Annotated in this window: 99 protein-coding genes, 4 tRNA genes and 9 pseudogenes (1 of these 112 running past the window's edge); 35 read left to right on the top strand and 77 right to left on the bottom strand. The window is 66.8% G+C overall.

Features of this window, described 5'->3' with window-relative positions:
* The 5 genes from GTV32_RS01675 to GTV32_RS01655 all read left to right on the top strand — a co-directional run.
* Positions 1-912 carry the 3' portion of a helix-turn-helix domain-containing protein gene (locus GTV32_RS01675; protein WP_161058679.1) on the top strand. Its footprint begins 360 nt before the window's first position, so 912 of the gene's 1,272 nt are visible here — the last part of the coding sequence; the start codon falls outside the window, past its left edge; its stop codon occupies positions 910-912.
* A 195-nt stretch (positions 913-1,107) separates the two neighbouring features.
* Positions 1,108-2,016 carry an ACP S-malonyltransferase gene (locus GTV32_RS01670; protein ID WP_161058678.1) on the top strand — a complete coding sequence of 303 codons (909 nt, stop codon included), beginning with the start codon at positions 1,108-1,110 and terminating at the stop codon, positions 2,014-2,016.
* A 124-nt stretch (positions 2,017-2,140) separates the two neighbouring features.
* Positions 2,141-2,446 carry a meromycolate extension acyl carrier protein AcpM gene (gene acpM / locus GTV32_RS01665; RefSeq protein WP_161058677.1) on the top strand — a complete coding sequence of 102 codons (306 nt, stop codon included), beginning with the start codon at positions 2,141-2,143 and terminating at the stop codon, positions 2,444-2,446.
* A complete protein-coding gene (locus tag GTV32_RS01660; RefSeq protein WP_161058676.1) occupies positions 2,443-3,714 on the top strand; it encodes a KasA/KasB family beta-ketoacyl-ACP synthase in 1,272 nt (423 codons plus the stop codon). Before acpM ends, GTV32_RS01660 begins: the two co-directional genes overlap by 4 nt.
* Before the next feature lie 30 nt (positions 3,715-3,744).
* Positions 3,745-5,196: a carboxyl transferase domain-containing protein gene (locus GTV32_RS01655; protein WP_161058675.1), complete on the top strand. Its 1,452-nt coding sequence runs from the start codon at positions 3,745-3,747 to the stop codon at positions 5,194-5,196.
* 111 nt (positions 5,197-5,307) lie between these two features.
* On the opposite strand, the gene GTV32_RS01650 is transcribed toward GTV32_RS01655, so the two are convergent.
* The 5 genes and pseudogenes from GTV32_RS01650 to GTV32_RS01630 all read right to left on the bottom strand — a co-directional run bounded on the left by GTV32_RS01650 (position 5,308) and on the right by GTV32_RS01630 (position 10,592).
* The gene (locus tag GTV32_RS01650; protein ID WP_161058674.1) at positions 5,308-5,826 is read right to left on the bottom strand and encodes a DUF3145 domain-containing protein; all 519 of its coding nucleotides are present in this window, start codon (positions 5,824-5,826) and stop codon (positions 5,308-5,310) included.
* Between the two features lie 137 nt (positions 5,827-5,963).
* Positions 5,964-6,776 carry a serine hydrolase domain-containing protein gene (locus GTV32_RS01645; RefSeq protein ID WP_161058673.1) on the bottom strand — a complete coding sequence of 271 codons (813 nt, stop codon included), beginning with the start codon at positions 6,774-6,776 and terminating at the stop codon, positions 5,964-5,966.
* Positions 6,777-6,804: 28 nt separating this feature from the next.
* Entirely contained in the window at positions 6,805-7,935 is a 1,131-nt protein-coding gene (locus GTV32_RS01640) for an NDMA-dependent alcohol dehydrogenase (protein ID WP_161058672.1), read from the bottom strand.
* Between the two features lie 158 nt (positions 7,936-8,093).
* Positions 8,094-9,698 (bottom strand): fatty-acid--CoA ligase FadD5, encoded by a 1,605-nt coding sequence (gene fadD5 / locus GTV32_RS01635; protein ID WP_161058671.1) that lies wholly within the window; start codon positions 9,696-9,698, stop codon positions 8,094-8,096.
* A 100-nt stretch (positions 9,699-9,798) separates the two neighbouring features.
* A pseudogene (locus GTV32_RS01630) lies at positions 9,799-10,592 on the bottom strand (enoyl-CoA hydratase-related protein).
* A gap of 206 nt (positions 10,593-10,798) precedes the next feature.
* Between GTV32_RS01630 and GTV32_RS01625 the strand changes: the two are divergent.
* Positions 10,799-12,034 (top strand): TetR/AcrR family transcriptional regulator, encoded by a 1,236-nt coding sequence (locus tag GTV32_RS01625; protein WP_161058670.1) that lies wholly within the window; start codon positions 10,799-10,801, stop codon positions 12,032-12,034.
* Here the strand turns inward: GTV32_RS01625 and GTV32_RS01620 are convergent.
* Positions 12,008-12,766 carry a hypothetical protein gene (locus GTV32_RS01620; protein WP_161058669.1) on the bottom strand — a complete coding sequence of 253 codons (759 nt, stop codon included), beginning with the start codon at positions 12,764-12,766 and terminating at the stop codon, positions 12,008-12,010. The two genes, GTV32_RS01625 and GTV32_RS01620, sit on opposite strands and share 27 nt — an antisense overlap.
* A gap of 224 nt (positions 12,767-12,990) precedes the next feature.
* On the opposite strand from GTV32_RS01620, the gene GTV32_RS01615 reads away from it, so the two are divergent.
* A complete protein-coding gene (locus GTV32_RS01615) occupies positions 12,991-13,707 on the top strand; it encodes a GntR family transcriptional regulator (protein WP_161058668.1) in 717 nt (238 codons plus the stop codon).
* Positions 13,708-13,886: 179 nt separating this feature from the next.
* Here the strand turns inward: GTV32_RS01615 and GTV32_RS01610 are convergent, their stop codons facing one another.
* Together GTV32_RS01610 and GTV32_RS01605 are read right to left on the bottom strand one after the other, a co-directional pair.
* Positions 13,887-14,312: a pyridoxamine 5'-phosphate oxidase family protein gene (locus tag GTV32_RS01610; RefSeq protein WP_161058667.1), complete on the bottom strand. Its 426-nt coding sequence runs from the start codon at positions 14,310-14,312 to the stop codon at positions 13,887-13,889.
* A 70-nt stretch (positions 14,313-14,382) separates the two neighbouring features.
* A tRNA-Asn gene (locus GTV32_RS01605) sits at positions 14,383-14,458 on the bottom strand.
* Positions 14,459-14,653: 195 nt separating this feature from the next.
* On the opposite strand from GTV32_RS01605, the gene GTV32_RS01600 reads away from it, so the two are divergent.
* Both GTV32_RS01600 and GTV32_RS01595 read left to right on the top strand, forming a co-directional pair.
* Positions 14,654-14,727, top strand: a tRNA-Ile gene (locus tag GTV32_RS01600).
* Positions 14,728-15,363: 636 nt separating this feature from the next.
* The gene (locus tag GTV32_RS01595) at positions 15,364-16,770 is read left to right on the top strand and encodes a cutinase family protein (protein ID WP_343287177.1); all 1,407 of its coding nucleotides are present in this window, start codon (positions 15,364-15,366) and stop codon (positions 16,768-16,770) included.
* A gap of 43 nt (positions 16,771-16,813) precedes the next feature.
* Here the strand turns inward: GTV32_RS01595 and dnaG are convergent, their stop codons facing one another.
* From dnaG to GTV32_RS01575, 4 genes are all read right to left on the bottom strand, one after another.
* Positions 16,814-18,727 carry a DNA primase gene (gene dnaG / locus GTV32_RS01590; RefSeq protein ID WP_161058666.1) on the bottom strand — a complete coding sequence of 638 codons (1,914 nt, stop codon included), beginning with the start codon at positions 18,725-18,727 and terminating at the stop codon, positions 16,814-16,816.
* Positions 18,728-18,779: 52 nt separating this feature from the next.
* Positions 18,780-20,090 carry a deoxyguanosinetriphosphate triphosphohydrolase gene (locus GTV32_RS01585; RefSeq protein WP_161058665.1) on the bottom strand — a complete coding sequence of 437 codons (1,311 nt, stop codon included), beginning with the start codon at positions 20,088-20,090 and terminating at the stop codon, positions 18,780-18,782.
* Positions 20,083-20,547 carry a cold shock domain-containing protein gene (locus tag GTV32_RS01580; protein ID WP_161062275.1) on the bottom strand — a complete coding sequence of 155 codons (465 nt, stop codon included), beginning with the start codon at positions 20,545-20,547 and terminating at the stop codon, positions 20,083-20,085. The genes GTV32_RS01585 and GTV32_RS01580 overlap by 8 nt, the downstream gene beginning before the upstream one ends.
* Before the next feature lie 146 nt (positions 20,548-20,693).
* Positions 20,694-22,082, bottom strand: coding sequence for a glycine--tRNA ligase (locus GTV32_RS01575; protein ID WP_161058664.1), 1,389 nt, complete (start codon positions 22,080-22,082; stop codon positions 20,694-20,696).
* Positions 22,083-22,313: 231 nt separating this feature from the next.
* Between GTV32_RS01575 and GTV32_RS01570 the strand changes: the two genes are divergently transcribed.
* Positions 22,314-22,679: a metalloregulator ArsR/SmtB family transcription factor gene (locus tag GTV32_RS01570; protein WP_343287425.1), complete on the top strand. Its 366-nt coding sequence runs from the start codon at positions 22,314-22,316 to the stop codon at positions 22,677-22,679.
* A complete protein-coding gene (locus tag GTV32_RS01565) occupies positions 22,676-23,092 on the top strand; it encodes a Fur family transcriptional regulator (RefSeq protein ID WP_161058662.1) in 417 nt (138 codons plus the stop codon). The genes GTV32_RS01570 and GTV32_RS01565 overlap by 4 nt, the downstream gene beginning before the upstream one ends.
* Before the next feature lie 15 nt (positions 23,093-23,107).
* On the opposite strand, the gene GTV32_RS01560 is transcribed toward GTV32_RS01565, so the two are convergent.
* The 13 genes and pseudogenes from GTV32_RS01560 to hrcA all read right to left on the bottom strand — a co-directional run bounded on the left by GTV32_RS01560 (position 23,108) and on the right by hrcA (position 36,205).
* Complete coding sequence (locus GTV32_RS01560) at positions 23,108-23,521, bottom strand: hypothetical protein (RefSeq protein ID WP_161058661.1); 414 nt, start codon at positions 23,519-23,521, stop codon at positions 23,108-23,110.
* Positions 23,518-24,351: an isoprenyl transferase gene (locus tag GTV32_RS01555; protein ID WP_161058660.1), complete on the bottom strand. Its 834-nt coding sequence runs from the start codon at positions 24,349-24,351 to the stop codon at positions 23,518-23,520. Before GTV32_RS01555 ends, GTV32_RS01560 begins: the two co-directional genes overlap by 4 nt.
* A gap of 13 nt (positions 24,352-24,364) precedes the next feature.
* A complete protein-coding gene (gene recO / locus GTV32_RS01550; RefSeq protein ID WP_161058659.1) occupies positions 24,365-25,123 on the bottom strand; it encodes a DNA repair protein RecO in 759 nt (252 codons plus the stop codon).
* Positions 25,124-25,159: 36 nt separating this feature from the next.
* Positions 25,160-26,725, bottom strand: coding sequence for a DUF3533 domain-containing protein (locus GTV32_RS01545; RefSeq protein ID WP_161058658.1), 1,566 nt, complete (start codon positions 26,723-26,725; stop codon positions 25,160-25,162).
* Positions 26,726-26,770: 45 nt separating this feature from the next.
* Entirely contained in the window at positions 26,771-27,700 is a 930-nt protein-coding gene (gene era / locus GTV32_RS01540; RefSeq protein WP_161058657.1) for a GTPase Era, read from the bottom strand.
* Positions 27,697-28,056: a cytidine deaminase gene (locus GTV32_RS01535; RefSeq protein ID WP_343287176.1), complete on the bottom strand. Its 360-nt coding sequence runs from the start codon at positions 28,054-28,056 to the stop codon at positions 27,697-27,699. The genes era and GTV32_RS01535 overlap by 4 nt, the downstream gene beginning before the upstream one ends.
* The gene (locus GTV32_RS01530) at positions 28,053-29,492 is read right to left on the bottom strand and encodes a hemolysin family protein (RefSeq protein ID WP_161058656.1); all 1,440 of its coding nucleotides are present in this window, start codon (positions 29,490-29,492) and stop codon (positions 28,053-28,055) included. Before GTV32_RS01530 ends, GTV32_RS01535 begins: the two co-directional genes overlap by 4 nt.
* A gap of 2 nt (positions 29,493-29,494) precedes the next feature.
* Positions 29,495-30,061, bottom strand: coding sequence for an rRNA maturation RNase YbeY (gene ybeY, locus GTV32_RS01525; protein ID WP_161058655.1), 567 nt, complete (start codon positions 30,059-30,061; stop codon positions 29,495-29,497).
* Positions 30,058-32,220, bottom strand: a complete 2,163-nt coding sequence (locus GTV32_RS01520) for a PhoH family protein (protein ID WP_161058654.1) — start codon at positions 32,218-32,220, stop codon at positions 30,058-30,060. The genes ybeY and GTV32_RS01520 overlap by 4 nt, the downstream gene beginning before the upstream one ends.
* Before the next feature lie 114 nt (positions 32,221-32,334).
* Positions 32,335-33,113 (bottom strand): annotated as a pseudogene (locus tag GTV32_RS01515) (prolyl oligopeptidase family serine peptidase).
* A 13-nt stretch (positions 33,114-33,126) separates the two neighbouring features.
* Positions 33,127-33,879 carry a 16S rRNA (uracil(1498)-N(3))-methyltransferase gene (locus GTV32_RS01510; RefSeq protein ID WP_161058653.1) on the bottom strand — a complete coding sequence of 251 codons (753 nt, stop codon included), beginning with the start codon at positions 33,877-33,879 and terminating at the stop codon, positions 33,127-33,129.
* A gap of 16 nt (positions 33,880-33,895) precedes the next feature.
* Positions 33,896-35,059, bottom strand: coding sequence for a molecular chaperone DnaJ (gene dnaJ, locus GTV32_RS01505; RefSeq protein WP_161058652.1), 1,164 nt, complete (start codon positions 35,057-35,059; stop codon positions 33,896-33,898).
* Between the two features lie 111 nt (positions 35,060-35,170).
* The gene (gene hrcA, locus GTV32_RS01500) at positions 35,171-36,205 is read right to left on the bottom strand and encodes a heat-inducible transcriptional repressor HrcA (protein ID WP_161058651.1); all 1,035 of its coding nucleotides are present in this window, start codon (positions 36,203-36,205) and stop codon (positions 35,171-35,173) included.
* A gap of 149 nt (positions 36,206-36,354) precedes the next feature.
* Between hrcA and GTV32_RS01495 the strand changes: the two genes are divergently transcribed.
* Entirely contained in the window at positions 36,355-36,813 is a 459-nt protein-coding gene (locus GTV32_RS01495; RefSeq protein WP_161058650.1) for a type II toxin-antitoxin system VapB family antitoxin, read from the top strand.
* A 33-nt stretch (positions 36,814-36,846) separates the two neighbouring features.
* On the opposite strand, the gene hemW is transcribed toward GTV32_RS01495, so the two are convergent.
* Positions 36,847-38,046, bottom strand: a complete 1,200-nt coding sequence (gene hemW / locus GTV32_RS01490; RefSeq protein WP_161062273.1) for a radical SAM family heme chaperone HemW — start codon at positions 38,044-38,046, stop codon at positions 36,847-36,849.
* A 419-nt stretch (positions 38,047-38,465) separates the two neighbouring features.
* Between hemW and GTV32_RS01485 the strand changes: the two genes are divergently transcribed.
* The 5 genes and pseudogenes from GTV32_RS01485 (at position 38,466) to GTV32_RS01465 (ending at position 44,087) form a co-directional block, all read left to right on the top strand.
* A complete protein-coding gene (locus GTV32_RS01485; RefSeq protein WP_161058649.1) occupies positions 38,466-40,262 on the top strand; it encodes a nitrite/sulfite reductase in 1,797 nt (598 codons plus the stop codon).
* The gene (locus GTV32_RS01480) at positions 40,259-41,005 is read left to right on the top strand and encodes a phosphoadenylyl-sulfate reductase (protein WP_161058648.1); all 747 of its coding nucleotides are present in this window, start codon (positions 40,259-40,261) and stop codon (positions 41,003-41,005) included. Before GTV32_RS01485 ends, GTV32_RS01480 begins: the two co-directional genes overlap by 4 nt.
* Positions 41,002-41,951, top strand: a pseudogene (cysD, locus tag GTV32_RS01475) (sulfate adenylyltransferase subunit CysD). The gene GTV32_RS01480 and the pseudogene cysD overlap by 4 nt, the downstream one beginning before the upstream one ends.
* Entirely contained in the window at positions 41,951-43,255 is a 1,305-nt protein-coding gene (locus GTV32_RS01470) for a GTP-binding protein (RefSeq protein WP_161058647.1), read from the top strand. The pseudogene cysD and the gene GTV32_RS01470 overlap by 1 nt, the downstream one beginning before the upstream one ends.
* A gap of 22 nt (positions 43,256-43,277) precedes the next feature.
* On the top strand, positions 43,278-44,087 hold the full coding sequence (locus GTV32_RS01465; protein WP_161058646.1) for a sirohydrochlorin chelatase: 810 nt from the start codon (positions 43,278-43,280) through the stop codon (positions 44,085-44,087).
* On the opposite strand, the gene GTV32_RS01460 is transcribed toward GTV32_RS01465, so the two are convergent.
* From GTV32_RS01460 to lepA, 9 genes are all read right to left on the bottom strand, one after another.
* Entirely contained in the window at positions 44,025-45,020 is a 996-nt protein-coding gene (locus GTV32_RS01460; protein ID WP_161058645.1) for a TOBE-like domain-containing protein, read from the bottom strand. The two genes, GTV32_RS01465 and GTV32_RS01460, sit on opposite strands and share 63 nt — an antisense overlap.
* A gap of 1 nt (position 45,021) precedes the next feature.
* Positions 45,022-45,951 carry a sulfate ABC transporter permease subunit CysW gene (cysW, locus tag GTV32_RS01455; protein WP_161058644.1) on the bottom strand — a complete coding sequence of 310 codons (930 nt, stop codon included), beginning with the start codon at positions 45,949-45,951 and terminating at the stop codon, positions 45,022-45,024.
* On the bottom strand, positions 45,948-46,799 hold the full coding sequence (cysT, locus tag GTV32_RS01450) for a sulfate ABC transporter permease subunit CysT (protein ID WP_161058643.1): 852 nt from the start codon (positions 46,797-46,799) through the stop codon (positions 45,948-45,950). Before cysT ends, cysW begins: the two co-directional genes overlap by 4 nt.
* Complete coding sequence (locus tag GTV32_RS01445; protein WP_161062272.1) at positions 46,796-47,854, bottom strand: sulfate ABC transporter substrate-binding protein; 1,059 nt, start codon at positions 47,852-47,854, stop codon at positions 46,796-46,798. Before GTV32_RS01445 ends, cysT begins: the two co-directional genes overlap by 4 nt.
* Before the next feature lie 291 nt (positions 47,855-48,145).
* Positions 48,146-48,346, bottom strand: a complete 201-nt coding sequence (locus tag GTV32_RS01440) for a hypothetical protein (RefSeq protein WP_161058642.1) — start codon at positions 48,344-48,346, stop codon at positions 48,146-48,148.
* 180 nt (positions 48,347-48,526) lie between these two features.
* A complete protein-coding gene (locus GTV32_RS01435) occupies positions 48,527-49,816 on the bottom strand; it encodes an amidohydrolase (protein ID WP_161058641.1) in 1,290 nt (429 codons plus the stop codon).
* Between the two features lie 43 nt (positions 49,817-49,859).
* Complete coding sequence (locus GTV32_RS01430) at positions 49,860-50,759, bottom strand: cation diffusion facilitator family transporter (protein ID WP_161058640.1); 900 nt, start codon at positions 50,757-50,759, stop codon at positions 49,860-49,862.
* Complete coding sequence (locus GTV32_RS01425; protein ID WP_161058639.1) at positions 50,756-52,795, bottom strand: M3 family metallopeptidase; 2,040 nt, start codon at positions 52,793-52,795, stop codon at positions 50,756-50,758. The genes GTV32_RS01430 and GTV32_RS01425 overlap by 4 nt, the downstream gene beginning before the upstream one ends.
* Before the next feature lie 4 nt (positions 52,796-52,799).
* Positions 52,800-54,731, bottom strand: a complete 1,932-nt coding sequence (lepA, locus tag GTV32_RS01420; protein ID WP_161058638.1) for a translation elongation factor 4 — start codon at positions 54,729-54,731, stop codon at positions 52,800-52,802.
* A gap of 46 nt (positions 54,732-54,777) precedes the next feature.
* Between lepA and GTV32_RS01415 the strand changes: the two genes are divergently transcribed.
* Together GTV32_RS01415 and GTV32_RS01410 are read left to right on the top strand one after the other, a co-directional pair.
* Positions 54,778-55,443 (top strand): alpha/beta fold hydrolase, encoded by a 666-nt coding sequence (locus GTV32_RS01415; protein ID WP_161062271.1) that lies wholly within the window; start codon positions 54,778-54,780, stop codon positions 55,441-55,443.
* 50 nt (positions 55,444-55,493) lie between these two features.
* Positions 55,494-55,888, top strand: a pseudogene (locus GTV32_RS01410) (type II toxin-antitoxin system PemK/MazF family toxin); the annotation flags it as partial.
* A gap of 96 nt (positions 55,889-55,984) precedes the next feature.
* Here the strand turns inward: GTV32_RS01410 and GTV32_RS01405 are convergent.
* The 4 genes and pseudogenes from GTV32_RS01405 to GTV32_RS01390 form a co-directional block, all read right to left on the bottom strand.
* Entirely contained in the window at positions 55,985-56,827 is an 843-nt protein-coding gene (locus GTV32_RS01405) for a transglutaminase family protein (RefSeq protein ID WP_161058637.1), read from the bottom strand.
* Positions 56,824-57,807 carry an alpha-E domain-containing protein gene (locus GTV32_RS01400; RefSeq protein ID WP_161058636.1) on the bottom strand — a complete coding sequence of 328 codons (984 nt, stop codon included), beginning with the start codon at positions 57,805-57,807 and terminating at the stop codon, positions 56,824-56,826. Before GTV32_RS01400 ends, GTV32_RS01405 begins: the two co-directional genes overlap by 4 nt.
* Positions 57,804-59,638, bottom strand: a pseudogene (locus tag GTV32_RS01395) (circularly permuted type 2 ATP-grasp protein). Before GTV32_RS01395 ends, GTV32_RS01400 begins: the two are co-directional and overlap by 4 nt.
* 57 nt (positions 59,639-59,695) lie before the next feature.
* Entirely contained in the window at positions 59,696-60,835 is a 1,140-nt protein-coding gene (locus GTV32_RS01390) for a sulfotransferase family protein (RefSeq protein ID WP_161058635.1), read from the bottom strand.
* Between the two features lie 232 nt (positions 60,836-61,067).
* Between GTV32_RS01390 and rpsT the strand changes: the two genes are divergently transcribed.
* Entirely contained in the window at positions 61,068-61,328 is a 261-nt protein-coding gene (gene rpsT / locus GTV32_RS01385; protein WP_161058634.1) for a 30S ribosomal protein S20, read from the top strand.
* An 85-nt stretch (positions 61,329-61,413) separates the two neighbouring features.
* Here the strand turns inward: rpsT and holA are convergent, their stop codons facing one another.
* The 14 genes and pseudogenes from holA to GTV32_RS01315 form a co-directional block, all read right to left on the bottom strand.
* The gene (gene holA, locus GTV32_RS01380) at positions 61,414-62,394 is read right to left on the bottom strand and encodes a DNA polymerase III subunit delta (RefSeq protein WP_161058633.1); all 981 of its coding nucleotides are present in this window, start codon (positions 62,392-62,394) and stop codon (positions 61,414-61,416) included.
* A complete protein-coding gene (locus tag GTV32_RS01375; protein ID WP_343287175.1) occupies positions 62,378-63,961 on the bottom strand; it encodes a ComEC/Rec2 family competence protein in 1,584 nt (527 codons plus the stop codon). Before GTV32_RS01375 ends, holA begins: the two co-directional genes overlap by 17 nt.
* On the bottom strand, positions 63,958-65,037 hold the full coding sequence (locus GTV32_RS01370; RefSeq protein ID WP_161058631.1) for a ComEA family DNA-binding protein: 1,080 nt from the start codon (positions 65,035-65,037) through the stop codon (positions 63,958-63,960). The genes GTV32_RS01375 and GTV32_RS01370 overlap by 4 nt, the downstream gene beginning before the upstream one ends.
* A gap of 109 nt (positions 65,038-65,146) precedes the next feature.
* Positions 65,147-65,995 carry a DegV family protein gene (locus GTV32_RS01365; RefSeq protein ID WP_161058630.1) on the bottom strand — a complete coding sequence of 283 codons (849 nt, stop codon included), beginning with the start codon at positions 65,993-65,995 and terminating at the stop codon, positions 65,147-65,149.
* A 9-nt stretch (positions 65,996-66,004) separates the two neighbouring features.
* Complete coding sequence (gene octT, locus GTV32_RS01360) at positions 66,005-66,754, bottom strand: diglucosylglycerate octanoyltransferase (RefSeq protein ID WP_161058629.1); 750 nt, start codon at positions 66,752-66,754, stop codon at positions 66,005-66,007.
* Positions 66,751-67,464 (bottom strand): histidine phosphatase family protein, encoded by a 714-nt coding sequence (locus GTV32_RS01355; protein ID WP_161058628.1) that lies wholly within the window; start codon positions 67,462-67,464, stop codon positions 66,751-66,753. The genes octT and GTV32_RS01355 overlap by 4 nt, the downstream gene beginning before the upstream one ends.
* Complete coding sequence (rsfS, locus tag GTV32_RS01350) at positions 67,461-67,823, bottom strand: ribosome silencing factor (protein ID WP_161058627.1); 363 nt, start codon at positions 67,821-67,823, stop codon at positions 67,461-67,463. The genes GTV32_RS01355 and rsfS overlap by 4 nt, the downstream gene beginning before the upstream one ends.
* 60 nt (positions 67,824-67,883) lie before the next feature.
* Entirely contained in the window at positions 67,884-68,588 is a 705-nt protein-coding gene (nadD, locus tag GTV32_RS01345) for a nicotinate-nucleotide adenylyltransferase (RefSeq protein ID WP_161058626.1), read from the bottom strand.
* 52 nt (positions 68,589-68,640) lie between these two features.
* Positions 68,641-70,085, bottom strand: a pseudogene (locus GTV32_RS01340) (VWA domain-containing protein).
* Positions 70,085-71,011 (bottom strand): MoxR family ATPase, encoded by a 927-nt coding sequence (locus GTV32_RS01335; RefSeq protein ID WP_161058625.1) that lies wholly within the window; start codon positions 71,009-71,011, stop codon positions 70,085-70,087. The pseudogene GTV32_RS01340 and the gene GTV32_RS01335 overlap by 1 nt, the downstream one beginning before the upstream one ends.
* On the bottom strand, positions 71,011-72,288 hold the full coding sequence (locus GTV32_RS01330; RefSeq protein ID WP_161058624.1) for a glutamate-5-semialdehyde dehydrogenase: 1,278 nt from the start codon (positions 72,286-72,288) through the stop codon (positions 71,011-71,013). Before GTV32_RS01330 ends, GTV32_RS01335 begins: the two co-directional genes overlap by 1 nt.
* An 80-nt stretch (positions 72,289-72,368) precedes the next feature.
* On the bottom strand, positions 72,369-73,076 hold the full coding sequence (locus tag GTV32_RS01325; protein ID WP_161058623.1) for an HNH endonuclease family protein: 708 nt from the start codon (positions 73,074-73,076) through the stop codon (positions 72,369-72,371).
* A 53-nt stretch (positions 73,077-73,129) separates the two neighbouring features.
* Positions 73,130-75,373, bottom strand: a complete 2,244-nt coding sequence (gene recG / locus GTV32_RS01320; RefSeq protein ID WP_161058622.1) for an ATP-dependent DNA helicase RecG — start codon at positions 75,371-75,373, stop codon at positions 73,130-73,132.
* Between the two features lie 8 nt (positions 75,374-75,381).
* On the bottom strand, positions 75,382-77,052 hold the full coding sequence (locus tag GTV32_RS01315) for a DAK2 domain-containing protein (protein ID WP_237421466.1): 1,671 nt from the start codon (positions 77,050-77,052) through the stop codon (positions 75,382-75,384).
* Positions 77,053-77,310: 258 nt separating this feature from the next.
* Here GTV32_RS01315 and rpmB point away from each other — a divergent pair, with 258 nt between their 5' ends.
* Together rpmB and GTV32_RS01305 are read left to right on the top strand one after the other, a co-directional pair.
* Positions 77,311-77,502, top strand: a complete 192-nt coding sequence (rpmB, locus tag GTV32_RS01310) for a 50S ribosomal protein L28 (RefSeq protein WP_124706538.1) — start codon at positions 77,311-77,313, stop codon at positions 77,500-77,502.
* A gap of 119 nt (positions 77,503-77,621) precedes the next feature.
* Positions 77,622-78,437, top strand: coding sequence for an enoyl-CoA hydratase-related protein (locus GTV32_RS01305; RefSeq protein WP_161058621.1), 816 nt, complete (start codon positions 77,622-77,624; stop codon positions 78,435-78,437).
* 40 nt (positions 78,438-78,477) lie between these two features.
* Here the strand turns inward: GTV32_RS01305 and GTV32_RS01300 are convergent, their stop codons facing one another.
* Genes GTV32_RS01300 through thiL form a run of 3 tightly spaced genes read right to left on the bottom strand, consistent with a single transcriptional unit; the run spans position 78,478 to position 80,781 of the window.
* Positions 78,478-79,182 carry a uracil-DNA glycosylase gene (locus tag GTV32_RS01300; protein WP_161058620.1) on the bottom strand — a complete coding sequence of 235 codons (705 nt, stop codon included), beginning with the start codon at positions 79,180-79,182 and terminating at the stop codon, positions 78,478-78,480.
* A complete protein-coding gene (locus GTV32_RS01295; RefSeq protein ID WP_161058619.1) occupies positions 79,179-79,700 on the bottom strand; it encodes a gamma carbonic anhydrase family protein in 522 nt (173 codons plus the stop codon). Before GTV32_RS01295 ends, GTV32_RS01300 begins: the two co-directional genes overlap by 4 nt.
* Before the next feature lie 46 nt (positions 79,701-79,746).
* Positions 79,747-80,781, bottom strand: coding sequence for a thiamine-phosphate kinase (gene thiL / locus GTV32_RS01290; RefSeq protein WP_161058618.1), 1,035 nt, complete (start codon positions 80,779-80,781; stop codon positions 79,747-79,749).
* A gap of 183 nt (positions 80,782-80,964) precedes the next feature.
* Here thiL and GTV32_RS01285 point away from each other — a divergent pair, with 183 nt between their 5' ends.
* Positions 80,965-81,210, top strand: a complete 246-nt coding sequence (locus GTV32_RS01285; RefSeq protein ID WP_161058617.1) for an Lrp/AsnC ligand binding domain-containing protein — start codon at positions 80,965-80,967, stop codon at positions 81,208-81,210.
* A gap of 100 nt (positions 81,211-81,310) precedes the next feature.
* Positions 81,311-81,853, top strand: coding sequence for a DUF3515 domain-containing protein (locus tag GTV32_RS01280; protein WP_343287424.1), 543 nt, complete (start codon positions 81,311-81,313; stop codon positions 81,851-81,853).
* A gap of 9 nt (positions 81,854-81,862) precedes the next feature.
* Here the strand turns inward: GTV32_RS01280 and GTV32_RS01275 are convergent, their stop codons facing one another.
* On the bottom strand, positions 81,863-82,867 hold the full coding sequence (locus GTV32_RS01275; RefSeq protein ID WP_161062269.1) for an NAD(P)H-dependent glycerol-3-phosphate dehydrogenase: 1,005 nt from the start codon (positions 82,865-82,867) through the stop codon (positions 81,863-81,865).
* A 123-nt stretch (positions 82,868-82,990) separates the two neighbouring features.
* Between GTV32_RS01275 and cofC the strand changes: the two genes are divergently transcribed.
* The 3 genes from cofC (at position 82,991) to GTV32_RS01260 (ending at position 86,946) form a co-directional block, all read left to right on the top strand.
* On the top strand, positions 82,991-83,731 hold the full coding sequence (gene cofC / locus GTV32_RS01270; RefSeq protein WP_237421464.1) for a 2-phospho-L-lactate guanylyltransferase: 741 nt from the start codon (positions 82,991-82,993) through the stop codon (positions 83,729-83,731).
* Positions 83,732-83,799: 68 nt separating this feature from the next.
* On the top strand, positions 83,800-85,986 hold the full coding sequence (locus GTV32_RS01265; RefSeq protein WP_161058614.1) for an RNA degradosome polyphosphate kinase: 2,187 nt from the start codon (positions 83,800-83,802) through the stop codon (positions 85,984-85,986).
* 36 nt (positions 85,987-86,022) lie between these two features.
* Entirely contained in the window at positions 86,023-86,946 is a 924-nt protein-coding gene (locus tag GTV32_RS01260; RefSeq protein WP_161058613.1) for an NUDIX hydrolase, read from the top strand.
* A 68-nt stretch (positions 86,947-87,014) separates the two neighbouring features.
* Here the strand turns inward: GTV32_RS01260 and GTV32_RS01255 are convergent, their stop codons facing one another.
* The 3 genes and pseudogenes from GTV32_RS01255 to leuC form a co-directional block, all read right to left on the bottom strand.
* Positions 87,015-87,602, bottom strand: a complete 588-nt coding sequence (locus GTV32_RS01255) for an HU family DNA-binding protein (protein WP_161058612.1) — start codon at positions 87,600-87,602, stop codon at positions 87,015-87,017.
* Positions 87,603-87,766: 164 nt separating this feature from the next.
* The gene (gene leuD, locus GTV32_RS01250) at positions 87,767-88,360 is read right to left on the bottom strand and encodes a 3-isopropylmalate dehydratase small subunit (protein ID WP_161058611.1); all 594 of its coding nucleotides are present in this window, start codon (positions 88,358-88,360) and stop codon (positions 87,767-87,769) included.
* 34 nt (positions 88,361-88,394) lie between these two features.
* Positions 88,395-89,830, bottom strand: a pseudogene (gene leuC, locus GTV32_RS01245) (3-isopropylmalate dehydratase large subunit).
* 93 nt (positions 89,831-89,923) lie between these two features.
* Here leuC and GTV32_RS01240 point away from each other — a divergent pair.
* Complete coding sequence (locus tag GTV32_RS01240) at positions 89,924-90,658, top strand: IclR family transcriptional regulator (protein ID WP_161058610.1); 735 nt, start codon at positions 89,924-89,926, stop codon at positions 90,656-90,658.
* Positions 90,659-90,730: 72 nt separating this feature from the next.
* Complete coding sequence (locus GTV32_RS01235) at positions 90,731-91,228, top strand: PPOX class F420-dependent oxidoreductase (RefSeq protein WP_161058609.1); 498 nt, start codon at positions 90,731-90,733, stop codon at positions 91,226-91,228.
* A gap of 66 nt (positions 91,229-91,294) precedes the next feature.
* On the opposite strand, the gene GTV32_RS01230 is transcribed toward GTV32_RS01235, so the two are convergent.
* The 5 genes and pseudogenes from GTV32_RS01230 to GTV32_RS01210 form a co-directional block, all read right to left on the bottom strand.
* Positions 91,295-91,367, bottom strand: a tRNA-Glu gene (locus tag GTV32_RS01230).
* Positions 91,368-91,448: 81 nt separating this feature from the next.
* Positions 91,449-91,520 (bottom strand) — tRNA-Gln (locus GTV32_RS01225).
* Positions 91,521-91,629: 109 nt separating this feature from the next.
* Positions 91,630-93,104 (bottom strand): annotated as a pseudogene (gene gltX / locus GTV32_RS01220) (glutamate--tRNA ligase).
* Between the two features lie 60 nt (positions 93,105-93,164).
* On the bottom strand, positions 93,165-93,986 hold the full coding sequence (locus GTV32_RS01215; protein WP_161058608.1) for an alpha/beta hydrolase: 822 nt from the start codon (positions 93,984-93,986) through the stop codon (positions 93,165-93,167).
* A complete protein-coding gene (locus GTV32_RS01210) occupies positions 93,983-94,756 on the bottom strand; it encodes a fumarylacetoacetate hydrolase family protein (RefSeq protein ID WP_161058607.1) in 774 nt (257 codons plus the stop codon). Before GTV32_RS01210 ends, GTV32_RS01215 begins: the two co-directional genes overlap by 4 nt.
* A gap of 167 nt (positions 94,757-94,923) precedes the next feature.
* On the opposite strand from GTV32_RS01210, the gene GTV32_RS01205 reads away from it, so the two are divergent.
* Entirely contained in the window at positions 94,924-96,108 is a 1,185-nt protein-coding gene (locus tag GTV32_RS01205; RefSeq protein WP_161058606.1) for an MFS transporter, read from the top strand.
* Here the strand turns inward: GTV32_RS01205 and GTV32_RS01200 are convergent.
* From GTV32_RS01200 to serA, 4 genes are all read right to left on the bottom strand, one after another.
* Positions 96,047-97,090 (bottom strand): hypothetical protein, encoded by a 1,044-nt coding sequence (locus GTV32_RS01200; protein WP_161058605.1) that lies wholly within the window; start codon positions 97,088-97,090, stop codon positions 96,047-96,049. The two genes, GTV32_RS01205 and GTV32_RS01200, sit on opposite strands and share 62 nt — an antisense overlap.
* On the bottom strand, positions 97,087-97,440 hold the full coding sequence (locus tag GTV32_RS01195) for a GntR family transcriptional regulator (RefSeq protein WP_161058604.1): 354 nt from the start codon (positions 97,438-97,440) through the stop codon (positions 97,087-97,089). Before GTV32_RS01195 ends, GTV32_RS01200 begins: the two co-directional genes overlap by 4 nt.
* 107 nt (positions 97,441-97,547) lie before the next feature.
* Positions 97,548-98,558 (bottom strand): 3-isopropylmalate dehydrogenase, encoded by a 1,011-nt coding sequence (locus GTV32_RS01190; RefSeq protein WP_161058603.1) that lies wholly within the window; start codon positions 98,556-98,558, stop codon positions 97,548-97,550.
* Positions 98,555-100,150, bottom strand: a complete 1,596-nt coding sequence (gene serA / locus GTV32_RS01185) for a phosphoglycerate dehydrogenase (RefSeq protein ID WP_161058602.1) — start codon at positions 100,148-100,150, stop codon at positions 98,555-98,557. Before serA ends, GTV32_RS01190 begins: the two co-directional genes overlap by 4 nt.
* A gap of 311 nt (positions 100,151-100,461) precedes the next feature.
* On the opposite strand from serA, the pseudogene GTV32_RS01180 reads away from it, so the two are divergent.
* Positions 100,462-101,126, top strand: a pseudogene (locus GTV32_RS01180) (serine protease).
* A gap of 233 nt (positions 101,127-101,359) precedes the next feature.
* Here GTV32_RS01180 and ilvC read toward each other — a convergent pair.
* From ilvC to GTV32_RS01165, 3 genes are all read right to left on the bottom strand, one after another.
* Positions 101,360-102,373 (bottom strand): ketol-acid reductoisomerase, encoded by a 1,014-nt coding sequence (ilvC, locus tag GTV32_RS01175; RefSeq protein ID WP_161058601.1) that lies wholly within the window; start codon positions 102,371-102,373, stop codon positions 101,360-101,362.
* 90 nt (positions 102,374-102,463) lie between these two features.
* Positions 102,464-102,967, bottom strand: a complete 504-nt coding sequence (gene ilvN, locus GTV32_RS01170; protein ID WP_161058600.1) for an acetolactate synthase small subunit — start codon at positions 102,965-102,967, stop codon at positions 102,464-102,466.
* Positions 102,964-104,922, bottom strand: a complete 1,959-nt coding sequence (locus GTV32_RS01165) for an acetolactate synthase large subunit (protein ID WP_161058599.1) — start codon at positions 104,920-104,922, stop codon at positions 102,964-102,966. The genes ilvN and GTV32_RS01165 overlap by 4 nt, the downstream gene beginning before the upstream one ends.
* Positions 104,923-105,195: 273 nt before the next feature.
* Here GTV32_RS01165 and GTV32_RS01160 point away from each other — a divergent pair, with 273 nt between their 5' ends.
* Positions 105,196-105,645: a PH domain-containing protein gene (locus GTV32_RS01160; protein WP_343287174.1), complete on the top strand. Its 450-nt coding sequence runs from the start codon at positions 105,196-105,198 to the stop codon at positions 105,643-105,645.
* Between the two features lie 182 nt (positions 105,646-105,827).
* The gene (gene ilvD, locus GTV32_RS01155) at positions 105,828-107,672 is read left to right on the top strand and encodes a dihydroxy-acid dehydratase (protein ID WP_161058598.1); all 1,845 of its coding nucleotides are present in this window, start codon (positions 105,828-105,830) and stop codon (positions 107,670-107,672) included.
* Here ilvD and GTV32_RS01150 read toward each other — a convergent pair.
* A complete protein-coding gene (locus GTV32_RS01150) occupies positions 107,599-108,849 on the bottom strand; it encodes a DoxX family protein (RefSeq protein ID WP_343287173.1) in 1,251 nt (416 codons plus the stop codon). The genes ilvD and GTV32_RS01150 overlap by 74 nt on opposite strands.
* A gap of 193 nt (positions 108,850-109,042) precedes the next feature.
* Between GTV32_RS01150 and GTV32_RS01145 the strand changes: the two genes are divergently transcribed.
* Entirely contained in the window at positions 109,043-110,110 is a 1,068-nt protein-coding gene (locus tag GTV32_RS01145; RefSeq protein WP_237421636.1) for a PQQ-dependent sugar dehydrogenase, read from the top strand.
* A 75-nt stretch (positions 110,111-110,185) separates the two neighbouring features.
* On the opposite strand, the gene gatB is transcribed toward GTV32_RS01145, so the two are convergent.
* Positions 110,186-111,688 carry an Asp-tRNA(Asn)/Glu-tRNA(Gln) amidotransferase subunit GatB gene (gene gatB / locus GTV32_RS01140; RefSeq protein ID WP_161058597.1) on the bottom strand — a complete coding sequence of 501 codons (1,503 nt, stop codon included), beginning with the start codon at positions 111,686-111,688 and terminating at the stop codon, positions 110,186-110,188.
* Positions 111,689-111,832: 144 nt separating this feature from the next.
* Between gatB and GTV32_RS01135 the strand changes: the two genes are divergently transcribed.
* Complete coding sequence (locus tag GTV32_RS01135) at positions 111,833-112,090, top strand: PspC domain-containing protein (protein ID WP_161058596.1); 258 nt, start codon at positions 111,833-111,835, stop codon at positions 112,088-112,090.
* Positions 112,091-112,093: 3 nt separating this feature from the next.
* Here the strand turns inward: GTV32_RS01135 and GTV32_RS01130 are convergent, their stop codons facing one another.
* The 3 genes from GTV32_RS01130 to GTV32_RS01120 all read right to left on the bottom strand — a co-directional run bounded on the left by GTV32_RS01130 (position 112,094) and on the right by GTV32_RS01120 (position 115,184).
* Complete coding sequence (locus tag GTV32_RS01130; RefSeq protein ID WP_161058595.1) at positions 112,094-113,128, bottom strand: 6-phosphofructokinase; 1,035 nt, start codon at positions 113,126-113,128, stop codon at positions 112,094-112,096.
* A gap of 118 nt (positions 113,129-113,246) precedes the next feature.
* Positions 113,247-113,909 (bottom strand): response regulator transcription factor, encoded by a 663-nt coding sequence (locus tag GTV32_RS01125; protein WP_161058594.1) that lies wholly within the window; start codon positions 113,907-113,909, stop codon positions 113,247-113,249.
* Positions 113,910-113,918: 9 nt separating this feature from the next.
* A complete protein-coding gene (locus GTV32_RS01120; RefSeq protein WP_161058593.1) occupies positions 113,919-115,184 on the bottom strand; it encodes a histidine kinase in 1,266 nt (421 codons plus the stop codon).
* Between the last annotated feature and the right edge of the window lie 159 nt (positions 115,185-115,343).

The following is a 115,343-nucleotide window of genomic DNA, read 5'->3' as shown; positions in this document are numbered from 1 at the left end:
GAGATGGTGCGCGTGGCGATGGAGTTCTTCGAGAAATGGCTCCCACTTCTCGCCCGAAACGACGCTCAGCTACGGGCGCTCACCGAATCGGTGCTGCGGTACGGCCGCGAGATCGGGTTCGCCGCCGCATCCATCTATGCGTCGGCCGCGGAGTCGCGCGGCGCGTGGGACTCCCGCCTGGAGGCGCTCGTCGTCGACGCGGTTGTCCGCGGCGACACCGGTCCGCAGCTCTTGTCGCGCGCGGCGGCGCTGAACTGGGACTCCGATGCACCAGCGACGATCATCGTGGGAACTCCGCCGCCCGAGCAGAATGTCTCGGTACCGCTGGCCATCCACAACACGGCGAAGCAGTTCGACCGATCAGCACTCTCCGTGGTGCAAGGCACCTTTCTGGTCGCGATCGTCAGTGGGCCGGTGCGCCCCGGCGAACGCTTTGTCACGGAGTTGCTCACTCATTTCGCCGAAGGACCCGTCGTGATCGGACCGACGATGCCCAATCTGGGCAGTGCACACGCGAGCGCCGGCGAGGCGATGTCCGGTATCGCGGCCGTTGTCGGCTGGCCGAATGCCCCGCGACCGGTGCACAGCCTCGAGCTGCTCCCGGAACGCGCGCTCAACGGCGACGCGGCCGCGATGGCTGCGCTGAACGAGACGTTGGTCCGACCACTGGCGAAAGGCGGCAGCACCCTCAACGCGACACTCGAGGCATATCTCGACTCCGGTGGCTCTGTCGAGAGTTGCGCCCGTGTTCTGTATATCCATCCAAATACGGTTCGTTACCGACTGAAGAAAATTGCAGAAATTACAGGACGTGACCCAACTAACCCTCGCGATGGCTATGTCCTGAGGATCGCGGCGACTGTTGGTCGTTTGACACACTTCCAAAACGAAACGCACTCACAGGCCACATGAACCACACCAGCCACAGACCGGATTTCGTGTTTTCGCTGATCAACCTCCCTAGGACACGTTTGCATAACGGATCTCAAAGTGGTGTCGAACCAGGTATGGGTTAGATCAAGTTTGTGGGAACCCCACAAAAGGTCGCGACAAGGTTCATGGGGCTCAACACCCACAAACACCCCTTGGACGGTGTTCTCTGGTCACGTGCTTTCGATGCTTGCGCCCGGCCAGGGCTCTCAGACACCCGGGATGCTCTCGTCGTGGTTGGAACTGCCCGGTGCCCGCGACCAACTCTCGACGTGGTCCAAGCTGATCGGCCTGGATCTCGAGCGTCTCGGAACCACCGCCACCGCCGACGAGATCACCGACACCGCGGTGACCCAACCGCTCGTGGTCGCCGCCGCACTGCTCGCCTATGACGAACTCGCGAGGCGGTCGGAACTACCCGCCGATGCCATCGTCGCGGGTCATTCCGTCGGCGAGCTCGCCGCCGCCGCCATCACCGGCGTCATCAGCAGCGACGAGGCGGTGTCCCTGGCCGCCATCCGCGGCGCCGAGATGGCCAAGGCCTGCGCGCTCGAGCCGACCACGATGGCCGCAGTTCTCGGCGGTGACGAAGCAGCCGTGCTGGCCCGCCTCGACGAGCTCGACCTGATCCCTGCCAATCGCAACGCCGCCGGCCAGATCGTCGCGGCCGGCACGGTCGCCGCGATCGACGAGCTCATCGCCAACCCGCCGGAAAAGGCACGCACGCGTAAGCTCGCAGTGGCGGGTGCGTTCCACACGCGATTCATGGCCCCAGCGCAGGAGGCCGTCGCCGCGGCCGCGGCGAAGATCACGCCCGCAGATCCCAATCGGACGCTGTTGTCCAATTTTGACGGCCAACCTGTAACGAACGGCGCTGATGCGCTGACAAGACTAGTGGGACAGGTGACCAAACCTGTCCGCTGGGACCTGTGCTCGGCGTACATGCGCGAGCAGGGCACCACTGCCGTCGTCGAGCTCCCGCCCGCGGGCACGCTCGTCGGCATCGCCAAGCGAGAGTTGAAGGGCACGCCGACGCTGGCGTTGAAGTCGCCCGACAACCTCGACAACATCACCGAACTTGGATAGCGGTCACGGCGAGAGGCCGTGACCCCCGGAAGACCGGATCACCGGTTGTCCAATCACTCATGGGCGGGACGCCCGTGAGTGCTCCGGAGAACATCGAAGAGCAAAAGAAGAAGGGAACCACACCGTGGCTGCCACCCAGGAAGAACTCATCGCCGGCATCGCCGAGATCATCGAGGAAGTCACCGGCATCGAGCCGTCCGAGGTGACGATGGAGAAGTCGTTCGTCGACGACCTCGACATCGACTCGCTGTCGATGGTGGAGATCGCCGTGCAGACCGAGGACAAGTACGGCGTGAAGATCCCGGACGAGGATCTCGCCGGCCTCCGCACCGTGGGCGACGCTGTCGCCTACATCCAGAAGCTCGAGACGGAGAACCCCGAGGCTGCCGCTGCCATCCAGGCCAAGGTCGAGGCAGACAAGAACTCGTGAGCTCCCCATCCCTCCGCGAATACTCAACGCTGGGCGGGAACTTCCCGAGCGTGGTGGTCACCTCCATGGTGGCCACCACCTCGCTGGGCGAAGATCTCGACACCACGTGGAAGAAGCTGGTGGCGGGTGAGTCGGGCATCCGTGAACTGACCGATGACTTCGTCACCAAGTACGGCGACCTCCCGTGCCGTATCGGTGGCCGTCTGGTCAAGGATCCGGCCGAGGAAGTGACGCGCGTCGAAGCACGTCGGATGGCCTACGTCGAGCGCATCGCACATGTGATGAGCAAGCGCCTGTGGGCCCAGGCCGGCGAGCCGGAGGTCGATCCGGACCGTCTGGCCGTCGTGCTCGGCACCGGTCAGGGCGGCGGCGACGCCATGGTCGACGCCGTCAAGGCGATCGAGCAGTCGGGCAACTACCGCAAGGTCTCGCCGCTCGCCGTGTCGATGGCGATGCCGAACGGTCCGGCTGCGGTCACCGGTCTCAACATCGGTGCACGCGCCGGGGTCATCACCCCGGTCTCGGCGTGCTCGTCGGGTGCTGAGGCGATCGCACATGCCTGGCGCCACATCGTCATGGGTGACGCCGACATGGTGGTCACCGGCGGCGTGGAGGGTCACATCGACGCGATTCCGATCGCGGCATTCTCGATGATGCGTGCGATGAGCACGCGCAACGAGGATCCTGCGGGTGCCTCACGTCCGTTCGACAAAGATCGCGACGGCTTCGTGTTCGGCGAGGGCGCGGCGATGATGATCCTCGAGCGTGAAGAGCATGCCAGGGCACGTGGTGCACACATCCACGCCCGCCTGCTCGGCGCCGGTATCACTTCGGATGGATTCCATCTGGTGGCACCGGATCCCAGTGGTCAGGGGAACGCCCGCGCGATGACCCGCGCGATCCAGACGGCCGGCCTCACCAAGGCCGACATCAGTCACATCAACGCGCACGCGACGTCGACTCCCATCGGCGACACGGCCGAGGCGGCGGGCATCAACGCGGCAGTCGGTCAGCATGCCGCGGTCTATGCGCCCAAGTCGGCGCTCGGTCACTCCATCGGCGCAGTCGGGGCGCTGGAGTCCGTGCTCACCATCAAGAGCGTCGAGGAAGGGGTCATCCCTCCCACGCTCAACCTGCAGAACCAGGATCCTGAGTGCGACGTCGACGTCGTCCACGGTGAAGCCCGTTACGGGCAGATCGATTACGCGTTGAACAACTCGTTCGGATTCGGTGGGCACAACGTCGCGCTCGCCTTCGGTCGCTACTGAAACACCACCCCGACACCACAGGAGACAGCGATGACCACATTGGCTCCCATCACCGGCCATGAGGAAGCTGCGGACCCCCGGGATCCGCTGCTGCGGTTGACCAACTTCTTCGACGAAGGCACGATGTCGCTCCTGCACGCCCGCGACAAGTCGGGTGTGCAGGCCGCCATCGGCTTGGTCAACGGCGTTCGTACTGTCTCTTATTGCACCGATGGCACCGTGATGGGCGGTGCCATGGGTGTGGTGGGTTGCGCTCACATCGTGAACGCGATCGACACCGCCATCACGGAACAGACGCCGGTCATCGGCATCTGGCACTCCGGTGGCGCCCGGCTTGCCGAGGGTGTCGAAGCTCTCCACGCGGTCGGTCAGGTCTTCGAGGCGATGGTCCGCGCCTCCGGCTACGTGCCGCAGATCTCGGTGGTCGTCGGCTTCGCCGCCGGCGGCGCCGCGTACGGACCGGCCCTCACCGACGTCGTGATCATGGCCCCCGCCGGACGGGTGTTCGTGACCGGTCCCGACGTGGTGAAGAGCGTCACCGGGGAGTCCGTCGACATGGAATCGCTCGGTGGTCCGCTCACCCACGGCAAGAAGTCTGGCGTCTGCCACATCGTCGCCGACTCCGAACCGGACGCCTACTGGCGGGCTCGCCGCCTGGTCTCCACATTCAGCCGGCAGGGTCACTTCGATCGGGAGCAGGCCGAGGCCGGTGACGTGGATCTCAAGGCGCTGCTGCCGGAGTCGAATCGTCGCGCCTACGACGTGCATCCGATCGTCGAGCAGATGCTCGACACCCAGATGGCCGCCGACGGCGAAACCGAGATCTCGACTTTCGAAGAGCTGCAGGCGAAGTGGGCTCCGAACATCGTGGTGGGATTCGGTCGCCTCGCCGGCCGCAGCGTCGGCATGATCGCCAACAATCCGCTGCGGATGGGCGGTTGCCTCAACTCGGAGAGCGCCGAGAAGGCCGCACGTTTCGTGCGGCTATGTGACGCCTTCGGCATCCCGCTCATCGTCGTCACCGACGTGCCCGGCTATCTACCCGGCGTCGGCCAGGAATGGAACGGCGTGGTGCGACGTGGAGCAAAGCTTCTGCACGCGTTCGCCGAATGCACCGTTCCCCGCGTCACGCTCGTGACACGCAAGATCTACGGCGGCGCCTACATCGCGATGAACGCCCGTGCGCTCGGTGCCACCGCGGTCTTCGCATGGCCGGGTTCGGAGGTGGCCGTGATGGGCGCCAAGGCAGCCGTCGGCATCCTCCACAAGAAGGCGCTCGCCGCCGCGCCGGAAGACGAGCGGGAAGCCCTGCACGAGCGCCTGACCGTCGAGCACGAGGCCATTGCCGGCGGTCTCGGGCGCGCCCAGTCGATCGGCGTGGTCGACGACGTGATCGATCCCGCGACCACGCGTAGCCGGATTGCCGAGGCCCTGGCCGCCGCTCCCGCACGGCGTGGCCGCCACAAGAACATCCCGTTGTGATCAACTGCGCCCGCACTCAGCTGCGGGCGCCACGAACATGATTCGGCCCCGGTAGTTCGCTACCGGGGCCGAATCTCGTATCGACGGTGATCTGGTCCCGCCGAATGGTCTCTACCCGACGCGTTGCTGCAGCCAGGTCACCTCTGCCCCGGCACCACCCATGCGGTACGACTCGAGAGCGTCGTCCCATGCCGTGCCGAGGGCCGCCTCCAGCTCACCGGCCAGTCCGGCGCTGTCGGGCTGCGATTCGATCAGGGCGCGCAACTGCATCTCGCCGATCATGACGTCACCGTTGGCACTCGTGGACCCACGCCACAGTCCGAGGCCGGGCACATAGCTGAACCGCTCACCGTCGACGCCGTCGCTGGCGTTCTCGGTCACCTCGAAGCGCAGCGCCGACCACTCACGCAACGCCGTGACCAGGCGCGCGGCAGTGCCGACCGGGCCGGCCCAGTCAACGGTGGCACGTTGCATACCGGGGTCGGCCTCTTGCGCGGACCACTTCAAATTGGCCCGCGCATTCAGGGTCGACGACAGAGCCCACTCGACATGTGGGCACAGCGCCACCGGCGCCGAGTGGATGTACACCACTCCTGTCGTCCTGTCCGCAAACTGATTCAGATTGCGCACCTTGTTCACCTCCGGTTTCGACGAGGAACGTCTTCCCCAACACACCTCGGAAACCGAATATCACACTTGTGTGGTTAATTGTGCCTCAAGTTGCCCGTGTTGCGCCAGTTTCTGGAGTGCTTTCTCAGGATTCGCGTTCACCGCGATATCTCTGCGACCACGGCGTCGTTGAAGTCACTCCACAGCGGCTTGGCCCAGGCTCCGAACGAGCGGTCGGTGAGAACGACACATGCGCTGCTCAGGGCGGGATCCACCCACAGAAATGTGCCGCTCTGTCCGAAGTGGCCGAAGGTCCGGGGCGAGTTCCGGGCGCCGGTCCAGTGGGGGTGTTTGTCGGATCTGATCTCGAACCCCAGCCCCCAGTCGTTCGGGCGGTGCTTCCCGTACCCCGGGACGAAGCCGTCGAGTCCGGGGAACTGCACCGTCGTCGCTCGTTCGGCCAGGTCGGTGGACAGCAGACTCGGCGAGAGGAGTTCGGTGGCGAAGCGGCCGAGATCCGTCGCCGTCGACCGGGCACCGTGGCCCGCCGGTCCGGCCAATTCCGTCGAGGTGAGGCCGAGCGGTTCGCACACCGCTTCGCGCAGATAATCGGCGAAGGCGATCCCGGTGGCGTTCTCGATCGTCTCGGCGAGAACCTCGAAACCCGCACTCGAGTAGATGCGACGGCTGGCGACCGGCGCCTCTGCCTCCCGACTGTCGAACGCGAGGCCCGACGCGTGGGCGAGCAGATGGGCCACAGTGGATCCGGGTGGACCGGACGCCTCGTCGAGTTCGACGGCACCTTCCTCCACCGCGATGAGGACCGCCTCGGCCACAAGCAGTTTGGTGACCGAGGCGAGCTCGAAGACGCGATCGGGGTCGCCGAACTGCTCGACGACCCCGTTCGCGGTGACGACGGCGGCCGACGCATGGTCGACCGGCCAGTCCGCTAATGCATCAAGTGGCGACACACCGCACGACATTACCGTCCCGTGGTGCTCAGTGATCCTCGTCGGTGTACCGGATCACGCCGCGGATGTTCCGGCCCTCGAGCATGTCCTGGTAACCCTCGTTGATCTGGTCGAGACGGTATTGACGAGTGATCATGTCCTCGATGTTGAGCTTGCCCATACGGTACATCGAGAGCAGCTGAGGAATGTCGAGCTTCGGGTTGGCACCGCCGAAGATGGAGCCCTGCAGGTTCTTCTGCAGCAGCGTCAGCATCGCCAGGTTGAGCGTCACCTCGGACTCCATCATGTTGCCCATACCGGTGAGCACGCATGTCCCGGCCTTGGCGGTGATGCCCATCCAGGTGTCCACGTCTTTGCCGTGCACCTCGCCGACGGTGACGATCACCTTGTGGCACATGTGTCCCTGGGTCAGCTCCGCGATGCTCATCGCGGCCTCCTCGACCGATGCGAACGTGTGCGTGGCGCCGAACTTCATCGCCTGCTCACGCTTCCACTCCACCGGATCGATCGCGATGACGTTGCGTGCGCCGGAGATGACGGCCCCCTGCAGCGCCGCCGTGCCGACACCACCGACGCCGACGATCGCCACGTCCTCGCCGGGACGTACGTCGCCGCTGCGCGTGGACGAACCGTAGCCGGTCGGGATTCCGCAACCACAGAGCGCGGCCACCTCGAACGGGATGTCCTTGTCGATCTTCACCGCTGACGCCTCATGGACCACCATGTAGGGCGCGAAGGTGCCGAGCAACGTCATCGGATAGACGTCCTCGCCCTTCGCGGTGTGGATACGGAAGGTGTTGTCCGAGACGGCTTCACCTTGCAGCAACATGGCGCCGAAGTCGCACAGGTTGGCCAGACCGGCCTTGCACGACGGGCACTTGCCACACGACGGGATGAACGAGAGCACCACGTGATCGCCGACCTCGAAGTCGGTGACGCCCTCCCCTACTTCCGCGACGACCCCGGCACCTTCGTGTCCACCGAGGATCGGGAAACCCGCCATCGGGATGCCACCGGTCATCAGGTGATGGTCGGAATGGCACATTCCGGCCGCTTCCATCCTGATCTTGATCTCACTGCGCTGCGGATCGCCGATCTCGATCTCTTCGATCTCCCACGGCTTGTTCAGTTCGCGCAGCAGCGCACCCTTGGTCTTCACTTCACTTCCTCCACTTGTAGACACGCGCCACCCGACGGATCGACCCCCGACAGACGCAAGACAACCTAGGAGAGACCCTAGTCACTCACAGCCAAAAATGAAACGTGTTCTAGTTGCGATTTCTGCGTCGTCCCGACCCGACGGTGTGGCCGCGCCGATCAGTTGGCCAGGCCGGCGTCCTTGCTCCCGTACGACGCGCGCAGAGCCGGCTTGACCACCTTGCCGCCCGCGTTGCGCGGCAAGACGTCGACGATGACGATCTCCTTCGGATGCTTGAAGCGCGCCAGGTTCTCGTTCAGGTACGGCTCGAGTTCGGTGAGCGTGAGGTCGTCGATGCCCTCGGCCAAGACCACCACGGCGACCGGCACCTCGCCCCACTTCTGGTCCGCGCGACCGATGACTGCGGCCTCGGCGATCTTCGGGTGACCGAAGAGGGCGTTCTCCACCTCGGCGCAGTAGATGTTCTCGCCGCCGGAGATGATCATGTCCTTCGCGCGGTCGACGACGTAGAGGAAACCCTCCTCGTCCTCACGCACGAGGTCACCGGAGTGGAACCATCCACCGTGGAATGCGTCGGCGGTCCCCTGCGGGTTCTGCCAGTAGCCCTTCATCATGTTCGGACCGCGATAGACGATCTCGCCGACCTCGCCCCGAGGGACGTCGTTCATCTCCGGATCGACGACCCGGGCGGTGACCGCAGGTACGACCTTTCCGATCGAACCGATTTTGCGCAGTGCGTCCCGGCCCTCGAGGACGCAGGTGATCGGAGACATCTCGGTCTGACCGAAGACCGCGACGTTGACGGCGTCCGGGAACGTCTCGTTCATCGCGTTCAGGACGGTGTCCGACGCCGGCGCCGCACCCCAGCTGATCACCCGCAGCTTCAGGTCGCGCGGCTTGGCCTGCTGCGCCGCGCACACCGCCTGCCACTGGGCGGGCACCAGGAAGATCGACGTGGTGCCTTCCCGCTCCAGCGTGTCGAGCATCTCGTTCGGGTCGAAGGCACCGAGCGGGTGGATCACCGACAACGCCCCCATGTAGATCAGCGGCGTCATCGCGCCGAGACCCGCGATGTGGAACATCGGCGCCACACAGGCACCGATGTCGTCGGGCGAGGTCTGCAGCGCCTGCAGGCAGGTGACCGCCTGCGCCTGCAGGTTGGTGTGGGTCAGCATGGCGCCCTTGGGCTTTCCGGTGGTACCGGAGGTGTACATGATGAGCGAGACGGTCTCTTCCGGAACGTCGATCTCCGGCAGATCGGATGAATCCTCGGTCGCCATCGCCTCGAAGTCCAGGTGAGCGTCGTTCTCGGTTTCACCGACGACGATGATCGAGTCGATCGCACCGGTCGCAGCACTCACCGCGTCTGCCAACGGAACCAGCATCGACTCGGTCACGATCAGCTTCGCACCACTGTCGTTCACCAGGAACGAGATCTCCGTCGGACTCATCCGGATGTTGACGGGCACCGGGATCGCGCCGATCAGGTTGGCCCCGAGTACCGCCTCGACGTACTCGGTGCGATTCAACATGACGATCAGGATGCGGTCACCGAACTGGACCCCCCGCCGACTGAGCGCAGCGGCGAATCCGCGCGCCCGCTCGTCGAGTTCGGCCCAGGTGGTGACCTTGCCCTGGAATTTGAGGGCAGGCCGATCGGGCGTCATGAACGCATGACGGCGCACCTGGTTGTTCCAGTGATTGCGGCGCGACCGCAATGGTTCGGTGGTCAGGTCGCTGGCGGGATCGATCGCGGCGGTCATGGGTGTCTCCTGTCCTGTGACGCGGTGACGGTCACGGTTGGTTTCGGGTCGGGATGTGGTCGGTCGAGAGTGGGGCGCCGAGTGCGGCGAGAGTCATCGATCAGGGCTTGGAACCCGCGAATGCCGCCATCGCCGCCTGGAACTCCGCGGACTGCAGCAGCGCCGTCTGCCCCTCGAGCTCGCGGTCGAGTGCGTTGTCGAAGTCGGCCATGGAGTGAGCGTCGAGCGCCGCCTTGGTCAGGCGCAGCGCGCTCGCCGACGCGCCGGCCAGCTTCGCGACGGTCTTGCCGACCGTTGCATCGAGTGCCTCCCGGTCGGCGACCACCTTGGTGATCAGTCCGGCATCGAATGCCTCACCAGCGGGGAGCTTCTCACCGAGCAGAGCCATCGCGTTGGCGCGTGCGCGTCCGACCGCCGCGGTGACCAGCATGGAGGCTCCGCCGTCGGGCATCAGCCCGATGTTGATGAAGGCCAGCAAGAAGTACGACCGTTCGGTCGCGTAGATCAGGTCGGCGGCCAATGCCAACGATGCGCCGATGCCGACGGCGGGACCGTCCACGACCGCGACGACCGGAGCACCCACCCCGCGCACCGCGCGGGCGAGGTCCGACCCCGATGAGATGACCCCGCGCGCCTGGGTCGCATCGAGACCACCACCCGGTCCCCGGCGGCCTCGGCGATGTCGATGACGTCGGCGCCGGTACTGAAGCTCCCACCGACACCCTCGATCACCACGACTCGGATGTCGTCACGCGACGACCACTCCTCGAAGGCGCCGATGATCGCGTTGCTCGCCGCTCCGTTCAGCGCGTTCATACGATGCGGCCGGTCGATCTCGATCCGGGCCACCCCTCGGTCATCAACACTGACCCGGACCTCGTCCACACCTGCCACGTTGTCGCTCACGCTCGCTGCCCCTCACTCTTTCCAGATCCCGGCCCGCCTCAGGTCGGCGTCGACCACACTACTACCACGATGCGATACAGATCACGAGAATACTCATTAACTTTTTGCAGCGATAGATGCTCTCTTACAGGTATTTCCCACCACTACAGGCGAATCGCAGTGGTGAACACCCACTCCGATTAAGCTCGCACGACATGACCGCCCAGCCGCCGCTCCCCGCGTCGCCGCCCACCAGCCGTGAGCCCCGTCGTCGGCCCGCCGACCGACGCGACGTGATCCTCCGGTCGGCGGCCAGGGCGTTCAGCGCCGACGGATACCACGCGGTCCGTCTCGACGACATCGCCGACGCCGCAGGGATCTCCGCACCCGCGCTGTATCGCCATTTCCCGAACAAGTACGCGCTGTTCGCGGAGACCGCCCGCAATCTGGCCGATGCACTCGCCGATGCCACCGGAAAGGTTCCGCACGACACAGACCGACCCGAGGTCGAATTGCACGGACTCTTGGCAGCCCTCACGGGCGCCTCGATCGAGAACCGGCGTACCGGCGGCCTCTATCACTGGGAAGCCGATTACCTCCAGCCGGCGGACGCCCGATATGTGCGTGACATCGTGGTCTCCCAGCACCGGCGGATCCGCACGGCGCTCCGTCGCGCGCGGCCCGGCCTCGATGCCGATTCGGCCGACCTGATCACTGCCGCGATGACCAGCGTGGTCGCGAGCCCGGCGACGCACCGGGCCGCGTTGCCCGCACGTCAGATCGGCGAACTGATCACCGATGCGGCCATGACGCTGAGCGACGTCGACCTGCCGTCGCCGCCGGGCGTCGACGTCGGGGCCCAACCACCTGGGCTGTCACCGACATCCAAGCGCGAGAAGCTCCTGGCCGAAGCGATCAAGCTCTTCGCAGCGCAGAGTTTTCGGGAGGTGACGATCGACGACATCGCACGGGCGGCCGACCTCCCCGCCTCCGGCGTGTACCGGCATTTCGACAGCAAGGCGGCCATCCTTCAGGCCGCTTTCTGGCGGGCCTCCGATCGTGTCACCGCTCTGATCGCCGACGCGCTGTCCTCGTCGACCACGCCTCGCGAGGCGATCACGGCCCTGGTGACCCGCTACGTCGACCTGTCCTGCACGAACACCGCGATGCTGGCGGTCTATGTGTCCGAGATCGGTAGCGTGACCCCCGGCCAGCGGACCGAATTGCGCAATCAGCAACGGCTCAATGTCGAGGAGTGGGCAGCGTGGCTCACCCGCGAACGGCCCGAACTGACCGCGGTACAGGCCAGATTTCTCGTGCAGGCCGTACTCAACGTCACCATCGATCTCACCCGCCTGAACCCGAGCCCGCCACCCGGGCGGATCACCGCCCTGGGGCTCCGGTTGCTACTCGGTGGCGCCGGATCAGATGGTGTCGAGATCGGCGAGTAGCCACCGGCCGTCCCGGCGTTCCAGCGTCACCTTGACTCTGGATTGGTACGGAATGCCCTCGGGGACTTCCGCACTCACCTCCGGCGACGTGACCGTCTGATCCAAGGTCACCAACACCACCGCCTCGCGGTCCGAGATGGACTGCAGTCCTGCTTCCTTGGAGGTCGCGCGCGAGGTTCCCCGTGCTGCCGCGTTTCCGCGGCGGGCATCGTTCGACGAGGTGATGTAGGACTTGGCGAACTCCGGCGTGGCCATATCACGGATTCGCCGGTCGAGATCTCCGTAATCGGTGGGGTTGTAGGAGGCCACGGCGGCCGCGTAGCGCTTCGCCGAGTCCATGGCGTCCTGGCGGGCCGCATCTGACGACTGGCTCGCATCCGCGCGCTGGTCGGCCTGATGCGCCGCATACGCGAAATAGGCGGTGGTGGCCGCGAGCACGACCACCATCACGGACAATGCGATGACCACCAGGCGTGGACGTCGGCCCCGTGCGGTACGTCGAGTTCCGTCCACGACCCGGCCGGGCGTCCGGTCGTCGGTTACCTGCCGGGGGCCGGCGTCCGCGCCCTCGGACAGGGCCGCGCCGGAACCATCGGGGACCCGCCGGCCTCGCCGTCGCGCTTCGCGCTCCGCCTTCTGCTCGGCCTCCTCACGGTGCCGTTCCCGGTTGGTGCGGTTGACGGCCAGAAAGTCGTCACCGTCGAGAGGGGTGATCTCGCTGGGATCGCGCATGTCCCGAGTGGTGGGTCGACCACCGCGTCGGTGTCTCTCTCGTCGGCCGAGGTCGGCCGCTGGGACTTGGGCATGCGACCAATGTAGCGACTCGACTCAGCACTCCCGGCACGCCTATCAGATATATGTGCGCTACCTTGAGACAGCAGAAGAATTGAGAATCCGGGTTCGGCTCCGAGGTTCGTTACTCGGCGCGGTCCCATCGACCGGCTACGGTGGCACGAATGAGACCCAGCGCGACATCCTCGCAGAGGCCTGCCGGCGCGTCGGCGCCACGCCTGCGACGTCGACCGCAGCTGTCCGAACAGGTGGCGATGCACCTTCGGGGACAGATCATGACGGCCGCTCTGCGTCCGGGTGACTATGTCCGGATGGACGAGACGGCAGAACGGCTCGGCGTGAGTGTCACCCCGGTCCGCGAGGCCTTGCTGACGTTGCGCGGCGAAGGCATGGTGAACCTTGCACCGCACCGCGGCTACATCGTCGCCGAACTCAGCCGGACCGACGTGGACGACCTCTTCTGGCTGCAGGGCGAGATCGCCGTCAAACTCGCACTTCGCACCGCCGACGCGATCACAGCCGATCAGATCGCCGCCCTCGAGCGCCACAATCAACAACTCAGCGATGCATTGGAACTCGGCGACAGCGAACAGGTCGCGATCGCCGAGTTCGAGTTCCACCGCGCACACAATCTGGTGGCCGCCAGCGGAAAACTCGCCTGGTTCCTGCTGAGCGCGACTCGCTATACGCCGTCGCAGCTCTACGCCACCGATCCCGAATGGGGCAAGGTGGCCCTCGATTCACATGCGAAGCTCATCGAGGCCTACCGAGTCGGTGATCGCGACCAGATCGTCGAGGAGACGCGCCGTCAATTCACCGACGGCGCAACCAGGCTCACCCGCCACCTGGAGACCACCGGGATCTGGGACGACCAACCGTAGACCCGCCGGTCGCACCGCCCTCGGCGGAACGCCGCCACGCGTCGGGTAGGGTGGTTTTCATGGCGCCGCCCAGGGCGGGGCTGGTCACCCCCGACGACCAGCCCCGCCCTGGGCGGCGCTGATTCGTGTGCTCACTCGACGACTTCGCAGCCACTTGCGTGCGGCTGCCGAGGGTCGGGTCAGATGCTTCCGAGGTCCGACGCCACCCACTGGCCGGGCCGCAGCACCACCTTGGTCTGGGCCCCGTGGTTCTCCCACGCGAAGTCGACGTAATCGGCGACTTTCTCGGCCGGCAGATAGCGGGCGGCCATCTCCGTCAGTTCCTCCCGTGTGCCGTCTGTGTAGCTCTCGATGTCCCCGGAGACGGAGACGTAGCGAATCGTCGGGTCCAGGGTTTCGACCATGAGGCTGCAGCGGCCCGCCTCTCGGATGAGCGCCAGCTTGCGCGACGACGTCCCGGTGAGCAGCCACACGGAACCGCCGGGCACGTATTGGTACCAGATCGGGACCACGAGGGGCGCACGGTCGGCGCCGGCCTCGACGGAGAGCGCCGCCACGTGGGGTTCGGCGAGGAACAATTCTCGGTCTGCTCTGCTCAATGCCATGCGGCCACGGTAGACCGCCACCACGACAAGAACGCCCGCCACCGCATTTCTGCAGGTGACGGGCGTCTCGTGGCTCCCCCAACTGGACTCGAACCAGTAACCGTTCGATTAACAGTCGAATGCTCTGCCAATTGAGCTATGGGGGATTGCTCTCGAACCGAGTGCTGACTTTAGCGCATGGACACTCCTGAGAACAAAACGCCTGCACGGTCTCGGCCACCGGACGCACTCGTCGATCATCCCCGTTACCGGGCCGCCGTGAGCGACAGCGTTGTCGACCGGCGACACGAGTGCCGACCGCGCGTGCGGTAATGTGCACCGGCGGGTACGCCGTTGCCCACGGGGCGGTAGCTCAGTCGGTCAGAGCCGCGGACTCATAATCCGCTGGTCGTGGGTTCGAGCCCCACCCGCCCCACTCAGATCCCGATCACCGGACGGATCTCCGCCGGGCCAGATGCACGTCAACACCGATCCCATCCCAGCAGGCCGCGGCAACCTTCTCCACGTGACACTGTCACGACGCAAACCCACTGCAGGAGAAGATAGTTCGCCGTACTAAAGGTCCCGGTCGGTCCAATTTCCGCCGCGCACACGTCGCCCGACCCAGCCGAACATCGAATGACATTGCGAGAAAACATGATTCGCCACCAACCGGACCGTACCGGATTGCCGGCGATCGCTCGGTCGCCCCACGCCCGCCCTTCCCACCAGACACAGCAGCCACACCCGTCGCGGACAGGCAGAGCGAATACAGCTGCAGGACAGCGGGTTACAACGACAGTTGTGGCAGACGAGAGGTCTTCCAACTCACCCGATGCGATGAATTCTCACGTCTCTCCGGATACGTTGCGGTATCGTTTCGACATCATCTCGACGTGATTGCGACACCGCGCCCGTTTTTTGAATCCTCACCGAGCATCCGTTCCCCCACACCCCGGCGGAGCCCCCGATGTCATGCATCCCCTCCTCGATCCGAAACCGGTTGGCATCCCCGCTGTCCGACCGTCGCGGCGCGTCTGGACCTCGTCGCCCGTCCGCCGCACACCGACTGGTGCGAGAACATCCCGCCCGTGTCGCGCTGGGCGCGTTCGCGATGACCCTGGCTCTCGCGCCGACGCCGGGCGCGGCTGTCGCGGACCCCGTCGACCCGATACCAGCAAAGACCTTCAACCTGTTCATCCCGGGCACCTGGGAGACGAGTGAGTCGGCGGATCCGTCGAGGCCCGTCGGGGCTCTGCGGCCCATCGCTGATCGCCTGCGCCGCGACCACGGCGAGTCGGCGGTCATCTATTTTCTGCCGTACGTCGCGCGGGCCTTCGACAACGGCGAGAGCTACGGCATGAGCAAGGCGACGGCACTCGAGAACGCAGGCACGGTGCTACGGGACTATGCCGCGCAGCATCCCGACGCCAAGTTCACGATCACCGGTTACAGCCAGGGGGCCGACGCCGCAGGCGATCTCGCATCGGCCATCGGGAACGAGCTCGGTCCGATCATCGCCGACTCCGTGGTCGCCGTCGCCTTGTTGGCGGACCCTCGTGCAGGCACCACCGGTGAGACCGTCGTCGGTCCGCGGCAGGACGGTATCGGTATCGCCGATCCACGTCCCGCCGGCATGGGGAGTCTGATGGGACGGGTCTCGGCCATCTGCGCGCCCGACGACCTCTACTGTTCCATCGACAAATCGCAGAACCCGCTCCTCGGCCAGCTCGGCACCGTCCTGGGCAAAACGCCGGCCGACGCCGCGGACGCGGTGAAGAAGGCGGCCACCGCGACGACAGTCCTCGCATCGGTCGACATCCCGGGCATCCTCGACGATTTGACCCTGCTCCCGCAGACGGTGGCAAACGGCGACCTGGGATCGGCCCACACCATTGCCGGGACGCTCAACAACCGACTCCGGCCTCTGGTGACGCTCGCCTCTATGATCGATTTCACCGAGGTCTCCACCACGTTGGCGTTGATCCCGGACGAGACCGGACTCACCAAAGCGGCGTCGGTGCTCGCCGCCGCGCTCGCACACGTCGATTTCGAGCGGACCGCCGACCTGGTCGGCAAGATCCAGGAGCTCACCTGGACGGGCGCGGTCGCGGTCGCCTCCCACACCGGCGCGCGAACCCTGCCGACCACGACCACCGCACCATCCGACGTTCGGCGGGTCGCCCGCGAACTCGCGGTTCTGTCCCGCAGCATCGTCACGGTGCGCCCTCGAACCGGAACGGAGGTGGAGGCAGTCGCTCCCGATCTACGGAGTATGGCCACCGCGGTCACCGGCATCGTGGCGAAACGCGCGGTCACCGATCCGGCCACTGTGGTCCTGGACGCGGTCGGTGCGGGCAGGTTCTACGCGTCCAACAGCCACGTCCATTACGGATCCCTCGTCGTCGACAACGAAGGCCGCGACGCTATCGACTGGTTCGGCGAGTGGCTGTCGACCAGCATCTCCCGGGCCTCGTGAACCGCCGTCGACCGGCAGGCTCGCGTGGGCGCCGATGCCGCCGTCAGCCCACGTCGACGCTGGGGTCGACGGCCTGCTCCAGCAGGCTGCGCCGGTAGGCCTCCAACGCCACCAGATCACCGAACACGGCGTTGTACCCGTCGGGGTCCTCCCCCGGCGCCATCCGCCGCAGCTTGGACTTGATGTCGGCGATCTGGGCTCCGACCCAGACCTCCTGCAGCCGCGCCATGACGCTGGATATGTAGCGCGGGATGTTGTTCTCGCTCACCGGCATCGATTCGACAGCGAGTTCGGTGACCAGCGGACCGACCAGGAGGTCGTCGATCGAGTTGTGCACCGCGTCGACCCATTCGGCTCCCCCCATGCCGGAGGCGGCACCGCCGAGTGAGGTCATCGCGGTCCGGATCATGGCGTAGGCCGGTTCGGTGAAGCACTGCACCGGCAGGGAGTCGAAGACGGTGCCGGCGATCGCCGGGTACTGCAACGCTGCCTTGAGCGCCTCGCGCTGCGGCCACAGTCGCGGATCGGTGGGCAGCGGACGAGGCGTCAGGGGCGCCGACGCCGCCTCCGGACGCTGACGACGCATCGAGGTCACGCGCTCACCGCCGCGACCGGCTGTGCGGGAATGGCGCGCGCCGTCCTCGCGAACCCGCGACAACACCTGGCCGACGTCTTCCCACCCGACCCACCCGGCCAGCTGCCTGGCGTACTCGTCACGCAGCGCGATGTCCTTGATGCGCGCCACCACCGGCACGGTGTCCCGCAACGCGTGGACCCGCCCCTCCGCGGTGTCGAGATCATGCTCGGACAGCAAGGCCTTGATAGCGAACTCGAACATCGGTACCCGGCGGGCGATCAGATCCCGGACCGCGCCGTCACCGCTGCGCTGGCGCAGTTCACACGGATCCATGCCATCGGGCGCGACGGCCACAAACGTCTGGCCCGCGATGCTCTGCTCCCCCTCGAATGCTTTGAGCGCGGCCGCCTTTCCCGCCTCGTCGCCGTCGAAGGTGTAGATGACCTCGCCGCGGAAGTACGAGTCGTCCATCATGAGGCGGCGCAACAGCGCGAGGTGGTCCTCGCCGAACGCCGTTCCGCATGACGCGACCGCCGTGGTCACCCCGGACTGGTGCATCGCCATCACGTCCGTGTAGCCCTCGACGATGACCACCTGATGCCCCTTGGCGATGTTCTTCTTCGCGTGGTCGAGCCCGAACAGCACCTGAGACTTCTTGTACAGCATGGTTTCCGGCGTGTTCATGTACTTGCCGAGGTTGTCGTCGTCGAACAGCTTGCGAGCACCGAAGCCGATGATGTCGCCGCCGAGGTTGCGGATCGGCCACAGCAGGCGCCGATGGAACCGATCGATCGGCCCTTTGCGTCCCTGCTTCGCCAAGCCGGCGGCTTCGAGCTCGCTGAACTCGAACCCTTGGGACAGAAGGGTTTTGGTCATCGTGTCCCAACCGGCCGGTGCGTAGCCACAGCCGAAGGCGGCCGCCGTCGCAGCGTCGAAATCCCGCTCGGTCAGGTAGTCGCGGGCCTTCTGCGCCTCGGGCGACTGCAATTGTTCCGCGTAGTAGCGCTGGGCGGCCGCGTTGGCCGCGACGAGCCGGGCGCGGGTACCACGATCCCGGACCACCGTGGTGCCGCCGCCCTCGTAGTGGATCTGATAGCCGATCCGGTCGGCCAGCTGCTGCACCGCTTCGACGAAGCTGACGTGTTCCTGCTTCTGCAGGAAGCTGTAGACATCGCCGCCCTCACCGCAGCCGAAGCAGTGGAAGTGCCCGTGGTTGGGGCGCACGTGGAACGACGGCGTCTTCTCGTCGTGGAATGGGCACAGACCCTTGAGGCTGTCGGCGCCGGCTCGACGCAGCGCGACGTAGTCGCCGACGATCTCCTCGATGTTCGTCTGCTCACGGATCGCCGTGATGTCACGATCGGGAATTCGGCCTGGCACGCCGCCCAGTGTAGTGACTGCACGCGGCGAACCGGCAGCCACACGGGCGGCCTCAGCCCAGATGCGCCTGTGCTCCCGAGTTCTGCCGGTCGGTGCGTTCCAGGCGGCCTTCTGTCATGGAGGCGATCTGATCGACGATGACGCGCAGGCGGGCGGCATCATCGGCCGCCTCGTGCCAGGAGGGCACGAAGATCGGGTCCAGCCCACCGGGGGCAGCCGCGGTCAGCCAACCGGCCACGCGATGGATGCGCTCGCGCTGACGCTGCTGGTGCGACTTGTGGCGGCTGTCGGAGAAGATGAACCGCAACGCCAAGGTCTTGAGGATCGCCACCTCCGCGGCCACCAGCGGCGACACCGTGAGCTCGGCGTCGTAGCGCGCCACCGATCGACCTCCCACCGCTGCGCGGGTCCCCGTGATGGCCGCGGACGCGAATCGGCCGATGAGCTCACTCGTCAGCCGTTTGAGTGCGACGGCGCTGTCGAGGCTGCCGTCGTAGACGCCGGCCTGACCGACGATCTCCATCCGCGACAGGCGTTGGGCGGCGTCGATCAGTGCGTCTGCCTCGAGGCCTCCGAACTCCTTCACGCCGATGTCGGCGAGCGCCCGCTGATCGGACGAGTCGCCGAGCGTGCGCAGATCGATCCGGTTCGCGATGACGCCGTCCTCCAGATCGTGCACGGAGTAGGCGACGTCGTCGGACCAGTCCATCACCTGCGCCTCGACACATTGACGACCCGAGGGTGCGTCGAGCCGAATCCAGTCCAGGGCATCCGCGTCGTCGTCGTAGGCGCCGAACTTGGTCCCCGGTGCGCCACGGGTCCAGGGATACTTCAGTGTCGCGTCCAGCGATGCCCTGGTCAGGTTCAGCCCGGCGCTGCGGCCGGTCTCGTCGAGGAGCTTCGGTTCCAGGCGCGTGAGGATACGAAGATTCTGGGCGTTGCCCTCGAAACCACCGATCGTCGCGGCGACCTCGTCGAGTGCCCGTTCCCCGTTGTGTCCGTAGGGCGGATGACCGATGTCGTGTGCGAGGCCCGCCAGTTCGACGAGATCGGGTTCGCAGCCGAGGCCGATGGCGATCCCCCGACCGATCTGGCCCACCTCGAGCGAATGTGTCAGACGGGTCCGCGGGGTGTCGCCCTCACGCGGCCCGACAACCTGCGTCTTGTCCGCCAGCCGACGCAACGCGGCCGAGTGGAGTACTCGTGCCCGGTCCCGCGCGAAGTCGCTGCGATGATCCGTCCGGGTTCCCGGCAGGCTCGCGACCTTCGGCGCCTCCGGCACGATCCGTTCGACGGCCTCGTCACCGTAGTCCGCCGTGGACGGTATCGCGGCCGATCGGCCGGTGGGCGGTGCGCTAGTCAAGCACCCATCCCCGGGCGACCGCGAAGTCGGTGATGCGCTGCCGGATCGCCACGATCTGGGCCGCGGTCAGGTCGTCGGACGAATCGAGCAGCAGTTCGGTGACTTCTTCGGTGAACGATGCCGCATCAAGCGAACCGCCGCGTGGCTTGCGAGGGCGGTCACGGTCGCGGTCACCGCCGCCGTGGGGGCGACCGTGGTCGTGACCGTCGCGACGGTGCGGTCGCCCGGCGGGTGCGTCGTCGACCGGTGCCGACTCGGTCACCGCGACGTTGACGGCCTTGGTGCCGCGATCGGTCTCCTCGATGTCGAACTCGACCTTTGCGCCCGGCTTCAGCGCGCTCTCGTCGATGTCGATGTCGTTGATGTGCAGGAAGACGTCCGCACCGCCCGCATCCGGTGCGAGGAATCCGAAGCCCCGATTCGCGTCGTAATGAACGACTTTGCCGTTGACGGTCACTGCTGCACTCACTCTCCTCGCCGCACGCGACTCCGGACCCCATGCCCGGGCGTGCGACAACTCCACACTCAACTATGACAGAAATACGCAGGTCGCACGTTACGACGACGACCTCTCACGACGGTCGGGCACACCGCGCGGAACGCTCACGCCCCGAGGAGTTTGCCGCCCAGGAACTCCACGACCTTGTCGAGCGCCACCCGCTCCTGGCTCATGGTGTCCCGTTCACGCACAGTGACCGCCTGGTCGTCGAGGGTGTCGAAATCGACCGTCACGCAGAACGGGGTGCCGATCTCGTCCTGGCGGCGGTAGCGTTTGCCGATGCCCTGCGCGTCGTCGAACTCGACGTTCCAGTGCTTGCGCAACTCGGCGGCGAGATCCTTGGCCTTCGGCGACAGCTTCTCGTTGCGGGAGAGCGGCAGGACCGCGACCTTGACCGGTGCCAGCCGGCGATCGAGACGCAGCACCGTGCGGGTATCGGTGCCGCCCTTGGCGTTCGGCACCTCCTCCTCGGTGTACGCGTCGCACAGGAATGCCATCAGCGAGCGGGTGAGGCCCGCCGCGGGCTCGATGACATAGGGCGTGTAGCGCTCACCGGAGGCCTGGTCGAAGAACGAGAGATCCTCGCCCGAGTGCTTGCTGTGGGTCGACAGATCGAAATCCGTCCGGTTGGCGACGCCCTCGAGCTCGCCCCACGGGTTCCCGGAGAAGCCGAACTTGTACTCGACATCGACGGTGCGCTTGGAGTAGTGCGAGAGCTTGTCCTTCGGATGTTCGAAGAGGCGCAGGTTCTCCGGATCGATGCCCAGATCGACGTACCAGTCGAACCGCTGGTCGATCCAGTACTGGTGCCACTCTTCGTCCTCGCCTGGCTTGACGAAGTACTCCATCTCCATCTGTTCGAACTCGCGCGTGCGGAAGATGAAGTTGCCGGGGGTGATCTCGTTGCGGAAGCTCTTGCCGATCTGGGCGATACCGAACGGCGGCTTCTTGCGTGCGGTGGTCATCACGTTCTTGAAGTTCACGAAGATGCCCTGCGCGGTCTCGGGTCGCAGATAATGCAGGCCCTCCTCATCGTCGACCGGTCCGAGGTAGGTCTTCATCAGGCCGCTGAACGCCTTCGGCTCGGTCCACTTGCCGGGCTGACCGGTGTCCGGGTCGTTGATGTCGGCGAGACCGTTGGCCGGCGGATGGCCGTGCTTGATCTCGTACGCCTCCAGGAGGTGGTCGGCACGATAGCGCTTGTGGGTGTGGAGCGACTCCACCAGCGGATCGGTGAACACCTCGACGTGGCCGGAGGCCTCCCAGACCCGACGCGGCAGGATGACCGACGAGTCGAGCCCGACGATGTCGTCGCGACCGGTGACCATGCCACGCCACCACTGGCGCTTGATGTTCTCCTTGACCTCGACGCCGAGCGGGCCGTAGTCCCACGCGGAGCGGGTTCCGCCGTAGATCTCGCCGCTCGGGAACACCAGGCCACGACGTTTGGCGAGGTTGACGACGGCTTCGACGCGGTTGGACTGGGCGGCCACGGTTAACTGATCTCCAACGACTAGGGGTTCGATTCGGTGACGCGGCCATTCCGTCGAAAAGCAGAACGGCAGCCCTTACAGGGTAGCCACAGAGGGGCCGCTCGTCGGAATCGTCACCCTTCCCCGGTCCTCGAGCACGGCGCTGACAACCAAATGAAAACGACTTCCTTTAGTATGGAAGCGATGGATGCCCAGGATGGAGACTGCTCGGCGACCACCGCCGATCACCATGTGATCGGCCCGGTGGAGTGCGCGGCTGCCAGCGACCTCCTGCGGGCGCTGGCCTCGCCGACCCGCATCGCCATCGTGCTGCTCCTGCGCGAACGTCCGCAGTGCGTCCACGAGATCGTCGGCGCGCTGGAGGTGAGTCAACCGCTGGTGAGTCAGCACCTTCGGGTCCTCAAGGATGCCGGCGTGGTGCGCGGCCACCGGACCGGCCGCGAGATCGTCTACGAACTCGTCGACCACCACCTCGCCCACATCGTCACCGATGCGCTCGCGCATGCCATGGAGTCCGGAGACGGCCAGCTGCCGGAGTCCGTTGCCGACACCACCACCGCCACCACCCCCGCCGACACCGGCATGGTGACCGAATGACGACGGGTCCGGGCCGCCCGGTGACCGGAGTCCGCTCGACCAGACAGCGCGCCGCGATCGCCGACGCACTGGCCGCCGGTGACGACTTCATCTCCGCGCAGGAACTGCACGACCAGCTCAAGGCCCGGGGAGAATCGATCGGCCTCACCACCGTGTACCGAAATCTGCAGGCGTTGAGCCAATCCGGGCAGATCGACGTGCTGTGGGACGGCTCGGGTGAGACTCGCTATCGCCACTGCTCGTCCGGACATCATCACCACCTCGTGTGCCGTAGCTGCGGCACGACGGTCGAGGTACAGGCGGAACCCGTCGAGAAGTGGGCGGCCGGCGTGGCCGCGCGGCACGGGTTCACCGACATCAACCACACCGTCGAGGTCTTCGGCTATTGCGCAGACTGTCGGGCGGGGACCTGACCCCCTGACGGACGCTCAGGCGCCGGAGAGGCGGCGAGCGATGTCGGCACCGGCCGACAGCACGATGTGCAACACGGTCAGCAGCGGGACCTCGTCGAGGGTGCCGGCCGGAAACGTGTAGTACTGCAGGACGTCGGTCGTCACGCCTTCGGGATCGGATCTGCGCAATGCGCCGAAACTCAGGTGCGCGTCGGCCGCTTCCACGTCGTCGCGCAAGGCGGGCGTGTTCGGCAGGTTGACCGCGACCAGCTGGGTCACGGTGAGCACATCGAGTCCGTCCGCGAGGGTCAGCACTCGCAATGACGCGCGAGTCGGACCCACCTGCACGATCACCGAATCCGCATCCGCATCGCCGACGTCACCGATCTCTCCGACGAGGCGGGCCACCCGGGTCAAAAGTTCCTCGGACCCGGATGACGCATCGGTCATGTCGGCATCACTCCGCCGAATCTCCGGTCCCGCGAGGCATATTCGACGCATGCGGCCCACAGGTCACGCCGGTCGAAATCGGGAAAGAGCTTCTCCTGGTACACCATCTCGGCGTAGGCGGACTGCCAGAGCAAGAAGTTCGAGATCCGCTGTTCCCCGGAGGGCCGCAGGAAGAGGTCCACATCGGGCATGTCCGGCTCGTCGAGATACCGGGCGAACGAGGCTTCGGTGATCCGGTCCGGATCGATCTCCCCGGCCGCGGCACGACGGGCGATTTCTTTTGCCGCGTCGGCGATCTCGGCACGGCCGCCGTAGTTGACACACATCGTGAGGGTCATCACGGTGTTGTCCTTCGTCATCTCCTCGGCGACCTCGAGTTCGCGGATCACGCTGCGCCACAGGCGTGGTCGACGGCCGGCCCATCGCACCCGGACGCCCATCTCGTGCATCTCGTCACGTCTGCGGCGTATCACGTCCCGGTTGAAGCCCATCAGGAAGCGGACCTCCTCGGGGCTGCGCGACCAGTTCTCGGTCGAGAATGCGTAGGCGGAGAGCCAGGTGACACCGAGTTCGATGCATCCGCAGACGGTGTCCATCAGAACTGCCTCGCCCTGCTTGTGTCCTTCGGTGCGCGGCAGGCCGCGGTCCTGCGCCCAGCGGCCGTTGCCGTCCATCACGAGTGCCACGTGGCGGGGTATCAGTTCGGGCTGGATCCGGGGCGGCCGCGCACCGCTCGGGTGCGGGTCTGGCGGGCGTACTGCGCTGCGCTCTGCTCGTGGTTCCGGTGCGGCCTGTCGCTTCCCGGATCGTGAACCGGGTCGTAACGCCATCAACCGTCTCCTCTCACGCGGTGTCCACCAGCCTATGAGGTGCTTCGCGTTCGATGAGCGGCAGGGTTCGCAACTGACGTTCGAGATGCCATTGGAGATGGGCTGCGGTCAGTCCGCTTGCCTGGCGCTGCATCGACGAACTGGCCTCGGCGGTGTGTTCCCACTGACCGCGGAACAAGGCATCCATCAGATCGAGAACCCCTGGTGACGGAGTGGCCGATCCGGGTGGACGGCAGTGGATACACACCGCACCACCGGCCGCCACGTGGAACGCCCGATGCGGCCCCGGCTGCGCACATCGCGCGCACACGTCCAACGTCGGCATCCATCCCGCGCAGTGCATCGCTCGCAGCAGGTAGGCGTCGAGGATGAGTTGGTTGGCACGGCGGTGCCCGGCCAGCGCCTCGAGCGCACCGACCGTGAGTCGGTGCAATTGCGCTGCCGGTGCGCGTTCCTCACCGGCCAGCCGCTCCGCGGTCTCGAGCACCGCGCACGCAGTGGTGTACCGGCCGTAGTCGGCCACGATGGCGTCGGCGAAGGCGTGGAGGGTGTGCACCTGGGTGACCACGTCGAGGTTGCGACCGGGGTAGAGATGCACGTCGACATGGGCGAAGGGTTCGAGCCGAGCGCCGAATTTCGATCGGGTCCGGCGGACTCCCTTGGCCACGGCACGTACCAGGCCGTGGTCCTGTGTGAGCAGCGTGATGATGCGATCGGCCTCGCCCAGCTTGTGCTGGCGAAGCACCACGGCCTCATCCCGATAGAACCTCACCGGGTCATTGTTCCACCGGGTACCGACAGCGCTGCACTACGACATGCGTCCGGGGTCCTCGGGAGCGTCCACGGCCCCGGGTCTCTCCGACGCGGCGGCCTCCCCGGAGGTCTCGGGAGCCCGTGATCCGCTCACCGCGGCGACGTGAGCCGGCGACGGAGTGGTGATGGAGGCGGGACCATCACCGTCGGCCAACCTGCGCAGACGCGGCGGCAGGACCATGCCTCCGGGGAACCTGTGCCAACCCTTGCGGTCGTAGAGCTTGGTGCCGCCCAGACCGAGCAGCACTCCCACCAGCAGCCCGATCGCGCACTGGATGATCGACCGTCCCAGCCCGGCGTCGAGATCCGCGTCGAAATAGAGGATGGCGCGACTGCCGAGGTACACCAGGTGCATGGGCTCCACCGCGGCGATCCAGGCGAACAGTCGCGGACTCGCCTCCAAGGGCACGGTGCCACCCGACGACGGGAGACCGAGGATCACGAAGAACACCAGGTTCAGGATGAGGCCAGGATTGCCGAACACCGCCATCATCGAACTCGCCGACACCCCGACTGCGGTGATCACCAGAACCGAGAACATCCACAGCGCGAACGCATTGGGCAACGACGTGCCGACAGCTGTGCACACCGCGATGTACAACGCCGACTGGATCACCGCGACCAGCAGCATGATTGTCCACTTGGTCGCGAGCGTCCCCCACCGCGAGATCGCGAGGCGTTGCCGGAGCTGATAGAACGGCCCGTACTCGATCGGGGTCTGGCCGAGGATGCCGTCCACCACGACGCTCACCATCATCGCGCCGGTGAAGCCGGCCAGGATGAGCAACAACGTGAAGTAGAACGCGGACAACCCGTTTCCGGATCCGTCGGGCAACGGCGTCGGCTCGACGATCCGCACGTTCACCGGATTGGACAGGGCCAGCTGAGCGGCACCCGAGAACGGCACGTCGGCCTTCACCAGGCTCTGCCGGACGGTGTCCACCAGTCGTTCGCCGACCTGCGCGTTGACCTGCTCGGACATCTCGTCGGCGAAGGTGGTGGTGACCGCCGAGGCGAAGGTCCCGGAACCACGGTTGATGAACACGTCGATCGCCATCGGATCGGGTTTGGCCTCGAGCACCGCCGCACGTCCGAGACTCACCGCGCGTTTGGTGAAGTTGGGGCCGATCACCACCACCCCGTAGGTCTTACCGGTGTTCAGCCGGTTGAGTGCGGTCGTCCGATCGACCTTCTCCACCGCGATCCCGCTCTTCGCCGCCGTCGAGACCACCCCCTCGGCAACCTGATCGCCGAAGTTCTGCTTCGTGGTACCGCCGTCCGGGTTGTCGACGTCGCCGCCGCGATCCTCGTTGACCAGCGCGATCGGGAAGTCGTGGAGGTTGCGCTGCGGGTCGGCGACCGCACCCATGTAGAGGGCCGCCATGAACGACATGATGACGACGACGAGCAGCAACGGCGCGAGCCAGAAACGTGGCGACCGCAGGACGCCGGCGATGGTGGTACCGGCCTCGGCGTCACGTTCAGGCGCTTCGTGACCGGGCTCATCGCGGCGGCCGCTCCCGCTCCGCTCCGCCTCGTCGCCTGTTTCGTGCCGCCCCATCCGTACTCCTTCTCGACTCATTCGCACCGACGGCGGGCTGGAGCATCAGAAGCCCATGCGTCCCAGCTGTTTCGGGTCCCGCTGCCAGTCCTTGGCCACCTTCACGTGCAGGTCCAGATAGACCCGGGTGCCGAGCAACTTCTCGATCTGCTGCCGCGCGACGGTGCCGACCTCCTTGAGCCGCGCACCCCGATGGCCGATGATGATGCCCTTCTGACTGTCGCGCTCCACATAGAGGATGGCGTGGACGTCGACCATCGACGGTCCGTCCGCCTCCTCGCCGTTCTCCTGAGTGCCGTCTTCGCGCGGGATGATCTCCTCGATCACCACCGCGAGCGAGTGCGGAAGCTCGTCGCGGACACCCTCGAGGGCCGCTTCGCGGATGAACTCCGCCATCAGCACCTCTTCGGGTTCGTCGGTCAGCTCTCCGTCGGGGTAGAAGGCCGGGCCGGGTTCCATCTGGCTCACCAGGACGTCGGTCAGGATGTCGAGTTGAGCACCGGACCTCGCCGACACCGGGACCACCTCGGAGGTGGGGCCGAGAAGTTCGGACAGTGCGACGAGCTGGGCCGCGACCCGATCCCGGGTGACGCGGTCGATCTTGGTGACCACTCCCAGCACCGTGGTGCGGGGCGCCATCTGACGGACCTGCGACACGATCCACCGGTCGCCCGGACCGATGGCCTCGTCCGCGGGTACACACACACCGATCACGTCGACCTCGGAGTATGTGTCGCGAACGAGGTCGTTGAGACGCTGGCCGAGCAGCGTCCGAGGACGGTGCAGGCCAGGGGTGTCGACCAGGATCAACTGGGCGTCGTCGCGGTTGACGATTCCCCGGATGGTGTGTCGCGTGGTCTGTGGTCTATTCGATGTGATGGCGATCTTCTCACCGACGAGCGCGTTGGTGAGGGTGGATTTACCGGTGTTCGGCCGGCCGACGAAACACACGAACCCCGACCGGAACTCGGTCATCGACCGACTTCCTGCCGAGCGGTCGGCGTTCCCGCCAGGTCGGTGTGGACCGCGTACGCCTGTGAACCGAACTCCGCGAGGGTGGCCAGCCCCGGATCGTCGGGCCCGCCGTTCACCAGGACGGCCGCCTCGAAGGCCTGGGCACCACTGGAGAGCGCACTGGCCACGGCGACCTGTAGGCCGGACAGCGTCAGGGTGTCGGCGGCCACGGGCGCACCGGCGTAGGTGCGGCCGTCGGCGTCGCGGACGGCCGCGGCCGACGAACTCTCCGCGCGGGCCAGTGCCCCCCGCGCGAGGACGACCAGCTTCTGGTCCTCGTCGGACAACTCGGGCAGTTCGTTCGACGGTGCGGTCACGTTCGGTCCTCGCTCCTGGTGGTGTCACCCGTTGGGTCGTCGTCGCGTCGTCGGACCTGCGAACGCCCTCGACTGGACATCGAGTATTCCGCACCGCGTCCGTCTTCGGCCGGATCGGACGCGGGCATGTCGGTGTCGCCGCCATCACGTTGCGCCGGCGACGCGTCGGGGTCGTGAGGATCGTCAAGCCGGCTGACCAGCAGCGTGGTGATGCGCTGGCGACCCCGTCGGTTCGGCCCGCCTTCGGCGACGAGCAGCAGGCCGTTCGACTCGACCCGGGCACCCGGGAGCGGCACGCGGCCGAGTTCGAGGCCGAGCAGACCGCCGACCGTCTCGATCTCGTCGTCGTCGATGTCGATGCCGAAGAGTTCACCGAGATCGGCAACCGGCAGACGCGCCGACACCCGGTAGTTCCCGTCGTCGAGTTCCTCGATCGGTGCCACCTCGTCGGTGTCGTATTCGTCGGTGATCTCACCGACGATCTCCTCGAGAACGTCCTCGATGGTCACCAAACCGGCGATCCCGCCGTACTCGTCGACCAACAGGGCCATGTGGTTGCGCGTCCGCTGCATGTCCGCCAACACCTTGTCGAGCGGTTTGGAGTCGGGGATGAACTCGGCGGCGCGCATGAAGTCGTGGACGTGCGCCGACGCCGATCGTCCACCCTCGGCGACGAGATCCTTGAGATAGACCACACCGACGATGTCGTCGGGGTTCTCCCCGATCACCGGTATGCGTGAATGCCCGGACCGCACTGCGAGATTCATCGCCTGGGCGGCGGTCTTGTCCTGCTCGATCCAGATCATCTCCGGCCTCGGCACCATGATCTCGCGGGCGTTGGTGTCGCCGAGGTCGAAGACCGACTGGATCATCCGGCGCTCGTCTGCGGCCACCACACCGCTGGCCTCGGCGAGGTCCACGACCTCCCGGAGTTCCACCTCGGTGGCGAAGGGGCCGTTGCGAAATCCCTTGCCGGGCGTCACGGCGTTGCCGACCATGATGAGCAGTCGGGTCAGCGGCCTGAGCAGTAATCCGATGCCCTGCAACACGATCGCCGACGACAGCGCGATCGTGTAGGCGTGCTGGCGGCCGAGGGTGCGCGGCCCGACGCCGACGGCGACGAACGACACCACCGTCATCCCGACGATCGCGGCGAACAGGCCCCAACCCACCCCGAGCCAATCGGTCAGCACCAACGCCATCAGGGCAACCGCCGCGGTCTCCGACGCCACCCGCATCAGGACGGCGAGGCCGACATAGGTGGCGCGGCCGTGCAACACCGCGATCAGACGGACCGCGCCGGCGCGCTGCTCCTTGACCATGTCCTCCACGCGGGCCATGGACACCGTGGTGATGGCCGCATCGACGGCGGCGAACAGTCCACCGACCGGGATCAGCGCGAGCGCCGCCACGACGAGCCAGACGTCGTCGGGCACCGTCACTCGTCCTCGGCCGGAGCGTTCTCGGTACGGGCGGTCTCCGCGAAGCCGATGTTGGTCAGCAACTGCGTGTCGCGATCGGACTGCCGCTGTTGTTGTGCCCGGTGATGCCGGGCCGCGTAGAACTCCTCGAGGATTCGGTTCTGCAGACCGAACATCTCTTTTTCCTCGTCTGGCTCGGCGTGGTCGTAGCCCAGCAGATGGAGCACACCGTGGATCGTGAGCATCGAGAGCTCGTGCTCGAACGATCGCCGGGCCGATTTCGCCTGCTGGGCCGCGAACGCCGGACACAACACGATGTCCCCGAGGATCGCAGGCCCCGGCTCGGCCGCGTCCGGCCGGCCACCGGGGACGAGCTCGTCCATCGGAAAGCTCATCACGTCCGTCGGGCCGGGCAGGTCCATCCACTGCATGTGCATGTCGGCCATCGTGTCCTCGTCGACACAGACCACCGACAGTTCCGCTGCGGGATGCACGTCCATCGCGGTGATGGCGAAGCGTGCCGACTCGATGATCAGATCTCCCGGGACCTCGACACCGGATTCGTTGGCCAGCTCGATGCTCATGAGCGACGCCCGTGTGCGGCCGCGCGGCGCGCGGCCCGATTGCCCGGCAGGTTGTCGGCGTCCCGCAGTCGCCCGCCGACGCGGGAGTTCTCCTCGGCCCGACCGTACGCGTCCACGATGTCCGCGACCAAACGGTGCCGGACCACGTCAGCGCTGGTGAGACGCGAGAAATGGATGTCGTCGATACCGTCGAGGATCTGCGTCGCAGCGGTCAGTCCGCTCTGTGCGCCGCCCGGGAGGTCCACCTGGGTGGTGTCACCGGTGACGACGACCTTGGACCCGAAACCGAGACGGGTGAGGAACATCTTCATCTGTTCGCCCGTGGTGTTCTGGGCCTCGTCGAGGATGATGAAGGCGTCGTTGAGCGTGTTGTGGGTCAACAGGAAATCCTCGGTCACATACAGCGAATCCGCGGCGGCCACCCGGATGCACACGGCCTCCTCTGTACCGGCTTCGTCGATGCTCTCGATGTATCGCTTGGGTTCCTTGCACTCACCGGCGGCGTATTTCGCCGTCTTACGCGCGAGCCGGAACGGTGTGAGTCCCTCGGGGAGCCGGATGTCGAGGACGTGCGCGTCGTGACGGATGTCTCTGCCGTTCGCACCTGCGGGCGTGCGAACGACCGCAGCGCGGGTGCTCGTGTACACCACCCCGCCGAGTGACCGGACCAGGAAGATCACGTCGTCGCGTAGTCGATCGGAGGTCGTCGTGTACTGGAGACGACATGTCCGTCCCGCCTGGACGACCGGTCCGCCGTCGGTGTCGAGGAGGCCCTGGAGAACCGACAGCCGGACAGCGGCAGAGTTCTGCAGGTACTGCGGCGGCACGAATTTCGTGGCGGACTCGCTACCCCACAGACCTAGGACACGCATCGCGCGAGTGACCGGATTCTCGATGGTGATGACCTCACCTGGACTCGTGATCCGGTCCAGTACGTAGTCCATGTCCGACTTCCGTCGAGCCGTGATGCCCGGGACCGCCTCGACCAGCGCCTCGACGAGTTCAGGGTCGGCCGTGGTGAACGACGGCGTGGTCATGCCCGCCATGCAGCCGTCGCCCAGCATCAGGCCGAGCGCGTACGGATCGAACGGCACCGGCCGGGCGTCGAACGACACCGGCGCGGCGAGTACCGGAACCTCGTAGCGGTGGCGGTGCGCCGCACGCAGGTTCCCGATCATCTCCTTCGCGGCAAGCACGCGCGGGCCCTTGCCCTGTCGCCGGTCGTCGCGGGTGTAGACCGACCAGAGGTGATCGGTCGAGCACAGTGTTGTCGCGCCGTCCTGTGTGGTGACACGCACGATGTCCTTGAATCCCTGCGGATAGACGCCGCGCACCTCGGTGGGAGCCCCGTTCGAGCCGATCACCTCGTCGCCCACCGCGAGGTCACCGATCGGGCGGAAGCCCTCCGGGGTGAGAACGCGCGTCGACAACGGCTGCGCGCGGCCACGCATGTATGCCAGCGGCGCGACCTCGATGACCCCGGCCGCCATCAGCTTGGGGATCGACTCGGGGTCCATCATGTCGTGCAGCGCGTCGTAGAGCGGGCGCAGGTACGGGTCGATCTTTTCGCTGAGGGTGCCGGGCAGGAAGCCGAGACGTTCCCCGGCCTCGACCGCGGGCCGGGTGAGAATGATCCGGTTGACCGACTTCGATTGCAACGCCTGCACGGCCTTGGCCATCGCCAGGTAGGTCTTGCCGGTACCGGCCGGGCCCAGACCGAACACGACGGTGTTGTTGTCGATCGCGTCGACATACTTCTTCTGGTTCAGGGTCTTCGGCCGGATGGTCTTGCCGCGTCGGGACAAGATGTCGAGCGACAGCACGTCGGCAGGGGACTCACTCGCACCCTCGGACAGCATCGAGACGCTGTGACGGACGAGATCGGGAGTGAGTGGGGTGCCGCGGCCCACGAGGTCGACCAATTCGGCGATGACCCGCTCGGATGCCGCGACGTCGGCGGGGACACCGGTCAGGGTGACCTGGTTGCCACGCACATGGATATCCGCCGGGAGCAGCTGTTCGAGGGTGCGCAGATTGACGTCACTGGTCCCGAGCAGCCCGAACACCACCTCGGGAGAGATTTCCACATTGGAGGTGACAGATCGGCCCGCAGGAGTTCGGCTCGTCGGCGTGCTCACGTCGGGGTTGTCGTCACTCACGTATGAAATCACTCCTCATGGGTTGCCGCGGCGGCTCCGGATGCGCCGGGGTGGTGTCAGTCTAACGCGATTGAACCGCGTATCAGCAGGCAATATTCCGGCATGGGTCGACCGTCAGATGCCCAGCACCCGCACGGTCTGCCGCGTGGACGCGCTTCGCGGATCGACGAACGCGTCGTGCCCCTCCCCGGGACCACGACGAGTTCGGCCGACTGCCCGCGCTGGGTCACCGTGTCGACATAGCGCCGGCTCGACTCGACGGGTATCGCGGTGTCGTCCTCCGCGTGGATCGCGACGACATGCGCCGGAAACGGTTCCTGCGCGATCGGCGATGCCTCGCGATATCGATGCGGGATCTCGGCATACGGTCGCCCCATCAGGCCCCGGATCGACGGTCGCTCGGCGCCGGACTCCAGGTCGAGAGCTGCCGACTGGGCGATCACCGTGCTGATGTGACACGAGTCGGTCCGTGCGCGCAACTGCGCGACCGACCACACCGCCAACTGCCCACCCGCGGAATGCCCCACCACTGCGACCGACCCCCAGTCGACCTGAGCCGACAACGCGGCCGGCAGGGCCTCACGAACGGGACCGTCCAGTGCTCGCAGAGCTGCGAGGACGTCGCGACCGCTGTTCGGCCAGCCGCCGCCGTCCTCTCCGACACGCCGGTATTCGACATTCCACACCACCGCACCGCGTTCGGTGAACTGCCGTGCGATGGCGGTCTCGATCGTCAACCCGAACTCGGTGGTCCAGTATCCACCGTGGACAAGCACCACCGCGCGCACGGAATCGGCCGGCCCGACTCCGGTCACCGGATGGTAGACATGACCGAATTGCGATGGCGCACTTCCGTACTCGACCTTGACGCGATGCGCCCTACACTTCTTCACCGGTCCGCTCGTCTCACCCTGCCGACCATCGGTCGGTCAGCACACCCACCGCACCGAGCGCCACCGCGGCCGCGGTCGAGGTCCTCAACACTTCTGGTCCGAGGATCACCGAGGACGCGCCGAGTGCCACGAGGTCGGCGATCTCGGTGTCGTCGAGGCCTCCCTCCGGCCCGATAACCAGGACGAGCTCGGTCGCGTCGACCAGCGGAAGATCACGGACCGGCGTCGTACCGTGCTCGTGCAACACCGCGACCACACCGCCGGCGGCCATGACGTCGGCACATCGCGCCCGGACATCGGTGGTGGTGGCCAACGGCGGGATCTGGGGAATCCACGCCCGCCGGCTCTGCTTGGCGGCCGCAGATGCCGCCGCGAGCCATTTGGCGTGGCCCTTCTCCGGTTTGCCGGTCCAGCGTGCCACGCACCGGGCTGCCTGCCATGGCACGATCCGATCGGCCCCCGCTTCGGTGGCCAGATCGACGGCGAGTTCGGAACGCTCCGACTTCGGCAGCGCCTGCACCACCGTGACGTAGGGGCGCGGTGGCTCGGCATAGGCGTACGTGTGGGCGCGCGCCACCAGGGTGTCCTTGGCGGTGATCGCGCCGACCTCGCACGATGCCGTGGATCCGCGTCCGTCGCCGACAGTGATCTCCTCGCCGACGGCCAGGCGCGCCACGGTCACCGCGTGTCGGCCCTCCGGGCCGGAAAGGGTCACGTCGGAGCCGACGCGCGGCACCTCGTCGACCCAGAACAGCGGCGGACTCACGCACGCGCTCCGGACGTCAACGTCCGGCGAAGGCGTTGCGCAGGCGGGAGAACAGTCCGCCCGCTGCCGCACCGGTCGCCGTCGTGACGACCTCGACCCGATCGTCGGATGCCTCGCGGAATCTGTTCAGGGCGTCGGTCTGGGCGGCGTCGAGTTTGGTCGGCACCACCACGTCGAGGTGGGCGTGGAGAGTCCCGCGCACACCCGTGTTGAGGTGCGGCATGCCCTGGCCCTTCACCTTCACGACCTGCCCGGGCTGGGTTCCGGGGGCGATGGTGATCCGTGCGCTGCCGTCGAGGATCGTGTCGATCTCGATCTCGCCGCCGAGTGCTGCGTCGACGATCGGGACCCGGATGGTGCAGTGCAGGTCATCCTTGTCGCGGATGAACACGTCACTCGGACGCTCGCTGACCTCCACATACAGGTCACCGGCGGGACCACCGCCGGGACCGATCTCACCCTGGCCGGAGAGTCGCACGCGCATCCCGGTCTCGATTCCCGCCGGGATCTTGACCGTCATCGTCCGGCGGGAGCGGACACGTCCGTCGCCGCCGCACTTGCGGCACGGATCCGGGATGACCTCGCCGACTCCGTGGCAGGTGGGGCATTCCCGAACGGTCATGACCTGACCGAGGAACGACCGCTGGACCGCCTGGATCTCGCCGGCACCGTTGCAGGTGTCACAGCTGATCGGCTTCGAATCGCCGTGCGTTCCGGAACCCTTGCACAGGTCGCAGAGGATCGCGGTGTCGACGGTGATCTCTTTGTTGACCCCCGCGGCACATTCTTCGAGGTCGAGTTCGACCGCCACCAGCGCCGGCTCACCCGGCTGCACGCGGCTGCGAGGGCCTCGGCCCGAGCCGAACCCGCCACCGCCGAAACCGCCGCTCGACCCGAAGAACGCCTCGAACACGTCACCGAGGCCGCCGCTGCCACCGAATCCCCCGCCGAAACCGCCCGCACCCGGACCGGCCAGCGGGTCACCGCCGGCGTCGACGATCCGACGCTTCTCGGGATCGGTCAGTACCTCGTAGGCGGTACTGACCTCCTTGAAACGTTCTTCCTCGCCCGGATTCACATCGGGATGCAGTTCTCGCGCTTTCTTGCGGTATGCGCGCTTGATCTCCTGGTCGGTGGCGCCTTTGGCGACACCCAGGATTCCGTAGTAGTCACGTGCCACGGTCGTCTCGGTCCTCTATCTCACACTTGGTCTGTTGGTTGCGGCGTCTGCGGTCGTGGCCGGCCGGCGGCATCTCTGTCGGACCGGGGCCGCACGTGGCAGCCACACAGGTCAGCGATCGGACAAGACCTCGCCTACGTACTTGGCAACGGCCGCGACCGACGCGATTGTTCCCGGATAGTCCATGCGTGTGGGACCGACCACTCCGACGCCGCCGAACACCGTGCCCGATGCACCGTACCCTGTCGACACGACCGACGTTCCACGCAGGTTCTCGGTCTGGGTCTCCTCGCCGATCTGGACGGTGACGCCTCCCATCCGCTGTGTGTTCGCGAGCAACTTCAGCACCACGACCTGCTCTTCGAGGGCGTCGAGCACCGAATCCATGCCTCCGACCACCGGGGTGAAGTCGGCCGCCGCCCTGGCCAGGTTGGACGTTCCCCCCAGGACCAGGCGGTCGTCGCCGCGTTCCACCAAGGTCTCCACCAGCACTGTCGCCACGTTGATGACCGCATCGCGGATGTCATCGGGGGCGTCGTTGGCCACCTCGGCGACAGCGGCGGAGGCCGCCTCGAGCCGCTTGCCGTAGAGCGCTGCGGAGAACATGTCGCGCAGCCGTACGAAGTCGTCCTCGGCGAGGTCACCACTGAGCGCAACCATGCGCTGTTCGACGCGGCCGGTGTCGGTGATCACCACCAGCAACAACCGCGACGGCGACAGCGAGACCACCTCGAGGTGTCGCACGGTGGCCGTCGACAACACCGGGTACTGGATGACCGCGACCTGACGTGTCAGCTGCGCGAGGAGTTTGACCGACCGCCTCAGCACGTCGTCGAGATCCACGCCGGAGTCGAGGACCGACAGGATGGCACGCCGCTCGGCCGCCGACAGCGGCTTGACCTCGCTGATCCGGTCCACGAACATCCGGTAGCCCTTGTCGGTCGGCACGCGGCCCGAACTCGTGTGCGGCTGGGCGATGTAACCCTCGGCCTCGAGGACTGCCATGTCGTTGCGCACCGTCGCGCTCGACACCCCGAGCTGGTGGCGATCGACGATCGCCTTGGAACCGATGGGCTCCTGCGATTCGACGAAATCCGTCACGATCGCGCGCAGGATCTCGAATCGACGATCATCGGTACTCGACACGCGACACTCCTCCCGGCACTGAACTCTCCCATACAGTAGGTGACGTCCATCTTACGAACAGTGGCGCGAAACCCGTCGGAACCGGTTTTTCGCGCCGGGCCGCGCCGGATGCTCGCCATCGCGCCGGCCGAAGCTCAGGAAGTGTCGGGATGATCTTCAAGGGGGTGCGGGAGGGTAAGCCCTATCCCGACCACGGGTTGTCGGGGCGCGGATGGGCGAAGATCCCGCCGCGCCAGTTCCGTCTGAACGAGCTGACCACTGTGACGACGGTGCTGGCGCTCGATCGGCTCCTCAGCGAGGACTCCACCTTCTACGGCGACCTGTTCTCCCACGTCGTGCGATGGCACGGAGAGCTGTATCTCGAAGACGGGTTGCACCGCGCGGTGCGGTCGGCGCTGCGGAACCGACACGTCATCCATGCCCGGATGCTCGATCTGGACGCACTCGACCTCGACCTGGATTCGGGTGCCGCACCGGTCGAGGACCAGGTCGACACCGCCGAACTGCCGTCGCCGGGACGCGAGTCGGCCGGCGGGCTCCATCGCCGCGGTGCACGCAGTACCGGCTGGACGGTCCCGGTGGCGGGTCGGCAACCACCCGAATGGTGAGGACACCGCACGGCGCCCGGACCGCAGGTGACCTCAGCCCGCGACCAAGATCTCCCGGACCACCCGGTCGGCGAGCAACCGACCCGCATCGGTCAGCACGAGCCTCGCGCCGACGCTGCCCACGTGTTCGAGCAGGCCGTCGTCGATGAACTCCGACGCCCGCTGATATTCACCCGCGGTGAGTTCGTCGACGCCGAGCCCGTCGCGGCACCGAGCTCTGAGCATCACCGCTTCGAGATGCCGGTCCTCCGGCGTCAAGATCTCGTGGCCGCCGATCGGGAGTTGCTCGGCGGCAAGCGAATCCGCGTAGCGCGCCGGATGTTTCAGGTTCCACCACCGCACGCCGTTCACGTGCGAGTGGGCCCCCGGACCGATCCCCCACCAGTCGTGGCTGTACCAGTACGCGAGGTTGTGCCGGCACTGCGCGGCACGCGATCTGGACCAGTTCGACACCTCGTACCAGTCGAACCCCTCGGTCGACAGCCGATCGTCGAGGATGCGGTAGCGATCGGCCAGCACGTCGTCGTCGGGAGCCGGCAAGTCGCCGCGCCGGATTCGTCGGGCCAATGCCGTGCCGTCCTCGACGATGAGCGCATAGGCGGAGACATGATCCACCGCGGTGGAGAGGACGGCATCGAGACTGGCATGCAGGTCGTCGTCGGTCTCGCCCGGCGTGCCGTAGATGAGGTCGAGGTTGATGTGGTCGAACCCTGCGGCGGTCGCCTCGCGTGCCGCGGCGACCGCCCGGCCCGGCGTATGGGTGCGGTCCAGAGTGGCCAGAACATGCGGCGCCGCCGACTGCATGCCGAGTGAGATGCGGTTGAAACCGCCGGCCCGCAGGCCGTCGAAGAACTCCGGCGACGTCGACTCCGGATTGGACTCGGTGGTCACCTCGGCATCGTCGGCGAGGTCGAAAAACTCGGTGACCGAACTCAACAGTCTCGAGAGGCCCGCCGCGCCCAACAGTGAGGGTGTACCGCCGCCGACGAAGACCGTGGAGACCGGCCGGCTCGGGTTCAGCAGGCGCGCAGCACTTCTCAGCTCCCTGTCGACGGCCTCCTGCCAGGACTCCGGCGACGACGAACTGCCCAACTCACCCGCGGTGTAGGTGTTGAAGTCGCAGTATCCGCACCGTGTCGCACAGAACGGCACGTGGAGATAGAGACCCAGCGGCGTCTCGCCATCGACCGCGCCGCACGCGGCGCCGACCGCATCGGCGGTGCCGGGTTCCATCTCGATCTTCACCCCTCCATCATGCGCGCCTGACGCGCCGGGACGACGACCGCACCGGCTGCGCGACGTCGGCCAGGCACCGGGAATACCTCCCACCTGGCGTGCCTTGAGTTCTATGAACGCACCTCGCGGCAGGGCTTTGCCTCACCGTGAGGGAAAATAACCCCAAGTAGACGAGGCGAGGGGGATCGTGGCACTATGAACGGCGTGACTTCCCCAGGGGTGTGGCTCGCAGCCCGACGCCACATCGATCTCAAGCGCGTCTGCAGCGCATTCTGTCGTCTGTAGACGACGTGCTCACTGTCGCCTGACGACAGATCGGCCTCGAGGAGTCCCCGCTCAGCCGCGGGTATGCCAGCACGTTTCCAGCCCACTTCCATGTGAACGCTGACGCATGCTGCGTCGGCTCAGGAGACTTCATGACGTCCACCACCGACGATCTTTCCGTGACCACCTCGGACGCGCCAGAGGCGGCAGCGCCGGTAGCGAAGGATCGGACCGCCGGGTCGAAGGCGGCCGGCGACCGTCCGGCCGCAGCAGAGCGGCCTGCCCGCAAGGCCCGGCCGACCAAGCGGCGCGCCGAGGGCCAGTGGAAGCTCGGCTACCGCGAACCGCTCAATCCCAACGAGCAGGTCAAGAAGGACGACAATCCGCTCAACGTGCGGGCCCGGATCGAGAACATCTACGCCAAGCAGGGCTTCGACTCGATCGACAAACAGGATCTGCGTGGTCGTATGCGCTGGTGGGGTCTCTACACCCAACGCGCCGAGGGCTACGACGGGACATGGACCGGCGACGAGAACATCGACCTTCTCGAGGACAGTCACTTCATGATGCGCGTGCGTTGCGACGCCGGTGCCCTGAATGTGGCCCAGCTGCGCACGATCGGCGGCATCTCGACGGAGTTCGGCCGGGACACCGCCGATCTGTCTGATCGCGAGAACGTCCAGTACCACTGGATCCGCATCGAGGACGTCCCCACCATCTGGGAACGACTCGAGGCCGTCGGACTCAAGACGACCGAGGCCTGCGGCGACTGCCCGCGTGTGGTGCTCGGGTCACCGCTGGCCGGTGACGCCGTGGACGAGGTCCTCGACCCGACCTCCGCGATCGACGAGATCGTCCGCCGCTACATCGGTGACCCGCAGTACTCCAATCTCCCGCGCAAGTTCAAGACGGCGATCTCAGGCCTGCAGGACGTCTCGCACGAAACCAACGACGTCGCATTCATCGGGGTGAACCACCCCGAGCACGGTCCAGGGCTCGACCTCTGGGTCGGCGGCGGGCTCTCCACCAACCCCATGCTCGCCCAGCGGGTCGGTGCCTGGATTCCGCTCGACGAGGTGCCCGACGTCTGGGAGGGCGTGGTCGCCATCTTCCGTGACTACGGCTACCGCCGGCTGCGCGCCAAGGCCCGCCTGAAGTTCCTCATCAAGGACTGGGGCATCGAGAAGTTCCGCCAGGTGCTCGAGGACGAGTACCTGGGCCGCAAGCTCATCGACGGCCCGGCACCGGAACCACTCACCTCCACGCGGGATCACGTGGGCGTCCAGAAGCTGAAGAACGGTTTGAACGCAGTCGGTTTCGCCGCGATCGCAGGCCGTGTCTCCGGCACCATCCTGACCGCCGTCGCCGATGCCGCGGAGCGGGTCGGGTCGGACCGCATCCGGTTCACGCCCTACCAGAAGCTCGTGGTCCTCGACGTCCCCGACGACAAGGTCGAGCAACTGATCGGAGAGGTGTCCGAGCTCGGCTTGTCCGCGCGGACCTCGAACTGGCGCCGGAATCTGATGGCCTGCAGCGGTATCGAGTTCTGCAAGCTGTCTTTCACCGAAACCCGCAAGCGATCCCAGCGACTCGTCCCCGAGTTGGAGGAACGGCTCGCCGACATCAACTCCCAACTCGACGTCCCGATCACCGTGAACATCAACGGATGCCCCAACTCGTGCGCGCGCTCTCAGATCGCCGACATCGGGTTCAAGGGCCAACTCGTCGACGACGACAACGGCGGCCAGACCGAGGGTTTCCAGGTCCACCTCGGCGGCAGCATCGGCCAGGATGCCGGATTCGGCCGCAAGCTGCGGCAGCACAAGGTCTTCTCCACCGATCTCGGCGACTACATCGATCGGGTCGTCCGGAACTTCGTGGAGCAGCGTGAAGATGGAGAACGGTTCGCCCAGTGGGCCGTTCGCGCCGATGAGGAGGCACTGCGATGAGCACGGTCACCACCACAACAGGGCGCCGTCACACCGAGGAGGAGTTACGGGCGATCGCCGAGGCGGGCGCCCGCGACCTCGGCGCGGACGCGTCCCCGGAGGATCTGCTGCGCTGGACCGCGCAGACCTTCGGCGACAACTTCGTCGTCGCCTCCAACATGCAGGACGCGGCACTCGTCGATCTCGCCAGCAAGCACGCCGACAGCGACCGCCTGCACGGCGAGAAGCTCAAAGTGCTCTTCCTCGACACCGGTTACCACTTCGCCGAGACCCTTGGCACCCGGGACGCCGTCGAGCAGGTCTACGGCGTGGAGATGGTCAACCTCACGCCTGAGCACACCGTCGCCGAACAGGACGAACTGTTGGGCCGCAACCTGTTCGCCAGCAATCCCGGCGAATGCTGCCGGTTGCGCAAGGTGGTTCCGCTGAAGTCCGGCCTGTCACACTACGACGCCTGGGTGACCGGCATCCGCCGCGTCGAGGCCCCTACCCGGGCGAACGCGCCGCTCATCTCCTTCGACGAGGGCTTCGGGCTCGTGAAGATCAACCCGATCGCCGCGTGGTCGGACGAGACCATGCAGGACTACATCGACTCCAACGGGGTGCTGGTCAATCCATTGGTCGACGAGGGCTACCCGTCGATCGGTTGCGCCCCGTGCACCGCCAAACCCGAACCCGGATCCGATCCGCGCAGCGGCCGTTGGGCCGGTCGCGCCAAGACAGAATGTGGGCTCCACGCATGACCATCGCCGACGCAACCGTCACCAGCAGCGCCTCCGCGGTCGAGGCCGACGCCGACGATTTCTCCACGCTCGACGCTCTCGAGTCCGAGGCCATCCACATCTTCCGTGAGGTGGCCGGCGAGTTCGAGCGTCCGGTGATCCTCTTCTCGGGCGGCAAGGACTCCACGGTGCTGTTGCACCTGGCGCTCAAGGCCTTCTGGCCCGCTCCCCTGCCGTTCTCGCTGCTGCACGTGGACACCGGCCACAACCTCACCGAGGTGCTGGAGTTCCGCGACCAGGTGGTCGAGCGGCACGGGTTGCGCCTGCACGTGGCGAAGGTGGAGGACTATCTCGCCGACGGACGACTCACGGAGCGTCCCGATGGTGTCCGCAATCCGTTGCAGACCATCCCGCTGCTCGACGCGATCACCGAGAACCGCTTCGACGCCGTCTTCGGCGGCGGCCGTCGCGACGAAGAGCGCTCGCGCGCCAAGGAGCGAATCTTTTCCTTGCGCAACGCCTTCGGTCAATGGGATCCGAAACGCCAGCGACCTGAGCTGTGGAACCTCTACAACGGCCGCCACGCGCCGGGTGAGCACGTCCGCGTGTTCCCGCTCTCGAACTGGACCGAACTCGACATCTGGCGCTACATCGCCCGCGAACAGGTGTTGCTGCCGCAGATCTACTACGCCCACGAGCGCGACGTGTTCCTGCGCGACGGCATGTGGATGACCCCGGGTCGTGGGGTGGTCCGCGCGACGGCGAGACCCTGGAACGCCGCTGGGTGCGCTACCGGACCGTCGGCGACGGATCGTCGACCGGCGCCGTGCTCTCCGACGCCACCGACAACGATGCGGTGCTGGCCGAGGTGGCCGCCTCGCGACTCACCGAGCGCGGCGCGACCCGCGGCGACGACCGGGTCTCCGAGGCCGCGATGGAAGACCGCAAACGCGAAGGATACTTCTGATGTCACACGCTCCCGACCTTCTCCGTATCGCGACCGCCGGCAGTGTCGACGACGGCAAGTCGACCCTCGTCGGCCGGCTGCTCTACGACACCAAATCGGTTCTCGCCGACCAGATCGACGCCGTCACCAAGGCGTCGGTCGACCGCGGCCTCGAGGGGCCCGACCTGTCGCTGCTGGTGGACGGACTGCGCGCCGAGCGCGAGCAGGGCATCACCATCGACGTCGCGTACCGCTACTTCGCCACGCCTGCAAGGTCATTCGTCCTCGCCGACACCCCCGGGCACGTGCAATACACGCGCAACACCGTATCCGGTGCGTCGACCGCCCAGCTGGTGATCTTGCTGGTCGACGCACGCAACGGAGTGGTCGCGCAGACGCGTCGCCACACCGCGGTGATGGCACTCCTCGGGGTGCCGCAGCTCGTGTTGGCCGTCAACAAGATCGACCTGGTCGACGACCAGGAGGCAGCCTTCGCACAGATCTCCGCCGAGTTCACCGAGCTCACGCGGTCGTTGGGATGGTCACCGGAGCAGGTGACCGCCATCCCGGTGTCTGCCCTGCACGGCGACAACGTCGCCACCCGTTCCGAGAACACCCCGTATTACCACGGTCCGGCGCTGATCGAACACCTCGAGACGGTCCCGAACGTTCCCGATCCGCGGCCTGTCGGGCTGCGTTTCCCGGTTCAGTACGTGATCCGACCGCGCACCCCCGAGTACCCCGACTACCGCGGATATGCGGGGCAGATCGCGGCCGGTCGTGTCTCGGTGGGTGACGAGGTGGTGATCCTGCCTTCCGGCGTCCGGAGCACCGTCCGTCAGATCGACACCGCCGACGGCGAACTCACCACCGCTCACACCGGTCGCAGCGTCACGCTGCTCCTCGACGATGACGTGGACGTCTCGCGCGGCGACCTCATCGCCGCAGTCGCAGACGCACCGGAACCGGCCCAGCAGTTCACCGCGACCGTCTGCTGGCTGGCCGAGAAGCCATTGCGTCCGGGCGCCCGGTTGCTGCTCAAGCACGGCACCAGGACCACGCAGGCAATCGTCGGCGGGCTCGAGGTGTTGTTCGACGAGCAGACGCTGACACAGATCGACGGCCCGGACACGGTGGAGCTGAACCAGATCGGTCGTATCGCGATCCAGACCGCAGAACCGATCGCCCCGGACGACTACCAGGTCAACCGCGAGTCCGGCAGCTTCCTGCTGATCGATCCGCAAGGCGGCAACACCCTGGGCGCCGGCCTCGTCGGCGACGCCCTGGCGAATCTGCATCTCTCGGACACGCCCGAACTCGTCTGAGCTCGTCGAGGATTCGGTTTCGGTGACTCCCACCCTGCTGCTGGTCGCACACGGTAGTCGTGACGCGCGCTTCCCGGCTACCGCCGGCCGCGTCCGCGACGCCGTGTCCTGCGCGCTGCCGGGTGTCGACGTACGGTTGGCGTATCTCGATCTCAACGCACCGCTGGTCGGCGATGCACTCGGGGAGATCGCCGGCGACTGTGTGGCGGTGCCCCTGCTCTTCGCCGCCGGGTATCACCAGAAGATCGATCTCCCCGCGATCATCGCCGAACACGACCGGCCCGGTCGCGTGGTGATCCGATCCGAGGTCATCGGAACCTTCCCGCTGGCGAATGCACTGGCCGATCGGCTGTCCGAGGCCGGGGTGGGCGCGTCGGCAGAAGAGCGTGTCGGCATCATCCTGAGTGCCGTCGGTTCATCGGATCCCGGCGCCGATCGCCACGTCCGGCGCAGGGCCATCGAGCTGTCCACTCTGCTGAACCGACCGGTGGAGGTGGTGTTCGCCACCAAGCTCGGACCACGAGAGCAGCACCTGCGCAACGCTGTTCGACGGCTCCGCACCGCGGGCGCGGACCGCATCGCGGTGAGCCCATACTTCCTGTCCGCGGGACTGCTCACCGAACGGGTCGAGGCCGCGCTCGACACCCATGCGCCAGGCGCCCTGGTCGCCGGACCGCTGGGCGCCCACCGCGACATCGTCGACGCGGTGTGCCACCACTATTGGTCTGCGGCATCCGAACTCACCACCCCGCACCCGGGACTCGCACACTCAGGAGTCGCTGAGTGCGGCCACCTTCGTTGCACGGGCGTAGATCGCCTCTCCCGCTTGTAGATTGAGTGCGTTGGCGTCGCCTCGCGTGATCTGGGCCTGGAACTCGTCACCGGTGGTGGCCGCGATCAGTTCCACCCGGGTCTCGAATCCGAGGTGGACCACGCGCGCCACCGTCGCCTTGATCACACCGGTGTCGAGCGACGCATCCGCCGCCGGCAACGCCATCTCCGGGTTCCGTCCGATCCGGATGTCGTGCGGGCGCACCAGTTCTCCGTTGAGTCGCACGGTCGAGCCGAGGAACGATGCCACGAATTCGTTGGCCGGACGGTCATAGAGGTCATCCGGTGCACCGACCTGCTCGATCCGCCCCTTGTTGAGCACGGCGATCCGGTCACTCACGTCGAGGGCCTCCTGCTGGTCGTGCGTCACCAGGACGGTCGTCACGTTGACATCCTCGTGTAGTCGGCGCAACCACTTTCGCAGATCCTCACGTACCTTCGCGTCCAGGGCGCCGAAAGGCTCGTCGAGGAGCAGCACCTGCGGATCGACCGCCAGGGCGCGGGCCAGTGCCATGCGTTGACGTTGACCGCCCGACAACTGCGACGGATACCGCCGCTGGAACACCGTGAGTCCCACGATGTCGAGCAACTCATCGACCTTGGCGTCTATCTGGGCCTTGGGCCGCTTGCGGATCTTGAGTCCGAAGGCGATGTTGTCGCGCACGGTCAGATGCTTGAACGCCGCGTAATGCTGGAAGACGAAACCGATGTCGCGCTTCTGTGGCGACGCACCCGACACGTCGTTCCCGCTGATGATGACGGTGCCCGAGTCGAGACTGTCCAGACCCGCGATCGCCCGGAGCAGAGTGGATTTCCCGGAGCCCGACGGCCCGAGCAACGACGTCAACGACCCTTCCGGGATGTCGATCGACACGTCGTCGAGCGCCGCGAAATCGCCATAGCGTTTGTTCGCCCCGATAACCGAGATGGACATGTCACACGCCTTCCTTGTGCTGCACGACTTGCCGGGCATCGACGGATGTGGGCCCGTGGGGGACGGTCAGATCGACCTCTGGCCCGGACTTGCTGCCTGCGGCGTAGGTCTCACTCGCATCCGCGTACCGCCCCTTCGCCCGCCGTTCGACGAGCGTCATCGCCACCAGGACGAGAATGGCCACCAGCATCAGCAGCGTCGCCGCGGCGTAGGCGCCGAACTCGTTGTAGTCATCGGTGTAGCGCGAGTTCACCAAGAGCGTCAACGTCTGCGAGATGCCCGGAAAGTTTGACGACACCATCGTCACCGCCCCGTATTCGCCGAGGGCACGCGCGATCGTGAGGACGATGCCGTAGGTGAGGCCCCATCGGATCGCGGGCAACGTGATGCGACTGAAGGTCTGCCATCCGTTGGCGCCCAGCGTCGCCGCCGCCTGTTCCTGCTCGGTGCCGATCTCGCGCAACACCGGTTCCACCTCGCGCACCACAAAGGGCAAGGTGACGAACAAGGTCGCGAGGACGAGGCCCGGGAACCCGAAGATGATGCGGAATCCCGTGCTCTCGATGCCGCCGAACCATCCCCCGTATCCCCACAGCAGGATGAGCGCGACACCTGCCACGACCGGTGAGACCGCGAACGGCAGGTCCACCACGCCCTGCAGGAATCCCTTGCCCGGGAACCGGCCCCGAACGAGGGCGAGCGCGGTCACGATGCCGAAGATCACGTTGAGTGGCACCACGATCACCACGATCAGCAGGCTCAGCTGCAGGGCGGCGATGGCTGCCGGGGTGGTGATCCATTCCCAGAACTGTCCGAGTCCGTGTTCGAACGATCGCCAGAAGATGAGCCCGACCGGTACGACCAGAAGGATGAACACGTAGAGGAGAGCGACGGTCCGCAGCGTGTAGCGCGTGAATCGGGAGACCTTCACCGATCCTGCTCCTCTCGCATCGACTGTCGACGACCGACGATCCGCAGGACGAGCAGCGCGACGAACGCGATCGCCAGGAGCATCACCGAGACCGCCGCGGCATTGACCGGTTCGTCGATCTCGATCTGCTGTTGGATGTACTGCGACGCCACCTGGGTGTCACCGGGAATGTTGCCGCCGATCAGGACCACCGAGCCGAACTCGCCGATCGCACGGGTGAAGGCGAGTCCGGCGCCGGTCAGGATGGCGGGTAGCAGCGCGGGCATGATGATCTTGGTCCAGATGATCCAGTTGCCCGCACCCAGGACCGCCGCGGCCTCCTCGACGTCGGTGTCGAGCTCGATGAGTACCGGCTGGACCTGCCGCACCACGAACGGGAGCGTGACAAATGTCAGCGCGACCACCAGCGCGGGCTTCGTCGCGTTGAGCTGGATGTCGATCGGACTGTTCGGACCATAGAGCGAGAGCAGCACCAGGCTGGCCACGATCGTCGGCAACGCGAACGGCAGATCGATGATCGCGTTGACGAATCCCTTGCCGGGGAAGTCGTCGCGCACCAGCACCCAGGCGATGAGCGTGCCGAAAACGACGTTGATGAGCGCGACGACCACCGACACCAGGACCGTGATCCACAACGCATCGAGTGCGTTGGGGTCGGAGATCGCATCCCAGAACCCGCCCCAGCCGTCGGTGAAGGCCTGCACGGTGATCGCGGCGAGCGGCAGCAGCACGATCACGCTGAGCCACAGCCAGGCGACACCGACCCCGAACGGTGAGACGCCGCTGAACGTTCGGTTGCGCCCGAGAAAACCTCCCGGCGCGGAGGGATCTGCCGTGTGCGTACTCATTGGCGGCCTCCGGCGTTGTAGATCTCGGTGATCGCGCCCTTGGCACCGAACAATGCGGTGTCGACTGCTTCCCACCCGGTCAGGGCCTTGCCGTCGTTCCCCGCAGCCGTTCCCGCTCCGAGGACCGCGCCGACCTCCTCGATCGTCCAGAGCTTCGCGATGTCGCCGGGAAACAGATCGTGGGTCCGGGCGATGACCTCCGGGACCACGGGCCGGAACCCCTCTCGCGCCCAGAGTTCCTGAGCCGTGGGGGTGAACAGGTAGTCGACAAACGACGTGGCCGCCGACTGGTCGGTGGAGCCGTTGACGACGGCGACCGGGTTCTCGATCTTGAAGGTCTGCGGCGGGAGGATGTAATCGACCTGTTCGTCTGCGGGCACCGACCCGTTGTCGCGGCTGAGCATGATCGCCTCGTTCTCGTAGCTGATCAGGACGTCGCCCTGCCCCTGCTCGAACGCGGTGGTCGCCTCGCGGCCGGATTTGGGCACCACCGTCACGTGATCCCGGACCAGTTCGCTGACGTAATCGAGACCGGCCCGCGAATCCCGGCCCCCGTTGCTCTTCGCTGCGTAAGGCGCGAGGAGGTTCCATTTCGCCGATCCCGAGCTGCCCGGATTGGGCGTGACGACCTGCACGCCCGGCCGCAAGAGATCGTCCCAGTCCCGGATGTTCTTCGGGTTGCCCTTGCGCACCACCAGGGCCACCACTGAACCGAACGGTGTGCTGTTGTTCGGTGCCTGTTGCTTCCAGTCCTCGTCGACGACGCCCTCTTTCACCAGACGTGTCACATCGGGCTCCACCGAGAAGTTGACGACGTCTGCGGGCACCCGACGGGCGACCTTGCGGGACTGGTCGCCGGAGGCTCCGTAGGACTGGGAGAAACCGATGTCGTGACCTGTCTCGGTTTCTCGAAATGCCGGGATGACGGCGTCGAACCCGGGCTTCGGTACGGCGTAGGCCACGAGGTTCAGGTGGCGCGTCCCGCTCGAGATGTCCGCACCTCCGGGCTGGTCGGTGGAGCCGGCCCCACAGGCCGTCACACACGTGATGCCCATGAGTGCGGCAGCCGCCACCACGACGGATCGCCATCTCTCCACGATCACGGATCTCGCCACCAATCCTCCCGGGGTCACACGTCTACACCGGGATGACCGAGCAATTGCCCCTCCGCCCCCGGCACAACCTTGGACGCGTAAACGCTAGCAATGCCCTTGCGACGTCCTCTGCATGTCAGGTACATGATTTGGGCCGCGTAGTTCGCTGTGCTAGCGGGTGAGCACCCACGCCAGGACCACGAGCACGAGCAGCGCGAGCAGCGCGATCGTCACACGGGAACGGATCATGTTCTAGAGCCCCTTCCCGTCGTCATCGGCGAACCGCCTGCGGTCGAGGATGTCGGACACGGTGTCGACCAGCAGATTGAGGGCCGCCGCGATCAGAACCGCCAACGGGATGACGACCACCAGGGTCACGAGGAGCTGCGGCACGAAGGACAGTCCCGTCAGCCACTCCTCGACACTGTCCCACCAGGCACTCACCGATGTCATCGTTCACCTCTTCTCGCAGTTCGGCCGAATCGGACACCGGTCGCGAGTTTCGCTCAGTCTGAATAAAACGCCCGACGGTCGGTCGCCGCTCGACCGGCGACCACAGGCTCGTGCCAATGGTATCGCCACCCCCGGCCCGGCAGACCACGCCGCCCGCCGAATCCGTCTCCGATCAGCGGATCATGCGGGCGCGGCACCGACGAGGTGATCGAATGCGACCTGGACGTGGATGCGAAGACTGTCGACGAGACACTCGTCATCGGCGTAGAAGGCAGGGCTGTGGTTCATCGCCAGACCCCGCCCGCCGTCGACGGGCGCGAGCGACGTGCCGGCGAACTGCGTGTCCTGTGTCCCGAAATTCAGGTAGGCCCCACCGAACGCGCGGGTGAACTCGGACATGTCGTCGTAGCCGAGCATGCCGGGCATCTCGACCAGCCGGTCGGGACCGATGACCCGCTTCACCGTGGGCAGGATCGCGTCGATCCACTCGGCGGTGTTGGCCAACGGCGGCACGTACTGCAGATACTCCACGACGGCACTCGCGCCGTATGCCGCGGCATGATGCTCGGCCATACGGCGCAGGTTCTCCTGGACCGTACTCATGTCGGTCTCGTCGAGGCAGCGGATGGTGCCCCACAACGTGACCCGTTCGCCGATGATGTTGAACCGGCCGACATCCTCGATGTGGCCGATCGAGACCGTCACCGCATCCGTCGCGGGCACCTGACGGTACAGCTGGCCGGTTCCCGAGATGATGTCCGCCACCGCGGGCATCGGATCCACGCCGAACCAGGGGGTCGACCCGTGCACCTGCTTGCCGACCACCTCGATCCGCACCAGACACGACGCCGCGTACTGATTGCCGATCCCGTAGCCGACAACACCTTTGGGCAGTGGGGCGACGTGCATGCCGAACATCATCGTGGGGCGCAGTGCGGTGAACGCACCGGCGTCGAGCATGGCCTTGGCACCGCCGACCTCATCGACGGGCGGACCCTCTTCGGCGGGCTGGAACACGAACATCACCGTGCCGGGCAATTCGTCGCGCACCGACGCCAGCACATCGGCCGCACTCAGCACCGTCGACGTATGACAATCGTGCCCGCAGGCATGGGCCACCGGGAACGGACCGCCCGGATAGTCGTCGTCGACGACGGTGGACGCGAACTCCACACCTGATGCCTCGGCGACCGGGAGTGCGTCCATGTCGGCCCGCAGACCCGCGACACGTTCTCCCGGGCGGCCACCATGCAGGACACCGACCACCCCGTGCCCGGCGATGCCGGTACGGACTTCGTCGAGGCCCGCCCGCCGCAGGCGGTCCGCAACCAGAGCCGACGTGTTGACCTCGCGGTTCGACAGCTCGGGGTGGGAATGGAGATGGTGGCGCGTCCGGATCAGTTCGCCCAGCGCGTCGCGCGCCTTCTCGTCCAGCAAAGCCCTTGTTGCGGCAACATCTTCGACGGTCATCGGGCCATTGTCCCCGATCCGCCGCTGTCGGATCGGCAAACGCTCAGTCGAGTCGCCAGGGTTCGTAGGCGCGCGGATCGTCGATCGGTTCCAGATGGGTGGCGACATTGAGGTGGTCGAGTGCCGACCGCAACTCGCCCTCCACTTCCTCGGCGACGTCGTGGGCGTGGTCGACCGACCAGGAACCGGGAACCAGCATGTGCATCTGAAGGAAGCGTTCGTGCCCGGCTTCCCGGGTCCTGATGTCGTGAAAGGCGATCCCAGCGGACCGGAATCGGTCGAGCACCTCGTCGATGATCGCGCGATCCTCGGCCGGCATCGCCGAATCCATCAGTCCGGCACCCGATCGCAGCACGAGGCGCCCACCGACCACGAGAATGTTGATCGCCACCGCGATCGCGACGACCGAATCCAGTGCCAGCCAACCTGTCACGGCCACCAGCGCGACCGCGACCACCACCCCTGCCGTGGTCCACACGTCGGTCAGGAGGTGTTTGCCGTCGGCTTCCAGAGTGAGCGACCGATGACGCCGCCCGATCCGCAACAAGATCACACCGACCGCACCGTTGACCATCGTGGCGACGACCGAGATCACCAACCCCAGTCCGACGGACTCGAGTTCACGGGGATTGATGAGGCGCTCGACCGCCGCGACAATGATCAGCACCGCGGCGACGACGATCATCACACCCTCGAAGACCGCCGAGAAGTACTCGACCTTGGTGTGTCCGAAGTTGTGCCCCTCGTCGGGCGGCCGTGCCGCGACGCGGAGCGCGATGAAGGCACCGACCGCCGCCACCACGTTCACCACGGATTCGGCGGCGTCCGAGAGCAGACCGACCGATCCGGAGACCTGCCACGCCGCGATCTTCATGAGGATGACGACGATCGACGCCGCGATACTCAGCGCCGCGAAGCGGGAGAGGTCCTTTCGTGCCGTCACGCAGCTCCCAATCCCCGCCGCACCAGCAGCGGGCCGATCTGGGCGCGACGGCCGATGAGTTTCTCATGGGCGACAAGTGGATCGACGCTGTCACCCCGGGAGAGGGTCGCGTCGGCGAACTTCTGCCCGCTGCTCCGCAGCAGACCACCTTCGGCGAGAAACCACTGCTCGGTCTCGGCGTCGAGAACCTCCGACCAGATGTAGGAGTAGTAACCGGCCGAGTAACCACCGCCGAAGATGTGGTTGAAGTAGGCGCTGCGATATCGCGGCGGGATGAGGTCGCTGTCGAAACCGGCCGACGTCAGCGCGGCACGTTCGAACGACTCGACGTCGTCGACGTGGACGTCGGTGGTGATGCGATGCCAGGCGAGGTCGAGAACGGCGGCGGCCAGATATTCGATCGTGGCATGCGCGCTCTCGGTGTTGGCCGACGCGCGAGCGGCCTCCGCCAGCTCTGCGGGGATCGGCTCCCCGGTCTCGTGGTGGCGAGCGTAGTGCGACAACACTTCCGGGTGCAGCGCCCACATCTCGTTGACCTGCGACGGGAACTCGACGAAGTCGCGCGGCACCGACGTTCCCGACTGCGAGGGGTAGTCGACCGCCGACAACAGACCGTGCAGAGCGTGACCGAACTCGTGGAACAGAGTGGTCAGCTGATCCATCGTGAGCAGGCACGCCTTGCCGTCGTCGGGTTTGGTCAGATTGAGCACGTTCACCACGACCGGCCGGGTCGACAGCACCGCAGACTGGTCGACGATGTTGTTCATCCACGCGCCGCCGCGCTTCGACGGCCGGGCGTAGTAGTCGCCGAGGAACAGACCGATACTCTGCCCGCTGTCGCCGAACACCTCCCAGATCCGCACATCGGGGTGATAGCCGGCCAGATCGGGCCGCTCGCTGAAGCGCAGCCCGTACAGCTGGCCCGCGGCATAGAAGACGCCACGCTCCAAGACCGCGTCGAGCTCGCAGTAGTTCGCGAAGTCATCCAGCGGGACAGCAGATTTCGACCGCCGATCCCGTTCCAGCCAGAAGGTGAGGTCAGCCGGACCGATTTCGTGGCCTGCCAGCTGCGACAGCCGCGCCACCTCGCGACCGCCGGCCCGCGTGGCGGACTCGGTCAGTTCACCGAGCAGCGCGGTCACCGACGCCGCGTCCGGCGCGGTCTCCTCGGCGATCACGTAGTCGGCGTGATCGGAATACCCGAGCAAGCGGGCGCGCCGAGCCCGCAGACCGACGATCTCGAGGACCAGTTCGCGCGTGTCATGGTCGTTCCCGCGCGCACATCGGTTCACCGAGGCCTCGAAGACTCGTTGCCGCACAGCGGGATCGGTCAGTGAGGTGAGTACCGATTGACTCGTCGGAAGCTCCAGCGTGATCAGATGTCCGGTCTCGTAACCGGCGTCCGCGGCCGCCCGACGCGCGGCGCGGATCTCCCCGTCCGACAACCCGTCGAGATCTGTTGCGTCGTCGACCAGCACCGCAGAGGCATTGGTGTCGTCGAGGATCTTCTGCGAGAACGTCGTCGTCAGAAACGCCAGCCGCGACGAGATCTGCCGCATCTGTTCCTGGTCGTCCGGCCCGAGCCCGGCGCCGGCCCGGACGGATTCGCGATAGCGCTTGGCCAGCAGCCGTTCCTGCGCCTCGGTGAGCGCCAGATCGGCCCGGCGCTCATAGAGCCCGGCGATCCTCGCGAACAGTCGACCATCCATCGCGATGGTGTTGGCGTGGTCGGTGAGCAGCGTCGAGAGCTTCTGGGAGATCTCGTTGCGGGCCGGATTGGTGTCCGGCCCCACCAGGTTGAAGAACACTCCGCTCGCGCGCGCCAGATCACGGCCGGAGAACTCGAGCGCCTCGATCGTGTTGCGAAAAGTCGCCGGTTCCGGGTCGGTCGCGATCACCTCGACCTCGGCGAGCTGGGTCGCCATCGCCTCGGCGAAGGCGGGGAGGAAGTCGTCGTCCGCGATCGACGCGAAGTCGGGCAGGCCGTGCGGCAGTGTGCTCTCAGCGAGAACCGGATTGACCTCGCGACGATTCATCGAACTATTTCCCCTTCGGTTTGTCTCCGCCGGCGTCGGTGGACAGGGCCGCGACAAACGCCTCCTGCGGGACATCGACACGGCCGATCGTCTTCATCCGCTTCTTGCCCTCTTTCTGCTTCTCGAGCAGCTTGCGCTTACGACTGATGTCACCGCCGTAACATTTGGCCAGCACGTCCTTGCGGATCGCCCGGATGTTCTCGCGGGCGATGATCTTCGACCCGATCGCAGCCTGGATCGGGACCTCGTACTGCTGGCGTGGAATGAGTTCCTTCAGCTTGGTCGTCATCTTGTTGCCGTAGGTGTAGGCGCCATCTCGGTGCACGATGGCACTGAACGCGTCGACCGCTTCGCCCTGCAACAGGATGTCGACCTTCACGAGGTCGGCCTCCTGCTCGCCCGCCTCCTCGTAATCGAGACTCGCGTAGCCGCGGGTCCGCGATTTGAGCGCGTCGAAGAAGTCGAAGATGATCTCCGCCATCGGCAGCGTGTAACGCAGTTCCACGCGGGTCTCGGAGAGGTAGTCCATGCCGCCGAGTTCACCGCGCCGCGACTGGCAGAGTTCCATGATGGTGCCGACGAATTCGCTCGGCGCGATGATCGTCATCTTCACGATGGGTTCGTAGATGTGCTTGGCCTTGCCTGCGGGCCAGTCCGACGGGTTGGTCACGGTGATCTCGGCGCCGTCCTCCATGATCACGCGGTACACGACGTTCGGTGCGGTCGAGATCAGATCGAGGTCGAACTCACGCTCGAGACGTTCGCGGGTGATCTCCATGTGCAGCAGGCCGAGGAATCCGCAGCGGAAGCCGAATCCCAGCGCCACCGAGGTCTCCGGCTCAAAGGTCAGCGCGGCGTCGTTGAGTTGCAGCTTCTCGAGGGCCTCGCGCAGCACCGGGTAGTCCGATCCGTCCACCGGATAGAGTCCCGAGTAGACCATCGGCCGCGGCTCGCGGTACCCGGTCAGCGCCTGGTCGGCGCCGTTGCGCGCGGTGGTGACGGTGTCGCCGACCTTCGACTGGCGCACATCCTTCACGCCGGTGATCAGGTAACCGACCTCGCCGACGCCGAGGCCCTTGGAGGGTTTCGGCTCCGGCGACACGATGCCGACCTCGAGGAGTTCGTGCGTGGCGCCGGTCGACATCATCAGGACCTTCTCGCGCGGGACCACCCGGCCGTCGACGACACGCACGTAGGTGACCACACCCCGGTAGGTGTCGTACACCGAGTCGAAGATCATGGCGCGGGCCGGGGCGTCGGCATCACCGATCGGAGCCGGGATCTCGTCGATCACCTTGTCGAGGAGCGCCCCGACCCCCGCACCGGTCTTGCCGGACACACGCAGCACGTCGTCGGCCTCGCAGCCGATGATGTGCGCGATCTCGGCGGCGTAGCGATCGGGATCAGCGGCCGGGAGATCGATCTTGTTCAGGACCGGGATGATGGTGAGGTCGTTCTCCATCGCGAGATAGAGATTCGCGAGCGTCTGGGCTTCGATTCCCTGGGCGGCGTCGACCAGCAGGACCGCGCCCTCACAGGCCTCCAGCGCTCGTGACACCTCATACGTGAAATCCACGTGACCGGGGGTGTCGATGAGATGGAGTACGTAGTCGGTGGACGAACCGTCGGCGTCGGTGACAGTCCACGGCAGGCGCACGTTCTGCGCCTTGATGGTGATACCCCGCTCGCGCTCGATGTCCATCCGGTCGAGGTATTGCGCCCGCATCTGTCGTTCCTCGACCACGCCGGTGAGCTGCAACATCCGGTCGGCCAGGGTGGATTTTCCGTGGTCGATGTGGGCGATGATGCAGAAGTTCCGGATCCGCGCAGGGTCGGTGAAGGTGGTGTCGGCGAAGTTGGGAATCGAACTGCTCCTCGGAACGTGCGTGGCATGGTTCGCGGTCGGTGCGGCCGCATCTGTAGACCAGTTTCTCATGCCTGACCGTGATGTCGACGTGGACGCTCGCCGCTACCGTGAGTACATGGCCGCGCGCACCCCTGAGACGACGTCCTACGACAGCGACGGCGTGGTCGCCGAGGTGTCTCGCCCGCCGGGTCCGAGCCGGGGCCTGGCGGTGCTGGCGCACGGGGCCGGCGGCAATCGTGACGCGATGATCCTGCGTGCCATCGCCGCGGAACTCTGCGCCGAGGGGCTCGTCGTCGCGCGGATCGACCTCCCGTACCGCCAGCGCCGCCCCAAGGGCCCTCCCAGTCCGTCCACGGCGGCCGCCGACCGTGCCGGCATCGTCGCGGCCTGCACGCTCTTGCGCGAGGAGTCCGAGGGACCGCTCATCGTCGGAGGTCACTCCTACGGCGGACGACAGGCATCGATGGCGGTCGCCGAGAACCCCGGTTTCGCCGACGGCCTGCTGCTCAGCTCCTACCCGCTGCACCCACCGGGCAAACCCGAGCGTCTTCGAACCGAGCATCTCCCGTCGATCGAAGTACCAACGGTGATCATCCACGGAAGTACCGATCCGTTCGCGACACCCGACGAACTCGCCACCGCCGTCGCGCTGATCCCGGCACCGGTACGGGTCGTCGAGATCGAGAAGGTGGGACACAATCTGAATCCGGACCGCAAACCCACGGCGGCGCTGACCGCCGAGGCGGTCACCGATGTCTTCTTCACCCCAGGGCGCGCGTGACCTCCGCCGACCGCGACCCGATCGAGACCGGTCGTCGTCTGCCCGGGCATCCGACGCACCACTTCGCCCGGCAGATCTTCTACTCCCCGACCTCGACGGGGCAGCCGATCCCGGCGAGATCGTCTGGACCTGGGTGGCCTATGAAGACGACGCGGACAAGGGCAAGGATCGGCCGGTGCTGGTGGTGGGCCGCGATGTGGACGACGCCGACTGTTCCCATCTCCTCGGCCTCATGCTGTCCAGCAAGGACTGGCATCGCGAGGACCCGGACTGGATCTCGGTCGGGACGGGCGTCTGGGATTCCTGGCACCGCGAGAGTTTCGTGCGTCTCGACCGCGTCCTGATGGTCGCCGAGCACGGCATCCGGCGCGAGGGCGCTATCCTCGAACTGGATCGCTTCGAAATCGTCGCCACGCGGCTGCGAACGGATTTCGGCTGGCGGTGAGCGTCTCGAGACCCTTCGAGACCCTTCGAGACGCTCGCCGGCTCGCTCCTCAGGGCGCAGCACTCACCGGCTCGCTCCTCAGTTGCCGGCCCGGTGTCACGCGAGCCGCGTGATCTCCACGACGACATCGAGATCGGTGGCCCCACCACCGGTGTATATGCCCTTCAGCGGTGACACATCGGAGTAGTCGCGGCCGACGCCGACCGAGACGTGTTGTTCGCTGATGCCGGTGTCGTTGGTCGGGTCGAATCCCCACCAGCCGCCGGTCCACGCTTCGATCCAGGCATGGCTCTGCCCCTCGACAGTCGCGTCGATTGCCGCATTCGGCTTCGGGTGCAGATACCCCGAGACGTAGCGCGCCGGAATTCCCAGACTCCGCAACATCAGCAAGGTCAGATGCGCATAGTCCTGGCACACACCCTTGCGCTCGTTCCAGGCATCGACGGCCGTGGTGTGGACTCCGGTGGTACCCGGGACGTACTCCATCTCGGTGTGCACATACCTGCACACCGCCTCCACGGCCTCTTCAGGTTCGAGACCTTTCGCCAATTTGTTTGCCGCCGAAGAGAGTTGCCGGTTCTTGCAGACATATGTGGTGTACGCCAGCATCTCGTCGTAACGATCTGCCACGTACTCACCGCGGATCTCCTCCCACGTGGCACGTTCCGAAGGGCGTTCGCCGGGTTCGGTTTCCACGACCGACATGCCCGAGACCTCGAGCTCCTCGTGCGGAGCATGGAGATCGAACGCGGTCACCGCACTGCCCCAGTAATCGGTGTACCGATAGGACCTGGTGGCGGGGACGGTCTCCACGCGGTTCACGATGACGTTCTGCCGGTTGTCGCTGCGCGGGGTGAGGCGCGCCTCGTTGTACGACGACGTCACCGGGCTCTTGTAGGCGAACCCGGTGGAATGGACGACACGCAGACGCCAGCTCACAGTTCACTCTCCTCGATGACATGATCTTCGGCATCGCTGACCCGGGCGTCTGCCCATGACACATACGGCGACACATGGAAGTACTGCGCGGTGACCGCCTCGTTCACCGCGCGACAGGTGTCCTGGAGGTCGATCAGGCGATCCTGCAGATCGTCGAGCAGCTTGCCCGGCTCGAGGAATTCCAGGGAACTGCGTGCACGTCCGAGCAGGAGCAGCGCCTCAACCTGGGCTCCCACGCGGCTCGGCCGCTTCTCCAACTCGACCAGGTTGCTCTCCGCGACGCGCAGCGCATGGAACACCGATCGCGGAAAGAGCCGGTCGAGCAACATGAACTCGACGATGTTCTCGGCATCGAGCACGCCTCGGTACGTCCGCAGGAATGTGTCGTGGGCGCCCGCCGACACCAGAACGCTCACCCACGCAGGCGAGCTGACGCGGTCTCCCGCACGTGACAACAACATCCGGATGGTCATGTCGACCCGCTCCACCGAACGCCCGAGCAGAAGATAGCGGTATCCGTCGTCGTGGCTGAGCGTCGCGTCGGCGAGGCCCGCGAACATGGCTGCCCTGTTCTTCACATAGGACAGGAACTCGTGCGGTCCGAGCCGCCGAGCACGTCGTTCGGCGTCTCCGAGTCCGTTGTAGGTGGTGTTGAGACACTCCCACATCTCGCTGGAGGTCACTTCCCGTGCGCCGCGGGCATTCTCACGCGCCGACCGGATCAGGTCGATGATCGATCCGACCGAATCCTTGTCGTAGGCCACACGTTCGGTGAGCGTCCACACGTCCAGTTGTTCGTCGGTGTCGGGCGCTTCCAGACCCAACACCTGGATCACCAGGCGCGCCTGACGATCCACGTCCACCGTCGCGTCCTCGAGAAGTTGGTGGATCGCGACGTCGAGGATGCGCGCCATGTCGTCCGCCCGCTCGACGTACCGGCCGATCCAGTAGAGGGATTCGGCGTTGCGCGCCAACATCATCGGTGGTCACCTCGCTCACCACGCGTGCCCGGCTGCGGCACGGCCGATGCGCGGCCTTGCTGTTGCTGCTGGGTCTGGGTGTGAAGTGGGTCCGGCGCGCTCTCGGCGGGTCGCGCGGCGGCGACCCCGCTGGCGTTGACGACCTTCGCCCCCGAGAGCTCCCGTTCCTCCGACGACCGGGACGAGGCGAGCACCCAGGTGTCCTTGGAGCCACCACCCTGACTGGAGTTGACCACCAGCGAACCCTCCGGCAACGCGACGCGGGTGAGCCCGCCCGGCAACACCCAGACGGATTCGCCGTCGTTGACGGCGAACGGACGCAGATCGACGTGCCGCGGCCGGACGGCACCGTCGATCTTGGTCGGCACCGTCGACAATTGCACCACCGGCTGGGCGATCCAGCCACGAGGATCGTTGCGCACCTTGCGTGCCAGCGTGTCGAGTTCGGCCTTCGTGGCGTCCGGGCCGAACACGATGCCGTAGCCGCCCGAGCCCTCCACCGGCTTGATGACCAGTTCGTCGATGCGGTCGAGCACCTCTTCGCACTCGTCGGCGAGCCAGCACCGCAAGGTGTCGACGTTCATCAGGGAGGGCTTCTCACCGAGGTAGTACTCGATGATCTCGGGAACGTAGGTGTAGATCAGCTTGTCGTCGCCCACCCCGTTGCCGACCGCGCTCGAGATCACCACATTGCCGGCGCGCGCGGCGTTCAGGAGTCCCGCGACACCGAGCATCGAATCCGGACGGAACTGCATCGGATCGAGAAAGTCGTCGTCGATGCGACGGTAGATGACGTCGACGCGCTGCTCGCCCTCGGTGGTGCGCATGTAGACCACGTTGTCGCGGCAGAAGAGATCTCGCCCCTCGACGAGTTCCACCCCCATCAGTCGCGCCAGGAGCGAGTGCTCGAAGTAGGCGGAGTTCGCGACGCCCGGGGTGAGCACCACGATGTTGGGATCGGCCTCGTTGAAGGCAGCCGACGCGCGCAGAGCCCGCAGGAGGTGACTCGGGTAATCGGCCACCGCGCGGACGCGATGTGACGAGAAGAGGTCCGGGAACACGCGCGCCATGGTGCGGCGGTTCTCCATGACGTACGACACGCCGGACGGGGAACGGAGATTGTCCTCGAGGACCCGGAAGTCGCCGTTCTCGTCTCGGATCAGGTCGATACCCGCCACGTGGATACGAACTCCGTTGGGAGGACGGATGTTCGCGGCCTGCCGATGGAAGTGTTCACACGAGTGGACGAGGCGCTTGGGCAGCACCCCGTCCCGAAGGATCTCCTGCTCGCCGTAGATGTCGTCGAGAAAGAGCTCGAGGGCTTGCACGCGCTGGGTGATCCCGGCTTCGAGCTTGCTCCACTCCGCCGCCGAAATGACCCGCGGCACAACGTCGAGCGGGAACGGCCGCTCTTTTCCCGACAGTGAGAACGTGACGCCCTGGTCGATGAAGGCCCGACCGAGCGCGTCCACGCGCACGTCGAGGTCGGCGCGGTCGTACTCGGCCATCGCCTTGTAGATGCCCCGATACGGCCCACGAACTTCGCCATCGGCGTCGAACATCTCGTCAAAGGCCTTGCCGTACGGACCTTTCGAGTATCCGGTGAAGATCGTGTCGTCGATCGCTTTCGGTTCCCGGACAACGGCCTTGGCGCGCTTGGCGGCCGGCGCCGATTCGCGCGGCCTGCTCTTGCCGCCGGTCGCACGTTTGCCGTCACCACTGCGGGCACCGGACTTGGCCCCTTGGTAGTCCCGGTCGCGTTCGACTTACCGGAGGCCGCCTTGGCGGCCGCTCGCTTGGTGGACGTTGAGGTCGTCGACGCGGGACTCATAACTTGCCATGGTGCTACAAAAACCCGGATTCGGCATGATGGTTCGACACCTGCGCGTCAGAGCGAGCGACGAACTCCCAGTGCACGCCGCCGGATCCGACGGACGACGTTCATCGCCCGGGTCTGCCATCTCGGGCCGACCGGTGGCAGCGGCGCTCTCTTGATCATCTCGGCCATGGTGTCGAGGGCGACGTCGAGTATCTGCTGGGCGTCCGGAGCGGACGCGTCGCCGGTCGACTCGGGACTGACCGCCAGGTCGGCGAGATCACCGGAGACCCGATAACCGGCTTCCCGGAGCGCATCGTTCATCTCCCCCGCGGTCTGAGCCACCCACCCGCGCTGATCCGCGGCGAGCGCAAGCGGGGCCCCGGATCGGGACTTGAAGAGGATCTGCCCGATCACCTCCCCCTTGACCACCCGCTCATATCGGCGCCACTCCACGTCGGAAGGCTGCAGTCGATGATTGAGTTGCCGGACGAGGTCGGCCTGAGATGCGTCGAGTGAGGAATTCAGATTCGGCACCGGGATCGTCAGTGCCCCGGGGTCGACGTCGAGCACTCGCAGAAATCTCTCCCAGAGCGAGTCGCCGGGCGTGTCGCGTCGAGTGGGCACGGTGACCACGTGGACGCGGTCGGTTCCCACCGCCTGCGCCCAGTCGGCCAGGATCCGCGTGTAGTCCTGAAACTCCCAGAACGGCTCTTCGACGCCCGCGTCGGCGGGCGGGACGAAGCCCGGCAGGGCCGGACCGTGCTGGTGTACCGAGGTGAGGAAGTCGTCGAAGGTCGCCGGATGCTGGTTCTTCACGTTCTCCTGCCACACCGACGGCAACTGTCGCGCCAGGTCACGCACCGTGGCGATCACATGGACCTCGTCGGCGAAGGAGAGGTCGTCCATGAGTTTTGCGATGTGTTCCGGCGTCGCCGTTGCATAGAGTTCGTGCGAGAGCAGTGAGGTCTGCGGCCAGGCCTTGATCTGCGCGAGCAGCGTCGGCCACTTGCGTGCGAAGTTCGGATCGACCCAGTCGAGATAGCGCTCGGGCTGCAGGTGGACCGCAGCATGGAAGTGGTCGGAGATCACGTCACCCGGATACAGGAGGCCGGATGAACGCATGGCGAGGTCACGGTTGCGCCATAGCCGATCCTGTAGATGCGTGGTCCCGGTTTTGGGCAGGCCGATATGCACGTAGACAACAGACATGATGGGTTGAAGCCTAGTTGGTGGGGATCGGGCACATCATGTGACGATGCGGTGGCGGCTATCGCCGCCGGGCACGATTTGGGCGGTGTCGAGCCCTGCTGGTAACGTAGAGCGCTGTCGCAGTGTCGGCAGGATCATCCCGATCCGGACTTGTCCGAACTGCTCAGGCGCGACCCGCTCGCCGCCGAAACAGAACAACGAGTACCAACCCGAACCAAAGAGGTATACACGCGTGGCAAACATCAAGTCGCAGGTCAAGCGCATCCGCACCAACGAGGCGAGCCGTCAGCGCAATCAGGCCGTGCGCTCGTCGCTGCGGACCGCGATCCGTCAGTTCCGCGCGGCTGCCGACGCCGGCGACAAGAACAAGGCCGCCGAGCTCGCCGCCGATGCGGGCAAGAAGCTCGACAAGGCCGCCTCGAAGGGCGTCATCCACGCCAATCAGGCCGCCAACAAGAAGTCGGCGATGGCGCTGGCAGTCAACAAGCTCTGACCTGACCCAGCAGCTGTAGCCTGATCTTTCTTTCACGGCTCACCCCGGTGACATCCACGCAGTCACCGGGGTGAGCCGCGTTCTGTCACCGTCGGCCGCGTTCGCGAGTGGGACGTAGATCCGCGACCGCGGCCACCGCGTGCTCGAGACTGAAGTCCGCGTCCGCGGCCTGTCCCTTGACATCTCCGTTCAGCTGGGCGACCACGACGATCGCCGACGCGATCGAGGTCGAGTCCCATGCCCGCGCCTGCGCCTGCACCTTCTTCACCCGCCGCGGCGGCATGCCCAGTTCCGAGGCAGCGGCGTATTGATCCATCGAGCCGATGCCGCGCACGCGCGCGATGGCATGGACCGCCTCCGCCAGGGCATCGGCCAACAGGACCCGTGGCACGCCGTGATGCTCGGCCCACGCCAGCGACTCCAATGCTCCCGCCCGATCTCCGGTGACCGCCTTGTCGGCGACCTCGAAACCGGTGATCTCCGGGCGGCCCTGATAGTAGAGCCGTACCGAGTCCACGGTGACCTTGCCATCGGTGTCGGCGACCAGCTGGTCACAGGCGGCGGCGAGTTCGCGCAGTTCCGATCCGACGCCCTCGACGACCTGTTCGACGACGTCGTTGCTCACCTTGGCCCCGAGTGACCGGAACTCGTTGCGGACAAAATCGATCCGCTCCGAGGGCCATTTGGGACCGGCGCAGTCGTGCTCGACCGCGCCCGCCTTCTTCAATGCGGGCACCATCGCTTTGGCGCGTCCGCCACCGGTGTGGACGACCATCAACGTGATGCCCTCGGGCAGTTGCTCGGCCGCCTCGCCGATGAGTGCCGCAGGTTCCTTGCCGGCGTCGGCTGCCGACTCGACCACCACGATGCGGTCCTCAGCGAACAACGACGGACTGAGCAGCTCGGCCAACTCGTGCTCGGTGACGTCACCCGCCCGGACCCGCGTGACCGGGATGTCGGCACCGGTGGCAGCGGACTGCTCGGCGACCACCGCCGTGATCACGCGGCCGGTCAAGAAGTCGTCGTCCCCGAGCAGCAGGTGCAGGCGTTCAGTCACGGCGACCATCGTGCCAGACCCGCCCGACATCGCGCCCAGGACCACGCGTCCGCACACCCCCATCGCGACGCCGCATCGCAAGCCGCGCAGCCATATGTAGCGCGAACACGATCAGCGCAGCCGCCACCGCCACCACGATCCCGCCCAACACCCCGGGAGGGACCGGGACCGCGGCCCATCTCACACTGCCGAGAATCCGCGCGCACGTCAGCATCCACCACAGTTCGGGTCCCAGAGCTCGGATGACCAGCTCGGCACAGCCTGCGCACACGCCATCCGGGCCACCCACTGCACCACCGACGGCCGCCGCCGTCCCGACCACACCGACGAGACCGACCACGGGGACGACCAGGATGTTGGCCAGCAGCCCGACGACGCTGAATCGACCACTCAGCACCGCGACGACCGGCGCCGCGGCCAGTTGCGCGGCCACGGCCATCGCCACCAGCTCGGCCAGCAGCGCCGGAACATGCCGAGCGCGCAACCAATCTCGCATCCCGCCGGACCACAGCGCCAAGCCCGCAGTTGCCACCACCGACAACACGAAACCCGGCGCAACGGCCAACTCCGGCCACCACAGCACTCCGACGAGCGTGGCCGCACCCAGCGCCGGCATCGCCTGCGCTCGCCGTGAACCGACCAAGGCCAGCAGGCCGACCATGCCCATCATCGCGGCCCGCAGCACGCTCGGCGACGGACGAACCAAGATCACGAAACCCACCAGGACCACCACCCCCACCACCGCCGTCGTCCACGGTGAAGCACCCAGCGAACGAATCCCGAGAACAGCCGCCCCACAGACGATCGCGAAGTTGCTGCCGGACACCGCAAGAAGGTGGGTCAGACCGGCCGCACGAAAATCGTCACGCACCTGAGGGTCGAGCATGCTCGTGTCACCGAGGACCAGCCCCGGCAGCAACCCGGACGCATCCGGCCCGAGTGCCCGCGCAGACACCACCCTCAGCCGTTGCCGGACCTCTCCGGCGAGACGTTGGTGCGGCGGCGGCCGTCCGAGAAGCCTCGGCTCGGACACCGCCGACAGGCGCGCCACCATGAGGTCGTGACCGCGCGGCGCCCCGACTCGAACCAAGGCCGAGACTCGCTGACCCGGAACGAGTTCCACCCAAGCGGCGGCCGGACCGGACAGTTCGGCAGGCACGTGTCGGCATTCGCGTCCGGCCACCGCGACAACGTCGACGCGGACCCGCACCCGCTCTCCGGGATCAAGCACCACCGGGTCGTCACGGATGATCAGACTGACCCGGGTCTTCCCATCGATGTGCGTCAACGGATGATCAGCACGGGCGTCGAGACGGATCGCGAGGGCCACCGCCGTCGCCGCGGCGAGACCGCAGATCACCACCACGAACGACGTCACCGCCCAACTGGCCCTCCCGAGCCGTCCGGCTGCCCCACACGTCGCGCTGCCGACCACGCCGGCGATCACGATCACCCACAGCGCGGTGGACGAACCGAACAAGCCGACGAGGCTGACCGTCCAGACCACCACCGCGGGGACCACCAATCGGTAGTCCCCGGGAGGAAGTATCGCGCCGGCCGCCGACCTGGGTGTCACACGGTGACCAGATCGCGCAGCTTGGCGAGGCGGGCAGGCCCGATCCCGTCCACTTCGCCGAGCTGTTCGACCGAGGTGAACCGCCCGTGCGTCTCGCGCCATCCGATGATCGCCTTGGCCGTCACCGGTCCCACCCCGGGCAACTCGTCCAGCTGTGACTCCGTCGCCGTGTTCAGGTCGATCTTTCCCGTCGAGTGTCCCGCCGATGTCGGCGATGCCGGGCCACCACCACTCCCCGAGGTAGCCGGCCCGGACGCGCCGGCGGCAGCCGACGGACCGACCACGGCACTGCGCATCGCCATCCGTCCACCGCCGGCGGTGTAGCCGACCAGGACCTGATCGCCGTCGGCCAGTCGCTGAGCCAGGTTGAGCGACAACAGGTCTGCCCCTTTACGTGGGCCGCCCGCCCGATTGATCGCATCAGCGACACGCGCCTGTCCGTGCAACCGGACCAGTCCGGGCCGGTGCACCAGGCCGACGACGCTGACCACCACCTCCGTGTCGGCCTGCGGTACAGGAGGTTCGGGACGCGTCACCGCCGAGCTGGTCGGCCCGGCATCCGCCGGGAAGGCCACAGGTGTCATGGCGTCGTCGGATCCCCCTCGGAGCAACGAGATCCCGGCCACCGCACACACGACGACCCCGACCAGGATCAGCGCGATCGCGGCGGGTGGAGCGACGGCGAACCGTCGAGGTGGGCGGGTGTCCTCCAGGTCGTCCGGCTCGAGGTCGCCGAACCCGTCCCCGACGGTCATCCGAGCCCGCGGGCGCTGCTCCGGCGCAACGGGATCCAGCCACGTTGGCACCGCAGCGACTCCCCACGGACTGTCGACGGCACCGATGTCGTCAGAAGTGTCGACGGGGTCGTCGACCCGGGCGCCCACCGGGGCCGGTCCGGGCTCAGGGTCGGGAGCCGAGCCCCAGACGTCGGAGGTGCCGGGATCCCGACCATCGGCGGACGACTGCCCGGCCGGCTCCACGGGAGGTCGGGAAAGCCGGTCGAGCGGGGTGCGCCGCCCACCCCGGTGTTCGGCGGGCGGCACATCGGAGGACGGGCGTCGCGCAGAGGTGCTCATGACCGACGAGCCTAGGAATCATCACCCCAGAAAACGCGCGCCTGCGCGACACCGGTCCCGATCTGTGGATGGATCCAGGATTGTGAATGCCCTGCGGCGGTGGGGCTTCTCAGTCCTCGAGCGGATCGAGGCCGGTGGCGATCGCCACTCCGATGGCCCCCGGACCCACGTGGCATCCGAGTACCGGACCGAGATCGACGATCAGTTCCGACGTCACCACCCGCAGCCGCTCGGTCAGTTGGTCGGCGAGCTCACGCGCGAGTTCGGGCGCCGCGCTGTGCTGGACGCCGAGGATCACCGGCCGGCCGTCTGCCGACTCCACGGCCGCGTCGACCATCTTGGTGAGCGCCTTGGAGAACGTGCGGTGACGCTCTTTGAGCGTGAGGACGCCGTCGACCATGTGCAGGATCGGTTTGATCGACAGCGCCGATCCCAACATTTTGCTGGCCGCACTGATCCGGCCGCTCTGGCGCAGGTTGTCGAGTTGATGGACGCAGATCATCGAGTCGACGGTCGCCGCCTGGCGGATCGCCGACTCGTATACGCGGTCCCGGTCGGCTCCCGACGCCGCGGCCTGAGCGGCACCGATCGCGGTGAAGCCGACGGCGAGTCCCACCGACCTGGCATCGACGACCCGCACCTGCCCGGGAAACTTCTCGGCGGCCAACCGACCGGCACCCCACGTGCCCGACAACCTGCGTGACATGTGGACCGCGACGACCCCGTCGCCGTCGCTCGCGGCGAGTGCCTCCTCGTAGGCAACGGTGAGGTCGTGCGGATTGGCACCGGAGGTCGTCACCCCGGGTGTGGAGATGAGGTCGTCGGGAATGTCGTCGACGCCCTCGAGGTAGTCGGTGCCGTCGAGCTCGAGGTGGAGTGGGACCTGCCGGATGCCGTAGTGATCTGCGACGGCGTGCGGCAACCGCGACGAGGAATCGGTGACGACGACGACTGGCACGCGTCTACGTTAGCCGGTCGCCTCCTGACCGGCCGCGTGCCGGTCGAGGACGTCGTCGACCACGGGCACCACGACGTCGGCGATGCCCCGGTGGCAGTCGAAGCCCCAGTGGATCCCGTCCGGATTCATGTCGTCGCCCGCGCCCGGCCCGACCGGAAAGAACCCGTCTCGGGTGACCGGATAGAAGTCCGCCGTCGGCAGATCGTGCATGGCCGCCCACTCCGCCATCGCGGCCGTCGTCGGAATCCGGCCACTGTGCACGTAGCCGTAGTAGGGGCTCCGATGCGTGGGCGGCAGACACACCACGATCGGCAGATCGGGTCGGAGTTGTTGCAGCGCGGCGCGGATCTTCTCCAGATATTCGACCGTCACGGTGGGTGGCAGTGCCACCGGCCAGCCGACCGTCGACAGCCGCGGCTGGAGCCATTGATATCCGTCCCGGACGAGCTGTCGTAAGCGGTTCGGCCGGACGTAGCGGATCTGTTCCCGCACCGCGGTCGGCAGCGGCGAAGGAAGACTGTCCATCCCGCCGAACGCCAGGACGACGACGGCGGCGCGCGGCACCGCAGCCCAGATGTTGGGGTCCTGTGTCAGCGCCCACCACACATCACGACTGGTCCACCCGATCCGTCCGAAGAGCCGTACCTCGCGACCGCATCGTTCACCCACGAGATTCGGCCAGATCCGCGGATCGTCGGCGGCCAGTCCGCCCGTCGGGCCGTAGTACGCCAGCGAGTCGGAGAGGACCAGCACAGTCATTGGACCGCTGCGTCGGCGCTCTCGGCCGACGCGTTCCAGACGTCGAGCCGCCACCGCGGCGCGCTGCCCGGGACACCATGTCCCGACAGCTGCACCCAACTCGTGTTGGACAGCCCACCGAAGACCGGCCACGACGTCTCCGGGAGATCGAGCAGGGCCGCGGTCAGCGCGGCGATGACACCGCCATGTGCGACGAGCACGACCGGGGCCTCGGGGTCGTCGCCCGTTCCCCACCCGTCGAGATCGGCGACCAGCTCCTCCACGAGCGGCAACGCACGGCGGGCGACGTCGATCCGGCTCTCACCGTTCGGCGGACTCCAGCTCGCGTCGTCGCGCCAGATCCGTCGCGCACCCGGCATGACGTCGTCGACCTCGTGGTGGGTCATCCCCTGCCAATCGCCGAGGTGGGTCTCACGCAGGCGCTCATCGGTGTCCACGGACAGACCGGTGGTGCGCGCGAGAGCCTCGGCGGTGTCCCTGGCGCGGGTGAGATCCGACGACCTGATGAGCATCGGCGCCCGCTTGGCGAGTACTTCGGCCGCCGCCGCGGCCTGCCGGACCCCGAGCGCCGAGAGCTCGGTGTCGAGCTGCCCCTGCATGCGGCTGGTCGCGTTGTACTCGGTCTGGCCGTGCCGCAACAGGATGAGACGCCGCACCACCGGGGTCAGGCGCTCGACGGCGGTGTCGTGCGAATCCGGTCCCCCACTCATCCCAGGCCGTCCACCTCGATGATCGGGCAGTCCTGCCACAACCGTTCGAGAGCGTAGAACTGCCGCTCGTCGCTGTGTTGGATGTGCACCACGATGTCGGCGTAGTCGATCAGGGCCCAGCGGCCCTCCCTGGTGCCCTCTCGGCGCACGGGCTTGTAGCCCGCGTCGCGGAGTTTGTCCTCGACCTCGTCGACGATCGAAGTCACCTGCCGCTCGTTGTCGGCGGAGGCGATCACGAAGATGTCGGTGATGACGAGTTGTTCGGAGACGTCGATGACGGTGACGTCATGCGCGAGTTTGTCGGCGGCGGCGAATGCGGCGACCTTGGCCATCTCCAGCGCTTCGGCGGTGGCAGTCACGGGTGTCCTTCCATCGGATGTTTCAGGGCGGTCGCAACCGGATCGGTCGCGCCAGATCGATCAGGGAGCGGAAACGCCCGGCGAGGATGCCCTCGGTGAACGGTACAGCTTGCGTTTGGCGATGTACTGGACCACTCCGTCGGGAACCAGATACCAGACCGGGCGCCCGCGTGCGGCGCGGGCACGGCACTCGGTGGACGAGATCGCGAGCGCCGGGATCTCGAGCATCTGCAGGGTGTCCGGCGGCAGGGCCTCGAGGTGCTGCGCCAGGTGCTTGGCGTGGAGTTCGTAACCGGGCCGACTCACGCCGATGAAGTTGGCGAGTTCGAACAGTTCCTCCCAGTCCTGCCACGACAGAATTGACTCCAGTGCGTCGGCTCCGGTGATGAAGTAGAGCTCGGCTTCGGGATGCATGGCCCGCAGATCGCGCAGTGTGTCCACGGTGTACGTGTCGCCCTCGCGTTCGATGTCGACACGGCTCACCGTGAACCGCGGATTCGACGCGGTGGCGATGACGGTCATCAGGTATCGGTCTTCGGCGGGACTCACCGCGCGCGTCTGCTCGGCACTTGCCACCGTGGCGTCGTCGGCGAGTTTCTGCCATGGTCGGCCGGTCGGCACAAAGATGACCTCGTCGAGGGAGAACCGGTGTGCCACCTCGCTGGCGGCCACGAGGTGGCCGTTGTGGATCGGGTCGAATGTGCCACCCATGATGCCGATACGGCGTGCACGCGGCTGCTGTTGCAACGGGCGGTCGGTGGCCATGAGGTGTGAGTTTACGCGGTGGGCGCCGAGCGGCCGCCCCGCCCGGGTGGGATCACACCGGGAGCAGATCGGCGATCGCGCGACCGAGCTGTGTCGCGTTGCGGCATTCGAACATCTCGATGATCTCCGCGTATTCGATCGCCGCCGAGTCCCCAGTACCCCAATTGCGCTTCGCCTCGGGGTTGAGCCAGTAGGCGTGCCGGGCGCGTTCGGTGAGTTCGCGCAGTGCCGCGAGATGCGGGTCGTGGTAGTTGGTCCGGCCGTCGCCGAGGATCAGCAACGCCCCGCGATGGGTGAGCGACTCACCGTACTCCTCGACGAATCCCCGCAACATGTTGCCGTAGTCGGAATGGCCGTCCCGCGTGCTGATCCGTGCGGTCGTGATCATCCGATGCATGCTCGCACCGAAGTCCTCGTCGTCGGCTCCGCGGTCGAAGAAATCTGTCACCTCGTCGACCGTGTCCACGAAGGCGAACACTCGAACCTTCGAGAATTGTTGGCGCAGTGCGTAAACCAGACGGAGGGTGAACTGCGAGAAGCCGGCGACCGAGCCCGAGACGTCACAGATGACGACGAGTTCGGGCCGGCCGGGCCGCGGCTTGCGATGACTGAGTTCGATCGGCACGCCCCCGGTGGACATCGAGGCCCGCAGCGTCTTGCGGACATCGACGGAACCGCGGTGAGACCGGCGACGCCTGATCTCGAGCTTCGCCGCGAGCAGACGTGCCAGTGGCTCGATGGTCCGTCGGATCTCGGCGAGATCCTTCGCCCCCGCGCTGAGGAAGTTGATGTTCTCGGGGAGCGGGGGACGGCGTACTCGGCGACCCGATCACGTCCGTTGCGGCCCGCCATCCGACGTTGCGTCTCGGCTTCGATGGCGGCACGAAGCTCTCCGGCCCGGGCACGGGCAGCGCGTCGATAGAGCGGCTCCGTGCCGGGTCGGTCGCCGCCGGACCCGTCGTCGCCACCCGCCATCGCGGCCGCGATCCGGGCGATCAACGTCTGCGGGTTGACCGACGACAACGCCTGGTAGGCCGAGAACGCCTCACCACGGGTCGACTCGTATCGGCCGAGCTGATCGACGATGAGCGCGATCATCTGATCGAGGCGCCCCTGGGCATCCGCCGCGTCGTCGGCGAGCATCTCGGCGATCGTCTCGCGCAACGCCTCGACGTCGATCTCGCCGTCGTCGGTGCGAGGCAGGTCGGTCACCGCGGTCCGGGCTCCGGTACCGAGGGGAAACCAGAGGTCGAACACCGTGTCGAAGACCCGGCGGTGCATCTGGTCGCTGATCAGCGTGGTGGCCAGCCCTTCGCGAAGGCTGCGCCGGTCGAGGAGGTCGAGCACCTCCATCGCCTGTGCGGCATCGATGAGCGAGGAGGGACCCACGACCATCCCCCGGGCCCGCAACTCGTCGACGAACCCGGTGAGATGCGTGATCATCGGGACCTGGTCGGCGGCCACGTCCCCCGGCGAACGGGACCCCTCGGACGGCATCAGCCCAGCTTTAGTTCTTTGAGAGCCGTCTTCAGATCCGGTCGGTGCTTCAGTACCACTCCCAGGGTGCGGGCGATGAGGCCGTCGTCGAGTTTGCCGCCGCCGGCGGAACCGCTCGACTCGCCGGCACCGAGCGCGAGCAAGGTGTTGGCCCAGTCGATGGTCTCGGCCACCGACGGCTTCTTGCGGATGTCGAGCGTGCGCAACACACCGACGACACGCACCAGCTCGGCGGCCAGCGCATCCGACAGACCCGGCACACGCGAGGCCAGGATCTCCCGCTCGCGCGCGGCATCCGGGAAATCGATGTAGAGGTAGAGGCACCGACGCTTCAGCGCCTCCGACAGATCACGAGTCGCGTTCGATGTCAGTATGACCACCGGCCTCCGCGTGGCGGCGACCGTACCCATCTCGGGGATCGTGACCGCGAAGTCGCTCAGCACCTCGAGCAGCAGACCCTCCATGTCGACGTCGGCCTTGTCGACCTCGTCGATCAGCAACACCGTCGGCTCCGAGCGCGAGATCGCCTTCAGCAGCGGCCGAGGCAGCAGGAACTCGTCGGAGAAGATGTCGGCCTTCGCCTCGTCCCATTCCCGGCTACCGGTCGCCTGGATGTGCAGGATCTGCTTGGCGTGGTTCCACTCGTACAGCGCACGTGCCTCGTCGATGCCCTCATAGCACTGAAGTCGAATGAACTCCGCGTTCGTCGCCTGCGAGATCGCCCGTGCCAGTTCGGTTTTACCGACCCCCGCCGGACCTTCGACGAGCAGCGGCTTGCCCAGACGGTCGGCGAGGTAGGTGGACGTGGCGGTGGCGTCGTCGGCGAGGTAGCCGGTGGAACGCAGCCGCGAGACCACATCGGCGACATCACCGAACGAGGGCACCGTTGCCGGGCCACCGCCGGCGGCGGTGGTCGCGTCGCTCATCACGCCGGCCGGATGTGGCCGTCGCCCCAGACGATCCACTTGGTCGAGGTGAGCTCGGGCAGACCCATCGGCCCACGAGCGTGCAATTTCTGGGTCGAGATCCCTATCTCGGCGCCGAAGCCGAACTGTTCCCCGTCGGTGAAGGCGGTGGAGGCGTTCACCATCACCGCGGCCGCATCGATTCGGGAGGTGAACTCGCGCGCGGCCGCGAGGTCGGTGGTGACGATCGCTTCGGTGTGGCCGGTGCCGTAGGTGTCGATGTGAGCGACCGCGGCGTCGAGACCGTCGACGATCTTCATCGCGATGTCCATCGACAGGTACTCCTCGGACCAATCGGTCTCGGTTGCCGGCTCCATCCCCGGCTCGTCACCGTGGATGATCACACCCTGCGCCTGGAGGGCCTGACGGATCTTGGGTAGCGCGTCGGTGGCGACGGCCTTGTCGATGAGAACGGTCTCCGCGGTGTTGCACACACTGGGACGTCGCGTCTTGGAGTTCAGGATGATCCGGGTCGCGACGTCGACGTCGGCGAGCGCGTGGACGTAGACGTGACAGTTGCCGGTGCCGGTCTCGATCGTCGGAACCGTGGCGTTGGCGACGACGGCGTCGATCAGTCCGGCCCCGCCACGCGGGATCACCACGTCGACCAGGCCTCGCGCGCGAATCAATGCGGTGACGCTGGAGCGATCCTCACTCGGTAGCAAGGCGACCGAATCGGCACTGACGCCCTTGCCGCGCAGCACCTCCCGCAGGATGCGCACGAGTTCGGCATTGGAGTCGGCAGCCGACGACGACCCACGCAGGAGTACGGCGTTGCCCGATTTGAACGCGATCCCGAAGGCGTCGACGGTGACGTTCGGTCGCGCCTCGTAGACCATGCCGACCACGCCGAGTGGCACACGGACCTGTCGGAGTTCGAGGCCGTTCGGGAGCGTCTTGCCCGAGACGATGCCACCGATCGGGTCCGGCAACACGGCCACCTGTCGGAGGCCGTCGGAGATGCCGGCGATGCGCTCCGGGGAGAGGCGCAGGCGATCGATCAGATTGGCCTCGGTGCCGTTGTTCTCGGCCCGGGCCACATCAGCGGCGTTGGCAGCCAGGATGGCCTCGCTGCCGCCGTCGATCGCCTCTGCCGCGGCGAGCAGGATCTCGTTCTTCGCCGCGGTGGTCAGACCGGCCAGCGCCCGCGACGCGACCTTGGCAGCCTTGGCCAGCCCCCTGACGACCTGCTCGATGTCGGCCGTCGCCACGCCCGGTACGGCGGTGGGTGCACTCATGGATTCCTCGACTTCACGTGCGGAATTGTGTCGCTCACCAGACTAACGCGGTGTGCCGGGACACCCACAGCGCGGTGCACTCAGCACTGCCGAAGGGCTCCTCGCAGCGTCGTCGCCGACGACGCGTCGAGCACCAGGTGATAGGTGATCACCACGGTCACGAACTGGATTGCGTACTGGCAGTGGAATCCTCTGTTCGGCGGCATCCAGCGGCCGGGTTCCTGGTCGGATTTGGTCTGATTCGACGCCCCGTCGACGGCCACGAGGTTCGCCGGGTCGTTCGCCAGATTCAGCCGGGTCGTCGGCGACCACGACCAGGCGCCCATGTCCCATGCGTACGCGAGCGGCACGATGTGGTCGATCTGGACGGCGCCCGCGCGGCGGTCCCGCCGGAACACGATGAACTCACCCGTGTAGGGACTGCGGAACTCGCCGGCGACGACAGCGCGCGGACAGGACGACACTGCTGCCCGGCGGGTGTCGGTGAGGTCGCGAGCGAGGACGTCGTTGCGGGTATCGCATCCGTTGAATCCGCCGGCCGCCGCGTTCGCGTCACTCCACGCGGACCCGAACGCCTCGCGCTGATAGTCATCGCGGGAAGGACGTTGCGCGAACGTCGGAACACCGGCCATTGCGCTCAGCAGGTGCCGGGCGTGCTCTCCGAAAGCGGGATCCGACGTCGGCCGATCAGCCGGTGCGAGGATCCCCACCGCGACGATCAACGCACTCAGGACACATCCGCAGAGAATCAGCCACCAGCGCAGCGGCCACCCGGCCGTGAACGTCATGGTGATTGGACGTCGTGAGCCGGCGCTGCGTTCCACCCGTCCGTCGATCGGCCCTAGGACTTGTCCAGGTACTTGACCTTGTTCGGCACGAGGATCGCGTCGACAAGGTCGGCCAGCGGACGGTGGTCGGCCAGCGGCAGATCCTTTCCGACGATCTCGTCGGCCAGGTCACGTGCGTCGGCAATGACTTCGCTGTCGGCGAGCAACGACAGAAACCGCAGTGACGACGTACCACCGGACTGCAACGACCCCAGTACATCGCCCTCCCGGCGTTGCTCGAGATCGACACGCGCGAGGTCGAATCCGTCGGTGGACGCCTCGACCGCACGCAATCGCTGCATGGCCTGTGACACCTGCGGAGCAGATGTCATCAACAGGCACAGACCGGCATGGCCGCCACGGCCCACGCGACCACGCAACTGATGGAGCTGACTGACACCGAACCGTTCGGCATCGACGATGACCATCATGGTGGCGTTCGGGACGTCCACGCCCACCTCGATGACCGTGGTCGACACCACCAGGTCGATCTCGCCGCGACCGAAGGCGTCCATCACCGCGTTCTTCTCGTCCGCGGGCAGGCGCCCGTGGAGCATCTCGATCCGATGGGACCCGAGCGGACCGGCCAGCAACTCCGCGTACTGGTCGACCACCGAGGTGCTCTTGGGTGCCTGTCCCTCGTCATCACCGGACCGTCGTGACTTCTTGTCGTCGGGGTCGTCGCCGATGCGCGAGCAGACCACGTAGACCTGCCGGCCTGCGGCGATCTCCTCGGCGGCGCGGGCCCACGCACGGTCGACCCAGGCCTCGTTGCCCATCGGGACCACCGACGTGCTGATCGGTTGCCGCCCCCGAGGCAGTTCGGTGAGCGTCGAGGTCTCCAGGTCGCCGAACACGGTCATCGCCACGGTCCGCGGGATGGGGGTCGCCGTCATCACCAGGAAATGCGGCATAAGCCCATCTTTTCCCTTGGCGCGCAATACGTCTCGTTGCTCGACCCCGAACCGGTGCTGCTCGTCGACCACCACCATCCCGAGGTCGAAGAAGGTGACGTTCTCTTCCAGCAGCGCATGGGTTCCGATGACGATACCCGCGGTACCGGTCACCACGTCCAGCAGGGTCTGTCGCTTGCCCGCGGTCTTCATCGATCCGGTGAGCAACGCGATCGTGGTGGCTCCCTCGGCCGCGGTGAGCTGACCCGCCTCGGCGAGGTCACCGAGCATCGTCCGGATGGTCCGATGATGCTGGGCCGCAAGCACCTCGGTGGGGGCCAGGATCGCGCACTGGTGGCCGTTGTCGACCACGCGCAGCATGGCCAGCAGCGAGACGAGTGTCTTACCCGAACCGACCTCGCCCTGCAGCAGCCGACTCATCGGCACCTCGTGCCCGAGTTCGTCGGCGATCTCGGCCACCACGGTGCGCTGGCCTTCGGTCAGCGTGAACGGCAGGCGTTCGAGCAGCCGGTCCTCGAGCCCACCGACCACGTGTGGACATGGCGGTGCACTCTCGGCCCGGCCGGCGATCCGCCGTTGCGCGAGCACGGTCTGGATCGCCAGCGCCTCGTCGAACTTCAGACGCGCACGCGCCGCATCGATGTCGTCCTCGGTGTCGGGCAGGTGAATCCGGCGCAGGGCATCGTCGGTGCCGATCAACTCACGGCCGGCGCGCTGCTCCGGGGTGAGCGCGTCCTCGACGTCGCCGCCGTCCTCCATCGCCGCCAGAATCCGGCGGATCGCGCCCCAGATGTCCCAGGTCTGAATCTCCTTGGTGGCCGGGTAGATCGGCACGATGGGGCGATCGAAGGTCGCCGGGTCCACCTCGCCTCCGGTGATCTCGGCCTCGACGGCGTACATCTCGGATAGCATCGCCGAGCCCACCACGCGGTCGACCTCAGGATCGCCGTCGGGCAGGACGGCCCACTCCGGGTGCGACAGTTGGACCTTGCCCTGAAACGTCTTCACCTTGCCTGCCATCATCACTCGCGCACCGGACTTGAGCTGGTGCGCGATGAACCTGGCGTTGAAGAAGTTCGCCTCGTAGGCGTGGTTGCCGTCGGTCACCGCGACCTTGAGGAACTGTCCATGGCGCTTGCGCATCTGGATCATCCGCGAGCCGGTGATCCGGCCGACGATGGTCACCCACTCGTCGTTCTCGGGCAGTTCGTCGTTCGACAGCTGACCGTGGCGGACGTAGCGGCGCGGCGCGTACCGCAGCAACTCGCCCACGGTCGACACCGACAGGGACGCCAGCTTGGTGGCGGTCTTCGGATCCAGCGCCACGTCGAGCGCGTCGGACATCGCGACCACTACTCGACCCCGACCTGGACCAACTGGTCCGACTGTCCGGTCCGGTAGAGCGCCAGTTCGACACCCGGATAGCTCCGCCGCATCTGTACGCCGATCGCATCGAGAGCTTCGTCGTCGACGTCGGCTCCGGCCATCACCGTGACCATCTCACCACCGGTGGTCAACATCAGATCGATCAGCGCGGTGGCGGCACCGGTCTGATCGGGGGCGATGACGAGGACGTCGGACCCGATGAGTCCCAGGACATCACCGACCTCGCAGGTGCCGGCCAGCGTCATCATCTTGGTGCGGGCACGCACCAGCGATCCCCAGCGCGTGGCGGCCGCCGCCTCCGCCATCGCGTAGGTGTCCGCGTCCGGCGATTCGGCCTCGTCGTGGACCGCCAACGCCGAAAGGCATTGGACCATCGACGATGTCGGCAGGTAGACCACCGATCGCCGGGTCGACCGCGTCGCCGCGGTCACGGTCACCAGATCCTGCGATGCGAGTTTCCCGTTGGCCATCACCACCACGTGCGCGCTGTCGGTCGCCCTGATTGCCTCGACCAGCGCCTCCGGGGTGAGCCCGTCGTCTGCCCGCAACACTGCGGCCCCTGCCTCGCCGAACAGTTCGGCCGACCCCTCGCCGGTGACCACGGCCACCACGGCCCGCTTGTGCCGGGGCAGCGGCTCGGAGGTGTCCATCTGCGCCCTGATCGCGTCGAGGGCGAAACAGCTGATGCGGATGTCCGACACCACACCCCGTGTGACCCCGGCCTCGACCGCCTTCCCGGGATCACACGTGTGGACGTGGACCGAGAAGCGCTCGCCCTCCCCCGCCGAGCTGTCCCCGACGATCACCACGGCGTCGCCGAGTTCGTTCAGCGTCTCGCGCAGTGAACCGATCTGATCGCCCGCCGCACCGTCGAGCAGATACATGACCTCGAAGTCCATGTCGCTGCCACCGGAACATGCGTCGTTGCCCTGATGTCCGGGCTCGCCCCCTCCGGTGAGGATGCCGCGATATCGCCGGCGGCGTTGCGCCACGCCGGTGAGCACCGCGACCATTGCGTCCGCGAGCGCCAGGAATCCGCGTCCGCCTGCGTCGACGACGCCTGCGCTCGCCAACTCGGGCAGTTGCTCGGGGGTCCGCTCCAGCGCGTCGGCACACTCGTCGGCCACCGCCCGCGCCAGGTCGCCCGCCGACTCGGATACGTAGCCGGCCGCGGTCTCGGCGCCGACCCGGATCACCGTCAGGACGGTCCCCTCCCTGGGCTCGCTGACCGCCCGGACCGCGGCGAGGGAGCCGAGGCGAAGGCCTGCCGCCCACAGGTGATTGAACGTCATCTGCGATCCGTCTGGCGACAACTCGGCAGCGTCGGAGAGCCCGACCAGGATCTGGGAGAGGATGATGCCGGAATTCCCTCGTGCCTGCGCCACCGCGCCATCGGCCATCGCATGTGCGACCGCCGCGATCGTCGCGTCCTGCGGAACGCGGTCGGCGGCGTCTGCCGCGGCGCGCATGGTGAACAGCATGTTGCTGCCGGTGTCCGAGTCGGGAATCGGGAAGACGTTCAGGTCGTTGATCTCGCCCCGCAGCGCCTCCAGGCCGTCGACGGCCGCGTGCGCCCAGTCCCGCAAGAGCTGCGGATTCATCGTCCGGGTGGTGACACCGTCGAACGCCGACTCCATGAAACCCCTTACCGTTGGCGTGGCGAAGGCCGCCCGTTGGATGGCTTCGAGGTTACTCGCGCACGCCGACAGCGGCGTAGGGCGACCGGGCGCGGTCGGACGCCGCCACCGTCTTCGGTGGAGTGGATTTGGCCGGGCCGGGCCGATGCGGCTATTCTTGCAGGGTTGCCTTGCTGCAGTACCCGTCGACGCCAGCCGACGACCGTGGGACGAGCAGGCAGAACACGACCACTTTCATCAACACAAGGGAGTTCGACGATGGCTGCCGTCTGCGATATCTGCGGCAAGGGACCGGGCTTCGGCAAGTCGGTTTCGCACTCGCACCGGCGCACGAACCGCCGGTGGAACCCGAACATTCAGTCGGTGCGCGTCGAGGTCGCGCCGGGGAACCGCAAGCGTAAGAACGTGTGCACCTCCTGCCTGAAGGCCGGCAAGACCGCACGCGTCTGATCGTCGGGCGGTGACGCCCCATCGATCGATCCGATCTTCACGCTGAACCCGACTCCCGAGCGAGCATTCGCTCGCCCTGGGAGTCGGGTCTTCTGCGTTCGGAGATAGAGTCTCGATCCATGACCGCACAGCCAGCTTCCACATCCGCCGCTCCCCTCGTCCACCAGGACGGATCCGTCCTCACCATCGCCGTCTCGACGTCCGCCGCAGGGACATCTCTCGCCGACGACGCCCTCGCCCAGGGAACTGCCATCCTCCACGAGGTCGCGCGGGGCGAGCGCGAGGTCGGCGCGATCCTCCTCGTCGGCACCGGCGCCAACTTCTGCGCCGGAGGCAACGTCCGCGCATTCGCCTCCGCCGACCACCGCCCCACCTATCTGCGCGGCCTCGCCGACGACTTCCACGCGTTTGTCAACGCTCTGCAGGCTGCGAACCGACCAGTCGTCGCCGCCGTCAAGGGCTGGGCCGCGGGGGCAGGCATGAGCCTCGTCCTGCATGCCGATGTCTCGATCGGCGGCCCGATGACTCGTCTGCGGCCCGCATACCGCGGGATCGGTCTGTCGCCCGACGGCGGACTCACCTGGACTCTGCCCCGGGTCGTCGGATCCGCCCGCGCCCGGCACATCATCCTGACGGACCAGGTGATCGATGCCGACCATGCGCTCTCGTGGGGGTTGCTGTCCGACGTGGTCGCCGACGACGAGGTCGAGTCCGCCGCACGCTCGGCCGCGGAGAAGATCGCCGCCGGACCGTGGGAGGCGAACGCGGCGGCACGATCCCTGCTCACCCAGTCCGCCACGCGATCGCTCGGCGATCAGCTGTACGCCGAGGCCGAGTCGATCTCCGCGCTGTCGGCGTCGCCCGAAGGCATCGAGGGCGTCGATGCCTTCGTCGAAAAGCGCTCCCCCGATTTCGGAGCCGCCCGCACCTCCTGACGCCGGGCGCCCGCGCGTCCTGATACCGGTCGACGGCCCGTCAGGCGGGCAGGCGCCAGTCGACCGGATCGGCGCCGAGCTCGGAGAGCGCTTCGTTCGCCCGGCTGAAGGGCCGCGAACCGAAGAATCCTCGGCTCGCCGACAACGGCGAGGGATGCGCGGACTCGATCACCGGGACGTCGGGTAGCCACTGTTTGAGGCTGCCCGCGTCCCGGCCCCACAGGATGGCGACGAGCGGCTCGGCATCCCGGGCGACGAGCGCCTTGATGGCGCACTCGGTCACCTGCTCCCACCCTTTGCCGCGGTGCGACGCGGGCTCACCCGGCGAGACGGTGAGCACCCGATTGAGCAGTAGCACACCAGATTTCGCCCAGGGCGTGAGGTCGCCATTCGCCGGCATCGGATAGCCGAGATCCTCGCTGTACTCCCGATAGATGTTCGCCAGTGATCGCGGGATGGGCGAGACGTCCTGCGCCACGGAGAAGCTCAATCCGACCGCATGACCAGGGGTGGGGTACGGATCCTGGCCGACGATCAGCACTCGCACGTCATCGAACGGCGACGTGAAGGCACGCAACACGTTGGCGCCGGCGGGTAGATAGCCGCGGCCGGCGGCGTTCTCCTCGCGCAAGAACTGTCCCATCGACGCGATGACCGGCTCGACCGGCGCCAGGACCCTCGCCCAACCCGGATCGATCAAGTCCGACAACGGTTTCGGCGCCGAGGCGCTTGCGTCCGAGGTCACCCGATCCTCCTCAGTGCGTCGCGGTAGTACTTGCCGTTCTGGAAGTACATCTCCACGTTCAGGTCCACGTGGCCCTCCGGGACCTCATGACCCGCACGGATCTTCGCGGGCACCCCGAGCGCCATCGATCGCTCCGGGACCGCGAACTTGAACGGCACCACCGCACCGGCACCGACGACCGCGCCGGTCCCGATCGTCGAGCCGTTCAGGACGACCGAGCCCGACGCGATCAGACAATGATCCCCGATGGTCGCCCCCTCGATGTGCGCGTTGTGGCCGACCACGCACTCGTCGCCGATCACCGTCGCGTCGATCGGGGTGCAGTGGATGACGGTCCCGTCCTGGATGTTGGTCCGGCGACCGATCGTGATGGTCCCCGAATCTCCGCGCAGCACGGCGCCGGGCCAGACCGACACACCGTCGGCGAGGGTCACGTCGCCGATCACCGTCGCATCCGGATGGATGTAGACATCGTCTCCGATGGTGGGTTCGCGGTCGCCGAGTGCATAGATAGCCATGCACCGAATCTAAACATCCCGCGGCACGGGCGTCGTCAGGCGTCCGTCAATCCCCGAACGACTGCCAGCCGTGCAGTCCACTCACCACTCGGCCATCCACCCGCACCCCGGTGCCCGCGCGGACGTCGCCGATGCGGGTCCAGCCCGGAGGAAGGGTGCCGGGAGCGAAGGCCGCCAGCAGTTCGTGGTCCTCGCCGCCGGTCAGCTTCCAGACCCGCGGGTCCACGCCGAGCGCCGACGCCGCGCCGTGCACCGCTGCCGCGGTGGGGATTCGGTCGGTCTGCACGTCCAGTCCCACCCCGGCCGCCGACGCCATGGTGATCAGCTCCTCGATGAGGCCGTCGGAGATGTCGGTCATCGCGTGCGCGCCGGCCCGAGCCGCCGCCGGTCCCTGCGTGAGGTCGGGCGACGGCAGTCGGTGCGCGGACAGCAGGGTCGGGAATTTCTCGAGATGACCGGTGTCGCCACGGGTCTCGGCGTCGATCAGCAGGGCGAGCCCCGCGGCACTCGCGCCGAGCGCCTGGCCGGTCACCGCGAGCACGTCCCCCGGTCGGGCGCCACCCACGACGATCGGAACGGCGCCGTCGAGGGCGCCCACGGCCGTGACGCCGAGGACGACCTGTTCGGCGGCGACCAGGTCGCCGCCGAGGACCCGTGCCCCGATGCGGTGGGCCGTTTCGACGATGCCCGCATTGAGATCGAGGACCGTGCCGACCGTGGTCTCTGCCGGACAGGCGATCGACACGACGATGCCGGTGGTGCGGCCGCCCATGGCGGCGATGTCGGCGGCACTCTGGATCACCGCGCGGGCACCGACCGTGCGCGCATCCGACCAGTCGAAACGGAAATGTCGTCCCTGCACGGCGGTGTCGGTGCTGATCACGGTCGGCCCGGCGGTGTCGATCACGGCGGCGTCGTCGCCGGAGCCGATGACGATGTCGTGCCCGGCAGTGCCGTGCTGTTGCGGGTTGTCGGCGCCGGCGAGGGCGGCGCGGGTGAGTTCGGTGATGAGACGCCGTTCACCGACCTCCCCGACGGTGCGGGACCGATCCACCGGGTCCCCGGCCTGTCCGACGGTCACGGCGTCTCCTCGGTTCCTCGGTCGGTCTGAGTCGCGCTCGGAAGGGGTTGTCAGCGACAATATGGCGACAGTGTATTGGCTCGCCGGTACGTCACTGCGCCGTGCGGTCGCTCGCGACTCACGACCTCGGCTGCCGTCGCGGGTCGAACAGCGTGATCCCGTCGGGGTCGCGTCGACGAGAGGATGGGCGTGGTTCAGGCATACATTCTGATCCAGACCGAGGTCGGACGAGCCGCACTTGCCGCGGCGACGATTGCGGAGATCGCCGGCGTCGCCTCCTCCGAGGAGGTCAGTGGGCCCTACGACGTCATCGTCCGTGTGGACGCGGCCGACGCCTCACACCTCACCGACGACGTCGTGCCGCAGATCCAGAAGGTGGATGGCATCACGCGCACTCTCACCTGTCCGGTGGTTCAGAGCCCCCGCTGAGCCCGATCCGTCCCGACACCTCCGATCGGTGGCAAGCGCGGCCCGCACTATGGTGTTGGGCGTGACCGACGACAGCGAACCCGACGGTGCACCCGATCACGTGGAGGGCGCACCGGCCGATGACGTCGAAACTCGATACGGCTCCGGCCCACGGCTGAGTCCCGCCCTGATCGCGACACTCGTCGCCATCCCGGTGATGGTTCTCATCGGTTTCATCACCTTCGCCGCACTGCGTCCCGACGACACCACACCGATCGAGTCCTATACGACCGGGGAATCCGCCCCGGCCGACTGTGCGAAACTGATCGCCGCGTTGCCGCAGACCTTCGACGGGTTCGGCGACAAGCAGGTCGACGGCACCACCGTGCGGTGGCCGGCAGACGGCGACGGGGACGCGGTCACCTTGCGGTGCGGCATATCCCGGCCCTCCGAGCTGTCCCCGACGAGCAACCTCCAGGTGATCAATCCGGTGCAGTGGTTCATCACCGACACCGTCGACGGCTCCGGGCAGGCCTACGTCTGTGTCGATCATCGCCCCTACGTGGCGATGTGGATTCCCGCCAACGCCGGGAACGGCCCCATCACAGACGTCTCGGCGGTCATCGAACGCACCCTGCCGCGTGGTCCGCTCGACTTCGGCTGAGGTCGGAACTCAGTCGTAGATCTCAGGTTTGGTGCTCCGGCCGAGCAGGGAGCTGATGGCGTCCGCGACCGAGAGCCCGCCGTGACACACCTGATGGACGGCATCGGTCAGTGGCATCTCGACATCGAACTTGTCGGCGAGGGCGCGCACCGAGCTACACGACTTGACCCCTTCGGCGACCTGACCGTGGGTGGCCTCCTGCGCTTCTGCGAGTGAGAGGCCCTCACCGAGCCGTGCACCGAATGTTCGGTTGCGCGACAGCGGGGACGAGCACGTGGCGACCAGATCGCCGATTCCCGCGAGTCCGGCGAGCGTCTCGATCTGTGCGCCGACGGCGACGCCGAGGCGAATCGTCTCCGCGAGACCGCGGGTGATGATGGTGGCCAGCGTGTTCTGGCCGAACCCGACCCCGCTCGCCATCCCGCATGCCAGCGCGATGACGTTCTTCACCGCCCCACCGATCTCGCAGCCCACGACATCGGTGTTGGTGTACGGGCGGAAGTACCCGGTGTTGAACGAGTGCTGCAGATCCCGAGCGCGCTGTTCGTCGGTGCACGCGATGACGGTGGCAGCGGGCTGGCCCTCGGCCACCTCGCGCGCCAGATTGGGCCCCGACAGCACGGCCACCTGCCCCGACGGAACTTCGGAGACCTCGGAGATCACCTCACTCATCCGCAGCAGGGTGCTCGTCTCCACCCCTTTGGCGAGCGAGACATAGGTGGTCTGCGGGGTCACGTACGGCAGCCATTCCGTCAGGTTGGTACGCAGCGACTGGGACGGCACGGCACACACCACCACATCGGCACCCGACAGCGCCTCGGCGACCGAACTCGTCGCGAACAGCTGATCGGGCAGGGTGATCCCGGGCAGGTAGTCGGCATTCGTGTGATCGTCGTTGATCCGTTCGGCCAACTCGGGGCGCCGGGCCCAGATCGTCGTGTCCGTACCCGCATCGACCAGTACCTTCGCCGTGGCCGTCCCCCACGACCCGGCACCCATCACCACCGCACGCACGATCACTCCTCTGCCGACCATCACTACCGTCCTCAGCGTAGTGCGTGGCATCCCGGGAGCGACGAGGAATCCTTTCTGGGGTGCAGTGACCGCCCCGCCCCGGGGGTCGGCATCATGGAGACCATGGACACGCCATCGCACCCGGATCCGGGCGGTCGTGACCTGGGTGATGTCGTCGCGGTGATGGCCGTCAAACGCCTCGAGCAGGCCAAGACCCGGCTGGCCGCCGGCCGGCAGCCAGGTCAGGGCCCTCTGCACCGTGCCCTCGTGCTGGCCATGCTGACCGACACCGTGGAGACCGTCAGCGCCGCAGGCATCACGCGCATCGTCGTGATCAGCCCCGACGATGCCGTGTTGGCCGCGGCGGGTGCTGCCGGTGCCGTCGGGGTCCGCGAACCGTCCGAGTCCCTGTCGACCGGCGTCTCGCGCCTGAATCTCGCGTTCGCCCATGCCGCGTCGGCGGTGCGCGATCGTTGGCCGGCCGCCGGACGGGTCATGTTCATCCAGGCCGACCTGCCCGCGGCGAGAGCCGGAAGCCTGCGGGAACTGATCGCCAGTGCCGCAACCCACCCCCACGCGGTGCTCACCGATCGCGACGGCACCGGCACCACGATTCTCCTGCGCGCCACATCTGTCACCGAGCCGCCCCGATTCGGCCCGGATTCCGCTGTGGCACACCGCTCATCCGGTGCGGTCGAGCTCGACCCACACCACGAACGGTGGCCCGACCTACGGACCGACGTCGACACTGCCGACGACCTGGAGGCGGCGAGATCCCTGGGGCTCGGCCCGCGCACCACGGCAGCCCTGGAGGACCGGGCACTTCACGCCGAAGACACCGTTCCCGTCGGGAACGGCAACTGACCTGTGCCGAGCGCCGCTCGTCACCGGGCAGACGTGTGAGGGCCCGGCCGATGCGTCATGATTGAACGGTGAGCCCCGCCGACGACATCGCCACCCAACCGATCACGTCCATCCCCGGTGCGCCCCCGGCCGCGACGTTGCTTCCCGACGAGTCCGCGGACCTGCCCGACGATCGCTACCTCAATCGCGAACTGAGCTGGCTCGATTTCAACTCGCGGGTGCTCGCACTGGCCGAGGACGTCTCGATGCCGTTGCTCGAACGGGCCAAATTCCTCGCGATCTTCTCGTCCAATCTGGACGAATTCTTCATGGTGCGCGTCGCCGGGCTCAAACGTCGCGACGAGACCGGCCTTTCGGTGCGTTCCGCCGACGGTCTGTCCCCGCGCGAACAGCTGCTGCGGATCGCGGGCCGAACGCAGACCATCGCCGACCGGCACGCGCGCGTGTTTCTCGACTCGGTTCGACCGAACCTCGCGGAAAACGACATCCACGTCGTCACGTGGGCGGACCTCGGTGAGGACGAGAAGGCTCGTCTGGTCGACCATTTCCACGAGGACGTGTTCCCCGTCCTCACTCCGCTGGCCGTCGACCCGGCGCACCCGTTCCCCTACATCAGCGGGTTGTCGCTCAACCTGGCGGTGACGGTGAAAGATCGTGCCGAGGGCGGCGAACACTTTGCACGTGTCAAGGTGCCCGACAACGTCAATCGCTTCGTCCGGGTCGACCGACTGATGCGGCGGGGGGCCGGTTCGTCGAAGGACTCCGACCAGCGCGCCGTCTTCCTGCCGTTGGAGACGTTGATCGCCGCCAACCTGGAGCACCTCTTCCCCGGCATGGAAATCGTTGAACACCACGTCTTCCGGATCACCCGCAACGCCGACTTCGAGGTCGAAGAGGACCGGGACGAGGACCTCCTCCAGGCCCTCGAGCGAGAGCTCGCACGTCGACGCTTCGGCTCTCCCGTGCGGCTCGAGGTCGCCGACGACATGAGCGAGCACATGCTCGAACTCCTGCTGCGCGAACTCGATGTGAATCCCGCCGATGTCATCCAGGTGCCCGGTCTCCTCGACCTGTCGTGTCTGTTCGAGATCCACGGTCTCGACCGGCCGCATCTCAAGGACCGTCCGTTCGTCCCGGCCACCCATCCGGCCTTCGGCGAGCGCGAGACACCCAAGAGCGTGTTCTCGACGCTGCGCGAGGGCGACGTCCTCGTCCATCACCCCTACGATTCGTTCTCGACGAGTGTGCAGCGATTCATCGAGCAGGCCGCCGCGGACCCGCAGGTACTGGCGATCAAGCAGACCCTGTATCGCACTTCGGGAGATTCGCCGATCGTCAACGCGCTGATCGACGCGGCCGAGGCGGGCAAGCAGGTCGTGGCACTGGTGGAGATCAAGGCGCGCTTCGACGAACAGGCGAACATCAAGTGGGCCAGGCAGCTCGAGCAGGCGGGTGTACACGTCGTCTACGGCCTCGTCGGGCTGAAGACGCATTGCAAGACGTGTCTGGTGGTCCGTCGCGAGGGCTCGGTGATCCGTCGCTACTGCCATATCGGAACCGGCAACTACAACCCGAAGACCGCCCGGCTGTACGAAGACGTGGGTTTGTTCACGGCCGCACCCGACATCGGCGCCGACCTCACCGACCTCTTCAACACGCTGACCGGTTATTCACGAAAGATGGAGTACCGCAACATCCTGGTGGCCCCCCACGGCATCCGTTCGGGGATCATCGCCCGGATCGAGGGCGAGATCGAACGCCATCGGCAAGGTGACACGCGCGCGCTGATCCAACTCAAGGCCAACGCATTGGTCGACGAGCAGGTCATCGACGCGTTGTATCGCGCATCGCAGAGCGGCGTCCCGGTCGAGATCGTGGTGCGCGGCATCTGTGCGCTCCGCCCCGGAATGCCGGGGATCAGCGACAACATAGTGGTGCGCTCCATTCTGGGGCAATTTCTCGAGCATTCACGAATCCTCTATTTCGGCGCTCAGAACGAATACTGGATCGGCAGCGCCGACATGATGCATCGCAATCTCGATCGCCGTGTCGAGGTGATGGTCCAGGTCCGAGACGAGCGCCTCACCTCCGAACTCGGCGACATGTTCGCCTCTGCACTCGATCCCCGCACGCGGTGCTGGGTGCTGCACTCGGACGGTAGTTGGGTGGCGTCACCGGCCGAAGGCGAAGAGGTCCGCGATCACCAACGTCAGATGATCCGACGCAATCGTCGCCGGCCGGACCCGAATCCGTAACCGTTCTCGCACCATCGAACCCTAGGATTCGTGTCGATGTCGAAGACAACGAAGACAGTCTGGGCTGCCGGCGGCGTTCTCTGGCGCCCGACTCGCGACGGTCAGGCCGAGGTGGCGCTGGTTCACCGACCCGACTATGACGACTGGACCCTGCCGAAGGGCAAGATCGATGCCGGCGAGACATTGATCGCGACCGCGGCCCGCGAGATCCGTGAGGAGACGGGCCAGCAGGCCCGACTGGGTCGTCATCTGCGCGATGTCGGATATGTGCTGCCCAACGGCAACCGCAAGCGCGTGCGGTACTGGGCTGCCCGAGCCCTCGGCGGCGATTTCCAGGCCGGTGACGAGGTCGATGAGCTCCGCTGGCTCGACATCGCCACCGCCACCGAGAAATTGAGCTATCGCCTCGACCGCGCGATTCTGACCGAATTCACCCGGCTTCCCGCCGACGTCCACACTCTGCTCCTGGTACGCCATGCGCGCGCCGGCCGGAGGTCTCGCTACAAGGGCGACGATCGTCTCCGTCCGCTGGATCGCACGGGCCGTCACGAAGCACGCGAATTGGCCGGTCTGCTCGAGATCTTCGGCGCCGAGCGCCTGCACGCGGCCGATCGGGTCCGATGCGAACAGACGCTCGCCCCGCTCGCCCACGATCTCGGTGTCACGACCGTGCCCGAGCCTGCACTGTCCGAAGAGGCCTACCTGTCGGATCCGGACCGGGCCCACCAACGCATCCGGGAGATCGCGTCGGACACCTCGGCCATCCACGCGGTGTGCAGTCAGGGCAAGGTCATCCCACCGATGATGCGGTGGTGGTCAGATCGGGATGGCATCACCCTGCCGCCCAAACGTAATCGCAAGGCGAGCGTCTGGGTCCTGTCGACTCGTCACGGACGGCTCCTCGCGGCCGACCACATCGACAGTCCCCTGCCACACACCGACATCGACGTCGAATCCTGACCCCGGACACACATCAGCCCCCGACGGGGAAGAACGTCGGGGGCTGATGTCGGGTGACTCAGGACGCCTCAGCGTCGTGTGGCCTTCTTGGCCGGAGCCTTCTTGGCCGCGGTCTTCTTGGCCGGAGCCTTCTTGGCCGCGGTCTTCTTGGCCGGAGCCTTCTTGGCTGCGGTCTTCTTGGCCGGAGCCTTCTTGGCTGCGGTCTTCTTGGCCGGAGCCTTTTTGGCCGCGGTCTTCTTCGCAGGCGCCGCCTTCTTGGCGGGAGCCTTCTTGGCCGCGGTCTTCTTGGCCGGGGTGGCCTTCTTGGCCGCGGTCTTCTTGGCCGGCGCAGCCGCGGTGCTGCCACGCTTCACCGCCGGGCCGGACGCGGCGAGCTTCTGCTTACCCGCGACCACAGCCTTGAACTGCGCTCCCGGACGGAACGCGGGAACCGAAGTGGCGCGCACCTTCACGGTCTCGCCGGTACGCGGGTTGCGGGCGACGCGCGGGGCGCGCCTCCGCTTCTCGAACACGCCGAAGCCGGTGATGGTGACACTCTCACCTTTGTTCACCGCGCGCACGATCGTGTCGACCATCAGCTCGACAGCGGCAGTCGCAGTCTTGCGATCCGCATCCAGCTTCTTGGTCAGCTCATCGATGAGCTCTGCCTTGTTCATTGATACCTCCGCAAGCTGTTCTGACCCTTCTGTAAAAGTCAGCTATCTCCACACGGTAAACGTACAATTCGAAAACGTCCATCTTCCACGCCAATTAACCAGGCATGTTGCGAAATCGAAAGCCGCAATCGCTTTCCGGGGAGACCGTTCGGAGGCCGTGAATCTCAGCTGTCGAGCGTGACCGGCTTGAAGTGAGGACGCGAGGTCTCGAACTCAGAAATCGCCTCTACCTGGCGTAACGTCAGGCCGATGTCGTCCAGACCCTCCATGAGACGCCACCTCGTGTAGTCATCAATTGCCAACGGCACCACAAGGTCTCCTGCGGTGACCGTCCGATCGGCAAGACTGACCGTCAGTTCCAGTCCCGGCTGTTCCTCGAGTCGCTTCCACAGGAGTTCGACGTCCGATTGCTCCACCTGGGCCGCCACGAGGCCTGCCTTGCCGGCGTTGCCGCGGAAGATGTCTGCGAAACGCGACGAGATCACGACCCGAAAGCCGAAGTCCGACAGAGCCCAGACCGCATGCTCGCGTGACGATCCGGTGCCGAAATCGGGACCGGCTACCAGAATCGAGCCCCGGCTCCACGGCTCGTTGTTGAGGATGAAGTCCGGGTCGGACCGCCACCCGGCGAAGAGACCGTCCTCAAAACCTGTGCGGGTCACCCGCTTCAGGTAGACGGCTGGGATGATCTGGTCGGTGTCGACGTTGCTACGGCGCAGCGGCACACCGATCCCGGTGTGATTGTTGATGGGTTCCATGATCCAGTTTCCGATCTGAAGAGTGGGGCGGGTGTCAGGCGAGATCTGCCGGAGCAGCAAGCGTGCCGCGGATGGCAGTGGCTGCGGCCACGCCCGGTGAGACCAGGTGAGTACGGCCACCCTTGCCCTGCCGCCCTTCGAAGTTGCGGTTCGATGTCGATGCGCACCGTTCCCCGGGCGAGAGCTGATCCGGGTTCATTCCCAGGCACATCGAGCAGCCGGCCTGCCGCCAATCGGCGCCGGCGGCGGTGAAGATCTCACCGAGACCTTCTTCTTCCGCCTGCGCACGCACACGCATCGAGCCCGGGACGATGAGCATCCGCATGCCATCGGCCACCTTGCGACCCTTGAGAACCTCGGCCACCGCACGCAGATCCTCGATGCGACCGTTGGTGCACGACCCGACGAAGACTGTGTCGACCTTCACGTCGCGCAACGGCATTCCCGGCGTCAGATCCATGTAGTCGAGCGCGCGACGCGCCGCGCTCGCGGCGTTCTCGTCGGCGATCTCGGCCGGATCGGGCACGCGCGAAGCCAGCGGGAGACCTTGCCCGGGATTGGTCCCCCAGGTGACGAACGGCGTCAATTGCGTGGCGTCGATGTGGACTTCGGCGTCGAATTCGGCGTCCTCGTCGGTGCGCAGACTCTCCCAGTAGGCGACCGCATCGTCCCAATCGGAACCGGTCGGAGCGTTGGGCCTGCCCTTGAGGAAGTCGTAGGTCACCTGATCCGGCGCGATCATGCCGGCGCGGGCGCCCGCCTCGATCGACATGTTGCAGATCGTCATTCGGGATTCCATCGAGAGCTTTTCGATGGCCGATCCCCGGTACTCGAGGACATAGCCCTGACCGCCGCCGGTGCCGATCTCGGCGATGACCGCGAGGATCAGGTCCTTACTCGTCACCCCGGGCGGCAGTTCACCGTCGACGGTGATCGCCATCGTCCGGAACGGACGCAGCGAAAGGGTCTGCGTCGCCAACACGTGCTCGACCTCAGATGTGCCGATTCCCATTGCCAGCGCGCCGAATGCGCCATGCGTGGAGGTATGGCTGTCGCCACAGACCACGGTCATCCCCGGCTGCGTCAGACCGAGCTGCGGGCCGACGACGTGCACGATGCCCTGCTCGGCATCGCCCATCGGATGCAGACGGATGCCGAACTCTTCACAGTTGCGGCGCAACGTCTCCACCTGAGTACGCGAGACCTCGTCCGCGATCGGTTTGAAGATGTCGACGGTCGGGACGTTGTGGTCCTCGGTGGCGATGGTCAGGTCGGGCCGGCGTACGGGCGGTCCGCGAGACGGAGTCCGTCGAACGCCTGCGGACTGGTCACCTCGTGAACGAGGTGGAGGTCGATGTAGATGAGATCGGGATTGCGGTTCCCGGAAGCGTCTTCTTCGCCACGCACGACGACGTGGTCATCCCACACCTTTTCGGCGAGAGTACGCGGTGTGTTGGGGCTGTAACTCATGGCTGTACTCGCATCTGTTCGAATCGTCACGGCACGCCCACTCCTGATCGGCGTCGGCGTGCATCTCAGTATTTGGAACGCTAGTATCGTCCTATGGGAAAGGATAACGCATCGACGGCCAGCAGTGGAATCGGTGTCCTCGACAAATCGGTGACAGTTCTGCGAGCCATCGCCGAGGCCCCTCGCAACCTGACCGAATTGTGCGATCGCACCGGCCTTCCACGGGCCACGGCGCATCGGCTCGCGGTCGGACTCGAGACGCACCGCCTGCTCGCACGTAACGCCGCCGGACGCTGGTATCCGGGCCCCGCACTGAGCGAACTCGCAGCATCGGCGCACGATCCGGTCCGCGAGGCCGCGTTGATGGTACTGCCGCGCCTGCGCGAGATCACCGGCGAATCGGTTCAGCTCTACCGTCGCGAGGGCGCCGAACGTGTCTGCATCGCCGCGATGGAACCGCTCACCGGCCTCCGGGACACCGTTCCGGTCGGTACCCGTTTCCCGATGAGTGCCGGTTCAGCCGCCAAGGTCCTGCTCGCCTGGGCCGAACCCGGCACCCAGCGGGCATTGCTGCACGACAGCGTCTTCGGGGAACGCGCGTTGCACGAGATCCGGCGCCGGGGCTGGGCTCAGAGCGCCGGTGAGCGAGCGGCCGGGGTGGCGAGTGTCTCGGCCCCGGTGCGCGACGCGACCGGCGACGTGGTCGCCGCGATCTCGGTGTCGGGGCCGATCGATCGGATGGGGCGTCGCCCCGGAGCCCGGTGGGCAGCCGACCTCCTCGCGGCCGCGGACGCCATCCACAAGCGACTGCAACCCGCCCGCGGCTGACGCCGGCAGCAGCAGCCGAGCACAACAAGGATCGGCCCCACATCGTCGGCGCCGTTCGGTTAGCGTCTGACCATGGGAGTCAATCAGCGCAATCAGATCGTCATGTCCGAGACCGAGATCAGTGACTTCGTCGCGAACGGCCGAACCGCGACGCTCGCGACCACGGGAGCGGACGGGAGCATCCATCTCGTCGCCATGTGGTACGGCGTGGTCGACGGCGAGATCTGGTTCGAGACGAAGGCCAAGTCGCAGAAGGCCGTCAATCTACGGCGCAACAGTCGCTGCTCGGTCTTGATCGAGGACGGCGACACCTACGACACATTGCGTGGCGTCTCCTTCGAGGGCACGGCGGAGATCCTCGACGACCCGGATTCCTGCCTGAAGGTCGGCATCAGCGTGTGGGAGCGCTACACGGCCCCATACACCGAGGAGTCACGTCCGTACGTCGAGCAGATGATGAACAAACGCGTCGCGGTTCGCATCGTGCCGGGTCGCGTCCGCTCGTGGGACCACCGCAAACTCGGTCTGCCCGAGATGCCTGTCGCCGGGAGCACCGCGCCCGGCGCGTGACGCGCAGCCTCGACGAAAAGAAGAGCGCCCCCACTCGATCGTGACGAGTGGGGGCGCTCTTCGTTGTAGCCCCGACGGGATTCGAACCCGCGCTACCGCCTTGAGAGGGCGGCGTCCTAGGCCGCTAGACGACGGGGCCAAGAACTGTATTCAGTTGATCGTGCACCTTGATGAATCTACGGGAACGGCCTCGGTTCGAGACCGGCCACCCGGAAACTCGCTGGGGTACCAGGACTCGAACCTAGAATGGCGGTACCAGAAACCGCTGTGTTGCCAATTACACCATACCCCAAGGTTTCCCCTGCCCGGCTGACCAGACTCACTGTCCGACCGGTCGGAAAAGGACCGAGGAGAAGAGTACCGAGGCGCACCCTCAGATCACAAATCGCCAGGTCAAACCCCTAGCTCGGCACAGATTCGCGAGCGGCGGCGAGACGGGCGAGACTCTTGTCGCGACCGAGCAGCTCCATCGACTCGAAGAGCGGCGGGCTCACCTGCGAACCCGTCACCGCGACGCGGACGGGGCCGAACGCCTTACGCGGCTTGAGCCCCAGGGTGTCCACGAGCGCCACCTTCAGCGCCTCCTCGAGCTCCGGGCCGGCCCACGTGGGCAATGCCTGGACGGCGGCGATCGCGGCGTCGAGAACCGCAGCGGCGTCGGCACCGAGATTCTTCGCCGCCGACTTCTCGTCGATGACGAACTCGTCGTCGGACACGTACAGGAAGGACATGAGGGGCCACGCGTCTCCGAGGACCTGGATTCGTGTCTGCACCAGCTCGGCGAGCGCGGTGAACGAGGCATCGTCGATCGGCTCGTCGAGCTTGCCTTGCGTGATCAGGTAGCGCTTCAAGCGTGCCGCGAAGTCGCCGAGGTCGAGACCACGGATGTGTTCGGCGTTGATCGCGTCGGCCTTCTTCTGATCGAACCGAGCCGGGTTCGAATTGACCTGACGTACATCGAAAGCAGCGATCATCTCGTCCAGCGAGAAGACATCGGTCTCATGCGAGTAACCCCAGCCGAGCAACGCGAGATAGTTCAGCAGCCCCTCCGGGATGAATCCGCGATCACGATGGTGGAAGAGGTTCGACTCCGGATCGCGTTTGGACAGCTTCTTGTTGCCCTCCCCCATGACGAACGGCAGGTGTCCGAACTCGGGAACACGATCGGCGATCCCGATCCGGGTCAACGCCTCGTAGAGCGCTATCTGCCGGGGGTCGACGACAGCAGATCCTCACCACGCAACACGTGGGTGATCTTCATCATGGCGTCGTCGACCGGATTGACCAGTGTGTAGAGCGGATCGCCGGTCGCGCGGGTCAGTGCGAAGTCGGGGACGGTGCCTGCCTTGATCGTCGTGGTGCCACGAACCAGGTCGTCCCAGATCAGGTCGTGATCCGGCATCCTCAGGCGGACAACGGGTTTGCGACCTTCGGCGGCCAAGGATGCACGCTGCTCGTCGGTCAGATCCCGATCGAAGTTGTCATAGCCGAGCTTGGGATCGCGACCTGCCGCCCGGTGCCGCGCCTCGACCTCCTCGGGTGTCGAGAAGGCCTCGTAGGCCTCCCCTGCGGCCAGCAACTGCGCGACGACGTCGAGGTGGGTGGCTCGCCGCTCGGACTGGCGATACGGTCCGTAGGGTCCTCCGACCTCCGGGCCCTCGTCCCACTCGAGTCCGAGCCAGCGCAACGCGTCGAGGATCGCGGCGTACGACTCCTCGCTGTCCCGCGCGGCGTCGGTGTCCTCGATCCGGAACACGAACGTGCCGCCGTCGTGACGGGCCTGGACGAAATTGAACAAGGCCGTCCGGGCGAGACCGACGTGCGGGGTTCCGGTCGGAGACGGGCAGAAACGGACGCGCACATCGGAGCCACTCATGGAGGTCAGCGTATCGAATCGTGCGCTGCGCCCCGCCGCCCGTCCGCCCGGGGGCGCCGCTCAGCCCTGCGCGGCCAGGAAGTCCACGAGGAGCCGGTTCACCTCGGTGGGCTGCTCGAGATATCCGAAGTGGCCCGCCTTGGGGACCTCCTCGTAGCGCGCGCCGGGGATTGCCTCGGCAACCTCGCGCGCGAGTTTCGGAGGAAGTGTGCGGTCGTCGGCGAATCCGATGACCATCGCCGGGCGGTTGATGGCCCGGTACGCGCCCAGACGGTCGACCTCGCCGTCGTGCAGCGCTAGCTGGGCACGCACCCCCGGCGTCACCGTCTGCGGCGAGAAGCCGATGACGTCGAGCCAGTCCTTGGCCGTGCGGTCGTCGTCGAGAGTGTGCGGCGACAGATTCAGATGCGCCGTGATCGCGGCCTGGTAGTCCGGCGGCAGCGTGATCTTGTTGTCGTACAGGGCACGTTCCCCCGCCGAGATCGCCTGCTGCAGAGGTGTGTTTCGGCCGTACGTCGCGATCATCACCGCCGCCTTCACCAGCTCCGGCCGCGTCAGCGCCAGCTCCTGGGTGATCCTGGCGCCCAACGAGGTGCCGACGACGAACGCGGGACCGCCATCGAGATGCTCGATGAGAGCCGCAGTGTCGGCGACCATGTCGTCGTGGGAAAAGCCGTCCGCACACTCCGACGAGGGCGAGATGCCCCGATTGTCGAAGGTGACAACGCGGTAGCCGGCCTTGGTCAGCGCCGGCTGCTGATGTGCCTGCCACACCCGGCCCGGGCTGCCGGTCCCCATCACGAGCACCACGAGCGGCCCCGAACCGAACTCCTCGTAGGCGATCTCGATCCCGTTGACCTGCGCGACCTTCGACCCCCTCACGGCTTGTCCACCACCGGATTGGCCAGAGTCCCGATTCCTTCGACGGTCACCGAGACCCGTTGTCCTGCCGACATCGGACCAACGCCCTCGGGTGTCCCGGTCAGGATCACGTCGCCGGGCAGAAGGGTCATGACACGCGAGATCCATTCCACGATCGCACCGACGTCGTGCAGCATCAACGAGGTTCGCGACCGCTGGGTGACCTCGCCGTCGAGCTCGGTGACCAATTCGGCGTCGGCCGGGTCGAACTCGGTCTCGATCCAGGGACCGAGCGGACAGAACGTGTCGTAACCCTTGGCACGGGTCCACTGCCCATCGGCCTTCTGCTGATCGCGAGCGGTGACGTCGTTGGCCGCGGTGTAGCCGAGAATGACGTCCTTCGCCTTCGCGGCGCTCACGTCCTTGCACGGCTGGCCGATCACGACCGCGAGCTCACCCTCGAAGTCCACACGTTCCGAGTTCGGTGGTCGCACGATCGGGACCTCCGGCCCGATGATCGACGTGTTGGGCTTCAAGAAGATGACCGGATCCGCCGGCGCCTCCCCACCCATCTCGGCGACGTGGGCCGCATAGTTCTTACCGATGCAGATCACCTTCGACGCGAGAATGGGCGCCAGTACTCGCACATCGGCGAGCGCCCACGACCGTCCGGTGAAGGTCGGGGTGCCGAAGGGATGCTCGGCGATCTCGCGCGCTCGCTGCGCACCGTCGACGTCTTCGATGGAGACAAACGCGACCCCGTCTGGGCTGGCAACTCGTCCTAAACGCATGGCACGACATTATCGCACCGGCGTTCCCACAACTCGGGACACCGTTTTGACGCCGACTCCGCGCGTTCTAGAATATGGACACTAAGTACCACTATTTGAGATGAGGTGATCCTGTGGGCAGCGTCGGGACAACCCGGTCCAGCGGCCGTTCGGCAACGGTGACGACGATGTCACCGCGCCGACGATGGGCGATGCTGTGTTGCGCGCTGGTGGCCGCGATGACCACCACCTGCGCGGTGAGCGGTGTGGCCTATCTCATCCCGGCGCTCCACACCGACCACGGGCTGTCACTCACCCAGGCGTCCGTCCTCGCCACCATCCCGACGATCGGCCTGATGCTGCTGATCATCCCGTGGGGCGCACTGCTCGACCGGTTCGGCGAGCGCCGGGTGCTGATCATCTCCTTGGGCATCACGCTGGCGGGCACTGCGGCAACGGCAGTCGTCTCCGCGCTCGACGCGCCGTACTGGGTGCTGGCGACAGGGTTGTTCATCGGTGGCCTGGGTGCCGGTGCGGCGAACGGTGCGAGCGGGCGAATCGTGGTCGGCTGGTTTCCGGCCCACCAACGCGGAACCGCGATGGGCGTCCGCCAGATGGCACAACCGCTGGGCATCGGCGTCTGCGCGCTCAGCATGCCGTTCACCGCCCAGTCCTACGGCGTCACGGCCGCACTGCTCATCCCGGTCGCCGTGACCGCCATCGGCCTGGTCGCGTGCGTGGTCGGGATCGTCGACCCACCGTCGGTACAGAACCCGCAGACGGGCACCACGGTACGAACCGACAATCCCTACCGTGCAGGCAGTTTCCTGGCACGCGTGCACGGAGTCAGTGTGCTGCTGGTGATCCCGCAGTCGATGATGTGGACCTTCGTGCCCACCTGGCTCATCGTCGCGCACCACTGGTCGCCGGGCGCCGCCGGAGCACTGGTGACTGCCACGCAGGTGATCGGCGCGTTCGGACGCATTGCCGCGGGCCGTATCTCGGACAGGTGGGGCTCGCGGATGCGACCGATCCGTGTGATCGCGGTCGCCGCTGCGCTGTCGATGGCGGTGCTGGCGCTGACAGACTGGCTGCACAGTCCGATCGCACCGATCGTGATGGCGATCGCGACGATCGCGTCGGTGGCCGACAACGGCTTGGCGTTCACCGCGATCGCCGAGTTCGCGGGGCCGGGCTGGAGTGGACGCGGCCTGGCCGTACAGAACACGGCTCAGTATCTTGCGACGGCCGCCACCACGCCTGTGCTGGGTGCGCTGATCGGGAGCGCTGGTTTTCCGGTCGCGTTCGCCCTCACTGCCCTGACACCTTTGGTCGCCGTTCCGCTGGTCCCTCGAGATCCAGCAGTCGATTGAGCACACCGGCCGCCGTGGCCGCGTCGTCCACGACGACGATGTCACGCCTGCCGTTGCGCCGCACCACCAGCAGGGCGGGTCCGGATCTGAACACGAAGCCCTTGGCGCCCTTGAGATCTCCGTGAATCGCGAGGCGATACCCGTATCCACCGAAGTCACGCAGAGCACGGACGCCGACGACCTCGGCGTGATCGATCTCCGAGATCGCGATGTGTGTGCGCGGCCAGCCCAGCCTGCCGCGCACCGTGATCCCGAGTCGATCCACCGTGACCCGGACGCTCCACATCGCGATCGCGGACACCACGACGATGACCACGACAACCGCGACCGGCCACGAGCGCAGCACGAGGGCGAGGCCGGCGACGATCACGACGGTCCCTCCGACGAGCAACGACACCACCGGCGACGATGTCACGACCCGGGTCCAGACGATCCGTTCCTGCGCCCCGACCGCGACGTGTGGCCGGTCGCCGACGTCGGCGGCGGGTGGCGCCGTGGTCCACGATGGGACAAGCGCGGCGACGCCGAGACCACAGACGAGCCCGGCCGCCATCGACACCACGATCTGCCATTGGGGCGTCGGCACCGAGGCAGCCTCGGTGACACCTCGCTGGCAGGCCGTGGTCGAGACGATTACACACACCGTCGAAATGACCACGCCGGCAATGGTTCCCACCGCCACTCGGGCGATCCCCGGATCGGCGGATCGGACACAAACGGCGATCCCGGCGACTGCACCGATCACGCCCGCCACGATCGGCGCGACGATCACGAATGTCACATCCGAGAATCCGTCCGCACCATGTGAGGACCAGTGCGTGGCAACCGGATCGGGCAGGGCCGTCCGCCACGACGCGACCAGGATCGCGCCCAGAGACGCCGCCAGCAGCGACGGCAGCGTGGCCAGCACGCAGACGATCCGCCGATCCCGGGTGGTCATGCCGCCCTTCACGATGCTCCGATCACCGGTCGAATTCCTCATGTCTGCCACCTCTCTCGGATCTCGGTCGCCAACGCGTCGGGTCTGATGTCCAACCGCCGAGCCACGGCCACCAGCCGGTCCATCGCCTCGACCAGCTCCGACCGATCAGGTGCCGCCGCCGTGACGATGGCGCCACGGCCACGCCGCAGTTCGACGACCCCCTCGTCGCGGAGCATCTGATAGGCGCGCAGCACCGTGTGCAGGTTGATGTCGAGACTCCGGGACAGTTCGCGTGCCGGCGGGAGTCGTTCCCCCGCTGCCACTTCGCCGCGGACAATCGCCCCACGGACCGACGACGCCACCTGCTCGAAGATCGGGACCCGCGACGCAGGGTCGATGCGGATCAACACAAGAAGATCATATAGTTCTATCTAAAATAGAACAATACGCAGCGTCGGTACACGATGACCCCGCCCGGATCGTCCGGGCGGGGTCATCGAGAATGTCGAGTCGAGTCCTAGAGGCGCTCGCGGATACGCCGCCCGACCTCTGAGGTCTTCAGGTCGTCCGACCCGCGCTCGGCCAGATCGTCGATGACGGCCTGCTCCACACGCTGCGCCGCGTCGGCCTCGCCGAGGTGGGCGAGCAACAACGCCGCCGACAGGATCGCTGCGGTCGGGTCCGCCTTGCCCTGGCCCGCGATGTCCGGCGCACTGCCGTGCACCGGCTCGAACATCGAGGGGTTCGCTCCCGTCGCATCGATGTTGCCGGAGGCCGCCAGCCCGATCCCACCGGTGACGGCTGCCGCGATGTCGGTGATGATGTCGCCGAAGAGGTTGTCGGTGACGATCACGTCGAATCGGCCTGGATCAGTGACCAGGTAGATGGTCGCGGCGTCCACATGGCAGTAGTCGGTGCTGACATCCGGATACTCCGTGCCGACCTCCGCGACGGTCCGACTCCACATCGAGCCCGCGAAGGTCAACACGTTCGTCTTGTGCACGAGCGTGAGCTTCTTCCGACGCGCCTGGGCACGCTCGAAGGCGTTGCGCACCACACGTTCGATGCCGAACCGGGTGTTCACGCTCACCTCGGTCGCGACCTCGTGCGGAGTCCCGACCCGGATCGCGCCGCCGTTTCCGGTGTAGGGCCCCTCGGTACCCTCCCGGACCACCACGAAATCGATGTCGGGGTCACCGGCCAGCGGCGACGTGACGCCGGGCAGACGCCGGGACGGACGGAGGTTCACGTGATGATCGAGAGCGAATCGCATGTTCAGCAACAACCCGCGCTCGAGCACGCCCGACGGGACCGACGGATCCCCGATCGCGCCCAGCAGGATCGCGTCGTGCCTACGCAGCGATTCCAGATCGTCCTCGGTCAGCAGTTCGCCGTTCCGGTGGTAGCGGCGCGCACCGAGATCGAACTCGGTGGTCGAGACGTCGGGGACAACGGCTTCGAGAACGCCGACGGCTTCTCCGATGACCTCGGGACCGATGCCGTCGCCGGCGATGACGGCGAGTTTCATGAGAGATCCACCTGTTCGATGAGGGTTGCGCCCACAGCTTCACCGATCGAGGCGATGAGATCGTCGTCGAGATGGTCGCTGACACGCAGCATCACGGTCGCACCGCCACCTTCGGCGTCCTGGGAAAGACCTGCGGCCCGGATGTCGATGCCCGCGTTGCCGAGCAACGTGCCGATCTTGCCGAGCGAACCGGGCTCATCTGCATAACTGACGACGAGATTCTGCCCCTCGGCGCGCAGATCGAAGTTGCGGCCGTTGATGTTGACGATCTTCTCGACGAGGCGGGGCTCGGTCAGGCTGCCGGACACGTTGTGCACCGATCCGTCGGCGAAAACCGCCTTCACGTCCACGACGCTGCGGTGGTTGGGACTCTCCGGCGCGGTGGTGACCTCGCTCGTCACGCCGCGATCGGCGGCGACGGCAGGGGCGTTGACAAAGGTGACCGGCTCGTCGAGAACCGCGGAGAACAGTCCGCGTAACGCGGACAACCCGAGAACGTCGACGTTGTTGGCGGCCAGTTCACCGCGTACGTCGACCACGATCGACGTCGGCGGCTCCTTGCTGATGGCTCCCACGAGCACACCGGCTTTACGTGCCACCTCGAGCCACGGGGCGACCTCCTCGTCGACCGTTCCGCCGGTGATGTTGACGGCGTCGGGAACGAAATGTCCGGCGAGAGCGAGGCGGACGCTCTTCGCAACGTCGGTGCCCGCACGGTCCTGCGCCTCACTGGTCGATGCGCCCAGATGCGGGGTCACGACGACCTGCGGGAGTTCGAAGAGTGGCGAATCGGTGCACGGCTCGGTCGCATAGACGTCGAGTCCGGCGCCGCGGACCTGACCGGACGTGATCGCGTCTGCGAGGGCCTGCTCGTCGATCAGGCCGCCTCGGGCGGCATTCACGATGACGACGCCCTTCTTGGTGCGCGCAAGCTGCTCGGCACCGATGAGGCCGAGTGTCTCCGGGGTCTTCGGGAGGTGCACGGTGATGAAGTCGGCGCGCGACAGCAGTTCGTCGAGGCTGACCAGCTCGATGCCCAACTGGGCCGCACGGGCCGGCGACACGTAAGGGTCATAGGCGATGATCGACGTCTCGAACGCCGCCATCCGCGCAGCGACCAGTTGGCCGATGCGGCCGAGCCCCACCACACCGACGGTCTTGTCGAAGATCTCCACCCCGTTGAACGACGAACGCTTCCAGGCGTGCTCACGCAACGTCGCGTCGGCCGCCGGGATCTGGCGCGCCGCGGACATCAGCAGGGCCACGGCATGCTCGGCGGCTGTGTGGATGTTGGATGTCGGGGCGTTGACCACCATCACGCCGCGCTGCGTTGCGGCGGGTACGTCGACGTTGTCGAGTCCCACACCGGCACGGGCGATGATCTTCAACCTGGGGGCGGCGTCGAGCACCTCGGCATCGACGGTGGTCGCCGATCGGACCAGGATGGCGTCGGCGTCGGCTGCGGCTTCGAGAAGCTTCGGTCGGTCGGGGCCGTCGACCCAGCGCACCTCGACGTCGTCTCCCAGCGCCTCGACGGTCGAGGGTGCCAGTTTGTCGGCGATCAGAACGACCGGACGGCCAGCTGAGGTCACAATATTCTCCATGATCGAGGGGCGAGAGGATGGGTGCGGAGACCCCCGCGATCCGCTCCGGTGACCGCGACGACTTCCGCGAACAGCTTAGTGGTCGACCCATCCCCCGTTCGCAGCCGGTCTCGACCGAGCGCACTCACCGCCACGATTTGCGGGTAGATTGTGATCGGCATTACGGATAGGTTGCAAACCGACCGCGGGAAGATTCCGCGGACCACACATCGCGGGTGCCGCCCGGTACGGTGTGCTTGGCCCCGAGTGACGTCTCTCGGGGCCGATGATTTCTTGTGGATCGAATGAGCGGAGCGTGGATGATGAGGAAGCTGACAGCACTGTTGGCGGTTCTGGCTGCAACGGTGCTGGCCGGCTGGGGGCCGGCATTGCCCACGCCGCACCGGCAAAGGTCTATCTCGGTGGCGGCTCCGGGATCTTGGTGCTCAAGGGCGGTAGTTCTGCCGCGGCCTGCACCCTGACCACCATCGGTAAGTCGAACACCGGCAAGTTGATCGGTATCACCGCGGGCCACTGCGGCAAGCCCGGCCAGAAGGTGTACTCCGAGACCTTCCAGGACCGTGGGCAGGCTGGGACGATCACGTACTCGGCCAGTGACCTCGACATCGCGGTGATCGAGTTCAACGCGGCGAAGGTCGTCCCGCTGCGCACTGTGCGCGGCGTGACCATCCGGTCGGTCGACACGCGACCACTCGCGTTCCCGACGGTCGCCTGCAAGGAGGGCCGGACCACCGGCAACACCTGCGGCATCAGCTGGTTCTCCGACGGCGCCGCACATTTCAGTCAGATGTGCGTGATCGAAGGCGACTCCGGCAGCCCAGTGGTGGTCGGTGACCGACTTGTCGGAATGGTGAACGCCTACTACTTCCTGGCCTGCCTCGGCCCGGAAACCGGCACCAACATCGCGCCGGTGCTCAAGCGGGTCGCATCTCTCCAGCAGTACCGAGGATTCCGTCCGATCTGATCGGCCTGAACCTACGTGTGAGGCCCCGGGACTTCGGTCCCGGGGCCTCGTTCGTTGCTACTGGATTCGTGCTACTGGGCTGCCCCCGCCGGCGATGTCGCTCGGCGTGGCACGTGACGTCGCCGTCGGACGCCGCAGTCATCATCCGGACCACAGCCCAGAAACAATTGTGGCCGTTGCCGTCCCGCGCATGCGGGCGACAACGGCCACAGATCGTTCGGTGCGTGAGTCGCTCAGGCGGTCTCGGTGATCGGACGATCGACCCAGCTCATGAGATCGCGCAGCTTCTTGCCGGTGACCTCGATCGGGTGCTCGGCGTTCTTCTTGCGCAGACCCTCGAGCTCGGAGTTGCCGTTCTCGACGTTCGCGACGAGGCGCTTGGTGAAGGTGCCGTCCTGGATGTCCTTGAGGATGCCCCGCATCCGCTCCTTGGTGTCGGCGTCGATGACGCGCGGGCCCGAGAGGTAGCCGCCGAACTCCGCGGTGTCCGACACCGAGTAGTTCATCCGGGCGATGCCGCCCTCGTACATGAGGTCGACGATCAGCTTGAGCTCGTGCAGCACCTCGAAGTAGGCCATCTCCGGCGCGTAGCCGGCCTCGACCATGACCTCGAAACCGGTCTTGACCAGTTCCTCGGTGCCGCCGCACAGCACGGCCTGCTCACCGAAGAGGTCGGTCTCGGTCTCTTCCTTGAAGGTGGTCTTGATGATGCCCGCGCGTCCACCGCCGATGGCGCTGGCGTAGCTGAGCGCGAGCGCCTGCCCCTCGCCCTTCGGGTCCTGGTCGACCGCGATCAGGCAGGGCACGCCCTTGCCGTCGACGAACTGACGGCGCACCAGGTGACCGGGCCCCTTCGGCGCGACCATGCCGACGGTGATGTTCTCCGCGGGCTTGATCAGGTCGAAGTGGATGTTCAGACCGTGCCCGAAGAAGATGGCATCGCCGTCCTTGAGGTTCGGCTCGATCTCGTCGGTGAAGATCTTGGCCTGCGAGGTGTCCGGGGCCAGGATCATGATGACGTCGGCCCATTCGGCGGCCTCGGCGGCGGTCATGACCTTCAGGCCCTGCTCGGCGGCCTTCTCGCGGGACTTGCTGCCCTCACGCAGGCCGACCGCGACATCGACCCCGGAGTCACGCAGCGACAGCGAATGCGCATGTCCCTGGCTGCCGTAGCCGATCACCGCGACCTTGCGGCCCTGGATGATCGACAGATCGGCGTCGTCGTCATAGAACAGTTCGATCGCCACAGTTGGATTCCCTTCGATTTCTGTTGTCCCTCAAAGCTTTGTGTAGTCCTCGAGGGCCTGTGTACTTCTCTGTGCGGCTCGCGCCGTGTGTCAGCGGTTGGCCGACATGCTCTTGGGGCCACGCCCCAGGGTGACCGCCCCCGATTGGGCGATCTCGCGGATCCCGTACGGATCCAGCATTCGCAGCAGCGCCTCGAGCTTTTCGCTCGTACCGGTCGCCTCGATCGTCAGCGATTCGGTGGAGACGTCGATGACCTTGGCGCGGAAGAGGTTCACCACCTCGATGACCTCGCTGCGCACCGTCGAATCCGACCGGACCTTGATCATCATCAGTTCGCGGGACACCGAACTCGAGGGGTCCTGCTCGACGATCTTGATCACGTTGATCAGCTTGTTGAGCTGCTTGGTGACCTGCTCGAGCGGGAAGTCGTCCACGGTGACCATGATCGTCATCCGCGAAATACCTTTCAGCTCGGTCGGTCCCACCGCCAACGACTCGATGTTGAACCCGCGCCGGGAGAAGAGACTCGAGACGCGGGCGAGGACGCCCGGCCGGTCCTCGACCAGAACACTGAGGGTGTGAGTGGTGCTCACTTGTCTTCCTTCCCTGCAGATGCGGGCTGATTCGCCTGATCGGGACGCGACATCGCCTCATGGATGTCGACCGGATCCGACGCGGCCTCGTCTTCGTCGAACAACGGCCGGATGTCGCGGGCCGCCATGATCTCGTCGTTGCCGGTGCCGGCGGCCACCATCGGCCAGACCTGGGCGTCGGCGCCGACGATGAAGTCGACGACCACCGGGCGATCGTTGATCTCACGGGCCTTGGCGATCACCTCGTCGACGTCCTCCTCGCGCTCGACCCGGAAGGCCGCGCAGCCCAACGCTTCTGCGAGCTTCACGAAGTCGGGGATCATCCGCGAGTGCGTCGACAGGTCGGTGTTCGAGTAGCGCTCCTCGTAGAAGAGGGTCTGCCACTGGCGCACCATGCCGAGGTTGCCGTTGTTGATCAGGGCGACCTTGATGGGGATGCCCTCGATGGCGCAGGTGGCCAACTCCTGGTTGGTCATCTGGAAGCAGCCGTCGCCGTCGATCGCCCAGACCTCGGTGTCGGGTGCGGCCATCTTGGCTCCCATGGCAGCAGGCACCGCATAGCCCATCGTGCCCAGACCACCGGAGTTGAGCCAGGTTCGGGGCTTCTCGTACGAGATGAACTGAGCCGCCCACATCTGGTGCTGACCGACGCCCGCACAGTAGACGGCGTCGGGCCCCGCGGCCTTGCCGACGGCCGAGATGACGAACTCGGGCGACATCGATCCGTCCGCCTGGCGGTCGTAGCTCAGCGGATAGGTACGGCGCACGCCGTCGAGGTACTTCCACCACCCCGAGAGGTCCGGCGCCCCCGCCGTGGTGGCCCGCTCATTGCGGATCGTCTCGATCAGATCGACGATGACCGCCTTGCAGTCCCCGACGATCGGCACGTCGGCATGCCGATTCTTGCCGATCTCGGCCGGATCGATGTCGGCGTGGACCACCTTGGCGTTCTGCGCGAAGGATGTCAGCTGACCGGTGACGCGATCGTCGAATCGAGCACCGAGCGTGATCAGCAGATCACTTCTCTGCAGCGCGGCCACCGCGGCGACGGTGCCGTGCATGCCCGGCATACCGAGATGCTGCTGGTGGCTGTCGGGGAAGGCCCCGCGCGCCATCAGCGTGGTCACCACCGGGATCCCGGTCAGTTCCGCGAGTTCCCGCAGTTCCTCCGACGCGTTGGCCTTGATCACGCCACCACCGACGTAGAGCACCGGCGCCTTGGCGGCCTCGATCAGTCGAGCAGCTTCGCGCACCTGCTTGCCGTGCGGCTTGGTGACCGGCCGATAACCCGGCAGATCGATCTGCGGCGGCCACGAGAACGTGGTCTGGGCCTGCAGGATGTCCTTGGGGATGTCGACGAGAACCGCACCCGGCCGACCACTCTCCGCGATGTGGAACGCCTCGGCGATCACGCGCGGGATGTCGACCGGGTTGCTCACCAGGAAGTTGTGCTTGGTGACCGGCATCGTGATGCCGGAGATGTCGGCCTCTTGGAAGCCGTCGGTGCCGATGAGCGCGCGGCCGACCTGGCCGGTGATCGCGACGACCGGCACCGAGTCCATCTGCGCGTCGGCGAGCGGCGTCACCAGGTTGGTGGCACCCGGACCCGAGGTGGCCATGCAGACACCGGCGCGGCCGGTGATCTGCGCGTAGCCCGTGGCCGCGTGGCCGGCGCCCTGTTCATGACGGACCAGGACGTGGCGGACCTTCTTCGAGTCCAGTAGTGGGTCATAGACCGGCAGGACCGCACCACCGGGAATGCCGAAGACCACCTCGACACCGAGTTCCTCGAGCGACCGGACGACGGACTGGGCACCGCTGACGCGCTCAGGCGCCACTGTGTGCTGGCCTACCGCCCGGAGGTTTCCGGCCGCGGGTGATTGCTGGCGCGGCGCCGTCTCGCGGGAGGACTCTGCTCCGCTCGCGGCGTTGGTTCGTGCTGTTGGTGCGCTCACTGCACGTTCCCCATCTTCTGGTGTTCTGGTTGTTGACAAGAAAAAACCCCCGACAGCTGGGCTGTTCGAGGGTGGCGCGTCGATGCTCGAGGGTCTACGAAGTGACCGGTCAGGCGACGACGCGCCGGCCGAGTACTACGAGAATATCGTGCTGCATCACGCCTTCACGGTAGGACCGGCGCATGTCAAGAGTCAAACCACGGGACTTCTCGTCTCACATTCTGGGAAGCCGGTGGTGGATCATGCCCCACACCGGGATGAGACAATGTAAACGTGTCTACCCCATCCGCCGCTTCCTCCGACCCGACACCCCCGGAGGTTCCCGAGGTCGAACTGCCCCAGACGTTCCGCATCCAGCGGATCGCCTACTTCGCGGTGCCGATGATGTTCATCGTCACCGTCATCCTTGCCGGGGCGTCGCTGGTGTGGCTGGGCTGGACCCTGATCCTGCCCGTACTGCTCGGCTGGTGGATCGTGCGCATTCGCACCGTCGTGACCGAAGACGGACTGAAGGCGGTACACACCTTCTCCACCCGTGAGATCGCATGGAACGAGCTCGACGGTCTGCAGTTCCCGCGGTGGAGTTCGGTGCGCGCGGTGCTGGTGAACGGCGCACGGGTACGACTGCCCGCCATCACCTTTGCCGATCTCCCACGGTTGGCGGCGGCGAGCCGCGGACGGATCCCCGACCCCTATGCGGCCGCGGCAGCCGACCAGGGCTGACCACCGCGAACCCTTTGATCGGCCCTGATCCGGGCGGAGTAGCCTCCAAAAGCGGTGATGCGCACGCATTCGGCCGCCGATGACCCTCCCGCGGACATCGGTCCGTCGTCCGGCGTTTGAGGTCACCGCCCACCCCACATCCGCCCCAGCCCAGGCGGGACGACGAACACCGAGGATTTTTCATGCCAGCTCTGAGGTCCCGAACCACCACCGTCGGCCGCGAAGCAGCCGGTGCGCGCTCGCTCTGGCGGGCCACCGGGATGACCGATGACGATTTCGGGAAGCCGATCGTGGCGATCGCCAACTCCTACACCCAGTTCGTCCCGGGTCACGTGCACCTCAAGGATGTCGGCGAGATCGTCGCCGGCGCGGTCCGCGCCGCCGGTGGTGTGCCCCGCGAGTTCCACACCATCGCTGTCGACGACGGCATCGCGATGGGCCACGGCGGCATGCTCTACTCGCTTCCCAGTCGCGAGATCATCGCCGACTCGGTGGAATACATGGTCAATGCCCACACCGCCGACGCCCTCGTCTGTATTTCCAACTGCGACAAGATCACTCCCGGCATGCTCAACGCCGCGATGCGACTGAACATCCCCACGGTCTTCGTCTCGGGAGGTCCGATGGAGGCCGGCAAGGCCGTCGTCGTCGACGGTGTCGCACAGGCACCCACCGACCTGATCACCGCGATCTCGGCATCGGCGAACAGCGCTGTCGACGACGACGGGCTCAGCGAGGTCGAACGGTCCGCGTGCCCGACGTGCGGGTCGTGCTCGGGCATGTTCACCGCCAACTCGATGAACTGCCTCACCGAGGCGCTAGGGCTCGCGTTGCCCGGCAACGGTTCGACACTGGCAACTCACGAGGCACGCCGCGCCCTGTTCGAGCGGGCCGGAAGTGTCGTCGTCGAGGCAGCGACCCGCTGGTATCGCGACGACGACGAATCGGTCCTCCCCCGCAACATCGCGACCCCCACCGCGTTCCGCAACGCGATGGCCCTCGACGTGGCGATGGGCGGATCGACCAACACCGTGCTGCACATCCTCGCCGCCGCGCAGGAGGGAGAGGTCGCCGACTTCGACCTCTCGGTCATCGACGAGATCAGTCGCAACGTGCCATGCCTGTCCAAGGTCGCGCCGAACTCCGACTACCACATGGAGGACGTCCATCGGGCCGGCGGAATCCCGGCGATCCTGGGCGAACTGCGTCGTGCCGGACTCCTCGACGACACCGCCTCCACCGTGCACAGCCCGACCGTCGCACAATTCCTCGACGACTGGGACATCCGCGGCGGCAAGGCGCTCGACGAGGCAACGGAGCTGTTCCACGCGGCGCCGGGCGGCGTCCGGACCACCACGCCGTTCTCCACCGCGAACCGTTGGGACTCGCTCGACACCGACGCCGAGGGCGGCTGTATCCGCGACCTCGCGCACGCCTACACCGTCGAAGGCGGACTGTGCGTGCTGCGCGGCAACCTCGCCCCGGACGGCGCGATCCTCAAGACCGCAGGCATCGAGGAGGATCTCTGGCACTTCGAAGGACCCGCGCGGGTTGTCGAGAGCCAGGAAGAGGCGGTGCAGGTGATCCTGTCCAAGACCATTCAGGCCGGTGAGGTCCTCGTGGTCCGGTACGAAGGTCCGGCCGGCGGCCCGGGGATGCAGGAGATGCTGCATCCGACCGCATTCATGAAGGGCACCGGAATGGGCAAGAAGTGCGCGCTCATCACCGACGGCCGTTTCTCCGGGGGTTCCTCGGGATTGTCGGTGGGGCATATGTCGCCGGAAGCCGCCTCCGGGGGCGCGATCGGCCTGATCGAGGACGGCGACCCGATCCTCATCGACGTGCAGACACGACGACTGCAGGTCCTCGTCGACGACGAGGTCCTGGACGAGCGCCGGGCCAAGATGGAGGCGTCGGAGCGACCGTGGCAGCCGAAGGACCGTCAGCGGACGGTCACCACCGCATTGCGCGCGTACGCGAAGTTGGCCACCTCGGCCGACCGAGGCGCGGTGCGCGTGGTCGACTGAGCACAGATCGGAAGCCGGAACGACCCGGCCGGGTCTCACCCGGTCGGGTTGCCCGGTGACTCGAACGGATTCGTGCCGTTGAACACCATCCACACGGCGACGGCCGCGCCGATGCCGACCACGAGCAATGCGAGCGAACCCCACGCCGGCCGTCGCGCCCAGCCTCGGGAGCGTCCAGAGAGATCCGGCCCGGCCCGGCCAAGATGATCGCCACCGCACAGGCGCAGACGAGCAATTCGTACTCGATACCCGCGCCGTTCGGATCGCCGGCAAAGAACCAGACGCCGCCCGCCAGAGTCGCCTTGTAGGCCGCGGCGACCAGCATCACGCCCAGGACCGCGGACGCGGCGACTGGCGTGAACAAGCCCACCACCAGCATCAGACCGCCGAGTGTCTCGGAGACGGCGCCCACGATCGCCAGCGGACGAGCCGCGTCGGGGGTGAAACCGATCGCCGGATTGGGCGAGTTCAGCAACATGTCCTCGAACCCCGACAGCCGCGGTCCGTTCCACCAGCCGAAGAGCTTCTGCGTCCCGTGCGCGAGCGCGATGAGGCCGACCGCCAGGCGTAGGACGAGCAGCCCGACGTCGAGCGTCCCCCGACGGGCAGCGCGCTGCGCATCGACGAGGTCCTCTTCGGCCGACCGCAGGCGCTCGTCGGCGACTGTGGGTGCGGAGTCGAATCGTTCGGCGACGTCGGTCTCGGGGAGCCCTCGCACCGGGGTGTCGGCCACGGGGGTCTCGGTCGCGGCGACCCGGGTGGCCGGCACAGCCGTGAAGTCATCGGTGCGGACGTCCTCGACCGGTTGCGCAGGGGCGTCGGGTTGCGGAGCCGCGAACCGCTGGGTCTTCGCCTCGGCGGGATCCTGCGGCCGGCCGAACGCCTCGGTGGGAGGGGCTGCGGTCGGTTCCGCCGCCGAAGGTGCGGCCGCGGGGCCGGCACCCGGCCGGGCAGGCATCGCCTGGGTGTCGAGTTCGTCGGGGTCGATGTCGTCGAGATCGTCGACTCGCGAGACACCCGGCCGCTCGGGAAGCGCGTGCCGCGCATAGAAATCGTCCCGGTCATCCGCCGGTACCTGTCGACGACGCATCGAGGCGGCCTCGCCCAGATCGATCTCGCCGGTCGGCTCGTCGTACGGACTGGAACCGCTGCCTGCAGCCATGTCACGTTCGGTCACACGCCCGACTCTATGCGCTGTGCAGCCCGCGTCGTCCCAGCAGCACGCGGTGAGTCGAAATCGATCACCTACCCTTGGTCGTATGCGCAAGGGGTGGCCGACGGGAATGCGTGACCGGAGACGGTTGGCATCGAGGGGCCGGGCACACGGAGTCCGGGTCGGAGCCGTCGTCGCGATTCTCGCGGTGCTGGCGATGATCAGCGGGTGCGCCGACTTCTCGGCTCAGGACCGTGAGAAGGACGCGGGCGCCTTCAGCGCCAACAACGAGTCGCAGCAGAAGAAGCAGACGCCGCCCCCGACACCCGCCGAACCGCCCATCCCCCCACCACCGGGCCCCTGCGTGGATCCGGACCCCGCCGTGATCGCGACGTGCCTGGCGTCGACAGCGGGGATCATGCCCGGTGACGACAAGGGTGACGTCACGGTCGTCGCCGAACGGACGACAGGCAAGATCATCACCACCAAACGCTATGGGCCGCAGCGTGTTCTGGCGACTGTCCCGGTCGATGCGTCAGGCGACGGCGGTCTGATCGACTTCGCGTTCTCCCCCACCTATGCCCAGGACCGGTTGATCTACGCACTGATCACCACCGCTTCCGACAATCGCGTCGTGCGCATCGCGCCCGGCGACGTACCGAAACCGATCCTGACGGGTATACCCAAGGGCGCCAACGGGAACATGGGCGCGATGTACTTCCGGAACCCGTCCGAACTGGTCGTGGCGACCGGCAATGCCGGCGACCCGGCCGCGGCCGCGAGCCCGTCGTCGCTGGCAGGGAAGATCTTGTCGGTCACCTCGCTGGGTTCGGGTGCCAATCCGCGGCCGCGCACGCTGGCCTCGGGACTCGGCACCAACGTGTCACTGTGCCCGAGCACCACGTCGGGGACGCTGTATTTCGCCGACCGGACGGCGGCGGAGGATCGCGTGCAAGTCCTCGAACCGTCGGGACCGAAGGTGCTCTGGACCTGGCCGGATCATCCGCAGATCGCCGGCTGCGCCGTGACATCGGGCGCGATCTTCGTCTCGACCACACGGACGCAGCACATCGAGGCGATCAACGAACCGACGCGGCAGAAGCCGGCCATCACCCCGCCGGCGGTGGTGCTCGAGAAGCGGTACGGGGCACTCGGCCGAATGGTCGCGTTGCAGAACGGCATCCTTCAGTTCGCGACGGTCAACAAGCAGTACGGAAAACCCGTGGGCACCGACGATCGAGTGGTGAAGTGGCTGCCGCCGTCGTCCACCGAGGATCGCACCTGATCGAGGGGACGAGACCACCGACGACGATGACGTGGTCCGCACTCGTCCATCGCGGATGTGCAGACCACGACATCGTCAGGAGCAGGCGGCGATCACGAGCTCCTTCACACGCGCCGGATCGGCCTGACCACGGGTGGCCTTCATGACGTCACCGACGATCTTCCCGGCCGCCTGTACCTTGCCGCCACGGATCTTGTCGGCGATGTCGGGATTGGCGGCCAGCGCCTCGTCGACCGCCTTTTGGAGTGCTGAGTCGTCGCGGACCACCTCGAGCCCGCGATCGGCGACGACCTGCTCCGGCTCGCCCTCGCCGTCGAGCACCGCCACCACGACCTGCTGAGCGAGCTTGTTGGTCAGCTTGCCCGCGTCGACCAGGCCGATGACGGTCGCCACCTGGGCCGGCGAGATCGACAGCTCGGCGAGTTCGACAGCCCGGGTGTTGGCCTGCTGTGCAAGGAACGAGACCCACCACCCGCGGGCGGCCTCCGGGCTCGCCCCCGCTTCGACGGTCTCGATGATGAGGTCCACGGCTCCGACGTTGACGAGATCACGCATCACCTCGTCGGAGACTCCCCACTCCTGTTGAATCCGCGCGCGCCGCACCCACGGCATCTCCGGCAGAGTGGTGCTCAGCTCCTTGATCCATGACGGATCCGGTTGCACCGGAGGCAGATCGGGCTCCGGGAAGTAGCGATAGTCCTCGGCGGTCTCCTTACGGCGGCCCGCCGACGTGGTGCCGTCCACCTCGTGGAAATGCCGGGTCTCCTGCACGATCTCACCTCCTGCCTCGAGAATCGCCGCCTGACGGCGCATCTCGTGGCGCACGGCGATCTCGACGCTCTTGAGTGAGTTCACATTCTTGGTCTCGGTACGAGTGCCGAACTGTCCCGCGTCCTTACGCATCAACGACACGTTGGCGTCGCAGCGCAGCGACCCCTGATCCATCCGCACATCGGACACCCCGAGCGCCTTGAGCAGATCGCGCAGGGCCGACACGTATGCCCGGGCCACCTCGGGTGCCCGCTCGCCCGCTCCGACGATGGGTTTGGTCACGATCTCGACCAACGGGACGCCTGCGCGGTTGTAGTCCAGCAACGAATGGCTGGCCCCGTGGATACGGCCGGAGCCTCCGACATGCAGTGACTTGCCGGTGTCCTCCTCCATGTGCGCGCGTTCGATCTCGACGCGCCAGGGCGTGCCGTCGGGGAGGAGGACCTCCAGGTACCCCTCATAGGCGATCGGCTCGTCGTACTGGGAGATCTGATAGTTCTTCGGCTGATCCGGATAGAAGTAGTTCTTCCGCGCGAACACACTCGATGGCCGGATCGAACAGTTCAGCGCCAAACCGATCCGGATCGCCGACTCGATGGCCTTCAGGTTGGCCACCGGCAGCGCGCCGGGCAGACCGATGCACACGGGACACACCTGGGTGTTGGGATCGGCGCCGAATGTGGTCGGGCAGCCGCAGAACATCTTGGTCACGGTCCCGAGTTCCACGTGCACCTCGAGGCCCATGACCGGATCGAAATCCGCGATGACCTGGTCGTAGTCGAGCAGTTCAGTGGCAGCGGCAGTCATGGCGTCCATCTTATTGCTCCGTCGAACCCGGGACCGCCTGGGTCGGTGAACGCGCGCGTCGGAACGGGGGTCGAGGTCAGGGTCATCCCCGATGCCGGCAGGTGCCGGCGTGCGTAGCGTCGGGATCACCAGAAAGGAAACCCGATGACCACTCCCGAACCTGCCACCACCCGACTGATGCGGTCTCGCGACGACGCCTGGCTCGGCGGGGTGTGCGGTGGCATCGCCCAGCGCTTCGGCTGGGACGCCACGCTCATCCGCGTCCTGTTCGTCGCGTCGGTCTTGCTGCCCGGACCCCAGGTGCTGCTGTACATCGTGCTCTGGCTCGTCATCCCTCGCGAGCCGGTCGCCCAGCTACCTGCGACGGCGGCCCCGATCAGCTACCCGCCCTCGACCCTCTGACCGTCACCCGAAGATGACGCGGATCTCCTGATACTGGGCGGACGGCACCGCCTTCTCGTTGGCGAGGGCATCGGCGAAGTCGACGTGCACGATGTCGGTGCCGCGGAGCGCGACCATCTTGCCCCAGCCCTTGTCGGCGCAGAGATCGGTGACCGCCATGCCGAGTCGGGTCGCCAGCACGCGGTCAAAGGCGGTCGGAACGCCGCCCCGCTGGATGTGGCCGAGCACCGTGGACCGGGTCTCGATTCCGGTGCGTTCCTGGATCAGAGGTGCCAGCACCTCGCCGATGCCGCCCAAACGGGGCCGGTTGAAGCCGTCGAGACCCTTGTCGGAGTAGGCCTGATCCATATCGGGCAGCTTGAACCCCTCCGCGACCACCACCATCGGTGCACGTCCACGGTTCTTGACACTGGTCACCCACGCACAGACCTGGTCGAGACTCTCCGGCTGCTCCGGGATCAGGATCGCGTGCGCACCGCCCGCGATGCCCGAATAGAGGGCGATCCACCCCGCATGACGGCCCATCACCTCCAAGACCATGCAGCGCTTGTGGGAGTTGCCGGTCGTGCGGAGGCGGTCGATGGCCTCGGTGGCGATCTCCACCGCGGTGTTGAAGCCGAAGGTGTAGTCGGTCGCATCGAGGTCGTTGTCGATCGTCTTCGGTACCCCGACGATGTTGATGCCGTCCTCGTAGAGCCTCTTCGATGCCGACGCGGTGCCCTCACCCCCGATCGCGATGACGCCGTCGATGCCTAGGTTCTTCAGCACCTTCTTGATGGCGTCCGGTCCACCGTCGGGTTCCTGATACGGACCGAAACGACTGGTGCCCAGGATCGTTCCGCCCTCGTGCGAAAGACCACGGACATGAGCGCGGTCCAATTCGAGGATGTCGCCGTAGACGAGGCCGTGCCAACCGTCCTTGAAGCCGACGAACTCATGGCCATAGACGGTTTCACCCTTGAGCACCGCACCGCGGATCACCGCGTTCAGTCCGGGACAGTCGCCGCCGCTGGTGAGAATGCCGAACCTCTTGGCCATACCCGGGGACCTCCATGCCGACCGACGTCATGCGTACGTCACTCAATCTAGTGGGCGCGCCGATCATCCGCCGGACGTCGTATGTCCCCGGCGCTGCGTCCGCCGGAAGGCGGGTTCGTCACTTGAGCCCGTTCTCGTAGGCGAACACCACCGCTTGTGCCCGGTCGCGCAGGCCCAGTTTGCCCAGCACGCTGCTGACATGCGTCTTCACCGTCTGCTCGGAGACAAACAGGTCACCGGCGATCTCGCCGTTCGACTTGCCGTCCGAGACCAGTTCCAGGACCTCTCGCTCTCGCGGCGTGAGGTGTTCGACGGCGGCGTTGCGCGGCGCCCGCGCCCGGCGTGAGGTCACCTCCGCGATGAGTCGTCGGGTGATCGAGGGCGCGAGCAAGGCCTCGCCCGCCGCGACCACACGCACCGCCCGTACCAGTTCGTCGGCCGGGGCGTCTTTGAGCATGAAACCCGACGCACCGATGCGCAACGCCTCGTAGACGTAGTCGTCGATGTCGAAAGTGGTCAACATGAGCACGCGGGTGGGGGTCCCGTCGGTGGGCCGCGATGCGGATCGCAGGATCTCCTCGGCGGCGCGTAGGCCGTCTTTTCGCGGCATCCGGACATCCATCAGGACCACGTCCGGCCGCACGCGCGCACAGAGTTCGACGGCTTCCACGCCGTCGGCGGCGTCGCCGAGAACCGAGATGTCGGATTGCGCGGCGAGCAGGGCGGAGAAACCCTGACGCACCATCGCCTGGTCGTCGACGACCACCACGGTGAGAGCCACAGACCGAGCCTATGCGCTCGCATGGAACGTCGACGCACTGACACCGACGGTCTGCCCACCGTGATCGGGAATGACAGCGCGGACCACGAAGCCCCCGTCGTCGGTGGGCTCGGTGGTCAGAACTCCTCCTACCGCGGCGGCTCGTTCGATCATGCCGGGGATCCCGGTGCCCGGGCCGGGAAGGCGGACCGGTTCCGACGTCGGTACGGAATTGCGTACCTCGATCTCGGTGGTCCCGTCACCGACGGGTGCGATCCGCACCTCGATCCGGGCGCCCGGTGCGTGTCGGGTGGCGTTGGCCAGACTCTCCTGCACGATGCGGTAGATGACCAGGCTGGACGCCTCACCGATGCTGTTCGGTTCGACCGAGGCGGACAGGTCGACGACGGCGCCCGTCATCCTCGTCTGCATCACCAACCCGCCGAGGTCACCGAGGCCAGGGTTCGGCGTCGACAGCACTTCGCCGTCCGTGCGGAGCACACCGAGCAACTGACGCACCTCGTCGAGGGATGTACGTGCGGATACCGCGATCGCCTCGAACTCCGCCGCGGCCTCGTCGCTCACGTCCGCGAGTCGGTACCGCGCGGTCTGCGCCATCACCACGACCACCGACATCCGGTGTGCCACAACATCATGGAGGTCCCGCGCAATTCGCGTCCGTTCTTGCAGGATCGCCTTCTGGGATTCCACGAGCTGCGTCTGTTCGGCACTCTCGGCGAGCTGGCGGCGCGAGCGGGTGAGAAAGCGCATCAGGGCAACCACCACCGCGAGGAACGTGAGACCGAACACCCATCCGGCCCGGGCCCCCGGCGGCGCCGCGATCGCGAAGACGATGGCGGTGCAGACCCAGATGACGGGAATCCATCGCAACGAACAACGGACGTAAGCGAAGAACGTCAGTACCAGCAACGCGATCAGGTGGGTCACCTGAATCGACCACTGCCACCCGTCGACGGTCGGCACCAGGATGCCGATCATCTGTGCCGACACCACCGAGACGGCCCATCCGATCAGCGGCGCCGACCACGCGAGCGCCACCGGGAAGGCCGCGAATGCCGCGACCACCGGCATCGCATAGGGCGGCACCGAGTGGGTGATCGGCAGCGTCGGCCACGAAACCGAGTAGAGGACCACGGCGGCCGCGAGGAAGAACCAGTTGGCGCGCGACGCGAAGTACCGGCGGACCGCCGGGTCCTGGGCGGCCGGCAGACCCCGGATCTCACGCACCGCCGCCGTCCCGGCAGTGCCGATCAACGACTTCGTTCGTCGGAACATTCTCATCACCTCGACTGTCCACGGTAGGCGGCCCGACCTCGCACGTCCTCATACTCGAGAGGGATTGCCTCCTCCCCCATCCGGGGCAGGGTCTTCCATCGGTGCCCGACCATGCGACGGTGACTTATTCACCGTTAAGGCCGATGTGGCATAGTGCCG

The sequence above is a fragment of the Gordonia sp. SID5947 genome, assembly GCF_009862785.1.
Classification (GTDB): Bacteria; Actinomycetota; Actinomycetes; order Mycobacteriales; family Mycobacteriaceae; genus Gordonia.
Note: the sequence above shows the minus strand (reverse complement) of the source record. Positions and strands in the feature narration are given on the sequence as shown.

Excerpts from the sequence above, each read along its gene's own strand:
- GTV32_RS01655 (WP_161058675.1), top strand. The coding sequence starts at position 3,745 with ATGACCACATTGGCTCCCATCACCGGCCATGAGGAAGCTGCGGACCCC.
- fadD5 (WP_161058671.1), bottom strand. The coding sequence starts at position 9,698 with ATGACCGCCGCGATCGATCCCGCCAGCGACCTGACCACCGAACCATTG.
- GTV32_RS01625 (WP_161058670.1), top strand. The coding sequence starts at position 10,799 with ATGACCGCCCAGCCGCCGCTCCCCGCGTCGCCGCCCACCAGCCGTGAG.
- GTV32_RS01620 (WP_161058669.1), bottom strand. The coding sequence starts at position 12,766 with ATGCGCGATCCCAGCGAGATCACCCCTCTCGACGGTGACGACTTTCTG.
- GTV32_RS01615 (WP_161058668.1), top strand. The coding sequence starts at position 12,991 with ATGAGACCCAGCGCGACATCCTCGCAGAGGCCTGCCGGCGCGTCGGCG.
- GTV32_RS01610 (WP_161058667.1), bottom strand. The coding sequence starts at position 14,312 with ATGGCATTGAGCAGAGCAGACCGAGAATTGTTCCTCGCCGAACCCCAC.
- GTV32_RS01565 (WP_161058662.1), top strand. The coding sequence starts at position 22,676 with ATGACGACGGGTCCGGGCCGCCCGGTGACCGGAGTCCGCTCGACCAGA.
- GTV32_RS01560 (WP_161058661.1), bottom strand. The coding sequence starts at position 23,521 with ATGACCGATGCGTCATCCGGGTCCGAGGAACTTTTGACCCGGGTGGCC.
- GTV32_RS01555 (WP_161058660.1), bottom strand. The coding sequence starts at position 24,351 with ATGGCGTTACGACCCGGTTCACGATCCGGGAAGCGACAGGCCGCACCG.
- GTV32_RS01545 (WP_161058658.1), bottom strand. The coding sequence starts at position 26,725 with ATGGGGCGGCACGAAACAGGCGACGAGGCGGAGCGGAGCGGGAGCGGC.
- era (WP_161058657.1), bottom strand. The coding sequence starts at position 27,700 with ATGACCGAGTTCCGGTCGGGGTTCGTGTGTTTCGTCGGCCGGCCGAAC.
- ybeY (WP_161058655.1), bottom strand. The coding sequence starts at position 30,061 with ATGAGCATCGAGCTGGCCAACGAATCCGGTGTCGAGGTCCCGGGAGAT.
- GTV32_RS01495 (WP_161058650.1), top strand. The coding sequence starts at position 36,355 with ATGATCTTCAAGGGGGTGCGGGAGGGTAAGCCCTATCCCGACCACGGG.
- hemW (WP_161062273.1), bottom strand. The coding sequence starts at position 38,046 with ATGGAACCCGGCACCGCCGATGCGGTCGGCGCCGCGTGCGGCGCGGTC.
- GTV32_RS01485 (WP_161058649.1), top strand. The coding sequence starts at position 38,466 with ATGACGTCCACCACCGACGATCTTTCCGTGACCACCTCGGACGCGCCA.
- GTV32_RS01480 (WP_161058648.1), top strand. The coding sequence starts at position 40,259 with ATGAGCACGGTCACCACCACAACAGGGCGCCGTCACACCGAGGAGGAG.
- GTV32_RS01470 (WP_161058647.1), top strand. The coding sequence starts at position 41,951 with ATGTCACACGCTCCCGACCTTCTCCGTATCGCGACCGCCGGCAGTGTC.
- GTV32_RS01460 (WP_161058645.1), bottom strand. The coding sequence starts at position 45,020 with ATGTCCATCTCGGTTATCGGGGCGAACAAACGCTATGGCGATTTCGCG.
- cysT (WP_161058643.1), bottom strand. The coding sequence starts at position 46,799 with ATGAGTACGCACACGGCAGATCCCTCCGCGCCGGGAGGTTTTCTCGGG.
- GTV32_RS01445 (WP_161062272.1), bottom strand. The coding sequence starts at position 47,854 with ATGGGCATCACGTGTGTGACGGCCTGTGGGGCCGGCTCCACCGACCAG.
- GTV32_RS01440 (WP_161058642.1), bottom strand. The coding sequence starts at position 48,346 with ATGACATCGGTGAGTGCCTGGTGGGACAGTGTCGAGGAGTGGCTGACG.
- GTV32_RS01435 (WP_161058641.1), bottom strand. The coding sequence starts at position 49,816 with ATGACCGTCGAAGATGTTGCCGCAACAAGGGCTTTGCTGGACGAGAAG.
- GTV32_RS01425 (WP_161058639.1), bottom strand. The coding sequence starts at position 52,795 with ATGAATCGTCGCGAGGTCAATCCGGTTCTCGCTGAGAGCACACTGCCG.
- lepA (WP_161058638.1), bottom strand. The coding sequence starts at position 54,731 with ATGAGAAACTGGTCTACAGATGCGGCCGCACCGACCGCGAACCATGCC.
- GTV32_RS01415 (WP_161062271.1), top strand. The coding sequence starts at position 54,778 with ATGGCCGCGCGCACCCCTGAGACGACGTCCTACGACAGCGACGGCGTG.
- GTV32_RS01400 (WP_161058636.1), bottom strand. The coding sequence starts at position 57,807 with ATGATGTTGGCGCGCAACGCCGAATCCCTCTACTGGATCGGCCGGTAC.
- GTV32_RS01390 (WP_161058635.1), bottom strand. The coding sequence starts at position 60,835 with ATGTCTGTTGTCTACGTGCATATCGGCCTGCCCAAAACCGGGACCACG.
- holA (WP_161058633.1), bottom strand. The coding sequence starts at position 62,394 with ATGGTCGCCGTGACTGAACGCCTGCACCTGCTGCTCGGGGACGACGAC.
- GTV32_RS01370 (WP_161058631.1), bottom strand. The coding sequence starts at position 65,037 with ATGAGCACCTCTGCGCGACGCCCGTCCTCCGATGTGCCGCCCGCCGAA.
- octT (WP_161058629.1), bottom strand. The coding sequence starts at position 66,754 with ATGACTGTGCTGGTCCTCTCCGACTCGCTGGCGTACTACGGCCCGACG.
- GTV32_RS01355 (WP_161058628.1), bottom strand. The coding sequence starts at position 67,464 with ATGAGTGGGGGACCGGATTCGCACGACACCGCCGTCGAGCGCCTGACC.
- nadD (WP_161058626.1), bottom strand. The coding sequence starts at position 68,588 with ATGGCCACCGACCGCCCGTTGCAACAGCAGCCGCGTGCACGCCGTATC.
- GTV32_RS01335 (WP_161058625.1), bottom strand. The coding sequence starts at position 71,011 with ATGAGCGACGCGACCACCGCCGCCGGCGGTGGCCCGGCAACGGTGCCC.
- GTV32_RS01330 (WP_161058624.1), bottom strand. The coding sequence starts at position 72,288 with ATGAGTGCACCCACCGCCGTACCGGGCGTGGCGACGGCCGACATCGAG.
- GTV32_RS01325 (WP_161058623.1), bottom strand. The coding sequence starts at position 73,076 with ATGACGTTCACGGCCGGGTGGCCGCTGCGCTGGTGGCTGATTCTCTGC.
- recG (WP_161058622.1), bottom strand. The coding sequence starts at position 75,373 with ATGTCCGACGCGCTCGACGTGGCGCTGGATCCGAAGACCGCCACCAAG.
- GTV32_RS01315 (WP_237421466.1), bottom strand. The coding sequence starts at position 77,052 with ATGGAGTCGGCGTTCGACGGTGTCACCACCCGGACGATGAATCCGCAG.
- rpmB (WP_124706538.1), top strand. The coding sequence starts at position 77,311 with ATGGCTGCCGTCTGCGATATCTGCGGCAAGGGACCGGGCTTCGGCAAG.
- GTV32_RS01305 (WP_161058621.1), top strand. The coding sequence starts at position 77,622 with ATGACCGCACAGCCAGCTTCCACATCCGCCGCTCCCCTCGTCCACCAG.
- GTV32_RS01295 (WP_161058619.1), bottom strand. The coding sequence starts at position 79,700 with ATGGCTATCTATGCACTCGGCGACCGCGAACCCACCATCGGAGACGAT.
- GTV32_RS01285 (WP_161058617.1), top strand. The coding sequence starts at position 80,965 with ATGGGCGTGGTTCAGGCATACATTCTGATCCAGACCGAGGTCGGACGA.
- cofC (WP_237421464.1), top strand. The coding sequence starts at position 82,991 with ATGGACACGCCATCGCACCCGGATCCGGGCGGTCGTGACCTGGGTGAT.
- GTV32_RS01260 (WP_161058613.1), top strand. The coding sequence starts at position 86,023 with ATGTCGAAGACAACGAAGACAGTCTGGGCTGCCGGCGGCGTTCTCTGG.
- GTV32_RS01255 (WP_161058612.1), bottom strand. The coding sequence starts at position 87,602 with ATGAACAAGGCAGAGCTCATCGATGAGCTGACCAAGAAGCTGGATGCG.
- leuD (WP_161058611.1), bottom strand. The coding sequence starts at position 88,360 with ATGGAACCCATCAACAATCACACCGGGATCGGTGTGCCGCTGCGCCGT.
- GTV32_RS01240 (WP_161058610.1), top strand. The coding sequence starts at position 89,924 with ATGGGAAAGGATAACGCATCGACGGCCAGCAGTGGAATCGGTGTCCTC.
- GTV32_RS01235 (WP_161058609.1), top strand. The coding sequence starts at position 90,731 with ATGGGAGTCAATCAGCGCAATCAGATCGTCATGTCCGAGACCGAGATC.
- GTV32_RS01210 (WP_161058607.1), bottom strand. The coding sequence starts at position 94,756 with ATGCGTTTAGGACGAGTTGCCAGCCCAGACGGGGTCGCGTTTGTCTCC.
- GTV32_RS01205 (WP_161058606.1), top strand. The coding sequence starts at position 94,924 with ATGTCACCGCGCCGACGATGGGCGATGCTGTGTTGCGCGCTGGTGGCC.
- GTV32_RS01200 (WP_161058605.1), bottom strand. The coding sequence starts at position 97,090 with ATGAGGAATTCGACCGGTGATCGGAGCATCGTGAAGGGCGGCATGACC.
- GTV32_RS01190 (WP_161058603.1), bottom strand. The coding sequence starts at position 98,558 with ATGAAACTCGCCGTCATCGCCGGCGACGGCATCGGTCCCGAGGTCATC.
- ilvD (WP_161058598.1), top strand. The coding sequence starts at position 105,828 with ATGCCAGCTCTGAGGTCCCGAACCACCACCGTCGGCCGCGAAGCAGCC.
- GTV32_RS01145 (WP_237421636.1), top strand. The coding sequence starts at position 109,043 with ATGATCAGCGGGTGCGCCGACTTCTCGGCTCAGGACCGTGAGAAGGAC.
- gatB (WP_161058597.1), bottom strand. The coding sequence starts at position 111,688 with ATGACTGCCGCTGCCACTGAACTGCTCGACTACGACCAGGTCATCGCG.
- GTV32_RS01135 (WP_161058596.1), top strand. The coding sequence starts at position 111,833 with ATGACCACTCCCGAACCTGCCACCACCCGACTGATGCGGTCTCGCGAC.
- GTV32_RS01130 (WP_161058595.1), bottom strand. The coding sequence starts at position 113,128 with ATGGCCAAGAGGTTCGGCATTCTCACCAGCGGCGGCGACTGTCCCGGA.
- GTV32_RS01120 (WP_161058593.1), bottom strand. The coding sequence starts at position 115,184 with ATGTTCCGACGAACGAAGTCGTTGATCGGCACTGCCGGGACGGCGGCG.